Raw genomic sequence first — 115,343 nt, 5'->3', positions numbered from 1 at the left:
TACCGCGGACCGAACATTCGCCGCTTAGAAAAGTTCGCCGAAGGGCCGGATGGGATGAAAGACATTCGCCTTGTCGAGCTGAAAGATGGGTCGATCGGCGTGTTCACCCGGCCGCAAGGGGAAAAAGGCGGCCGCGGGAAAATCGGGTTCACCCGCATTTTCTCGCTCGATGAGTTGACGCCGGACGTGATCGAGGCCGCGCCGATTTTGGACGCCCAATTTACGGATGAAGAATGGGGCGGCGTGAACGAGGCGCATTTGCTGGCGAACGGGCTTGTTGGGGCGCTCGGCCATATCGCTTGCTTTGACGAGCACGGCAACCGCCATTACTACCCGATGGTGTTCGTGTTGAACCCGGAGACGATGGAGCGCTCAGAGCTGGAATTGCTTGCGCTTCGCTCCCACTTTTTAGACGGGCCGGCGAAACGGCCGGATTTGGCGAACGTCGTTTTCAGCGGCGGACTCATCCGCAAAGGCGACGGCACGGCTGAGCTGTACGCCGGTGTGAGCGACGCCGAGGCGCAAAAAATTTCGCTCATCGACCCGTTTGCGAAGTACGAAGCGCAAGAGCTTGATCGGATGTATGCTTCCGTTTAGGGAAAGGATCGGTGCGACAGACCTTCTCTATGAATGGGGAAGGTTGGCGGCCGGTCCTTTTTCACATTTGGCCGGCTATGTTTCTTGCCTTGTGCGAAGGGCTTCGGTTTGACATAAACGTGACTTGTTTGCGCGATAGACCATAATAGCCAGCGGCAGTCGGAGCCGCGTTGTTCTCCTAGGAGTCGGTCGGACGAAACCATTTTGGCGGATATGGATCCAAAAAATGTTCATAATGTATAAAACGGAAGATTTTGCATTCATATTCGCTGACTTCAATCCATTGGACGGATTCTTAGGGAAGACCCTTTTCACCTCCCATTGCCCCTTTCGAAGCCATCCAGTATACTGAGAAAAAAGGGAATGGGGAGGGGCCTTCGTTGTCTTTGCCGCTTGCTTCTGGCGTGTCGTATGAGCGCTATTGGGTCCTGCGTGAACAAAGCGATGATCGTTTAGAGTATATTGATCGGGCCGTGTATATGACCCCGTCGCCAAGCGTGCGGCATCAGCTCATCTCGAGCCGGCTTCATTTTCAGTTCAGTTTGTTTTTTCGAGGAAAGCCGTGCGATGTGCTGGCGGCGCCGCTTGATGTGGAGCTTGTTGATGAGCAAACAGGGGAACGACATGTGGTCGTTCCCGACTTGACGGTCATTTGCGGCGAAGAACGATTGGATGGAACGAAGTATATCGGAGTGCCGCCGCTGATCGTCGAGATTTTAAGTCCGTCGAACCAGGCGCATGATCTTGTCACCAAGTTCAATTTGTACATGGCATGCGGTGTCCATGAATATTGGATCGTCAATCCGATGAAGCAGGCTGTGACGGTGTATGTGCTCAATGAGGAACGGCTGTATGAGCAGGCGGATGTTCAAGTGAAAACGGGAACGGTTCGCTCCGTGTATTTTCCGGGGCTTGCAATCGACATGGCCGAATTGTTTCGTTGACAAGATGCTGAGAGGATGGCTTGAAAGCGAACAGCGTGGGAACAATCCCACGCTGTTTTTGATGATTCATGTTCATGCCCGGATGAAGGGCAAAACGTTGCCCATGAGATGTTTCGATGAACACACGTGCGTCTGGACTGGCCCTTTTCATGGCTGGACCAAGAACAACACTTGTTGGTCAACTACCCCCACTTAGCTAACGCTTGAAGTGGGGGCTTGCAACTCCCCAGAAGTGCAAACGGACTTCGTCCTCCTTCCTTGACTTGGGGTTGCATCAGGGGGCAGGTTGACGACTACCCAACGACGCAGGTCATGCCTGCATCGTTACCGATTCTCTCGGTGTGTCTGTTGGCAGTACTTGGCTTCCACACACAACAGACGGACCTACGCTCGATGTTTTACGGTTACAACGTTTCCTGTAACCAACTCCATACATCGAGTAGCCGTGATTGGAGTGCCTTTATTGAACGGTTTTCTCCACGCCTTTATTCTATCATACACAAAAGAAAGGGGGAACGCGCATTCCTCTCCCACTTACTCCCTTTGGTCGTTGAAGTGGGAGTCTCCTGCGCGAAATAGGATGAAGTTTTTTCTGTGTCCAACAGGATGTTCATCGCCTGCGTGCTGTCCTTTACGGTTGTTTTTGACGCTTTTCCCGCTCCTTCATTTTCTCTTCCATCCGCTTCAGCAGCTTTTCCCACGGGTTTTCCGCCGTTTTTTTCTTGCGCTTTCGTTTTTCTTCCGCCATGCTCAAGCGCCTCCTTTCGCTGCGGCCGATAAGGCGAGCAAGCCGCGCAGTTCGTCATCGGAAAGTTCGGTGATCCACGCCTCGCCTTCGGTGATGAGGTCGGCGAGCGCTTGTTTTTGTTCGAGCATCTCGTCGATTTTTTCCTCGATTGTCCCGACGGTGATCAATTTATGGACGTGGACGAATTTCGTCTGTCCGATGCGGTAGGCGCGGTCGGTTGCTTGGTTTTCCACAGCCGGGTTCCACCAGCGGTCGAAATGGATGACGTGGTTGGCGGCCGTTAAGTTGAGTCCGGTGCCTCCTGCTTTGAGCGACAAAAGGAAAATCGGCGCTTGTCGTGCTTGAAACTCCTCGACCATTCGATCGCGCGTTTGTTTCGGGACGCCGCCATGCAAAAACAGCACTGGTTCGTCAAACAAGTCGGAAAGCAGCTCCTGGATCATCTCTCCCATTCGCACGTATTGCGTGAAGATGAGGCATGACTCGTCGTTGGCGCGAATTTGCTCGATCAGTTCGATGAGCTTTTCGAGCTTGTGTGACCGTTCAACGAGCTGGCGGGGGCGGCGTTCTTTCAAATACAGCGCCGGATGGTCGCAAATTTGCTTCACACCGTTTAGCATTTGCAAAATCAAGCCGCGCCGCGCAAACGGACTGGCTTCCTTTGCCCGTTCGAGTGTGTCGTTGACGAGCTGCTCGTACAAGGCAGCCTGTTCGGCTGTGAGCGGGCAATATTCTTTTTGTTCAAGCTTATCCGGCAAGTTGAGCGCAACCGCTTCATCCGTTTTCGTCCGCCGCAAGAGAAATGGGCGGATGAGCGCCTGCAGCGCCGCTTTTTTGCGGGCATCTCCTTCTTTTTCAATCGGCCCGGCAAAGCGCCGCTCAAACTCCGCACGGCTGCCGAGATAGCCAGGGTTGAGGAAGTGGAAGATGCTCCAAAGTTCGCCGAGACGGTTTTCAACCGGCGTGCCGGATAAGGCAATTTTATGTTTTCCGCTCAAGCGGCGGATGGCGCGCGCTTGTTTTGTTTGCGCATTTTTGATGTTTTGCGCTTCATCAAGGCAAATCGCATGCCAATGAATCTGTTTTAAATCGTCTTGGTCCAAATGAGCAAGGTTGTAAGACGTAATGACGAGATCGGCCTCGCCTGCCGTTTGCACGAACGCATCGTTTTTCGCCCGGTTCGGTCCATGGTGCACGTAGACGCGCAAGTCTGGGGTGAAGCGGGCGCATTCCTTTTGCCAGTTGCCGATCACGCTGGTCGGGCAGATGAGCAACGCCGGCGTGTCCGGCCGCTCCATTTCTTTTACATAGGTCAAATAGGCGAGCAGCTGCACCGTTTTGCCTAGCCCCATGTCATCGGCCAAACAGGCGCCAAAGCCGAATCGGCGCAAAAAGACGAGCCAGTCGACGCCACGCTGCTGATACGGGCGGAGCGTGCCGTGAAAAGACGGCGGCACATTTGCTTTCGGCAATCCATCAAGCTGCTGGAGCTGACGGATGAACGCCCGGAACTGATCATGGACGTCAATGTGGATCGGGATCGATTCGTCCGTTGCCTCTTCGCGCTCCTCTGCTTCTGAAAGCAGCGTTTGCGCCACGATATCGTGGATCGGCACGCCTTCTTTTTTCGCCTTTTCCATGAGCGCCTGCGCGCGGCGGACAAGGGCGGGATCAAGGATGAGCCATTGGCCGCGCAGGCGAATGAGGCGCCGCTTTTGTTCCGCCAAAGCGGCAAACTCCTCTTCCGTCAGCTCAATCCCGTTGGTCGCGACGCGCCAATCGAAATCAGCGAGCCGCTCAAGGCCGAATAATGATTCCGCGTTGACGGAAGGCGACAGTTTCGCTTTGATCGACAGCTGCGCCTGGCGGATGTCGTGCCACCAGTCGGGAAGCAGCAGGCGCACGCCCGCTTCGGTGAGCTTTAAGCTGTCTTCGGACAAAAAACGCCACGCTTCTTCATTAGACAGTTCCGTCCGCAGACCCTCCCCGGCGTCAAGCCACGGCACGATCGCGCAAATGCGGCGAATGGCGCGCTGGATCGATGATTCATATGGGCGCCAAGCGCGCGGAATGTCGCTTGCGGGTGCGATGACGCTGTCGTCGACGGCGATTAGCACCGCTTCAAGCGTCCATACGTCGCCTTCCTCGGACGGCTCGACAAGGCGCAGTCCGACCGTAAATGGCGGTCGGTCGCCGAGCCAGCCGATTTGTTCAAGCCAATCGTCTTCCGTTCCGGTCCATTGGCCGCTGGGGGAGGCGATCAATGGATAAGCGCGAACGATTTCGCCCCAAATGCCGCGAAGCTCCGGGTCGCGCGACAGCCAGTCGGCAATCGCCAGCGACCGCCATGTAGCGACGAACGGATCGGGATCGTCATCCGCGCCGCGCCAGCGGGTGCGACCCGCTTCGCTCCATGCGCCGCCTGTGTTTTTCCAAAGGGAAGCGTCTGGAAGGAAGCGGCGTTCCCCCAACCCATTCCAAATGTGTCTCGCCCACTCTTCCAATCGGGCGGTGAATTCATCCGCCCATTCGATGACGGAAAAGCGCGAGTGCGGACGCAACGCGAACAGAGTGAGCGCTTGCCACGGCGACAGCCGCACGATGTCGTCTTCGATATCAATCATGGTCCCGTAAAAGGTTTCTTCGTGCCAAGCCAATAAAGGCGAAACCCATGATGAGGGATGGGTGGAACCAGAGAGCTCGAAACATCGAATCTCTTCATTCCATCTGCAGGAAATCTGAATCGTCTCCAATGCCTTCATGGAAGCAGTTTTCCTTTCTTTAATTCTTCATGAAACGCGCGCAGGCGCGCCGTTTTGGCGAGCAGCTGTTCAAGATACGCTTCCCATTGATCGAATCGCTTCATCGAGCGGTAATGAGCCCGCATCGTTTTCAAGTGGCGGACCGCCCTTTGGTAGCTTGACCGGTTTTTCTCGTTGAGCAGCTTGATCACGGTCCGATGATATAACGGCATGACAAGATCCGTCCCGCGCGCTTGCAATGTTTTGAGCAGCTGCGGATGCAGCTCATCAGCGGTGATGTTCGCCCATAAGAATAGGTCCACGACTTCCCGGTAGCGTCCTTGCCGATACAAAAAGTTGGTGTACTCGTTGACGCTGTACGGAAGGCTTCGCTGCAAAAAATCTTCCCATGCGTCCGAGCGGTTTCGTTGCCGGGCGTACATTTCAAACCAGTGCACCGCTTCGTCCAAAAAACTGCTTCGGATGGGAGCGGGTATATGCGAAAGATAAAGCGGCCAATCGTCTTTTGCTTTTTCCCAAACGGCTTCAAACCGCTTCAAGAGGCCGTTTTGAATGAATCGCCCGATCCATTCCACCAAAAACAAGCCTGCCTGATCGGGGAACGCGCGGTAAAGCGCCATCGCTTCGTCGTCTTCGCCAAGCAAAAAGGAAAGATGAGCCGCCGCCATAGCGGCGCGGATGTCGTCTCGGTCTTTGGCGAGCCGAAGGAGTTCGGCCCGTTCCTCTTGCCGCCATGTGGGCTTGGTGAACAGCGATTCCCACGCGGTTGTGTAAAAGTCATAGCCGAATGATGACAGCGCCCCGTCCAAAAACAATACATCACGAACATACGGAATCGTCTGTTCAATCAACGCGTTGAGCGACCGCGGCAGCGATTGAGTAGACAATTTTTCCAAGGCGTCAAAGGCGCGGTCGGCGACATAGTTGACGTCCTGCTGCCAGGAAAACTGTCCGTAAGAGGCGAATACGACGTCATTCCACCCTTGCGCCTCTCCGTACTGCCGAAGCTTTTCCAACAAAAAGAGGGCGGCATGAAGCTCCCGCAACGGACGGGCGCCAGCTTGCTTCCCTTCGTTTTTGCCAAGTTTCGGGAGCAGCTGGAAGGCTAAACGGTACGGCCAGTTTTGGCCGTTTTGATGGCGGGAGAAAAAGTCTTCATACTGTTTCTCGAACTGGCCCCGCCAATCTTCAACCGTTTCATTGGCTGTGATCGAAAGGCCTGCCGTTTTCCCCGCGCGTTTTGGAGCAGGTGTTTTTGATTCATGGACAGCGGATTCTTTCTGCAACGGGCCGATTTGCCCTTTTTTCCAAAGGCGGAACAGCTCGCCAACGTCGAACACGTTGCCGTATATATAAAAGAACAGCGCCAAAACGTGTGGACACAGCCCTTCCGTCCCGCACGGGCAGCGATGGCGGCGGGTGACGTTGGACAAATCAACCATGACGTCATGAGGAGTTTTGTCAGACACGACCCCTTCCACTTCATGGCTGTTGATGACCATCACGTTATAGACGAACCCGTATCTGGACAAATCGCGTCCTTTTTGAATGAGCGTGTGGAAAATGGGATACGGCAATTCTTTCACCAATTCTTCTGCCGCTTGCCGCAAAAGCGGTTTGGAGATCGTGGTCTGCAACATGTCGGTCCGTCCTTTCCGATCCATTCCTTATCATCCTATTATAGCATGTGACAGCGTGTCGAAAAAAGAGGGGCAATGTGACAAAACGCGTCTGTTCTCGAGACGGCATGAAAGGACATTGCGAGCTTTTGAACGTGTACGCGTTTTGATAGAAAGAAAGGTGTGAGTAAAATATTTGTGGGTGACATTCCGAAATGATCCCCGACGAGGGTTGCGAACTTTTGTTCGCGACGCTCGTCGGGGCCACCAAGCGAAGCGCGGTAGAAAAAAGCAAATGTCATGCAAAAAGGACTCTCTCCCTGCTATGATGGTGATTGTCAACATCAACCGAAAACAGGAGGGAGAGAGTCCATGAAACATCTTACCACAGAATGGCCTTTATTAAAAGAGCTGGAGGAACAATTAGTCAGAACTCTTCAAAAGGTGTTCGCTGTCTTGTTGGCGGCCCTTTTGGAGGAGATTGATCAACAACTGGCGGAAGCGCGGGACAAGCGCCGGTATCAGCTGAAAGACAAACGGCCGACTACGATCCAAACGCTGTTTGGAGAAGTGACGTTTCGACGGAACTACTACTATGACCGGCAAACGGGGAACTATACCTTCTTGCTGGATGCCGAATTAGGCTTTGATGGGGCCCGATCGATCAGTCCTTGCCTCGAGGAAACGGCGGTCGAGTTGGCCGTCGAGTGCTCTTCCTACCGCAAAGCGGCCCGTACGTTGGAGTCGATCGTGGGGTATGCGGTCATGAGCCACGAGGCGATTCGCCAACTGGTGCTGGAGGCCCCTGTCTCGCTGCACCGCCCTGTTTCCCAACGGCACGGCCGGGTGCTGTTTGTGGAGGCGGATGGACTGTTTATTTCCCGCCAGGGGAAAGGGAAACGGGCGAAAGAAGAGAAAATCCTGGCGGTTCACGAGGGATGGAAACGAAACGGTTCGCAGCTCGAGCTCGTGAACCGGCGCCACTACCTCCATGAAGGGGAGGGAGACGTGTGGGAACGGTTCGAAGAGTGGCTGATGAACGAATATGCCTATGATCCGTGCCGGGACCTGTTGATCATCAACGGCGACGCGGCGTCGTGGATCACGGCCTGCCGGGAGTATTTTGGGAAGCGGGCGTGCTTTCAGCTGGATCGATTTCATGTGGCGCGGGAGCTGCGTCAGTGTCTGTCCGGCCATCCGCGTTGGCGGGAGGTGCGGAAGAAGCTGGCGAAACAAGACGAAGAGGGGCTTCTCGTGGAGCTGAACAGCGCGGTCGGCACGTTGGAGGACGAAGCGAAAGAGAAGCAGATGGCTGCCATGATCCGCCGGATCGAGTCGATGCCGGGATGCATCCGGGACTATCGGGAGTGGCTGTCGGAGCAAGGGGTGGAGACGACCGGCATGCGTCCGATGGGCCACGCCGAGAGCGTGATGAGCCGGTTTGCGCATCGGGTGAAATCCCGCCGCAGCTGGAAAGACCAAGGGCTTCGGGCGTTTCTGAGGGCGATGGCGGCCCGAATCGACGGGATTTGGCGGAGAAATGGGCAGTTGGTGGAGGAAGAAGAGACCCGAACGGCGGCCTCGGCCTCAACAAAGTCCAAGCGGATCGAACAGGCCAAACGGAAGGCCGGACGGTTATGGGCAGATGTGGTGCGTCAGAATCTACCGTGTCTGCAGCGGTCATCCGGGACACCGATCCATCAAGCGTTGTCGGCGCTCCGGGATGGTGGTTGGGTGTAAAAAAATGGAATATCGTATCATCGCCTCAAGATGAGGGATGAGAGTCCGAAAGCGCTTACGATATTAATTCCTGAAAATGGTTCGCTAACTAGTGATTGACAACGCCCGTAGTGAACCGAAAAAATGTTCTCCACAAAGTCTTGACTGACTCGAAAGAAAGCTGGTGATGGTTGAACGTCTATCGATGATGGTATAATAGGAATAGAAAAAGTCCAAATGGAAAAGAAAGCAGGTGCATCGAATATGGCGGAAACGCCACGGAACGCGTTATGCCCGTGCGGAAGCGGGAAAAAGTACAAGCATTGTTGCGGAAAAAAAGAGGCGGTTTCGATTTCGTCATTGATTGACCGCGAGTTGATCGAATGCATGAATGATATGCGTCAGTTTGTTTTGCAGCGGTATGAGAGGGAGGCGGAAGAGCTTTTAGACCAGTTCCCGCTTGATGAGATGCCGGAGGAACTCGAGCTTGGCATGCAGATCATGGTGGTGAACTGGATGTTGTTTTGTTGGCCGGTTGATGAAACAGGACAAACGATCTTTTCTGCTTACCGGAAAAGCCGTCATTGGGAGCGGTGGCGCCCGTCTGTTCAGGCTCACATCGAGAGGTGGGAAGGAGCCGTTCCGTCGCTTGGCGAGTTCATCGGCTATGATGACGACAATCGCCCCGTTGTCCGGGATTTGTTGACGGGAGAGGAAAAGATCGTTCATTTATTGACTTCCGATCAATGGCCGAGCGTGATCGAAACAGGAGATGTGGTGTTCGGCTTCCTTGTGCCGTACCAAGACGTGTTCACGTGTTTCACAGCGGTGTTTCCGCTCCCGGCGTCAGGGAAAGATCGATTGCTTCGGGCGATTCAACAAGAAGGGGAGTGGAGCGGTCAGCCATCGGCTTTATGGATGCGCGATCGGTTCGTCGCTGTGCTTTCCGATGTGCTCTTGGAGTGGCTTTGGCAGTTCGCCAAACAGTTCAAATGGGATGATCCGAAACAAGCGGCCGTCATTCGCGAGCTCGATGAAAACGAGCCGGAGGCGCCAGCGGCGCTGCTCAATCAAGCGTTCGCCATATGGGCGATCTATTGCGGAAAAACATCCCGCCTCCCTCATTCGGTTCCCGTCTACGCCGCGGCGCTCCGCTATGTGGCTGGGCATTTGATGAAGGCGGAAGGATCGGAGGTGGAAGACATCGCCGATCGGTATGACGTGATGCCAGAAGATGTGCGATCGGCGGCGTTGGATTTTTTCCTGATGGCTGTTGATGATGAAGACGACGAGGAATGGCTCGATGACTGGGAGGAAGACTGGTTCGAAGAGGAAGGGGATGAGCTTGATGCGCGCATCAATGAATGGATCGATGACATCGATCTGATGTTGATGCGTGAAGGATGGAACGAGAAGCGAGTCAACCGTCATATTGACCGCGCCATCCGTTCGTGGCGGAATGAGGGCCTGCTCGAGGAAGTGAATGAAAAAGAATTGCGTAAAGAACTCCGCGATGTAGCGTGGGAGATCTTCACCGATCGGGGATTCATCTAGAAGCTGGCAGAAAAACGGGCGCTGCGCGCAAGTCAGCGGCATTTCGTCAGAAAGGAAAGCCGGTTCCACAAGGGCTCTCTCATTCAACCATCATGGAGCTCAACCCAAGCTCTCTATAAGCAGAAACAGGGAATGGAATACGTTCCATTCGTGAAACTCCAAAAAAAGCGGCGGGGAACGATCCGTTTTGACCGAATCCATAATGGATTGGGAAAAATGGCTTTGTGCGCAATTCCGACCGTTTTTAATATCTTGGTCGCCGTTTTGGAAAGGAAAGATTAGAAGGGAGGATTTTGCATGGCAATCGGCCGAAATGACCCGTGCCCGTGCGGAAGCGGGAAAAAGTATAAGAAATGCTGCATGAACAAACAGCAAAAGCATGAGATCAAGCGGGTGCGGCAGCGCCGCTTTTTTGACCAAAAATATGAGCTGTCGCAAATGGTGCAACGGTTTTTGGATGAAGCGCTGTCTTACGATGAACGCGAAGCGGTCAACCGTACATTTCGCCAAATGATCGAACAAAAGGATCATCGTGAAGAGTTGAAGGTGTTTGAGACGCTTTGGCGTTTTTTCCTCCATCGTTATCCGAATGGATTGCGCGGCGTTGAATGGTTTCAACAGGAAAAAGGGCGTCGTCTTTCTCCAGAGCTGAAAGAAATGTTGGACCGCTGGGTTCGGCTTGTGCCGCGCCTTGTGCAATTTGTCGATTTGCATGATGAAGGAGGAGTGGCGGTTGACCGGTTGACGGGCGAGAAACTTCTCATGCCGTATTGCGAGACATTGGAGGTTGTGCGCCCTTGGGGCGGCATGTTTGCCTTTTTGGAGCCCTTTGACGGCGGCTATTACGTTTGCGGTGTATCATCAATTGTGGATCCGAAGGGCGTGGAACGGGCGGAAGAGAACATTCGCGTCTTGTTGACGCAAACCGATTGGCCGTATGAAAAGGTAGCCGTTGAACATTTTCTCGATATCGTCGATGCAGGCTATCCTCCGAGGGCGGACGATGTGCAAGAGGAGCGCACGCGATGGACGTATGAATACGAATGCCAGGAAGCCGCTGAGGCGATGAGGAAGCTTGCTTCGATCGGACGCGCTCACATTGATCATGACGATGGGGAGAAAGTGGAAGGTTCATGGTGCACCAATGTGTACCATTATGTCGGAGTGATTTCCCCCAAGCCGATTCATGTGTTTGAATTAGGCGGGTCATTATCCGCTCATCGGTCGCGTCTCGTGTTGTCTACCGAGGAGGAAGGGACGGCCGAACAGCTCGTGTCGCTGCTGCAGGCGTTTGGGTATTCCCCAAAAGAACGAAAACGGGGGACAGAAGCCGTTTTGCGCCGAAAAGGGATCGAAAACGTTTCGCTTCATATTGATTCAGACCCAGACTCTCCCCCTTGGGTGGCAACGATGGCCGGATTGGATGTTCAAATGGAAAAAGCCCTTCACACCCCGCTTGAGAAATGGAATGGAAAAACCCCTCACGAAATGGCGCGCGAGGGGCGTGTTCAGGAAGTGGATGAGTGGCTGAAAGAGTATGAATTCCATTTGTTTAACATGCAAGAACGAGCCAATTTGCCGGTGCTCATCGGAGTGAATCCCATTCGCTCCCGTTATGGATTGCCCCCATCTCCGTTTAGCTCATCACATCGTCTTTCGGACTTATGGAAAATGAAATGGATGGGGCCGGAAAGAACCGAGACGTTGTTGATCCGCGCGGAATGGGAAGGGATGTATTTCACCGATGACGCATTGGCGTTTTATAACGAAGTCATCGTGAGCGGAGAAAAAGAAGCCAAAGAGGCGTTTTGGGCCATGGTTTTGCTCGTGTGTGAATATATGAACGGGCGGACGTTTTCATCGTGGCAGGACGTAGGAGAAGAAGACTGGAAACAATGCATCGTCGAGCAAATCCCGTCAAGATGGAGTTCGTTTTCATGGGAAGTGGTGAGCCGAGCGCTCGATATGTTGCTTGAGTGGGCCGATTGGCTGGACCGCCGTTATGGAACGAATCATCGAACTGTTATTGGTGCTGTGCTGGAAGAGGTCAGAAGCGAATTGGAACATTGCTTTGCTTTGCTGGATGAATGGAGGGGCGAGAACGGAAAGGCGGATGAGGAACTGATGGCTTGGCAGCTTGCTCGTTTGTTTGGTTTGCCTATTCCCCTTTCCGTCGGTTTCTCGTTTTTCCGCGTCAAGCGTGTGGAACAGGGGAAGGCGGTGCTGGATTGGCTTGCCCATAACCGAACGGTGACATGGGACATTCCGAAGCGGGCAGAGCCGCATCTGTTGCCGGGCATGTATATCGTCGCCGCGACCGATCGCAACGGCAAGATGGACGATCTTGCCCGCGTGTATCCGCCGTCTTTCTCTCCGTACGTAGAGCCGTGGCTTCAGGCGCTGGAAGCGTGGCCAGACAAGGCGGAGACAGAATGGGTTGCGTTTCAAGAGCGCCTGCTTGCCTCGTTGTCTCGCTTGATTCGCCGGCCGTAGGCGTCCCGACGGATGACGGGGCGCTTGTTTCTCTCGGCTCGGCCTCTATGATTCTCCATTATGCAGGCAAGACCAATGGTAAGAGTCATTCATATTCTTAGGATTTTGGTCCATCACCATAACGTGTGCTTGAGAAGCAGGGTTTTTCTCGTTTTACCCAGAAACGGATGAGGACGCGAATGATCCAAGAATCCTACACCTTTAGGAGTGCGGAGTGTCAACCGGCATGAAAATCATGGATTGGCTGATTTTCTCCTTGGAGAAGGAAATATGGCATGTTTTGAAAAAGCCAAGGGCACCTTTTGGTGAAGAACCAGGATTTTGGTTAGGCATAAAAAATGGAATGCGAATCGATGTTCTCGACATGAGCGGCGGAAGTCCCAAAGTGCTTGCGATATGTGTTGCTGAAAGCAGTTCCATCACACGTTGATCGTGAATGTCTCCCCAAGGTGTTTAGCTGGCCCGAGCGTTAGCGTAGAGGGGGAGAACGTTCAATGACTATGATACAAAGAAAGTAGGTAGCTATATGGCGAAGGCATCGCGAAACAATCTTTGTCCATGCGGCAGTGGGAAAATGTACAAGCATTGTTGTGGGAAGAAAGAAGCAGTATCGATAGAATCTCTAATTGACCGTGAAGTGGCCAAATGTATGCAAGATGTGTTTTCGTTTGCGTTAGAGCGATATGAGGAAGAGCTTGCTTTCATGATGTCTGGTTCTCCATTTCAAGGGCTTCCTAACGAGCTGGAGACCAGCGCCAATTTATTGCTGACGAACTGGGCGATTTTTCACAGACACGTTGATGACAAAGGGATGACAATTTTTTCAGCCTATATGAGAAGCCGGCGCCGCACGCGGTGGCGTCCAGCAGTGCAAACTCATTTGAAGCGATGGGACGAGGCGGTTCCGTCGTTTGACGAGATCATTCATATCGAGGATGAGCGGCGTTTCCTTGTACGCGATCTGTTGACCAGAAAAGAAAAGTACGTCCGTTTTTTGACGCCGGAGGAGCTTCCGTCTGCTAGGGAGGGGGACGTGCTAGTAGGATGCCTCGTTCCGCATGGGGACGAGTGGGCGTACTTCATGAAGGTGCTGCCGATTCTAAAGAGCGGGAAGGATCGGCTTGCGCGGGCGCTTCAAGCGGAATGGAATCCGGATACGAAAACGTGTGAAGTGTTTTTGCGCGAGTCGTTTCCGGAATTGCTTGAAATAGCGGTCCATGAGCTGTTGTGGCAGCTGCTGAGCGAAAAGGACTGGGGGGATCGAGATCAAGATGATGTTTTTCGCGAATTAAAGAAAAAGGAAGAAACAACCTCCTCCCTAGTGCTCAGCGAGGCTGCGTTCCTTTGGCGCGCATATTGCGAAATGGATGAACCGGTCATCAAGAATCCTGCTGTGTATGCGGCTGCACTCCGTTATTTGGCGAGTGAAATGGCTGGAAGAGAATTTGTCAATATGGAAAAGGTTGCGGAACACTACGGCGTTCCTGTAGAGGAAGTGGAAGCCGCTGTGATGGAATTGTTTTTATTTCGCACAGAGTTGCTCGATGATGGAGATGATGAGGGCGAGAATGATGATGAGTGGCTCTTTGACGATGGGGATGACGGTGATGAGATCTGGTTCGACGACGGTGGGATGGAGGATGGCGATGAGCTGGACCGTGCGATTGAGGAATGGCTTGACCAAGTTGAGGAGTTGTTTGATTGCGAGGGCTGGGACGTTGATCAAGTCCATCGCTTGATCGACAAAGCGATCCGAACATGGAAAAAGGACGGGTTGCTTGAAGGAGTCGATGCAGCTGAGTTGCGCAAGGAGCTCGAGGAGCTCGTCTGGGAGACGTTTGCTGAACGGGGATTTTTGTAAGGCGATGGACAAAGCAGGCAACAAAGGACAGATGGATGCGAAAGAAGGTGCCCTTGAGAGATGACGGATACCTTCTTTCGCATGCGTTACAATCGGATATAGGCCAGCCGCTCGTTCGCTTCCTCGACGTCAAAGGCATCAGGATCAAAATCTTCGCCTTTCATGTCGTACATCCAGTCTACCAGCTCGCGCAATTCGGGATCGGCAAGAGAGTCTTTTTGCGCCGTCGCTTCCAGCAGCTCCAGATAGCCATAGACGCCGCCGCAATCCTCGGGAGGGCACGCCCGTTTTCCTTTCAGGCAAGCGGCGCGTTCCAACGGTTTTGGGAGTGTTTCAATCTTTTCAACGGTGACGGTATGGCTCCAGTAGTCGCCAAAATCGTAAATATATAGAAATTTTTGTTTTTCTTCCGTCAGCCATTGCTGTAATGGGATGCGGCGGGCGTCCATCAGTTCTTTTTCCAGCTGAAACGAATCCCAGCCGTCAGGGATGCCGATGAGAACGCTTCCGAAATCGAATTCGTATAAATGGGCTTGTTCCCATCCCATCGCTTCTTGGATGATGAGATGAAGCTCGTGAAATGTCGCATGTCCGGGAACAAGGACGCGCCGCCAAATCGGCGGGCGGATGCCGTTTAATGTGATTTTCAGCTGGTAGGCTGTTTTGGACCGCCGCCGTTTGGAAGGGGGTGCGCTCTTTGGCGCCTCAACCCATCTGCCGTGTGGACGGTCCCGCTCTGTCGGATGGAACATGGCAGACAATTCGTCGATCAGTTTAGCAAGATTGTCGGGGTTCATAGACCTCGTCTCCTTTCGGATAAACGTTTTGTATAATAGTAGTTTATCCTGTCCATAGTAGAATTTAAACATTATTGATGGAAATATTGAAAAAAGAAAGATGGAAGGGGAGGATGACGCATGTCGATCGGCCGCGTTGTAGTGGCTGTCGTATGAAGAAGCATGATGCAGAAAAAGGAGAGCCGTTGTCGGTTGATGGATGCCGCCTCGCTAGTTTTGTCGAGCGGTTTTCCGAAGCGGCAGACAGGAAATTCCCCGTTGTGCGCGAACGATATAGTAGACAAATTGGGGACAACGGGGGAGGGAATGGGCATGAGGCGGGGGGGATGGCTCGCCGCATCGTTTTGTTTGCTTTGGTTGCTGGCGGTCCTTTGGCCGTCGGGAGTGAAAGGAGAAAAAGAAACGGAAGAAACGAAGCGTCTGGCGGTGGTGACGGCGGACCGCGTGAATGTCCGCCAAGGACCGGGGGTGCCGTACCGCCCGGTGGCAAGCGTCCACCGCGGTGACGTGTACCGGTTGGTGGATGTGAAAGATGGTTGGTTGAAAATTGAATGGGAGAAAAATCGGACCGGGTGGCTCGCGGCGCGGTACGTCGCGTTGGCAAAAGAGACAGCCGTCGTGCAAGAAGACCGGCTCCGCCTTCGCCAAGAGCCGAGCCGAGACGGGCGAATTATTGGGCATTTGGCGCGGGGAGAAACGGTATGGGTCATCAAGGAAGATGGGGAATGGACGGAAGTGATCGCAGACGGTGCGATCGGCTGGGTGTCTTCAGCATACCTCACTGCGGCTCGGGAGTCATCGATTTCGCATCAAACCGGAATCGTCAACGCCAGTTCGCTCAACGTTCGGGCTGAGCCGTCATTGAAGGCAGCGCGCGTCGGACGCCTTGTCCGTGGTGAAGAGGTCGAGATTGTAGAAAAGAAACCGGGATGGTATAAAATTGCCTCCTCAACAGGGCTTGGTGGCTGGGTTTCGTCCGCGTATGTGCAGGTAAAGGGTGGACAAGCCAATGAAAAGGAAGCGGAAGCGCCCCAGTCGGCTGACCGCTCGTTGCTTTCCATCATCGCGCCTAGCGACTCGCGCCTGTATGTAGACAGCTGGACGCGCGGTCCTGTTCAGGCGCTGGCCGGAAAAACGATCGTTCTTGACGCTGGCCACGGAGGCAAAGACGGCGGTGCGAAAAGTGCCGATGGCGTCAAGGAAAAGGAGTTGACGTTGGAAACGGCGAGGCTTCTAAAAAACAAGCTGCAATCTTACGGCGCCCGCGTCGTGCTGACGCGCTCCAGCGATGAGTATGTGCCGCTGTCCGCGCGCGTGGCGATGGCGCGCCTGTATCAAGCGGATGCGTTTATCAGCCTGCATTATGACAGCGCAGACGACCAACAGGCGAGCGGCATCACCGTTTATTACTACGACCGTTTTGCCGATTACGGCTTAGCGCAATCATTCGAAGACCCGCTTTCCCGATTGGCCGCACTGCCTTTCCGCGGCGTTGCGTTTGGCGACTATTACGTGCTGCGGGAAAACGACAGACCGTCTGTATTGCTTGAGCTCGGCTATGTAAGCAACCGCACAGATGCGGCGACGGTGGCGACAGACGACTATCAGGAAGCAGTGACGACCGCGATTGCGGATGCGGTTCGGCATTATTTTGAATAAGAAATGATCGTGGAGAAATCGTTGATCGGCGGTTTTGTGGTTGATTGGCTGTCAAGAAGCAAATGTCATGTAACCGGGGGTTTGGCTCCTCCCGGTTTTCTTTTGGCCGCAGAGCACAACCGGTGAACTCAGCGGCTAGGCGAAAACAATGAAAATCCCCAGGCGATTCGATATAATGAGAACAAGCGACAATAGCCGCAATGGATCAAAAAGGTGTGAGGAACGATGAAAATCACGATCGCCGGGGCGGGATATGTGGGGCTGGTGACCGCCGCCTGCCTGGCTGATAAAGGGCATGATGTCATATGCGTGGATGTCAATGAGGAAAAAATTCGGCGGTTGAATGAAGGAATCGTCCCCATTTATGAACCGGGGCTCGAACCGCTCATCCAACGGAACAGCGCCCGCCTTCGCTTTACCACAGACGATGCGGAAGCGTATCGATGGGCGGAAGTGATCATGGTCGCGGTCGGCACCCCGCCGCTGCCGGATGGTTCTGTGCAGCTTGACGCCGTTTGGAAGGCGCTCGGCCGCATTGCGATGGCGGTGGAGCGCGACTGTTTGGTGGCGATCAAATCGACGGTTCCGGTCGGCACAGGGGATGAGGCCGCGCGTTTTGTAGCAGAAAATGGACGCTCTGGGGTGCGCATCGACATTGTGTCCAACCCGGAGTTTTTGTCACAAGGAACGGCGGTGCGCGATACGTTGCAGGCGCCGCGCATTGTGTTAGGCGTCGAATCGGAGAGAGCGGAGCGGATGATGAAGGACCTCTACGCCCCGTTTGCGCTCCCGTACGTCGTGACGGACCGGAGAAGCGCCGAGATGATCAAGTACGCGGCCAATGTGTTTTTGGCGTTGAAAATTTCCTACATCAACGAGATCGCCAATGTATGCGAGTTGGTAGGCGCCGACATTCAGGCGGTGGCGGAAGGAATCGGCATGGATCCGCGCATCGGCCGCCGCTTTTTGCGCGCAGGCGTCGGGTATGGAGGCTCATGCCTGCCGAAAGATGCGAGCGCGCTTTATTCGTTGGCGGCTTCTCACGGCTATTCGCTCAAAACGGTATGGGCGGCAATGGACGTCAATGAGAAACAAAAATGGAAGCTTCTTGACAAAGCGCGTCTGCACATTGGGGATTTCCGCAACCGGACGGTCGCCGTGCTTGGCGCCGCATTCAAGCCGGGCACCGATGATGTGCGCGAATCGCCGGCATTGGCGAACATCGAACGGCTCATTGCTGAAGGGGCCGCCGTGCGCGTCTGGGACCCAGCCGCTCTCGAACATGTCGCCCGCCGTTTTGGCGATGCGGTCGTTTGTTGTCAGACGATTGAGGAAGCCATTCGCGGCGCGGATGTTTGTTTCATTTTCACCGAATGGCCGGCTGTGCTGCAATTTGACCTTCACCGCTACAAGACGCTGATGAAAACACCGGTTGTGGTGGATGGGCGGAATTGTTACGACCCGAAGGCGGCAGAAGCCGCCGGCTTAATCTACGAGTCGATCGGGCGGCCGGTGGTGGGTGGAGCGACAGGCGTTTCGCTATACGCACCGGTCGCTACACAAGCAGAAAAAGAGGGGTAAAGAAAGCAGCTGTGCCCCATCTGTTCTCTGGCGATGGTTCGTCCCCAGCGATGGCGGGAGGCGCTGCCTGCTGAAGGAATTGGATGGCATTGCGATGCTGAGGATTGTTCGTTTAGGCGCTTTCTAAAAACGTGGTGATGCATTTTTGTATCTGCAACGAGCCGTTGGGGGAGTTTGAGGAAGAAAGTGAATCGGACGAGGGTGTTGTTTGCCGATAGGACGGGGATAGTGAGGAGGTGTGCTCCATTCGTATTCGATTAGGCATATTTGGTGCGGACGATTCGCTGTCAATTATTCAGGCGGTGGCGCAAGAGTACAAAGAGCTTGTTTGCGTTCCCGTTGTGTATTGGGATGAAAGTGAAGTGATCGATTTGATCCGCCCGCTCGCGTCAGAGGTTGATATGTGGCTGTTTTCCGGACAAGTGCCGTATTCGATCGTCAAGCAGTCCGGTGAGGTCGATGCGCCGCTGTTTTATGTTCCACATATTGGTGCCAGCTTGTACCGCACACTGCTGCAGGCGCACTATACGGAGCAGATTCCGGTCAGCCGACTTAGTTTTGACACGTACGAGCGTCGCGAAATCGAACGGCTGCTGGAAGAGGCGGGCATCGAAGAACCGATTCCATACGTCAAGCATTACGAGGGAGGCATTTCGGCCCAGGAACTGTCCGACTATCATTACACCCTTTGGAAACAAGGGAAAACGGAAGCAGCGGTCACCTGTTTGCGGACAGCCCATCTCGAACTGGAGAAACTCGGGATGCCGGTGTATCGGGTATTGCCTGCCCGCTCGGCGGTGGAAGCGGTCATCCAAACAATCATTCGCACCGGACAGATGCTACAGGCGCAAGATGCGCAAATCGCCGTGCAAATGATTGAAGTCGATGCGATGCAGGCGGCCTCCCCAGAGACATTTTCGACCGATGACATATATCGTCTGGAGATGAAGACAACGGAAAAATTGCTACGGTATGCAAAAAAAGTCCAAGGGTCGCTGAAAAGCGCCGGACCGGGCCGCTATGTCATTTTTACGACAAGGGGCGCATTAAAAGAGATCACCGATGGCTATAAAACGGTCCCCTCGGCCGAGGAGACGGAGCTCCTTTACGACGAAGTCATCGCGTGCGGAATCGGCATCGGCCGAACGGCGTATGAGGCCGAAATTCAGGCTGGGAAGGCGTTTTTGCATGCGAAACAAAGCGGACGGGGTGCGTGGATGGTGGTGTTTGATGATGGAACGATCTCGGGTCCGTTAGGAAAAAGTGTGCACCTCCGCTATTCGCTCGGCGGCGGAGAACTGCGGCAGCTGGCGGAGCGGACGGGATTAAGCGCCGCGACGCTCTGCAAATTGAAAGCCATATTGCAAAAACGCGGAACCAACGAGATCGAAGCGCATGAGTTGGCTTCTTATATGCGGATTGTGCCGCGCAGCGCCCGCCGGATTTTAAACCAATTGGAGACCGTGGGCCTTGCCGAAGTGGCCGGGGAGACAAACCCGTATCCGCGCGGGCGTCCGCGCAAAGTATACCGCATTTTCTTATAATCGCTCGATCAGCTTCTGCCTTTAGCGCCAGGCAGAAGTTTTTTGTTGTCTTGAAGACATTTTTATTATTTGTATTATTTGAAAATTTACTCTATTTCCATTATAATTAAGGACATATCCGAAAATCATCCGTAATTGGCGTGAGGGGAGGATAGCTTGATTCAAGGGGAACGTCTTTGGCAACGGCTCATGGAACTAGGGGAGGTCGGCAAGAAACCAAGCGGCGGCGTCACGCGCCTCTCGTTCACTGCTGAAGAACGGAGGGCCAAAGATCTCGTCGCTTCCTACATGCGCGAAGCGGGGCTTTTCGTATATGAAGACGCGGCTGGCAACTTGATCGGACGGAAAGAAGGGGCGAATCCGGATGCTCCGGTCGTCCTTGTTGGGTCTCATCTCGATTCGGTTTACAACGGCGGTTGCTTTGATGGACCGCTCGGGGTGTTGGCCGGCGTGGAAGTTGTTCAGGCGATGAACGAGCACGGGGTTGTGACGCACCATCCAATTGAAGTAGTGGCGTTTACGGACGAAGAAGGAGCGCGCTTTCGTTTCGGCATGATCGGCAGCCGCGCGATGGCGGGGACGTTGCCTCCGGAAGCGCTCGAGTGCCGCGACGCGGAAGGGATTTCCCTCGCTGAAGCAATGAAACAGGCGGGGCTTGACCCGGACCGCTTGCCGCAGGCAGCACGAAAACCAGGAACGGTGAAAGCCTATGTCGAACTGCACATCGAACAAGGACGGGTGCTGGAGGAGGCTGGTCTTCCAGTTGGCATCGTCACTGGCATCGCCGGTCTGATTTGGGTGAAATTTACCATCGAAGGAAAAGCAGAACATGCCGGCGCCACGCCGATGTCGTTGCGGCGCGACCCGATGGCGGCGGCTGCCCAGATCATCACAGTGATCGAAGAGGAAGCAAGACGAACAGGGACAACGGTCGGTACTGTAGGACAGTTGCATGTATATCCGGGCGGTATTAATGTCATTCCGGAACGGGTCGAATTTGTGCTCGATTTGCGCGACTTGAAGGCTGAGGTGCGCGATCAAGTATGGAATGCCATAGCCGCGCGGGCAGAGACGATCGCCAAGGAGCGGAACGTTCGCCTCACGACCGAGCGGCTGCAAGAAATGGCGCCGGTGTTATGTTCCGAGGTGGTGAAACAGGCCGCGGAAAGAGCGTGCAAGCAGCTCGGGTATCCGCCGTTTTGGCTGCCGAGCGGCGCAGCCCATGACGGCGTACAGTTGGCTCCGATTTGCCCGATCGGGATGATTTTTGTCCGCTCCCAAGACGGGGTGAGCCATAGTCCGGCGGAATGGAGCACGAAAGAAGACTGCGCCGCTGGAGCAGAGGTGCTTTATCATACGGTGTGGCAACTGGCCCAAGGGGAATAACGAAAAAGACAAACGAACAGGGGGAGACTATGGATGACAAAGGAAGAAATCAAACGGCTCGTCGATGAAGTGAAAACGGACGTCATCGCCTGGCGCCGCCACTTGCACGCCCATCCCGAATTGTCGTTCCAGGAAGAGAAAACGGCGCAGTTTGTCTACGAGACGCTGCAATCGTTCGGCGGTCTCGAGATTACCCGCCCGACGAAAACGAGCGTCATGGCGCGCCTTATTGGCCAACAGCCAGGCCGGGTCGTCGCCATTCGCGCCGATATGGACGCGCTGCCGATTCAAGAGGAAAACACGTTTGAATTTGCCTCCAAAACCCCAGGCGTCATGCATGCGTGCGGGCATGACGGCCATACGGCGATGCTGTTGGGGACGGCGAAAATTTTTGCCCAGCTTCGTGATCACATTCATGGCGAGATTCGCTTTTTGTTCCAACACGCGGAAGAACTGTTCCCCGGCGGGGCGGAAGAGATGGTGCAAGCTGGCGTCATGGACGGGGTGGACGTCGTCATCGGCACCCACCTTTGGTCGCCGCTTGAGCGCGGAAAAATCGGCATTGTGTATGGACCGATGATGGCCGCACCCGACCGCTTTTTCATCCGCATCATCGGCAAAGGCGGCCATGGAGCGATGCCGCACCAAACGATCGATGCGATCGCCATCGGGGCGCAAGTGGTGACGAACTTGCAGCATATCGTCTCGCGCTATGTCGACCCGCTCGAGCCGCTTGTTCTGTCCGTGACACAATTTGTGGCGGGTACGGCGCATAATGTCTTGCCAGGGGAAGTTGAAATCCAAGGAACAGTGCGCACGTTCGATGAGACGCTGCGGCGCACGGTGCCGCAATGGATGGAGCGCATTGTCAAAGGGATCACCGAAGCGCACGGCGCCTCGTATGAGTTTCAATTTGACTACGGCTACCGCCCGGTCATTAACTACGATGAAGTGACCCGCGTCATGGAGGAAACGGCGTGCGAGCTGTTCGGCGAAGAAGCCGTCGCCCGCTTGAAACCGAACATGGGCGGCGAAGATTTCTCCGCCTTTTTGCAAAAAGCGCCGGGCAGCTTCTTTTACGTCGGCGCCCGAAACGAAGAAAAGGGGATCGTGTACCCGCATCACCATCCGCGCTTTACGATCGACGAAGACGCGCTTGAGATTGGCGTGCAAATGTTTGTCGCCGCGACGTTGAAACTGTTGGCGGGGGCGGAATAACCGGTTCCGCTTTTTTGCACATCATAAAGGCGGATCGATATGTATTGCATGCTCTTTCTTTGTCACCAATTCACATGGTTGAACTTGGTGCAGCTCGCGTGAGTGGAGAAGAAATGAAGGAGGGCATAGAGTTCTCTGCCTCCCTTACTTTTTCAACCCCGACTCGATCAAGAACGTCAAGGCTAGGCGATTTTTATAATTTTTGTAATCGACGCTGGGTCGGGGTCTTGGTTGTAAAGAGTATGGACAAAATCGCCATCAAGCGTAGCGAAGTAGTCATAATGGTGGTATGTTGCAATGGCATAATGCAAGGCATCATAGGCTTCGAGCTGGAACAGCCGCATTTGAGCCAAGGCTAAATCTTGAATGTAGGCATCTGTTGTTAGGAATTCAATGTGGAAATGTTGCCTTAGGGCAGATAAAAATTCATTATATCGATCAATGGAATTGTTGTAGAAGATTTGCAACTTGTTTCTTTTTGAGGGATAATTCATCTTCACTAATTTGATTAATTCTGAAAATATTAATAAAAACGTTCTTCTTGTAGAAACTTGGCATCTGTTTTTTCCAAACGTTATATAGGAAGGATACGCTTTCTTCTGATTCCCCAAGGTGATGATTATGGCGAGACTTTGAACGTAAATTGGATTGATTTTTATGGTGGATTTCTAATGGTAATAGAATTTCTTGAATGAATAAGTTATGTACTACTTCCCCAAATACATGTGTACTGATCCCTAATTTCGTTACACCTTCGTTATGCCACTTTTGGAGGATTTCACATACCTTATCTCCCCTTGGATCATTGGAGTCCATATAGGCCAAAATAAAACAAGCATCGATGTATATAGACGCTTGTCCAAAATGTTCATCTATGGCATCTTCCTATGTCATCACAAAAGACATAATCGGCTACCGTCCTTGTTTGTAGATGTCCACTAATTTTTTGCCAAAGGGAGAAGGTTTGGCTATTTTTTTCCGTAATTCGGCGAATGAAAGATCCTTATCCGGTTTGTTGGCCTGTTCCGTGCAAGACAGTGTCACCCTCATTTTCGTTTCCAAAGCGGAAGGCATATCGATCACCTCATTGATTCTCCTTTCTAAAAATTATAATGCAGGTCAGAAAAAATGTACAGATTTTTTCTTTTATTACTATACCCCTGTTCACGAAAACATAAACAGGGAGAGAATCTCCCTTAAAAGGGGAATGGGTGAAAGAAAAGGGGGAAACGGAAAAGAAGTCTTCTTTCCAGCCTGTGAGCGAACGATTTTAAAACAATGGTAAAGCAGCTTTCAAAAAAGAAAATGGAAAAATATCACCATCCCTGTTATGATGATAAAGGGTTCAGCGAACAAGGTGTCTACTTTCGTTTGTTGTTTAGATACCTTGTTTTGTTGGGAAAAAGGTTGTTGGCAGGTGAAACGATGAGAGCTTTCCTTTCCCGCTGGCTCCCCGTCATTCTCTGGTGCCTCGTCATTTACAGCTTCAGCGAGTCTTCCTCGTTCACTGGGGCGAATACGGCGCATGTGCTGCAGGTGATTTTATCGTACTTGCCGTTTGGCGGCGGGGATGAAGAGGGGTCGTCATTTTTGAATTTTTTGATTCGCAAAGCGGCGCATTTGACCGAGTTTGGCATTTTGGCCGCGCTTGTGTGGCGGGTGCTTGCGCCAAAACGGTTTGCGTATGCGGGCGCCTGGCTGTTTGCGACGGTGTATGCGGCAACCGACGAGTGGCATCAATCGTTTGAACCAGGACGGACGGCGACGCCAAAAGATGTGGCGATTGATTCATGTGGGGCGCTCCTGGCGCTTTTGATTGTATGGGCTTGCCGCTGTTGGGCAAGGACCAAGCATCGGGCGGTCAAACGCGGCGTATAATAGAACAAAGCTCTCCCATCGTATAGATTTAGATGTAAACGGAAAGAATGGCCAATAACGAGTTTGCGAGAAAAGGGAGAGAGGGCCATGGTCGCGTTTATCGCGGGAATGTTTGTGGGTTCGTTTGTGATGCTCGTCATCATGAGCATGATGGCGGTGGCGAAACGGGCGGATGAAGCAAGCGAACGGTGGAGGGAAAAGTGAGAAGCTTGCAGAGGGGCGTTAGGCAATGATCGAACGCCTTAGGTGTTCTAAGACATGCTGGTTAATACAGATGCACGGTTTCATGCACGGGAGCAGCGGCAACTCCCTTGATAAAAAGGGGCTAATGGATGATGGCTGCTGTGGTTGTCGCTGATCATTTCGTTTGCGTCGTTGGTCGCGACAGTCGTTGTGCGGTATCAAAAGAAAAGTCCTCTACTAGGTGTAGGTGTAGGTGGGGCGATTCTGCCTATTTCTAGACCGTTGCACTTTTTGCGGTCGCTGTGCGTGTTGGTCAGGGCATTGGCAGTTGTCAATGTCCTGTTTTTTATCCTATGCTTTTATCTTATTAATTTATAACCGTGATCCGGGCAAATCACAATATGGCTTCGGGAAAACGTCGAGGCGCGGGAGTCTATCGCTTTTGTTTCGTACAAGGAGGGGGAAGAAAGATGGCTCGGCCATCGATTACGGTGATCGGCAGCATCAACATGGACTTAGTCACTGTGGCGGCGCGGTTTCCAAACCAAGGAGAGACGATTTTAGGCGAACAGTTTCTCACCACTCCCGGCGGCAAAGGGGCGAACCAGGCGGTGGCCGCCGCCCGCCTCGGCGCCGATGTACGGATGATTGGCGCGGTCGGGGATGATGCGTTTGGTCAAGAGCTCATCCGTTCGTTGCAAAATGAAGGCGTTTCCGTCGATTATGTGAAACCGGTTACACATCAACATACCGGCATTGCTGCGATTACGATTTCGCAACAGGACAACCGCATTATTGTCGTCCCCGGGGCGAATCATGCGCTGACACCGGAGGATCTGGATCCATATGAATCCGTGATCGCCGAAAGCGATGTGTGCTTACTGCAGCTCGAGATTCCGCTTCCCGTTGTGGAACGAGCGGTTTCGATCGCTCATCGCCATGGCGTGCGCGTCATCGTGAACCCAGCTCCAGCCCAGCCGCTGCCGCTCGTGGTGCTTGAGCAGGCGAGTTTCTTGACGCCGAATGAACATGAACGGGCCATTTTGTTTGACAAGATGGACGAAGAAGCGTTTGCCGATAAGCTGATTGTCACCGAAGGGGCAAAAGGGGTGCGCATTTGGCAAGATGGACAAGAACGGCTCATTCCAAGTTTTCACGTTCCCGTCGTGGATACGACGGGCGCGGGCGATACGTTTAACGGTGCGCTTGCCGTGGCGCTGGCGGAAGGGAAGGCGCTTCATGAAGCGTGTCGGTTTGCCAATGCGGCGGCGGCTCTGTCCGTGACAAAAATCGGGGCGCAGGCTGGGATGCCGAGACGAGAGGAGGTGGAATCATTTTTGGCCGAACAGGAACGAAGTCAATGAGGCAAAAAGTCGATGTGCTACTGGTCAACCCGACGGACTCTAGCGCTGTCACGTCTGCGATTGAATCCGCCAACAGCGCCAACATCCCGGTCATTACGGTCGACCGCAGCGCGGACGGCGGGGAAGTGGTCACCCATATCGCTTCTGACAATGTGGCTGGTGGGAAAATGGCGGCACAATTTATTGTCGATCACTTGAAAAACGGTGGAAACATTGTGGAATTGGAAGGGATTCCTGGCTCCTCGGCCGCTCGTGAACTGGGAGAAGGATTCCACCAAGTGATCGACAAAGCAGCCAATGTCAACTACCCCCACTTAGCTAACGCTTGAAGTGGGGGCTTGCAACTCCCCAGAAGTGCAAACGGACTTCGTCCTCCTTCCTTGACTTGGGGTTGCATCAGGGGGCAGGTTGACGACTACCCAACGACGCAGGTCATGCCTGCATCGTTACCGATTCTCTCGGTGTGTCTGTTGGCAGTACTTGGCTTCCACACACAACAGACGGACCTACGCTCGATGTTTTACGGTTACAACGTTTCCTGTAACCAACTCCATACATCGAGTAGCCGTGATTGGAGTGCCTTTATTGAACGGTTTTCTCCACGCCTTTATTCTATCATACACAAAAGAAAGGGGGAACGCGCATTCCTCTCCCACTTACTCCCTTTGGTCGTTGAAGTGGGAGTCTCCTGCGCGAAATAGGATGAAAGTCGTGGCCAAACAGGCGGCTGATTTTGACCGGGCCAAAGGATTATCGGTCATGGAAAACATTTTGCAAAGCCATAAAGACATTCAAGCGGTCTTTGCCCATAATGACGAAATGGCCTTAGGGGCGTTGGAGGCCTTGCAGGCGCATGGGATGAACAACGTGATTGTGGTTGGATTCGACGCGACCGATGACGCAGTCAAGGCGGTGAAAGAAGGGAAAATGGCGGCCACCGTCGCGCAAAAACCAGCATTGATTGGCGAAAAGGCGGTGGACGCTGCTATCCGCGTTCACAAAAGGGAGAAAGTGGATCAATTTATCCCCGTTCCGCTCGAGTTGGTTCAAGGGCAATAATATGGGATTTTATCCGTGGTGCTAGTTGAGCTCTGACGCTCAACTAGCACCTGGGTTAATCAAAACAAAACTCTGGCAAAGCAAGCTCTTTGATCACTATGTATCTATTAAATGCCATGATAACGACGAAACGCATTAAGGACGCGATTAAAATCATAAGGGTGCATAATCCCGTAAAATTTCCGAAACCGAACGGTAGATGGAATTTCGTTATACCAGTCATACTGAACATATGATTGTGCCTTTAATCCAACATATTTCCAATAAACAATTGGTATTCGATAAGGGTATCGAGATGTTGGTTTTGATCTTGTGACTTTTAATCCAATAGCAATGGCTCGATTGCCTCTAAAACCCAAAATAAGAACAGGACGATATGTACCGCCCTGCCCTTCCTGAAAACGAAAATATATATCGTAAATACCACCCGGCTGCATCATTCTTCATCTAGCCACCGTTGATGCACAGGATTATCGGGATTCACAGTCACAACACCATCAGGGCTAACATCCAATAAAGGAGCAGAAGGCAACCGATCAAAACAAATGCTTGAACTTAAAGACGCATTGATGTTTGCGTATCGATTTCGCACAGCAGGTTTAGCATAAATCGATCTTAATGACTGTGCTCGCACATCTTTTCGCCTTGAGATGGCTGATCTTCGCAACTGGCGATGCTCCTTTCTGCGCATACGCTATCACCACCTTAGCAATAGCATATGCCTGTTTTGAAAAAACATGTACGAGACATACGCTGGCTATAATGTACATCTATTATAGCATATACAAGAGGGGATAACAAAACCAACCAATCTACAAAAATCCTTTGTTTCTACCTTGTTAGGGTGTGACATGTGAGTAGTGATTTCCGCTCTTTCCCTCGACCGGCTTCATTAACCATCGGAGGTCATAAAGAAACGCATCTTGGTTCATACTAAAGAAAAAGATGGAAAAAGAAAGGAACCCACCATGCTTCGCGAACTTGACTGGATGACGTACATCATGATCATTTTGGCCAGCTATCGGTTCACTCACTTGATCGTCTTTGATAAAATCACGGAATTTATTCGCAATCCGTTCATGAAAAAAGAGACGATCCAACACGAGGACGGGAGTACGGAAATCAAGAAGGTGCCGAAATCGAAATTCGGCTATTTGTTGAACTGTTACTGGTGTGCGGGAGTGTGGAGCGCGGTTTTTCTCGCGCTTGGGTATTTATTCATCCCAAAGATCGCCATGCCGTTGATTTTTATCTTTTCGATCGCCGGGGCGCAGGCGATTCTCGAGACGTTTGTCGGAGTCGGGACGAAGGCGGTCGATCTGTTGTCGGCGGCGAAAAAGCGGATGGACTGACATTGGGGGGCGTGCGGCGGAAACATGCGGCACGCTCGCTTTTCTTGCTTTTGTCGATACATCATGGTTAACTTATATAATTATTTAATTATATACTGATTGACGGAAACCATTTCATTGGTCGGCGTGGCCGTTTCATGACGGATGTTCGTTTTTATATAAGCAAATCATGATATGATGATGAATGGAGGGGTGATATGCCGCAACTCGCAATGGAGATAGGAGCAGCCGCTCGGGTGTTGAAGCTGCTCGGCGATCCGACGCGGCTGACGATTTTGGCGATTTTGAATCAGCGGGAGTGCTGTGTGTGCGAGCTGCTGGAGGTGTTTTCGACCAGCCAGCCGGCGATCAGCCAGCATTTGCGTAAGTTAAAAGATGCCGGGCTGATCCAAGAGGAGCGGAGGGGGCAATGGGTGTATTATTCGCTCCGGCCGCAAAGCGAATACTACTCCCTGCTGCAAGCGGTGTTGTCATACGTTCCGGACCAAGACGAAAACATTCGCAAAATCGAGACAGCGAATCCCGCGGCCCGCTGCGGGTGCTGACTTTAAACGCTGGCGTTTACAGCGGGGAGCAATAACTTTGAGCTGGCGATTGCTGTGGCGGTTGGGGTGTTTGGCATTCATTCGGGCGCGGCGTTTGCGGCGGTCATCGGTCCGCTGATTGAAGTGCCGGTGATGCTGGCGCTTGTCAACGTAGCATTGGCGTTTCAGCGAAAGTATTTTTCTTCGGGCAATCCAACATCAACGTAAAGGTGGGAACCAGCGATGAAGAAAAAAGTCATATACTTTTTATGCACCGGCAACTCGTGCCGCAGTCAAATGGCGGAAGGCTGGGCGAAACAACTTCTTGGTGAGGAATGGGAAGTGCACAGCGCCGGCATTGAAGCGCATGGCCTCAATCCGAATGCGGTGAAAGTGATGAAGGAAGTCGGCATCGACATTTCGAACCAAACGTCTGACGTCATCGACCCGGATCTCCTCAACCGCGCTGATTTGGTCGTGACGCTGTGCGGCCATGCGGCCGACCATTGCCCCGTCACCCCGCCGCACGTGAAGCGCGTCCATTGGGGCTTTGACGACCCGGCGAAAGCGGAAGGGACGGAAGAGGAGAAGCTGGCGGTGTTCCGCCGCGTCCGCGATGAAATCGGCGCGCGCATCCGCCGGTTTGCCGAGACGGGGGAATAGGGGCGGTGCAGCGAGGCAGGCGCAAAGAGCGGGGAAACTGTCTTGCATAGGGTGCGCAGCAGCTGCTCGTCGAAGTGCGGCCGGAAACGGGGAAGTGGCTGGGCGGACGAAAACCGCTCGGCGCGAAAAAGATGGTGAGAAGCCATCTTGTCAATCCACTGAACGTTTTGACAGACGAAATGAGCACATCGATGAAGGCAGTGCCACATCAGGTCACTGGGGGAGAAATCAAATGGAGTTATTTCATCAGTTAGCTCGCCGAAACATCAAAATCCGTAAACAGTCCGGTTTCGGAGCGCAATGGCGACAACAGTGGGAAGAGGCGTTTGCCGGCCATTTGACAGCGGAAGAAAAACAACGCATCCACCTTCATAATCGGAATGGAGTCAACGGCTACTTATGGCACCTGTTCAGCTATGGGATGAGAGGCTGTTTCACAGGAGAAGAAGCGGAAATGGCGTTTGATCAAGAAGAGAAAACGTGTTGCTATCTTTTCTTTCAACATGGCGACGATGCGTTCACCGTGGAGGATGCGTCCGGCTTGAAAGCCGCCGATCTGGCAGCGGAAAACGACAAAATCGATCTATATGTGGTGGACAGTGAGTTCAACTGGACGTTTGTCATGACGCATGAAAGCGGATGGCTTGGCCCGTATTTTAGCAGAAGGTGACAGCCATGGCTTATCGGTAGCCAAGGAAATCCAATAAGACAGAAAGAAAAAGAGTTCCAACCGAGCCCCAGGCAGACTAGGTTGGAACTTTTTTATTACCGCTGATCGGCCGGGAACACGATGCCGGTTTGTCTTCGCGCTTCGTCCATGATTTCCATCGTCCAAAGCGAATGACGGTGTGAGTTGATGGCCGATTCGTGTTCTCCGTTTTCGATCAAACGGATAAACTCTTGTGCTTCATAATACATCGGCGGCTTGTCCTGCGGCGCGGTGATGTCCTCGACGCGCCCGTCGCGGTAGCGGATTTCCGCTTTGGTTGGTGTGTGGATGGCGTCGATGATCATGTTTCCGTCTTCCCCTTGAATCTCCGAAGGCAAGTGCGAGTTCGTGATTTTCGAATAAAAGACGACCGCGTCCATCGCCCCGTAATGAAGCACGATCGAGCCTTCGCCGTCCACCCCTGATTCGAGCTTCACGCTTTGCGCCTTCACGCCACGGGGCTGGCCGAACAAAACGACCATCGGGTACAGGCAATAGACGCCAAGGTCCATCAACGCCCCGTTGGAGAAAGCTGGGTTGAAGGCGTTGAGCACCGTTCCTTGCTTATAGGCGTCATAGCGCGATGAGTATTGGCAATAGTTCGCCACGTAGCGGCGGATGCGGCCGAGTTTCGGCAAGTGCTCGCGGATGGACCGGAATGTGGGAAGCAGCGTCGCTTTCATCGCTTCCATCAATACGACGCCGTTTCGCTCCGCCGCTTCGATCATCGCTTTGACTTCTCTCGCATTGGAGGCGAGCGGTTTTTCGCATAAGACGTGCTTGCCGTGATTCATGAGCAAAATCGCCTGCTCGGCATGAAGTGCGTTCGGGCTGGCGATATAGACGGCATCAATGCCGTCGCTTTCGGCCAGCTTTTGCAAGTCGGTGAACGTCCGCGGCGCCCCGACTTTGTCGGCAAACTGCTTTGCGGTCTCCTCGGTTCGCGAGTAGACGGCGGCGAGTTCGAAGGAATCGACGAGGCGCGCGGCGTCAAGAAATGCTTCGGTGATCCAGTTTGTGCCGATGGTTGCGAATCGAATCATGTTGTTTGGCCTCCTTCATTTGTATCGACCCCATTGTACCACAAATCAACGGAGAGGCTTCGTTTTGTCATCGTCATGGAGCAAGCGTGCTTTTCTCTTTAGTTTTCATACAGCTCGATCGGCAGCCCGTCCGGATCTTGGAAGAAGGTGAATCGTTTGCCGGTCGCTTCATCAACGCGGACGGGTTCGGGATCGATGCCGTGTTGGCGCAAGTAGGCAATGGCTTCATCGAGGTTGTCCACCGCCAAAGCAAGATGGCGCAGTCCGCACGCTTCCGGGTAGCTTGGGCGCTTCGGCGGGTTTTCAAAGGAAAATAGCTCAAGCTGAATGCCGCCATCAGCCTCCAAATCGAGTTTGTACGAACGGCGCTCAGCGCGGTATTGCTCCCGGATGGGGCGAAATCCGAGAATTTCTGTATAAAATCGTTTTGATCGTTCATAGTCCGAGCAAATCAAAGCGATATGGTGAATCGTGGCAAGGCGCATGTCAATTCCTCCTTATATAAACGGGTGATGCCGTTGAACTAGTTTTATTTTTCAATTAGAAAAACCTTATAAAACCAACTTCTTTTTCACCCAATGCCGCCGATTGGCGCCTGTATGGCTCATACTGGGAAAAACAGCCTCCCCGCCGTTTTGGACCCGTTCCCGGTGTTTGGGGACAAATGAAATCGAAAATGTTATGTTGCGATAATGGAAGTTGCTGTCGTTGATTGTCGAAGCGGGCGAAAAATGTCTGCTCTCCTTATATTGACAGTTTGACAATCTATAGACTATCATAAATCTTGTAGGTTGGAAAATTTAAAATATTCATTTGATATTTTGGTAGAAAAAACGAATGGTCACCACGTTTTTTGTAAGCGCTTAACTTCTATGTTTCCTCATGATCGCCGCACCATTGATGCCGCACCATTGTGTTTGTTTCCAATCACAACGTGAGAACAAGGGGAAGGGGATATGGCATGATCTACGAATTTAAATTGCCTGACATCGGCGAAGGGCTGCATGAAGCGGAAATCATCCGCTGGCTCATTCGCGAAGGGGATGTGGTCAAGGCCGATCAGCCGATCGCTGAAATTCAAACGGATAAGGCGATGGTGGAAATGACGACGCCGGTCGCTGGCAAAGTGGTGGCGCTTGCCGGGCCGGAAGGGGCGACGGTGAAGGTTGGAGAGCCGTTGATTGTCGTGGAAACCGAGGCGGCGGTGGCGGCCGAAGCGGCGCCGACTGACCATTTGGCTCAGGAGCCTGCGTCTGCTGTTCATATAGAAGCCCCGCGCCCAACGGTGGGGCGCAAGCGGGCGATTGCCGCGCCCTCGGTGCGCAAGCGGGCGCGGGAGTTGGGCGTTCCGATCGATGAAGTGGAAGGAACGGGCGAAGGCGGCCGGGTGACGCTCGCCGACTTGGAGCGATATGTCCGCGAGCGGGAAGCAGCCGTGGCGGTGGCAGAGCAACGTGAAAGGAGCGGGGCCGCGGTTTTGCCAGTTGGGGGCACGGCGATAGAGCAAAAGGCGGACAAAGCCGCATGGACGTCCATCGCCAGCACGGAGCTTGTGGTTCCAGAAGAAGAGCGCATCCCGCTTCGCGGCTTGCGCAAAAAAATCGCCGAAAAAATGGTGAAATCGGCGTACACGGCGCCGCATGTGACCGGGATGGACGAGGTGGACGTGACGAAGCTCGTCGAGATCCGCAAAAACCTGGCCAGCGAGCTGGCCAAGGAGCAGATCAAGCTGACGTATTTGCCGTTTATTATTAAAGCGGTGACAAGGGCGCTGAAGCAATATCCGATGTTTAACGCTTCGCTCGATGAAGAGACGAATGAAATCGTCTTGAAAAAGCGCTATCACATCGGCATCGCGACGGCGACGAAAGCGGGGCTTGTCGTCCCTGTCATCCGCGACGCCGATCAAAAATCGATCCGCGAGCTCGCCGTTGAGATCGCCGAGCTGTCGGAAAAAGCGCACCGCCAGGCGCTTCGCCTTGACGAGCTGCAAGGAAGCACGTTTACGATCACGAGCACCGGCGCGGGCGGAGGGTGGTTTGCGACGCCGATCATCAACTATCCGGAAGTGGCGATTTTCGGAGCGCATGCGATCAAACGGCGCCCGGTTGTCGTCGGCGACGAAATTGTCATCCGCGATATGATGGGAATGTCGCTCACCTTTGACCACCGCGTCATTGACGGCGAGCCGGCCGGGCGGTTTATGCGGACGGTGGCCTACTATTTGGAAAATCCGGAAGTGCTGCTTTTGGATGTACGGTGATCATTCGATGCTTGCCTAAAAGCTGGGAGAGCGCGAAGTGAAGCGGCAATGAAAAAAGAGTGGGAGGGGACTCCATGTTTGATCCGGGCAAATTGCCGGTCGAGGTCGTGCAAATTTTGGACGAAAACGGAAACGGCGACGAGAGGCAGCTGGCGGCGTTTTCCGATGAATGGCTGCTTCGCGCCTATCGGGAAATGCGGCGGGCGCGCGTCATTGATGAGCGGCTGTTGCGCATGCAGCGGCAGGGGCGGATCGGGACCTACGCCCCGTTCAGCGGCCAAGAGGCGGCGCAAATCGGCAGCGCCCTTGCGCTTCATAAAGACGATTGGATTTTCCCGAGCTACCGCGAAGTGGCGGTATGCTTGATGCATGGCATGCCGCTTGAGCAGTTTTTCCATTACGTGCAAGGGCGTCTGTCGGGGAAACGGATGCCGGAGGGAGTGAACATTTTCCCGACGCAAATCATCATCGCTGCTCAGACGCTTCATGCGGTCGGCTGCGCGTGGGCGTCGAAATTGAAGGGCGAACCGCACGTATCGGTGGCGTATTTCGGCGACGGGGCGACGTCAGAGGGCGATTTTCATGAAGCGATGAATTTTGCCGCGGTGTACAACGTGCCGGTCATCTTTTTCTGCCAAAACAACCAATACGCCATCAGCGTCCCGTACCGGAAGCAGACGGCCAGCCGGACGATCGCGCAAAAGGCGCTTGCGTACGGGATGAAAGGGGTGCTCGTTGACGGCAATGACGTGCTGGCGGTGTACGAAACGATGAAGCAGGCCGTCGAAGCCGCTCGCCGCGGCGAGGGGCCGATGTTGATCGAGGCGCTCACCTATCGGCTCGGGCCGCACACGACGGCGGATGACCCGACGAAATACCGCCGGCCGGAAGAGGTCGAGACATGGCGGGCGAAAGATCCGCTCCGCCGTCTGCGCCTGCTTTTGGAACGGCGCGGATTATGGACGGAAGCGCAGGAAGACGCGCTTGTCGCCCAAGTGAATGATGAAGTGACCGCGGCGTACGAGGCGGCCATCGCCAGCAAGTCCGGTTCGATTGTCGATGTATTCGATTACGTGTACAGCGAGGCGCCAACATTGCTTGCCGAGCAAAAAGACGAAGTGATGCGGCGCAAACAACGGAGCGGGGTGAGATAAATGGCGGAATTGACGATGATTGAAGCGATCAATGAAGCGATGCGCCAAGAGATGGAGCGCGATCCGCGCATCATCGTGCTGGGCGAAGATGTCGGCGAAAACGGCGGCGTCTTCCGGGCGACGGACGGGCTGCTTGCGCAGTTTGGCGAGGGGCGCGTGTTTGATACGCCGCTTGCGGAATCGGGCATTATCGGCACGTCTATTGGACTGGCGATCAACGGCATGCGCCCGATTGCCGAAATTCAGTTTCTCGGGTTTGTGTACCAGGCGATGGACCAGCTGGCGGCCCAGGCGGCGCGCATCCGCTTCCGCTCGGCCGGACGGTTTTCGTGCCCGATCGTCGTGCGCAGCCCGTACGGCGGCGGGGTGCGGACGCCGGAATTGCACTCCGATGCGTTGGAGGCGCTGTTTACCCATTCGCCGGGCTTAAAAGTCGTCATGCCGTCCAATCCGTACGATGCGAAAGGGCTGCTCATTTCCGCCATTCGCGACGAAGACCCGGTTCTGTTTCTGGAGCCGATGAAGCTGTATCGGGCGTTTCGCATGGAAGTGCCCGAAGAGCCGTACACGATTCCGCTCGGCCAAGCACGGGTTGTGAAAGAAGGAGACGATGTGACGATCATTGCTTGGGGGGCGACCGTGCCGCTTGCCGCCAAAGTCGCCGCCGAGATGGAAGCGAAAGGGGTCAGCGCGGAAGTGATCGACCTTCGCTGCCTGCAGCCGCTTGATTTTGATGCGATCATCGCCTCGGTGGAAAAAACGGGGCGGGTGATGATCGTCCATGAAGCGGTGAAAACGGGCGGGTTTGGCGCCGAAGTGGCGGCCTTGATCAGTGAGCGGGCGCTGTTTTCTCTATCAGCTCCAATCGTGCGCATCGCCGGCTACGACACGCCGTATCCGGTGCCGTCGGTGGAGGATGATTGGCTGCCGAACGCCGAACGCATCGTGGAAGGGATCGAAACGCTGTTGCGATACTAAACGAACCATGCCATCCGGGTCGATCGATCCACCATCAGAGTGCGTCAAGAGAAAAGGCGGCGCATCGATGGGTGGCGCCGCTTGATCCGATCGGGTGAGGAGGAGAACGATGAACGTATACGAATCACTGCTGGAATTGATCGGCGACCGCGAGCGGGTGAGCATCAATGAAACGGTGCTCGAACACCACAGCAAAGGCATCGCCTACCATGCGCCGCACAAGCCAGATGTCGTTGTCTTTCCGAAGACAGCGGAGGAAATCAGCCGGGTGATGGCGTTTGCCAACGAGCATCGCATTCCGGTCACACCGTTTGGCGCCGGCACGAGCTTGGAAGGGCACGTCATTCCGGTCCAAGGCGGGATTAGCCTCGATTTGACGTTGATGAACCACATCATTGACATTCGTCCCGATGATTTTTTGGCGATCGTCGAGCCCGGGGTGACGCGGCTGCAGCTGAATGAGGCGCTGAAGCGATACGGGTTGTTTTTCCCGGTCGATCCGGGGGCGGACGCGACGATCGGCGGCATGGCGGCGACGAACGCGAGCGGCACGAACTGCGTGAAATACGGCGTCATGCGCGATCAAGTGCTCGGATTAGAGGTGGTGCTCGCGGACGGTTCAGTCATTCAGACGGGAAGTTTGGCGGTGAAATCGTCGGCCGGCTATGACTTGACCGGCTTGTTCGTCGGATCGGAAGGGACGCTTGGCGTGTTCACCCGCCTCGTCGTCCGCCTGCACGGCATTCCAGAGGCGACGAACGCCATCAAAGTGTGCTTCCCGTCTCTCGAGACAGCGGCAGGGGCTGCGTTTGCCATTTTGCGGTCCGGCGTCGGCCCCGGCAAAATCGAGCTCGTGGACGAGGCGACGATCGCCGCGGTCAATGCGTACAAAAAAACCGATTATCCGGTGAAACCGACGTTGTTTATCGAGCTGAGCGGCAGCCCGTCAAGCGTCGAGGAAGGGACAAAGCTGGTCAACGAATTGTGCGAAGTGGAGGGGGCGGTTTCGTTTGTGGTCGAGACCGACTCGCTCGCCCGCGCGAAGCTGTGGGAAGCGCGCCACCATGCGGCGTTCGCCATTCAAGCCGCCTATCCAGGCAAGGCGATGCTCTCCACCGATGTGTGCGTGCCGCTGTCCGAGCTGCCCGACGCTATCGCCGATACACGTCGGCTCGTTGACGAGCAGAAGATGACCGCCGCGATTTTCGGCCACGTCGGCGACGGCAATTACCATACGGTGCTTGCCTTTGACCCGAACGATGCAGATGAGATGGCGCGGATCGAACGCGTGCACACCCATATCGTCCGCTACGCTTTATCGCGCGGCGGCACGTGCACGGGAGAGCACGGCATCGGCCTTGGCAAACGGGCGTTTTTGCGCGAGGAGAAAGGAGACGCCGTCGTGTGGATGAAACGGCTGAAACAATTGTTTGACCCAAACGGCATTCTCAATCCGGGGAAAATTTTTTGATCATAGCGGACGCTCTGCATCCCTGCCTGTTGGCGGGGATGTTTCTTTTGATCGGCGGGCGGCGCAAAGGAGAAATCCGCTAAGCGTGCCTCAAACAACACCACAGTGTCAAGGCTGAGTTTACAAAAACAAACGCATTGTCCGCGAAAAGGTTGGTGAAAAACAGCCGGTTCCCTTGGATCGACCATCATGGAAAAAGAGAAACGGGTGTTTCAAGATTTCTTCATTTGAGAAGGGTTGCTAGGAAACGGGACGCCCCAGTTCCCCCCTTCCTTCTAAAACTTATATGCACAGCCCGTTCTTGCCTTTGTAACATAGTGTTACAACATAGAAACAGTTGTTTTTCGTTTTCCTTTTGTTACAACAAGGCGCCATGCCCTTTACTTTTGCCATCCGGCGCGGTTTAGTAATAGTAGATGGAGCCAACAACAAGGCGATGGCGTTGCTGCAATCAGCAGAGTTGGGCTCAAACGGTTGGGCTGCTGTCCTTTCCGATCGTTTCCGTCTTCCGTCCCAGCAGTCGATACATTTCTTTCGCTAACCGTTCGAGCAAGTAGACGACCGGAAGCTGGGTTGTGACATCGGTCTGCCCGATCCGCTCCGGTGTGGTGTAGTACGTCAAGTTGTAGTCCGAGATGTTCGCGAGTGTGCAATGTTTCCGGTTGGTGATGCTGATGATCGTGCTGCCGTTTTCCTTGAACCGGTGCACTTGGGCGAGCGTATAGGACGTCTCTCCAGACACCGACAAGGCGATGACGGCGCAGTTGTGGAAATAATGGCCGTAAATCGGAAAAAACGGATCCTTGATGTAGACAGAAAACTTTTGAAAGGCAGAAAAATAGCGCGAGCCGTATTCGGCCAAAATACCGGAGCTGCCCGATCCGACGAAAATGACGTGATCCGCCCGGGCGATCGCGGCTGCCGCATCCAGAATGGTCCGCTCGTAATCGGCGGTCAGCGTCCGTTCGAAAAATTCCTTAAGCGCCTCTTGACTGCTGATGATCGCGGTTCGCTTTGTCTCGCGCAAATACAGCTTCCATTTCGTTTTAAATTCACTGAACCCTTCGCATCCGACCTTTTTACAAAAGCGGAGCACGGTCGGCGGCGAGACATGGACGGCTTCGGCGAGCTCGCGGATGCGCATGTACGCGACTTCATGCGGATGTTTCATCACATAGTCGTAAATGGCGTAGTCGAGCTCGGAGAACTGGGCGATTTGTTCAGGAGTGAACATCGGGACACCTCGCTTTCATGGGACGGAACGTGCGATAGCTGGGAAAGGATGGCGCTTTCAAGCCCACTGGTTGATTCCTACATTGATTATACCATGCCCAACAGGGCGAAAGGGGAAGAGGAATATGGATAAACGATTGAAAATTGCGACGATTGGCGGCGGGTCGAGCTACACGCCGGAATTGGTCGAAGGGTTGATCAAGCGTTATCATGAATTGCCGGTCGGGGAATTGTGGCTTGTCGATATTCCGGAAGGCAAAGAAAAACTCGAAATCGTTGGCGCACTGGCCAAACGGATGGTCGAAAAAGCCGGCGTGCCGATCGAGATTCATTTGACTTTGGATCGCCGTCGGGCGCTTGACGGGGCGGATTTTGTGACGACGCAGTTTCGCGTCGGGGGTCTTGAGGCGCGGGCGAAAGACGAGCGCATCCCGCTCAAATACGGGGTGATCGGCCAAGAGACGAACGGCCCGGGCGGATTGTTTAAGGGATTGCGGACGATCCCGGTCATTTTGGACATCATTCGCGATATGGAAGAGCTTTGCCCCGATGCATGGCTTATCAACTTCACGAACCCGGCTGGGATGGTGACGGAAGCCGTCTTGCGCTATACGAAACAGGAGAAAGTGGTCGGCTTGTGCAACGTGCCGATCGGCATGCGCATGGGCGTCGCCAAGCTGCTTGGCGTTGATGCCGACCGCGTGCACATTGATTTTGCCGGCTTGAACCATATGGTGTTTGGCTTGCACGTCTATCTGGACGGAGTCGAAGTGACTGAAAAGGTGATTGACCTCGTCGCCCATCCAGACCGCTCCGGTGTGACGATGAAAAACATCGTTGACCTTGGCTGGGAGCCGGACTTTTTGAAAGGGTTGAAAGTATTGCCGTGCCCGTACCATCGATATTACTTCCAAACGGACAAAATGCTGGCTGAAGAGCTCGAGGCGGCGAAAACGAAAGGGACGCGCGCCGAAGTTGTGCAGCAGCTCGAAAAAGAGCTGTTTGAGCTGTACAAAGACCCGAACTTGGCCATCAAGCCGCCGCAGCTCGAGCAGCGCGGCGGGGCGTACTACAGCGACGCCGCGTGCAGCTTGATCAGCTCCATTTACAACGACAAGCGCGACATTCAGCCGGTCAACACGAGAAACAACGGCGCCATTGCGAGCATCCCTCCGGAATCGGCGGTGGAGGTAAACTGCGTCATCACGAAAGATGGACCGAAACCGATCGCCGTCGGCGATTTGCCGGTCGCGGTGCGTGGGCTCGTCCAGCAAATCAAGTCGTTCGAGCGCGTCGCTGCCGAGGCTGCGGTCACCGGCGACTACCAAACGGCGTTGGTCGCCATGACGATCAACCCGCTTGTCCCGTCTGACACCATCGCCAAACAAATTTTGGACGAAATGTTGGAAGCGCATAAAGAATACTTGCCGCAGTTTTTCAAACAGGCAAAAGCAACGGCTGGGAACTAAGCCGCTTAGGAACGGATTGACCAAGCCGCCGGCGACAGGCGGCTTGGTCATGAAATACGACAGAAGCATTCTTCCGATTGTTACGGGACATTTTTGATCTGCTGCGGATTGGCCAGTGTCGGATGTTTTTGTTTGGTTGTCAATTTATGTTTTATCGTTGTTGGCAGAAGCATTACGCGCGCCTGATCCATCATTCCATAAATGGAGAAAAGCAACCGTGCATGCGGTTGCTTTTTGCGCTTAGTATAGGATTGATTGCTACGGTAAGAAGTGTTGTTGCGTGGCTAGATTATTTCGCTTTTAATGCGCGAATCTCATTTTCTTGTTCAAGCGAGCGAAATGCAAGTGATTGGAGAACGAGCTCTTGCCGCGCTTGACTGGCGATAACATTGTCTAGTTTTCGTAGCGCTTCAGAGAGGGTTTGTTTTATTGCTGGGATTTCATTGATGGTTTCTAACGTTTCCATCACCGCTTGTTTAATAAACGGAATATCTGCCACATCATCTTTCGTCGCCATCCGCTGTTCGATGCTGGCAATATCGTCTTTTGTCGCCATCGTTTGCTCGATCTGGCTGATGCGTTTGTCCATAGCGGCAATATCGTCTTTTGTCGCCATCGTTTGCTCGATCTGGCCGATGCGTTTGTCCATGGCGGCAATATCGTCTTTTGTCGCCATCGTTTGCTCGATCTGGCTGATGCGTTTGTCCATGGCGGCAATATCGTCTTTTGTCGCCATCGTTTGTTCGATCTGGCTAATGCGTTTGTCCATAGCGGCAATATCGTCTTTTGTCGCCATTGTCTGCTCAATATGACTGGCGCGACTTTCTAATGCTCGAATATCATCTTTCAACGCAGCCACATCGTCTTTCGTTGCCATATTCGCCCGCAAAAAAGCCAGCTCATCAAAAATACGTTCTAACAACTGCTCCATCATCTTCACCTCCTTTTTTTCCGTTTCTATTATATCATTATTCGACAAAAAGAAGCAGGATCGAAAGGAAAATATGATCAAAAATTTTTTGAATTTTTTCTTAAGGTACATATATTGTCCATGTAAAAAAGGGGCTCTTCACCAAAAGTTGTACTTGATTTTTTCTGAACATACCTTATTTATGCTTGTGAGGGAAAATCAACAAATCCGCGATTTTGGCACATCTTTGTGCAGGAAACTGTATTGCTTGTCAAGTACATGTTGTGGTGAAGAGCCAAAAAAGGTAGGTAAATGAATTTTTTGCATAAAAGGGCATCATTTATATACGTCGAAAAGAAGAGGAGGGCGATGTGAGGCCGCGGCAGGCGGGAAGAAGGGAGAGACACGGCATCCATTTTCTTTTGTCTAGGCTAGCGCCCCGACGTTCGTGTACAATGGCGGTAGGAGGGATCAAGATGCGCGATTGGTGGAAACGGCTGTTTTACGGGGGCGGCATCGCCCTGCTCTTTGCAAGCGCTTCCTTCACCGCCTATTGCGCTTGGAACGTGTATGCGTATCCGAAATCAGAGAAGGAACGGGTTCCGGAAAAAACAAAAGAGGCCTATCATTTCGTGCTTGTGCCAGAGGAACTCGATAATGATTACTGGCGGCTCGTGGAAAAAGGAGCGAAAGCGGCGGCGAAAGAACTGGGGGTTGATCTTGAGTATATCGGCCCGCGGCAGGCGAATATGGATGAGCATTTGCGCATTTTGAAAAAAGCTGCGGCGGCGAAAGTCGATGGGATCATCACACAAGGGTTGACGGAAGCGGAATTTGTCCCCGTGATTAACGAAATTACGGACAAGAATATTCCTGTAGTGACGATCGATACGGATGCCCCGACGAGCCGACGTGTCGCCTATGTGGGAACGGATAATTATTATGCCGGTTTTCTCGCGGGACGGGCGTTGGCTGAGGATACGAAGGGCAAGGCGACGGTCGCGATTATTACCGGCAGTTTGACGGCGGCGCACCAACAGCTGCGAGTGCGCGGATTTGAGGATGCGGTGAGACAGGAAAAAGGCATCCGCATCGTCGCCATCGAAGAGTCGCACATTACGCGTGTGCAAGCCGCGGAAAAGGCGTATACGATTTTGAAAAAGCACCCGGATGTGAATGCGTTTTACGGCACAAGCGCGCTTGATGCGATCGGTATTGCCCAAGTGGTGGAACAGTTTCACCGCGAGCAAAAGACGTATATTATCGGTTTTGATACGCTTCCGGAGACGATCCGCTATTTGCAGAAAGGAACGATTGCGGCGACCGTGGTGCAGGAGCCGTATGAAATGGGATACAAGGCGGTCAACATGATGGCCGAGATCGTCGCCGGCAGAGACGTGCCGGCGGTGACGAATACGGAGACGAAAGTGATCCGAAAAGAGGATTTGCCGCTGCGCCCGGCGCGCCATTATGAGGTCAACACGCCATGAAGGCGCCTTCCAAGCCTCCGTAGGGAGGGGGCTGAAAGCGGAGAAAGGTTGGCGAACACCGCTAAAGCATGAGAGATGGCCGTCCTTGACGTTCGAACACGTTCGGCTTGAAGCGGCAGGGCGATGCAGGCAACAAAGCGCCGGTGACAGCGGGGTGGAATCGAGATGAACATTCGGACGAAGATGCTGCTTTGCTTTACCGTGTTTTTGCTTTTGCTCAACGGAGCGGTGTTTCTTTTGTATCAGACGAGCGAAGAGATGATGAGCGATTATGATCAACGGATGCGCCGATTGCTGTTGCTGAATGAGGTGTCGCAGCGGACGAATCGGATGACCGAACAACTCAATGCGTACGTCTCGGAAAAAGAAGGACGGTATGCACGCGCTTATGAGCGGGAGTTCCGCTGGCTGCAGCAACGCCGCCGGCAGCTCGGCGCCATCTTGCCAGTGCTGTCCGATCGGTTGGCGGCGGAAAACTATGAACATATGATTGAAAGTTTGCTGGAGGAGGCGGCGCTGACGGTCTATCATTTTCAAGCTGGAAATATTGGCTTGTACTCGTCCCACTTGCATGAAACGATGAACATTGCGTCCTTTTTGCAAGAGGAAACGTTAAACTTGATTGACGATGAGCTGACGGCCTACCAACGGCGGTACGATGAAGTGGAGCGGCGCAACCGCTATTTCCGCTATATGGGAATGGGATTGTTTGTCACGACGTTGTTGCTTGGCGCCTTGCTGGCGGTGTTCTTTTCCGGCCACGTAACGAAGCCGATCATTCTTCTCTCGCGCGCTGCCCGATCCATCGCTGACGGGCGGCTGGACGGGCCGGATGTGGAGCCGACGACGAATGACGAACTGCGATTGTTGACGATCACGTTTAATGATATGCGCCGCAATTTAAAGCAGCTGATTGCGGAGATGAAACAAAAGGCTGAGCTCGACCGGCTGGTGAAGGAGCTGGAACTCAAAAGCTTGCAAAGCCAAATCAATCCGCATTTTTTATTCAATACGCTGAACACGGTTGCGAAGATGGCGTACTTGGAGGACGCCCAGCAAACGTCGCGGCTGATTGAAGCGGTGGCGGCCATTTTGCGCTACAACTTGGGCGATTTGCAGCGGACGGTGACGCTTGCCGATGAGGTGCGCATCGCCCGTGAATATTTCTTCATCCAGCAGACGCGGTTTTTTGATCGGATCAAGTTTTCGTTAGAGGCGGAACCATCTTGCCTCGATCAACCGATTCCGCCGCTCACGTTGCAGCCGCTGATTGAAAATGCGTTCATCCATGGCATTGAGACGTACGAGCAGGGAGCCGAGCTGTCCGTTTCCGTTTTCGCCGACAATGGGCGGGTCGTTGTGGAAGTGCGCGACAATGGCGTTGGCATGGATGAGCAGGTGAAAGCGGAGCTTGAGGCGTTGATCCGCGGCGAAGAACCGCCGGCGCGCCGTGAGCAAGGGCGCGGCCATTCGACCGGCATCGGCTTGCGCAATGTCATTCGCCGGCTGCAGCTGTTTTACGGAGTGATGGATGTGGCTGAAATCGAGTCTGCGCTAGGAAACGGAACGACGGTGCGGTTATGGCTGCCAAGATGGCAAGGGGGGATGAACGGTGAAAGTGGCGATCGTCGATGATGAGGCGTTGGAGCGAAGAGCGCTTTGCAAAATGATTCACGACCACCTTCCGGACATCGAGGTGGTCGCCGAGGGCGCCAACGGGCGCGAGGCCATTGACATTGCCAAGCAATATCGCCCGGATGTGATGCTTATAGACATCAAAATGCCCGGCCTTGACGGGCTGCAAGCCATCGAAGCGATTCGCCAAGACGGATTGGATCTTGAGTTCATTATTGTGTCGGCGTTTGATTTGTTCGACTATGCGAAACAAGCGATGCGGTTTGGCGTCAAGGAATATTTATTGAAACCGAGCCGGAAGGAGGAGGTCATTTCGGCTTTGGAACGGGTCAGACAAGAAGTGGCGGCCAAGCGGCGACACGAGGAGAGCAGCCGCCAGCTCGAGGAGCAGATTCGCCGGTTGCAGACGCTTGTGGAAAGCGAATGGCTGTCTGTCCTCATGACAGAAGACGTATCGGCTGATGAGTGGGAGCGGTGGAAGGAACTGCTGCCGTTTTCGATCGCCTCGGGAATGTTTATGGTCATTCAGTTCCCGGATGCAGGGGTGGCTGACGAATGGAAATCATGGCTGGACAAGCAGCTTAGCGGGAAGGCGCCAACGCGCTATTGGATAGGGCGGATGGCGAACCGGCGCCTGCCGGTCTTGTTTTTCCGCAGCCCAAACGATGGCGAGCCGGCCTGGAAGCCCACCGTCCAGGCATTGGCGCTCGATTTGGCGCGGCAGTTTTCCGCCCGGTACGGCGCCGCGCTGTATATCGGGCTCGGCTCCCCGTTTTCCCGCCTTGACCAACTTCGTTCCTCGTACTATGAGGCGCTGTCGGCCGCTCATTATTACGCCGACCGGCAAAAAGCACAAGTGGGGTTTCTGCCGGCGGAAGCGACGCGCGCCGGCGGGGAAGCGGAACGGGATAAACAGCTGTTTGAAGCGCTGCGCCTTGGCGACATCGAGCAAGCCCGGATAATTTGTCTGACGTATATAGAGGAACTGGCCTCTTCTCATTCACTGCCGGCCGCCGGTCGCAAAGCGGAAGAGACCTTTGTGTGGCTCGGGCGTCTTCTATCGGAGCTGGGCATTCGTTATGAGCGGCTCGCTTCCTTTGCTTCCTGCCGGTCGGCGGCAGAATTGAAGCGGGCGGCGCTTGATGAACTGGACCGCATCGCCGCTGATCTCGAGGTTTGGCGCCAGCAGCAAGCCTACGGCAAACTCGGCAAAGCGAAAGACTACATTGACCGCCACTACGCCAAGCCGCTGACGCTTGAAGAAGTGGCGGAACAAGCCGGGATGAGCCCGTACTACTTCAGCAAACTGTTCAAAGAGCACTTTGGCATCACCTTTATCGACTACGTGACGAACGTGCGCATCGAACGGGCGAAAGAAGCGCTGGCTGGGACGGACCAAAGCTTAAAAGAAATTTGTTTTTCAGTCGGCTACAACGATCCCAACTATTTTAGCCGCGTCTTTAAAAAGCAGACCGGCCTGTCGCCGAGCGAATACCGGAAAAAAGTGCAGGCGCGCTGACAAGGGGAGTGCTGTCTCCAACAAGGAAGGTGCATGGCAAGTCAAAAGGTAAGTCCCGCAGACAAAGCAGGCTGCCCCGCCCTCTTCCGGCGTCTGAAACGAAGCCCGCCCCCTGGATGGGGAGACGGGCTTTTTTCGCGCCATAAAAGCGAAATGGCTGTCCGCTGCACCGCTTGCCTGACAGGAGAACGGAAAACAAAAAAGTGAAGAAAAACGCAAAAAAGTGAAGAAATCAAGCCGCCGTTTGCTGGACAGCGCATGGTACACTCGATGTTGAAAGGGGTTTCAAAAACAAAAGACAAAGGGGGAGAACCATGAGAAAGAAAGCATCCGCATGGCTGGCGTTGGCGCTTGGAATTGGGATGGCGCTCTCAGGCTGCAGCAGCTCGAACTCTTCATCCGATCACGCCAAACAAGGCAGCCAAAAAGCGGGAGAGAAACTCGAGATTTTCAGCTGGTGGACGGGAGCCGGCGAGGAAGACGGCTTAAAAGCGCTCATCAAACTGTTCCAAGAAAAATATCCGGATATTAAAGTCGAAAACGCCGCAGTCGCCGGCGGGGCCGGAACGAACGCCAAGGCGGTGTTGGCGAGCCGCATGCAAGGGAACGACCCGCCATCAACGTTCCAAGTGCACGGCGGAGCGGAGCTGAATGAAGGCTGGGTTGCGGCTGGCAAAATGGAGCCGCTCAACGATTTGTATGAAAAAGAAGGCTGGATGGACAAATTCCCGAAAGCGCTTATCGATATGGTAAGCAAAGACGGCAACATTTACTCCGTGCCCGTCAACATTCACCGCGGCAACGTGCTCTGGTACAACAAAAAAATCTTTGCCGACAACGGACTCCAGCCGCCGAAAACGTTCGACGAGTTTTTCCAAGCGGCGGATAAGCTGAAAGCAAAAGGCATTACGCCGCTCGCCTTGGGCGACAAAGAGCCGTGGGCGGCGACGCACCTGTTTGAAAACGTGCTGCTTGGCACGCTCGGAACGGAAAACTACAAGAAGCTTTGGACGGGCGAATTGTCGTTTAACGACCCACAAGTGAAACAAGCCGTTGAGACGTTTAAGAAAATGCTTGGCTATATTAACGAAGACCATAGCTCGCGCAACTGGCAAGACGCCGCCCAGCTCGTTGCCGAAGGAAAAGCGGCCATGTACGTGATGGGAGACTGGGTGAAAGGCTATTTTGTCAACGATTTGAAATTGAAGGTGAACCAAGACTTCGGCTATGTGCCAGTGCCGAATACGGAAGGCAAGTTTATGGTCATTACCGATACGTTCGGCCTGCCGAAAGGCGTGAAAAACCCGGATGATGTAAAGAAATTTTTAGCGGTGCTTGGCTCGGTGGAAGGGCAAGATGCGTTCAACCCGCTGAAAGGCTCCATCCCGGCCCGCATCGACGCGGATCCGTCCAAGTACGATGAATACGGCAAACAAACGATGCAAGACTTCAAAACAGCCGAATTGGCGCCGAGCTTAGCCCACGGCTCCGCAGCGCCGGAAGGGTTTGTCACGAAGGTGAATCAGGCCGTCAACATTTTCGTGACGCAAAAAGATGTGAAGACGTTCATCGACACGTTGGCTTCGGCTGCAGCAGAACTGAAGAAATAATGGAGAAAAGGGGACGGGAGCCATTCTCTTCCCCTTTTCGCCATCATGAGGAGGAATCGTAGTGGAAACGGTCAACGTCACAACGACGGAGAAGGCAACGGCCGTCCCGGCGGTGCGGAAAAAGCGGAAATGGACGGCCGATCATTGGCTGGCAGCGGCGTTTTTGGCGCCGTCGGTCGTACTGATTTTCTTATTTGTGTACGGGTTTATCGGCTGGACGGGGTATGTGTCGTTGAGCAACTGGAACTCCCTTGTACCGGATTGGTCGTTTGCCGGGTTGAAAAACTATCTGTATTTGTTTCATGATTTCCGCTTCCAGGCCGACTTGCGCAATACGCTCGTGTTTACGGTGTTGTTTATCGCCGCCGTCATCGTGCTCGGCCAGCTGCTTGCCATTTTGCTTGACCAAAAGCTGCGCGGCGAGTCGCTGTTCCGCAATATTTTCTTTTTCCCGATGGCTTTGTCCTTTGTCGTCACCGGAGTCGTGTGGCAATGGCTGTTCAACCCGTCAACGGGTGTGAATCTATTTTTGAAACCGCTTGGCCTTGATGGAAAATGGTATACGGATACGAACATCCTTGGCGGATTCCATTGGGGGAAAATCGAATTTGGCGTTCCTGTCGCCATCGTTGCTGTTGTCGTGGCGGCCGTCTGGCAAATGACCGGATTTGCGGTGGCGATGTATCTCGCCGGCCTGCGCGCCATTCCGGATGAAGTGCGGGAAGCGGCGCGGATGGACGGAGCGACCGAGTTTCAATTGTATTGGAAAATCATTTTGCCGCTGCTGCGGCCGATCACCGTCAGCGTCATCATCATTATGGCCCATATTTCGCTGAAAATTTTCGATTTGATTTACGCCATGACCGGGCCGGGGGCGAACTTTGTCACCGATGTGCCGGGCGTATACATGTTTGAAACGACGTTCCGCGGCAACTATTACGCCAACGGCGCGGCGATTGCGATCGTGATGCTGCTGTCGGTCGCCATCTTTATCGTTCCGTATCTTATCTCAAGCCGGAAGGGGGGATCGTGATGGCGAGATCCGTGTGGGCGCGGCCGTTTTTGTACGCATTGGCCATCGCCATGAGCGTGTTTTTCCTCATGCCGGTGTATGTCATGGTCGCCACGAGCTTGAAGCCGCTTGATGAAGTGACACTGGCCGACATGTGGAAACTGCCGTCAACGATCGATTGGAGCAGCTACGCCACAGCCTTTGACAAGCTCGCCCCGAACTTTTGGAATTCGATTTTGCTCGTCGTGCCGGCGACGCTGCTCTCCGCGCTGCTTGGGGCGCTCAACGGCTACGTGCTGTCGAAATGGAAGTTTAAAGGAGCGGATACGCTCTTTACGCTCATTTTGTTCGGCATGTTCATCCCGTATCAAAGCATTCTCATTCCGCTCATCCAGTTTTTGCGCGAAATCGGGCTGTACAACACGATTCCGGGGCTCGTGTTCGTCCATGTCGTCTACGGCATTCCGATTACGACGCTCATGTTCCGCAATTTTTACGCCGCGATACCGGATGAGATGATCGAGTCGGCGAAAATCGACGGCGCGGGATTTGTCCGCATTTTCCGGTATATTATGCTTCCGCTGTCGATTACCGGGTTCGTCGTCGTGGCGATTTGGCAGTTTACAAACATTTGGAACGAGTTTTTGTTCGCGGTGACGATCACGACATCCGACAAACAGCCGATCATGGTCGCCTTGCAAAATCTATCCGGCAGCCAAATCGTCCAATGGAACGTGCAAATGGCAGGAGCCTTGCTTGCCGCACTGCCGACCTTGCTTGTGTACATCTTCCTCGGCAAATACTTCGTCCGCGGCTTGCTTGCCGGATCGGTGAAGGGGTGAGCAAAAAAGAAGGTGCACCCGTTGCGTCGATTTTACTTACGGAGGCTGTTGCTTTTTGGAAATGTATACAAGTGTGATGAAAGGTGCCCTCCGCTTTTAGGGGCATCTTCTTTTCAGGTAAAGAAGATAGTGCTTTTGTTGGCAACCTTTAGTGTGTCAGCCGATGGTTGCCTGTGGCTAGGATCAGAGACGGTTGACGGCTATGCAAAAGCGTAGTAAAATAACATAAACATAGTATTCTTATTTATTTACTATGAATTAAAGGCAGGTGAAAGGGGAGAGAGCAGTTGATTCAATTCCAATATATTGAGAGCGGAGGGGAACGTTTGGCGGTTTCGATTCATGATCCACCCGTGTCGGTTGATCATGATGATGCGCCTGTTGTTGTCATTTGTCATGGGTTTATCGGTACGCGGATTGGTGTGGATCGGTTGTTTGTCCAAGCAGCGGAACGATTTGCGTCGGCCGGAGCCGGAGTCGTCCGTTTTGATTATGCTGGTTGCGGGGAGAGCAGCGGAGAGTACGGAAACAACCGATTTGATGATTTCATTCGACAAACGAGAGATGTTATTTGTGCAGTGGAACGCATTCCGTCATTTGAACGTCGACCGCTTGTGCTTCTCGGCCATAGTTTGGGAGGGGCGGTGGCGACGGCCACAGCTGCATTGGATCGGCGTGTCGACCGATTGGTGCTGTGGGCGCCTGTGGCCTATCCCTATCAAGATATCGTCCGCATTGCCACACAAGGGCGAGGACAAGTCGATGCAGAAACGGTGGAGCACCGTGGATATGTATTGCCCCCTTCCTTTTTTGCATCGCTTGCTCATGCGAATCCGCTGAAGGCAGCAGAACAGTTTTCTGGTGATGTTCTTTTGGTTCATGGCACGGCTGATCACGATATTCCCGTTGCATATGCGGATGTGTATCGGGAGGCGTTTGGAAAACGGCTTGATTCACGATTTTGGAGCCATGTGATTGCAGAAGCCGACCATACGTTTTCCGCGATTTCGGCAAGGCGCCAACTATTCGACATTACGGCTGCTTGGCTTTCCCAACGCCCAGAGCGGGGAGGAGAGAACAAGATGAGAGAGGTGAAAAGCCAGGCGAAACAAGCCGTTTTTCATAAGACAAACATATAGCAAAAGTGGCGAAGGGGTTGACCGAAAATGAGCATGTGGTTTTCGATCACCCCTTCTTTCATGAACTGATGGATCGTATCATGAGCTCTTTGCATGAACTCCAATGGAGCGAAAGGCGGCAGCGGGATGGTGACTCGGCAGCCGCGCTCCGCCCCCGAACAGCTTCTCCCGCAAAGTGCCGTCTGTGTAGGCGGTTTTGTACAGTCCACGCCGTTGCAAGATGGGAACGACATATTCGATAAAGTCATCCAAATCCTTGGGGGTGACAAGATGGACGAGGTTGAACCCGTCCACTCCAGAGCGGCGGGCCCGCTCTTCAATCGCATCCGCGACTTGTGTCGGGTTTCCGATGATGACCGACTCTCTCGTCAGCGTTCCGGCTTTTTGCAACGCCTCACCGATTGTCAGCGGTTTTGTAGCGTCTTTGGTTAGCGAAGCCGCTTTGTAATGTCCGTGGTCGGTGGGACGGAACAAAAATGGTTCATGGGCTGGCTTTCCTTCATATTCAGCCAAATCATAGCCGCTCGCTCCGCTGAACTGAGCCTTGGCGGCATCGGCGCTCCAAAGGCGGCGCAATTGTTCGAATTTGGCTTCCGCCTGCTCTGACGTTTTACCCACAATGACGGTCAGAAAGGTGAAAAATTTGAGCTGCTCGGGATCACGCCCGCATTGTTCCGCTTGGCGGCGAATGTCCCCGATGTAGGCTCGCAGCCGCTCAGCAGAAGGTGCACCGACGAAAACGCATTCTGCATGTTTGGCCGCAAACGCTCTTCCCCTCTCTGAGGAACCAGCTTGGTATAACACAGGTGTTCGCTGTGGAGAAGGTTCGCATAAATGCGGGCCTTTGACGGCAAAGAAAGGCCCCCGATGGCAGATCGGATGAATTTTGTCTGGATCAATCAGTACTTCTGCTGTCCGATCTTCGACAAATGCGCCATCTTCCCAGCTTCCTTCCCACAACTGATAGACCACTTCCAAAAACTCATCGGCGATTTCATATCGCTGGTCGTGGGCAATCATCTTCTCCAGTCCGAAGTTGGCGGCTGCGTTTGGCAAGTAAGAAGTCACGATATTCCATGCAATTCGTCCGCTTGTCAGATGGTCCAAAGTGGAAAACCTTCTGGCGATATGAAACGGATGTTCATAAGTCGTGCTTGCCGTTAACACGAACGAAAGATGAGTGGTGACGCTTGCCATAACAGGAATGATCAATGAAGCATCGTTTAATGGAAACTGCATTCCATCACGAATCGATGGGGATGGGCTTTGGCGATAAGTATCGTATACCCCGAGAACGTCAGCGAAAAAAACGGCGTCAAACAGCCCTGCTTCCAACCGCTTCGCCATTTCCACCCAGTAGGGAAGTTCTTTGTAGCGGCGGTGACGTTCGCTGTCGGGATGTTTCCATAGGCCATGGGCGTTGTGCATCGCACTTGCCATCTCAAAGGCATTGAATAGTAAAGGACGATCCATGGCTTGTTTCCTCCTTTCAACGGATGGGTGACGGATGGATGCCGGTGTTGTGAACGATTGCAGCGCCATTCGGAATGGCATGCGATGCAAACAATTCTACGACCGCATCTTCCATGGGTGGATTGTGCAACCCCGCCCGCACATCACGATAGTATTGTTGCAACGGATTGGAGCGGTGCAAACTTTTCGCCCCGGCGATGCGCATGGCCAAATCGACGACACGGTTGGCGCTGTTTAACGCAATGTACTTGGCTAATGCTAATTCTCGGTCCATTGCTGAACGTTTTTCTGGAATGGCGTCCCATCTTTCGGCGGTAAAATAAAGAACGTGACGGGCTTTCCACAGTTCCATATCCATTTCCGCTATTTTCTGTCGAACATGCGGCAGATGAATGATCGGTTCGGATACGCTGTTCGGCTGATAGTGCGAAGCAAACGAAATGGCGTAATTTCGGGCAGCGATGGCAGCCCCTAAGTAGCAAGCGGGAATGTGCAAAAGCCAAGCACGGCTCCCCCCGCCTTTGACGAACTCTAATTGATCGAGTTCGACTAACGCATCGGTGGGCAGTTCGACATGATCGAAAATGACGTCATCGCTTCTTGTCCCCCGCATGGCGATCATATCCCACGTTTTTTCAATGCGAATCCCGTCGCTTCGATGATCGACGAGGAAAAACCCGACTTTCCCCGTATCGGCGATGACGGCTGTGACCAATGAGTAGTCCAACGCTTCCGCCATGGAGGCAAATGATTTTCTCCCCGTCAGAATCCATTTTCCATCGCGTTTCACTGCGGTTGTAATCGGTTTTCCTCCTCGAGTCGGGCTTCCTGTTGCTTCTTCGGTGGCCAGCCGATTGATGACGGCTTTTCGATTCACGATTTCCCTGCAAAGCCACGCAAACGTGCGCGCATTCCATGTGCGGCGTTCCCGAATATCGTACACAAGACCTAAATGCCAGCCTGCGCACAACCCGGTGGAAGCATCGCCTTGGCTTAGGCGCTCTTGCACGAGGATCAATTCGTATAAAGACAATGATTGACCCCCGTATTCTTCTGGAACGGTCAGGGCTAAATAGTTGGTCTCTTTCAAAAGTTGGAAATGTTCAAATGGAAACGCTCCTTCCTCATCAATGCGCCGCATGTTCGGACGGAATTGTTCCGCAAGCATAGAGGCTTGTTGCAACAGTTGTTCGTGGCGCTCCGTTTTGACAAACAATCGGGACAAATCATTCGCTAAGTAGGGAATCAGATCAGGAAGCACCAATAAAATCACTCCTTATACACGGATCGGATTGGGCATGGGCAGTTCTAGATGGTCGCGCAATGTGGTTCCTTCATAGTCGCGACGGAATAACTCGCGCTTTTGCAAAATCGGGATCACATGCTCGACAAACAGCGACAGTCCATGCGGATAGTACGGAAACATAAGATTAAACCCGTCCGCCGCTCCTTGGCGAAACCACTGTTCAAGTTGATCAGCGACTTGTTCAGGCGTTCCGATGATGGTAAAGTGCCCTCGCGCTCCAGCGATTCGCTCGTACAGTTGGCGGATGGTCAAGCGTTCGCGGCGCGCTAAATCAATGATAAGCTGGCGCCGGCTTTGATTCCCGTTTGTTTCAGGAATGTCGTCGGGAAGCGGATCATCGAGTGAATAGCCTGAAAAGTCGATGCCCCCTAAGTAGTCAGATAAAAATGCCAACCCGACCTCCGGAACGATTAACTTTTGCAATTGTTCATATTGCTCTTGCGCTTCTCGTTCCGTTCGCCCGATGTAAGGCGCTACGCCTGGCATGATCAATAGATGATCAGGATCGCGTCCGATCCGTGCGGCTTCTTGTTTCACCGTTTGGTAAAAACGTTGGGCGTCCGCTAATGTCGATTGGGCGGTGAACACGACTTCCGCAACATGGACGGCGAAACGGATGCCGTCTTGTGATGAGCCGGCTTGAATCAAGACGGGTTTTCCCTGCGGCGGACGGGAAGAGTTCAGCGGCCCGCACACCGAGAAGTGGGTTCCATGATGGTTCAACGGCCGCCACTTCTCTGGATGAAAGTAGATTCCAGATGATGGATCGCGAATCAGCGCCTCTTCATCCCAACTTTCCCACAGACCGTTGACGACATCGACAAATTCGCGCGCCCGCTCATAGCGCAGCTGATGTTCCAAATGAGCCGTTCGGCTGAAATTGTACGCTTCTTCCTCATAGTAGGACGTAACGATGTTCCAAGCGGCTCGCCCGCGGCTAATATGGTCGAGCGAGGAAAATTTCCGCGCGATGTGAAATGGTTCGTTGTATGTGGTCGAAGCTGTGCCGGCCAACCCGATGCGGCTGGTCACGGCTGCTAAAGCGGCGAGCAATGTGAACGGCTCGAGCCGGACGATCTCGGCAGGGTGAGACAACGGCTCAATGGCGAGTCCGTCGCTGACAAACAGCATGTCCAGCTTCCCTTGTTCCGCGATTTCCGCAAGACGGCGAAAAAACGCGAAATCTTCGCACCATTCCGGCCGCACATCGGGGTGTCGCCATGCGGCGATATGATGGCCGACGCCCATAAGAAACAGTCCAAGCTTGATGTGTCGTCGTTTCATGTGGCTCAGCCCCTTTACTTGTTTGTTGGTTTCCAGACAACGTCTTCTATGGACACGTGTTTTTCAATGAAACCGATCGCGCGCAAGTCGTCTGCTTCTTGCTGCAAGTCGCGAACCGCTTGAGGGTCGATCCAGTGGACAGTAGATTGTCGTTTTTTCAACACGTGAATCCATGTGTCGACAGGCAAATTCGTGGCTTCATGAAGCAGCTGTGCAGCTTCTGTCGGATCGCGGCGGATTTGTTCTCCTGACTTCTGCAATGCTTGGACGAATTGACGAACAATATCCGGATGGCTGTCCGTCATAGCAGGTGAGCTGAAATAAAAGGTGCGATAGGGAACGATGCCCGTTCCATCTTTTAATAATGTATGTCCTTTGCTTTCAGCTACGGATAAAAAAGGATCCCAGACAACCCATGCGTCGACTTCTCCTTTTTCTAAAGCCAAGCTGGCGTCTGGTGGATTCAAATATACAGGTTGTACATCCCGAAGCGACAGACCGACAGAATGCAGGGCTTTGACCAACAGATATTCGGCGATAGATGCCTTATTGAGGGCAATTTTTCTCCCTTTTAAGTCAGCTAGTGAAGAAAGGTCGAGTCCTTTGCGTACGATGATCCCTTCAGAGGCTGGAGATGACGGCTCTCCAGCGATATAGCGAAATTGTGCCCCTTTAGCGAGGGCGAAGATGGAAGGAATATCTCCGGCTACAGCGAAATCAATGCTTCCAGTGTTGAGTGCTTCCAGAATCGAGCTGCCGGTGTTGAATTCCGACCAAGTTACGTGATATCCTTCCTGTTCGAGCTGTTTTTGTAGCTTATGTTCATGTTTCATCAACAAGATGGTTCCGCCTTTTTGGTAGCCGATGCGAATCTCGGTCAATGAACTATTGTGTGTTTGCTGTTTTTCATGGCTGCAGCTCAACAAAACCCATAAGAATAGGAAAAGCAACAATGTTGCCAGTCGACGGTTGCCTCTCAACTTCCGTCCCCCCTGTCAATGATGAAACAACTTCGCCTGCTGAAGCTTCTCCCGAACAAGCGGAATCACAGAGGCTCCCACTTGCTCAATCGTTTCCAAATGTGGGAACCCACGCAACAATACATAATCAAAGCCAAGATCGATGAATTCAATAAGCCGGTCGGCAATTTGATCAGCGGTGCCGACAAGAGCGATGGAATTGCCCGACAACACTTGTGTGAGCCCGGTCCATAAGTTTGGACCGATTTGGAAACGCCGTTTTGCGCTTGTTTTCATCAATTCGTGTAATCGCCTTGCGCCAACCGAATCACCTTTTTCAATCAGTTCATCTTTTTTTTGCTTCGCTGACTCGGATAGATGGCTGACTAACGCATCCGCTCGTTCCCATGCTTCTCGTTCGGTTTCACCCAGCACGACTTGAAAGGAGATGCTGTATTGGAGCGTTCGCCCGTAACCAGCTGCTTTTTGTTTCATTTCTTCGATTCGTTCTTTCATTCGTTCGAATGTCTCTCCCCACATCATGTACACATCCGCCACTTGCGCCGCTACTTCCTTGGCAATGTCTGAGGCTCCTCCGAAATAAATCGGCGGGCGCTGTGCGGGTTTGGGGAACAGCGAGGCGTTTTCGAGACGGTAAAATCGTCCTTCATACGTGACGGAAGGGAGGGTGAACAGTTGCTTCAACAGATGGATGTATTCCCTCGTCCGTTCATACCGCGTGTCATGGTCAAGAAAATCCCCCTCAGCCGCTAATTCGACCGGTGAACCGCCTGTCACGATATTGGGCAACGCCCGTCCATTTGTCCAAACATGGATCGTCGCCAACTGTTTGGCAAAAATAGCAGGTGAAGTGGCGCCAGGACGGGCGGCGAACAGAAGGCGCAATTTGGTCGTTCGCGCTGCGAGATAAGCTGCGACAGCCAACGAATCAAGGCAGCCTGCACCTGTCGGCAACAGCAATGTAGAAAAACCATGGGTTTCTGCTGCTTTGGCAATCGCTTCAATGTACTCTACCGTCGGCGGACGCTCCGGATTCTCGTCTGTCCCGGTCCAGCTGTTTACGTTTGTCGAATTGTTGCCAAGACCGACGAACGTACTGTCTCCGGATGTCGGGGCCATCGTAATAAATTCGACCATTTTTTCTCCTCCTTTGGATCGTCTTCAGAAAGGGAAAAGAGAGTAGAGCGTTCTCGCTTTGATTGCGCACCGTCCTTGTCAGCTAGGAACAATTGTTTCCGCTGGCAGCCGATCGCTTGATGAAAGTGAACCATTTTGCCACCGCTTTTCGAACTCTCGGAACGAAATCGGATGTCCCAACAAATAAAATTGGACGTGCTGCTCGACATCTTGAGCGTAGGACCGTTCACAAAACGTATTCGGCGGAGCAGCGAAGGCATCGGCCCCTTTTTCTTTGGCGAAACGGAGAACTGCACTGCGGCGCCCCTCTTGCTGTTGCTTGGCGATATTCGGATAGTCTTCGTACGTTTGTGAATCCGTGTCATAAAGGCGAATGATTGCTCCTTCCATGATGGAGACAACGTTCTCCTGTTCGTCGATCACAAGAGCTATGATCATCCTTGCTCCCTCCATATAATTTCATAGTAATTCAATAGGTTTAATAAAAATATAAAGGAGCAACTTCCGTTTGTAAAATTGAAAAAATAGAAGCGATGGTTCAAAAAATATGAAGATCTGTACAACGTTCTCCCGCATAGTGGTCCAGCAAAAAACGAATCCATGTTTCCGTTGCCGGATGGCATGCTCCACTCGCAAATCGTCGCAAGATGCCGACGGTCAGTCCATGGCGAAAATCGACAATTGGCAGCGCCACTGTTCCTTCGGGAGGAGGGGTGACGGAGATTTTTGGAACCACCGCGACACCAAGCGCCGCATGAACGTAGTATTTTAGCGCCAACATATTGCTCACTTCGGTTTCATACAATGGTTGAATATCGAGTTCAATCAACTTTTTTTCCAAATGGCGCCGAAATGGGCAAGCAGCGCTTGTCACAAGGAGGCGCTCATAGGCTAAGTCGTGAAGATCGATCGATGAACGTTTGGCCAACGGGTGGGAAGAAGGAACAAGAAGCACGACATCCTCGGAAAACAATGGTTCGAAGCTTGTCCCTGTTAACGATTCCGGAGTTGCGCAAATGGCGATGTCAATGTCTCCACGCTCGGCCATGTCGATAAGCGTTTGGTTGCTATGAATTTGGATATTGAACGAAATAGCAGGGTGCTTGTTCCGGAAAGCGCTCAGCCAGGCAGGCAGACGATAGCTGGCTGTCGGTTCCATTGCTCCGATGCGGATGACGCCTCCTTCGCCCTCGATGCACTCTTTCAAGGTTTTTTGCAAGTGCTCGAAGCTTTTTAGCAAAAACGCTCCTTTTTCGCTGAGCAATCGGCCTGCTTCAGTCAACTGAAACGATTTGCCCCGTTCGATGAGGGTGACGCCGAGCTCGGATTCCAAATTTTTGATATGGGTGGTAACGGTTGATTGTGCATAGTTCAATTCTTCAGCTGCTCGTTGGAAACTACGGTGTTTCACGACCGCTTGAAATGTTCGGATGGTTCGCAAATCCATCTTGTTTCCTCCCCTCGACGTTCTCTTTTTCCCTTATAAAAAAGGCAGATTGTCCGACAGGGGCAATCTGCTTGCACGATAAGGGTGAGTGGGTGAAATCGCTTCTTACAACGAGCTAGAAACAGACAGATGAAGGGCGGAGCCCAATTCTGATAAGCTTTCATCAAGCCGGCGCTTCAATTCTTCAGGCAGCGAGTAGCCCCCTTCCGGAAGACGGGTAACCCATTGATCGACAGCGTAGACGCCGCCCAACAAGTAGCGCGCTCCCAAGGCGGACAGAACAGGTTTCAATCCGTAGTCTATCGCGAGCAAATGGGCAAGGGAGCCGCCGATGAACAACGGAAGGACGACTTTGTGCTGCAATCCCTTTTGCGGCAGCAAATCCAAGTACGCTTTCAATATTCCTGTGTAGGAGGCTTTGAAAACGGGACTGGCAATGATGATGCCATGAGACTTCTCTACTTTTTGGTTGGCGGCTGCAATGGCGGGGCTGTCAAAGCGAGCCCGCACCAAATCATCGGCCGGCAAGTCGGCTACGCGAATTTGTTCGATGGCGAATCCCTTCTGCCGCAAAGCCTGTTCGGCATACTCAATGAGTCCATTGAGGCGGGACGTGGACGATGGGTTTCCGTTGAGAATAACGATATCAGGCATGGCAACACACTCCTCTATAATTCATATAGGAATACTTGGTTTTTCGATATCGTATCACGCAACAGATGATGTGTCAATCGCCTTTTTGCAAATTTCTCCATCTTGTGTGCAAAACGGTGATGGACATCTGTTCGCTAGAATGCGGCACCCGTTTTTCCCCTTCCGTTTGGCGTGCGGCGACTTTGCTGTGAAAGGGATTCCAAATAGTCATGCTTCAAGGTAAACTAAAAAAGGAATGATCAAAAAGGAAGGGGACGCATAGGATGCTTGGAGCCATTGAAGCCGGAGGCACAAAATTTGTCTGCGCCATCGGCGATGAACAAGGGAACATTCATGAGCGGGCGGTGTTTCCGACGACGGCGCCGGAAGAGACGATGGCGCACGTTATCGATTTTTTCCGCCCCCACAACGTGGAGGCGATCGGGATCGGGTCATTCGGCCCGGTTGATTTGCGCCCGGACAGCCCGATGTATGGGTACATTACGAGCACGCCGAAACAGGCGTGGCGAAACTTCGATTTTGTCGGCGCGATAAAGCAACATTTTCCCGTGCCGATCGGCTTTGACACGGATGTCAACGCGGCGGCGCTCGGCGAGCAGCGCTGGGGGGCGGCGCGAGGGCTTGACAGCTGCCTGTACATGACGGTCGGAACGGGTATCGGCGTTGGGGCAATCGTCGAGGGCCGCCTGTTGCATGGGCTGCTTCACCCGGAGATGGGCCACATGTTGGTCCGCCGCCATCCGGATGACGCGTTTGCCGGCATTTGCCCGTATCATGGCGACTGTTTGGAAGGGATGGCGTCTGGCCCCGCGATTGAGCGGCGTTGGGGGAAAAAGGGAGCGGAGTTGGCGGACCGCCGTGAAGTATGGGAGTTGGAAGCCTTTTATCTTGCCCAGGCGATCACCAACTACATCCTCATTTTATCGCCGAAAAAGGTGATCACGGGCGGAGGCGTCATGAAGCAGACGCACGTGTTGCCGCTTGTGCGCCGTCATGTGCAGGAACTGCTCAACGGGTATGTCGAGCACGAGGCGATTTTGCGGCGGATTGATGAGTATATTGTCCTTCCGGGGCTTGGCGACAACGCCGGCATTGCAGGTGCGTTGGCGCTTGCGGCGAGGGCGATCGAATAGCAAGGACGGCCGTTCACCGTCTTCAATCAGGCGGTGGGCCGTTTTTTGTTTGAAGGAAGGGATATTGACCGATTGTTCAACGGAATTAGCAAAAAATCGACCTATTGGTCAAAAAAAATCGTTTTTGAGTTGCGTATCTTTATGACGTTGGTTTATAATTAGTTTGACCATTTGGTCATAAGTGATATGGAGGCGAGGACAATGATCCATGTTCGACGGTTGGTAGAATGGCTGCAACAGCGCGGCGTACGGGTTGATGTCGTGAAACCGCGCGCGCTGCTGCCGTCGTATCGGCAGTGGATGAGGACGAATGGGAAAGGAATGAGTGGCTGCCATGGATGAGCGGCGCGCCCAATTTATTGAGGCGGCGTTGAAATTGTTTGCTGAAAAAGGGTATCACACCACTTCCATTCAAGATTTGGTCGAGGCGTGGGGGATTTCCAAAGGAGCGTTTTATCACCATTTCGCCTCAAAGGAGGAGTTGTTGCTTTCGGTGCTCCGCTACTACAGCGAAAAAATGGTCGCTGATTTCATGGCGGACGGCGGGGAAGGGACGGAAAAAGAGCGGTTTGTCCGCCAGCTGGCGGCCCATTTTTCTCACATTCGCGAGTACAAAGACTTTTTGCGTATGATGATGTCGGAGCAATTGCCGAAAGTCAATCCGGAAGTGGAACGGTATATGTTCCGCCAGCATGGGCGCCTTTTTTTATGGTATTGCACGCGCCTAGCGGAGGTCTATGGCGAGGCGGTTGGTCCGTATGTGTATGATGTGGCCATGATGACGAACGGCATCATCCGGCAATATTTGTTTTACTTCTTTTTTCGCGAGGAGGCGTTTGATGCGGACGAGGCAGCTCGTTTTCTTGTGCGGCGCATTGATGCGATTGTCGCCAGCTTCACGGCTGATGAGCGCCCGCTTTTGACCGAGGAGGCGCTTGCGCCATGGATGGAACTGGAGAAGCGTGAGCGCGAGCGTCAGCGGGAGCGGCTGGCTTCGGCGTTCGCCGCCGTCCGGGAGGCCGCCAATGGACTCAATCCGAAGCAGGGGAACGATGTGCTGGAAGCCATAGCGGCGCTGGAGGAGGAGCTGCTTGGGCGCAATGAGCCGCCGCGCGCCTATATCGTCGAAGCGCTGCTGTTGTATTTGCGGCATCAACAGGCGCCTCAACTGGCGTCGGCTTTGGATGCATTGGTCAAAGAAATGGATGAATACCAACGACAAAACGGATGGGAGAGAGAAGTATGGAAAAAGCGATAGCAGTGCCGACGAGCACTATTCGTCATCGCCCGTTGCTGATCACCGGGCTCATTATTGCGATGCTCTTTGCGGCGTTGGACGGGACGATTGTCGGAACGGCCATGCCGCGCATCGTCGGGGAACTTGGCGGACTCGGTGTCATGACGTGGTTGACAACGGCGTACATGCTCACGTCAACGACGGTCGTGCCGATCGCCGGCAAGCTCGCCGACTTATTGGGCCGGCGGATTGTCTATGTGAGCGGGTTGGTCATTTTTATGGCTGGTTCCGCGCTTTGCGGCATGGCGAACGATATGACCGAGCTCATCATTTACCGCGGCATTCAAGGACTGGGCGGCGGGATTATGATGCCGATGGCCATGGTCGTCATCGGCGACGTCTTTACCGGCAAGGAGCGGGCGAAATGGCAAGGGGTGTTCGGCGGCTTGTACGGCCTTGCTTCGGTGCTGGGCCCGCAAATCGGCGGCTTTATCGTCGACCATTTGAACTGGCGCTGGGTGTTTTACATCAACTTGCCGGTGGGCATTCTCGCCACGGTGCTGATTGCCATGGGGTTAAGCAAATATAAAGCCGAGGGGCCGGTGAAATTTGACATCGCCGGGATGGCGACGTTGACCGTGGGCGTCGTCAGCCTGCTGTTGGGACTGACGTTTGGCGGCGACCGATATCCGTGGGGGTCGTGGCAAATCGTCTCGCTGTTTGCGGCCGCCGTTGTCTTTTTCGCTTTGTTTGTTTGGGCGGAAAAGCGGGCTGAAGAGCCGATCCTTCCGCTTTGGCTGTTTGGCAATCGGACGTTTACGCTGCTCAATGGCATCGGCTTTTTCATGAGCGTCGGCATGTTTGGCGCGATTATGTTTGTGCCGTTTTTCATGCAAGGCATCATCGGCGTGAGCGCCACCCAGTCCGGGACGATCATGACGCCGATGATGATTACGATGATCATCGGCAGCGTCGTTGGCGGCCGTTTGGTGTATCGGATCGGAGTGAAAACGCAACTCGTCGCCGGCATGATCATTATGGCGTCCGCATTCGGGCTCCTTGGCACGATGGATGTCGATACGTCCAAATGGACGGCGACGATGTATATGATTATTCTCGGTCTTGGCACCGGGCTTGTGATGCCGATTTTGACGCTCGCTTTGCAAGAAAGCTTCCCGAAATCAGAGCTTGGCGTCGTGACCTCTTCGAGCCAATTTTTCCGCTCCATTGGCGGGACGTTTGGGATGACAGTGCTTGGCGCCATCATGAACCACCGGTCGAGCGTCTTGCTTGACGAGCGGCTCATGCCAAAGCTTGAAGCGCTGCCGGCGCAGGCGAAAGGGCTTGTCGACCGCTTTGCCGATATGATCCATACCGACCCGCAAGGCTTGTATTCTGTCTTGCTCAGTCCGGAAGCGATGGCGAAAATTCCAGCGCCGCTTCGGGACATGTTCGTGCCGGTGCTGAAGCAGTCGCTTGTCGATTCCCTGCAGGCGGTCTTTTGGTTCGGGCTCGCGTTTATCGCGGTCGGCTTGCTTTTCGTGTTCGGCTTGAAGAGGATCGTCTTGTCCGATCGGGCGGAGGCGATGAAGCCGTTGAAGCAGGGAACCGAGACCGAGTGAAGAAAAGGAAACGGCGGACCGCGCCTTTTCGGCGAGAAGGCGGGCCGCCTTTTTTGTGGGCGGCAACGAACAAAAGAGCGATGAGGCATCCAGAGGTAGGCGTCGGTTTGCTTTTGTGCCGCTCATTTCGCCGGGCGGGTCTCGCATCAACGCGATGCTCGGCGCTTGGCAGCTTCACGGTGACGATCGGCAACGGGCGGCTACGGCGCGCCTGCCTCTGCGCTTTGGCCGAAGACGCGCGAGCGGGTGAGAAAGCGAACGCCTTCCGGGCCTTCGAGGGAAAACATGCCGCCGCGCCCCGGAACGACATCGATGATGAGCTGCGTATGCTTCCAATATTCGTATTGCGCCTTAGCGATGTAAAACGGGCAGCCGCCGATTTCGCCAAGCAACACGTCGGAATCGCCGACGATCAACTCACCGAGCGGGTAGCACATCGGCGAGCTGCCGTCGCAGCAGCCGCCGGATTGATGGAACATGAGCGGGCCGTACTTGGCTTTCAGCTTTTCGATTAACGCTAACGCTGCTTCGGTGGCGATGACTTTCGGTTCTTCAGCCATTGGGTGTCCCTCCTTTGCATTCATGCATTTCGTTTGTTTTCAGTATGGGCGGTCAATCGGCGGCCCGCTGCTTGGCGGAGAACGAGTGAGACAACAGCAGTGTCGTCAAGGCAAAAGAGGGTGTCCCGAACGGAACCGGGACACCTTGTCAACATGGTGGGCTCTTCGCCTCAAAACGGGGAGGCGGTGAAAGAGTGGGTGGGTGAGTATTAGAACAAGCCCAGTTTTTTCGGCGAATAGCTGACGAGCAAGTTTTTCGTTTGTTGGTAATGGTCAAGCATCATTTTGTGCGTTTCGCGGCCGATGCCGGACATTTTGTAGCCGCCGAACGCCGCATGGGCCGGATAGACGTGGTAGCAGTTCGTCCAGACGCGGCCAGCCTGGATGCCGCGGCCGAAGCGGTACGCGGTGTTGATGTCGCGCGTCCAGACGCCGGCGCCAAGGCCGTACAGCGTCTCATTGGCGATCGAAAGCGCTTCGTCATGATCTTTAAACGTCGTGACCGCGAGCACTGGGCCGAAAATTTCTTCTTGGAAAATGCGCATTTTGTTATGCCCTTTGAAAACGGTCGGCTTGACGTAATAGCCGCCGGACAGTTCTCCTTCGAGCATGTTCCGCTCGCCGCCGATCAAAAGTTCGGCGCCTTCTTGTTTGCCGATGTCGATGTATGACAAAATTTTCTCGAGCTGTTCGGAGGAGGCTTGGGCGCCGATCATCGTTTCCGTATCGAGCGGATTGCCTTGCTTGATTTGCTTGACGCGCTCAAGCGCCCGTTCCATAAAGGCGTCGTAAATCGACTCATGGATGAGGGCGCGCGACGGGCATGTGCACACTTCGCCTTGGTTCAGAGCGAACATCGTAAACCCTTCAAGCGCCTTATCGAGAAACTCGTCATCTTTGTCCATCACATCAGCGAAGAAAATGTTCGGGGACTTGCCGCCAAGTTCCAATGTGACCGGCACGATGTTTTGCGAGGCGTATTGCATGATGAGCCGTCCGGTCGTCGTTTCGCCGGTGAATGCCACTTTCGCCACACGCGGGTTCGAGGCGAGCGGCTTGCCGGCTTCCAAGCCAAAGCCGTTGACGATGTTGACGACGCCAGGTGGGAGTAAATCTTCGATGAGTTCGATGAGAACGAGGATCGACGTCGGCGTTTGCTCCGCCGGTTTCAACACGACGCAGTTGCCGGCCGCGAGCGCTGGCGCGAGTTTCCAGGCCGCCATTAAAATCGGGAAGTTCCATGGGATGATTTGTCCAACGACGCCGAGCGGTTCTTTGAAATGATAGGCGACTGTGTCGTGATCGATTTCTGAAATCGTGCCTTCTTGCGCGCGGATGCAGCTGGCAAAATAGCGGAAATGGTCGATGGCAAGCGGAATGTCAGCCGCGAGCGTCTCGCGGATCGGCTTGCCGTTTTCCCACGTTTCGGCGACGGCCAGCATTTCCAAATGTTCTTCCATCCGATCGGCGATTTTGTTCAGCAAACGGGCGCGCTCCGCTGGAGACGTGCGTCCCCATGCGTCTTTGGCCGCATGGGCGGCGTCAAGCGCCAGTTCGATGTCCGCCGCTTTCGAGCGCGGCACTTCGCAATACGGCTGTCCGGTGATGGGCGTGATATTTTCGAAATACTCGCCGTCGACCGGCGGCACCCATTTGCCGCCAATGAAGTTTTCGTAGCGCTTTTTAAATGTGACAAGCGCGCCTGGCTGGCCTGGTTGTGCGTAGATCATCCCCGATTCCTCCTCCATTTGAGTTTTTTGTATTCGCTTACAAAGGAAAGAATATTATAAAAATTCTTTCCAATGAATACAATATCATGACTGAACAATACTGTCAAATCGAAAATGTCCATGCAGCCGTATAGATGGTGATGAGAAGAGGCGCCCCGTTGCGTTTGGGGCGCCCTTGGTTGGCTTCAAGGACTTGAATCGACGGTTCGGCCATCAATCGACTTCCAAGCCTTCCAGCCAGCGGCTTGCGTAGACGCTGCAAAGATGGTGGAACACTTCGATCGCCTCGTTCGGGTCAGCTGCAAAAAAGGTGCTGGCGGCCGTTTCGTTTTCTTCGCGGACGAACTCAAGCAAAAAGTCGGTGGCGATCCGGTTGAACAAAAGAAGCGCGCCGTAGGAGCGCTCAAGCTGGCGTTTCCGCTCGAGCGGGTCATCGATGGACAAAAACGGACGCTCATAGCGGGCCGTCATCTCTGACAGCCGGCGCTGGATCTTGCGCTGGGCGTCCGTGAGCATCGCCTCGATCGTCTGTGGCGATAGAAAGGTTTGCTCGCGCAGCATATAGCCCCAAATTTGCTTGAGCGCATGGGCCGATTCGCTCGCAAACGCGATGTTGCCGAGCAGATCGGCAACGTATTGCTCGTCGTCATCAGTTTGAATGCGCAGCTTCATAATGATTTCGAGCACATCGGAATGAATTTTTTCTTTCTGCCATGATTTCGTCAGCTCATGAAGCAAGACGGAAAGCGAGCGTGCCAATTCTTCTTTCGTCATGATCAGCCAGTCCTTTCCCAGCAACATCATTCTCTTTCACATTGTATCATGACGGCTGTCTGGATAAAGCAGATCCGTTATGTTTCCGAATTGACGGAGGAAAACGGCGGTTTGAGCGAAGATTGGGATCCATCGTTTCATCTCTATTTCGCGCAGGAGACTCCCACTTCAACGACCAAAGGGAGTAAGTGGAGAGGAATGCGCGTTCCCCCCTTTCTTTTGTGGTATGATAGAATAAAGACGTGGAGAAAACCGTTCAATAAAGGCACTCCCATAACGGCTGCTCGATGGATGGAGTTGGTTGCAGGAAACGTTGCAACCGTCAAACATCGAGCGTAGGTCTGTCTGTTGTGTGTGGAAGCCAAGTACTGCCAACAGACACTCCCATCTCCAAATGTTCACTTCGACACGGTTCGGTTGGTCAAAGGTCATCCGGAAAAAAGGAAGGGGGAGATAAAGATGAAACCGGTTCGTTTGCGCGGCCATCATTTGCTTTGTGTGCACGGATTTCGCGGCATGGGCTACAGCCCGTCGTTCGTGGAAAAAATGTGGGAGATCGTGGCCCGCATTCGCGATGAACACGACGATTTCCCGATTGAAGTCGTCGCGGCGCTCGATGAGGCGTGCCTCGCCTGCCCGCATCATGGGGAGACAACGTGTGAAGCCGGCCCAAATTCCGATGCCCACGTCCGTTCACTTGACGGAAACGTCATTCGCCATTTAGGCTTGGAGCCAGGCAACGTGTATTGGAAGTCCGAACTGATTCGGCGGACGGCGGAACGGGTCAAGCCGGATGATTTGGACGAGTTATGCCGCGACTGCTCGTGGCTGCCGTACGGCGTCTGCAAAGAAGGAATCGCCAACGTCCGCCGCGGCAATGTGGCGCAAACGTGAGAAGTGATTTGCGGAAAAAGAATCGAAGGACGATGGGAACACGGCGCTGCGCTGAGCCGTCATTCGTTTGTCAAGGCGGGGGGCCTGTTGCAGCGGCATCTGTATATATAGATGCAACGAAGAAGTTTAACATATCCTTGACGGAAAAGCGGTTTGTCCATTTTCGACTGTCGAGGGCAAGCCTGTAGCTTGGAAGACCGAACAACCATCCGCTTCACAGACCCATACTGGGGCTGAAAGCGGCGTTGTTCGGTCGCTCGACAGTCGATCCAATGCTCGGTAAAAGCTTCAAATGGTAAAGCTTCAAATGGCATCTATATGTTTTGAAAAGAGTCATGGCCGGCGATGGCGGTGTTTTGGGACGTTCGCGGAAATTTCTAAAAAATGAATAGTTCCATGGGCGGAAAAATGTGATATGATAAACAATTATAGAGACTTTCGACAGAAAGGGTCATGAACGATGAAAGTAGCTAAATTCGGTGGAAGTTCGGTGGCGAGCGCCGCGCAATTCCGTAAAGTGGCCGACATCGTCAGCTCGGATATCGAGCGCCGCATCGTCGTCGTGTCGGCGCCGGGGAAACGGTACAAAGACGATGTGAAAGTGACCGATATGCTCATCCAGCTGGCCGAACAAGTTGTGGCTGGCGAGCCGCATGAGGAAACAATGGAAGCGATCGTGAAGCGGTATGCTGACATTGCCAATGAGCTGGGGCTGGAAGCCGACGGCTTTTTGGCCGAGCTTGTCGATGACTTGCAGTCGAAAATCAGCGCCTATCGAAGCGAGCCGCCTCGGTTGTTTGACGCCATGAAAGCGAGCGGCGAAGACCATAACGCAAGGCTCATGGCGCTCTATTTGCAAGATTGCGGGCTTGAGGCGAGCTACGTCAGCCCGCTTGAAGCCGGCATCATCGTCACCGATGAGCCGGGCAACGCCCAAGTGTTGCCGGAGTCGTACGACAAACTGAAGCAGCTGCGCGAACGGCGCGGCGTTTTGGTCATCCCAGGATTTTTCGGCTATTCCCGATCGGGCCATATCGTCACGTTCCCGCGCGGCGGGTCGGATATTACGGGCTCGATCGTCGCCGCGGGCGTCAAAGCGGACGTGTACGAAAACTTTACCGACGTCGATTCGATTTATTGCGTCAACCCGTCGATCGTCGCCGATGCCCGCAAGCTGAAAGAAATCACGTACCGCGAGATGCGTGAACTGTCGTATTCCGGATTTTCCGTCTTTCATGACGAGGCGCTCGAGCCGGTCTATCGCGCCGGCATTCCCGTTTGCGTAAAAAACACAAACAACCCGGCCGCTCCAGGCACGTGGATCGTCGCCAAGCGCAATCATATCGACGAACCAGTCGCCGGCATTGCAAGCGACACTGGCTTTTGCAGCATCAACATCAGCAAATACTTAATGAACCGTGAGATTGGCTTTGGCCGGCGCGTGCTGCAAATTTTAGAAGACGAAGGCATCTCCTACGAACATACGCCGTCCGGCATCGACAACATGTCGGTCATCTTGCGGGCGGATCAGCTCGCGGACGGAAAAGATGAGCGCATCCTCGCCCGCATCCGCGAGGAGCTTGCCGTCGATGAGGTGACGATTGAGTACGGCTTGGCGCTCATTATGGTCGTCGGCGAAGGAATGGAAAAAACGATCGGGATGGCGGCGAAAGCCACGACTGCGCTCGCCAACGCCAACATCAACTTGGAGATGATCAACCAAGGTTCGTCCGAAGTGAGCATGATGTTCGGCGTCAAAGAAGAAGTCGTCAACGAGGCGGTTCGCGCCTTGTACAACGCCTACTTCCAACAGGCAACCGTAAGCCACCTTTCCTAACGCGAAACAGGCGTCCGAAACTCGGGCGCCTGTTCTTATGTACCGAGAAGCCCCCGCTTTCACGCGATCAGCCGAAGGGGGGAATGAATCAGCGTCTTCCATCATGGATGTCCCCCAACGCCGCTCAAAATATCTTGAAAGAAGGACTTCGTTGGAACAGCCAAGTCACAGGGACAGACGGGGATGGTCTGGCTGGCAGTCTGCCTTATGGCAGGTGTCCCCGAGAATCTCCCATCTCTAAGCGTTTGCGTAGGTGGGAGAGCGTTCAAGCGCTCTAGGCCGAGCTTTCTTCTTTTTTCGCTCGTTGGCGTACATAAGAGCGGCATGTTCGGAAAATACTACCAATGTACGTCAAAGAAAGCGGAAGGGAGGAAGAACGAATGCGGCAATGGCTAGGAATGGCCGTGCTTGTCGCTGTTTTCGCTTCGTTTCCGGCTGGAGCGGCGGCCATCAGCCGAAGCGAGCTTGAGCAGTACGCTGAGAGCGTCGGCTGGACAGTGAGCGACCTGTTGGCTTATTTGGATCAATACGGCTTGACAGCCGCCGATTTTCGCACCATGGATGAGATGAAACAATGGCTCGGCACACCCATCACTGACGAGCGGCTTCATGCCGTTCTGCGCCGGCACGGGCTGACGGTTGAGGAGCTCGAGGCGCTGCTTGGCCAGTTTGGCGAAACGGTGCAAGACTACACATTTGTCGAAGACTTAGACCGGGCCATCCGTTTTTACTCGCAGCACAACGCCGCCATGCAGCAAATCAACGACTTGCTTGGGGCGCTCGGGATGACGGAACAAGAAGTGCGCGCCCTCACCCGCCATATTGCCTCGCTTGACGACCCGCAGTTAGCTGGGCGGCTGGCGGCGCTTCGTGAGCGGCTGCGCCCGTTTGCGGAGACGGAAGGGCCGTGGACGGAAACAGAGCGCCGCAAACTGCGGGCGATGTGGGAAGAGGGGCTTCGCCTGCTTGAGCTTAAGGCGGACGTGCCGGACATCAAGACGGCCGGAGCGAAGCCCATCCATGTTCGCTTGTACACCCGCCAAGGCGAGAAGGTCGCCGATATCGCCATAACGCGGGAGATGTTGACATCGGGCTACATCGTCCGCGCGGGGGAGAAAGGCATTGACGCGGGGCTGCTCGCTGTAGAGATGAAAGGAAAGATGTATGGGGAAAAACTGCCGGAGACGGCGTCGCCGTATTTGACCTATACGTTGGCCGGACTGATGCTCGCTTCCGCCGGGTTCCTTCTTTACCGGCGGGTCAGGCGGCTGAAAGGGTGAAGGAACGTGAACGGCAAGCCCGCGCGGGTTTCGTGGGGGCGCCGGGCCGCCCAATGGGCGGCGCTTTGGGCGATCGTCATCGGAGCGGCGATGGCCGGTTGGAACGGCTATTGGTACACCGTCGGCTGGATGGCGGTCAAGCGGGATGCTCCTGCGCCTTCCTCACCGCCGGCCGCAAGCCTTCCAGCGGAACGTTCGGCGCAAAAAGACGCACCGCTTGGCGTCTACCTTGGTGAACTCGCCATCCCAAAGCTCGGGGCGGCGATTCCCGTGTATGAAGGCGTCCGCGAACAAGAATTGCGCCGAGGTGTCGGCCATTATCCAGCGAGCGATTGGCCGGGGGGACGAGGGCATGTCGTGCTATCCGGGCACCGCGATACTGTGTTCCGCCGCTTTGGCGAGCTTGAGATCGGCGATGCGCTTATCATTCGGACGGATCGCGCCGCCATCCATTACCGCATCGTCAACATCCGCATCGTCGATGACGACGACCGGACCGTTTTGGTCGAGAAAGCGCGCCCAACGCTGACGGTGACAACGTGCTACCCGTTTCGCCTCATCGGCCGCGCTCCGAAGCGCTGCATCGTCACCGCCCGCCCGGTTCGGGTTGATGCCCTGGCGTTTCCAAGAGGATGATCCACTTGCCTGCAGGAAGGCAAACAAAAAGGCTGGAAAGTGCGCTCTCCAGCCTTTTACCTTTTCCGTTCCTGCGGCGCCTTGGCATCGATTCGCTCATGCATTTGCTGGCGAAACTCTTGAAGCAGCGCCTCGCCTTGCAGCCCTTTCTTGACAAGGCCGGCCAGCACGACTTCCGCCAAATGGGTGCGCCGCGGGATCATCAGCCCTTCCATCAAGACGCTAATGTGGCCGTTCATTTTCGTGATCGAACGGACGGCGACGAGCATGTTGGCCGGATCGTTGCTCGTGTGGGTGATCGTCACTTGCAGTTGAAACTCTGGACGCCGCTGCAAGTTCACAAACATTGGCTCATAGTCGTCATCCAAATACGCCTCCACGAGCCAGCGGTTTTGCCCGTCTTCTTTGTTGATGATCAACCCGTCAATAAACGGGATGTCTTGGCGGTGCATGTCGTCGTCGATGACCGAGAGCCCGACAAGCTTGAACGTTTTCATCTCGTCCACCTCGTTACCGTTGTCTTATCCAAGATTATAGCACAGGCGGACGAGGGAAGAAAAACGGGATGCCGCCCCTCCTGCTGAAAAACGATCTGCATATTTTCCGTCGGATGGCAAAAACGCCATTTTGCCCCGCCATTGTCGACGAAGATTTCGCCTTTTTCGCTGAATTGTATCCATAGAGTGCGCCAAAAAATGCAAAAATCGCGATTTTACGACCCAAAACGAGATTCGTTATCATAAAGGTGCGGTGGAGGAAAGGGGGGATGCGCCAACACATGATCAACCAAGTCGTGTTGGTCGGCCGGTTGACGAAAGATCCCGAGCTTCGCTACACGGCCGAAGGGGCTGCCGTCGCGACTGTCACGCTGGCGGTGGCGAGAAATTTCCGCAACGCGGAAGGGGGGATTGACGCCGATTTCGTTCCATGCGTTTTATGGCGGAAAACAGCGGAACATACCGCCAATTATTGCCGAAAAGGATCGATGGTGGCGGTGACGGGGAGAATCCAAACGCGCCGCTACGATAAAAAAGACGGTCAACGCGTCTATGTCACCGAAGTCGTCGCGGAGTCCGTCCAATTTCTCCACTCCGGAAAGAAACCAGAATGGCCGGAGCACGTATAGTCGTTTCCCCATACATGCCTTTCAAAGCGAATCCCCAAGAGAAAGAACGTGTCCCCAAACACTCCCCAACGGATGGCGCTAGCACGTCGTTGTTAGCGCTTTTTTTCAGCATGAGGGGAGCTACATGAGCTCGGAGCACTCTTTTACGATCGTCACGATCATCGTTTCGACATGTTTTCGCTTTTTATCCGGCAGCTTCGCGAGCGTGTACACCGCTTCGCTCATCTCTTGGTTATGAAGCAAGTAGTCCAACGCCGCGAGCACCGTTTCGTGCACGTCCGCCGTTCCGTATATGTCTGTCACTTCGCGCAACAGCTCGCGTTGGCGCGTTTCGCCGCCAAGCAAAAAATCGGCGCTGACGTCAAACAACTGGCAGAGCTTCTCAAGCGACTGCACATCCGGAAGCAAGCTGCCGTTTTCCCATTTGCTGATTTGCGAACGCGATACATTCAGTTGCTCGGCCAGCTCTTCCTGTGTCCAGCGCCGTTCTTTTCGCAATCGTTTGAGCGTTTCCCCAAGGTTTGTCATCGTTTGTCACCACGCTTTTCATCATTACTCTTTAAAGATAGAAAAGCGCGGAGGTAATGGTTGTTCCTTTTTGGACCATTTATTTCTTCGTTTCCAAATTAGAACATATTTGTCGATTATTCTGTCGTTCGGCCTCTTTTTTGCCCAGGAAGCACATAGTACAATTAGTTAAAAATGGGAAATTTATAAGCAAAAAGAGGGGGTCAAGGTGAACATCTATCTTGCCGATTTTGTCATTTGTGAACGAAACGGGCAGAAGCATACGCAAAAACTGTACCATATCTATATTAAGGAAATGAAAAATCCGTTTTCCGTTCGGCTGAAAACGATCGCCCCGGCCAGTTTCACCGATTCGCTGCGCTCGCTGAAAAACGAAGGTGGACGGATGCGTTTTGCATCGGAAGGCGAGGCGCTGTTTCGCACGATCACGTGCTCGTCCGAAGCTCAGCTCTATTTTGTGTTTAAATGCACGAGCCAGTTGTACATGTTCATCGTCAAGCTCGACCTTCGCCAAAAAAAGTTTACCGTCGCCCTCTACGAGTGGAACGAACCGAAGCAAAAATACATCCCGATCCGCGTTGACGAATGGCTGGCGATGGAAAAACAGCTCATTTATGAAGTGCTGCAGTCGATTTACCTTGTCGATGATCGGCGTGTGTCGCACTTGTTCGCCAATCTGTCGCGTCCGAAACGGGGAACACCCCATTCCGGTTCATGATCTTCTTTCTTCTCCCAATGGAAAAAAGCATTTCCTTTCATGGCTTTCATACGATATACTGAAAATATAGAACATTGCCGCGCCTCATCTTGAACATCCACTAAGGACAAGACGACAACAAACGAAAGGGGCGGCGAAGGGAGAGGACGCGTCCGTGAAACCGAATCACGCCTTCTTTGCCGCTGCCATGGTTTCGTCCTTTTTTCTTGCCCCGGATGACAGCCAGGCGGCGGAATGGAAAAAAGGCATGAGTTCCCCCGAGATTGCACAAATCCAGCAGCGTTTAAAGGAACAAGGCTTTTTTACATACCCGAAAGCGACCGGCTACTTTGGCGCCATTACCGAAGAAGCGGTCAAGGCGTTCCAACGGGCGATGAACTTGCCAGCGACCGGCATCGTCGATGACCCCACCTACGCGAAGCTCAAAAGCGCGCCTGCGTCAAACGACACGCTCGCCATCGGTTCCCGCGGCGCGGCCGTCAGTGATTTGCAACGCCGGCTGAAACAGCTCGGCTATTTTCGCTATCCGCAAATCACCGGCTACTACGGCGCGGTGACGGCCGATGCGGTGAAGCAGTTTCAACGGGCGAACGGACTTCCCGCCACCGGCCGGGCGGACCGGGCGACGCTTGAGCGGCTGAAGCAAAAAGAAGAAGGTTCCTCGCCCTCACCGTCTGCGGCGCTGACCGTTGGGGCGCGCGGCGACGAAGTCCGCGAGCTGCAGCAACAGCTCAAACAACTCGGCTACTTTACGTATTCGGACATCACCGGCTACTATGGGGTGCTGACGGCCGACGCCATCCGCCGCTTTCAACGCGACAACGGCCTGCCAGTGACCGGCGCGGTCGACAACCAAACCGCTGCCCTCCTTGCGAGCGCAGTAAAAGCGAAAACACCCCCGCCTGCACCGATCGAGCGCGAGCGCCTGGCGGTTCGCCTCTCAATCGGCGCGCTCGGCGAAGACGTCAAGCGCATTCAGACAAAGCTGAAAGAGCTCGGCTACTTCTACACGGCCATCACCGGCTACTACGGCACTGCCACCGCCGATGCCGTCCGCCGTTTCCAACAAGCGGCCAAACTCCCAGCGACCGGCATTGTTGACGGCGAAACATACGAGCGCCTGATCGGACAAGCCCCTGCGGCGAAGCTGGACGTCATCGAACTCGTCGCCGATGCGGCTGAGCTGCTCGGCGTCCCGTACGTTTGGGGCGGCGAGACGCCGGAAGAGGGATTTGACTGCAGCGGGTTCATTTTTTACCTTTTCCAGCAACAAGGCGTCCCTATCCCGCGCACCGTCGCCTTGATGTGGAATGCAGGCGTATCGGTTTCCGCCCCGGAAGTCGGCGACATCGTCTTTTTCGCCACGACCACGAATAGCCCGTCGCACGCCGGCATCTATATCGGCAACGGCCAGTTCATTCATAGCGGCGCTTCGACCGGCGTGACGACGAGCCGCCTCGACCAACCGTATTGGAAACAGCGGTACTTGGGGGCGAAGCGGTTCTTTTAGCATGCTATATAGATGCAACGAAGAAGTTTACCATATCCTTGACGGAAAAGCGGTTTATCCCTTTTCGACTGTCGCAGGCAAGCCTGTGGCTTGCCTCCGTCACGCCTTGGCGTGACGGAGGACCGAACAACCGCCTGCTTCACAGACTCATATATGTGTCTGTGAAGCGGCGTTGTTCGGTCGCCCGACAGTCGATCAAACGCCCGCTAAAAGCTGCAAATGGTAAAGCTTCAAATTGCATCTATATAGAACGACACCGATGACCAAAATGAGGAGGAAAACGAAGATGAAACATGCATTCCAAATGGCAGCCGCCATCTGCCTCGCCGCCGCCATCGCCCTCGGAGGAAATGGGCAAACGGTTGACGCCGCCGTCCAATGGGGGCAAGTCCAATGGAAACAAGGCATGATCGGCAAAGTCGTCATTTTGCGCGACACGCCCCTATACCGCTTGAACGGAGCAGCATGGCAGTCCGCCATGACGGCGAAACAAGGGCGCGAGTATCGCGCCTACAGCCAAAAACGGGCAGGCGGCGCCGTCTATTACAGCCTCGGCGGCGGACTGTATGCCAAACAAGGGGATGCCATCCAATACGTGCCGTTCACCAAAGACGAACTTCTCGCCCTTGTCGCCCGCTCATTGAAAGGGCAATACATTCTTCAGGCAGGAAATGAATCCGTCCCGTTCGTCATTGAGCGGCAAAAAGGAAATCGTCTGTTCGGCTGGTATTTATACGGCCAAAATATGTCATTGCCGCTTGAAGGCCGCATCGACGGCGCCGCGGTGACACTCTCCATTTATTTCAACGACAATGCCGAAGCGATCGCCGACTCGATCTCTTACTTAAAAGCGTACAACGTGCCGAAGGAAGAGATCGAAAAAATCGCCGAACAGCTCGCCAACAGCGGCGATTACGCCATGCAGCTGCAATTTTCCATCACGAACAGCCCGGAACAATTCGCAGGACAGTTCCGCTTTCTCGATTTGTACCTGAATGACCGCTATGACGTCGTCAAAATGACGCTTGGCCAACCGATGGACGTCACGGTGAAGAAAAACGATTGATGTTTTTGCACAAAATGTTTGCCAACCAAAACCATCAAACTGCCAAAATATTGTTCTAAATTTCTGTTACAGGCATATTCATATCAATGTCGCCATCGATGGCAATAATTTCAATGGCATATTCTCTAAAAAATTTGTATTTAGGACTAGAATTTAGAAGAAAAATGTATTATTATAGGAGACGTAGAGCATTGAGGAATTATGCTCAAGTGCTAGCAACAGATGCTAGGCTTTCTAATCAGCCCAGCATCTAGCCGTCAAGGATGATATTGGTTGATGTTAGCACCTTTTAGGCAATGAATCTACTAAACGGCAGCCGTTTAGGATCATTGTCTTAAAGTTTCATAAAAATGAAGGGGGATTTTAGGCTTTATGGACAAAAAGAAAGCAGTCAAACTCGCCACAGCCAGCGCTGTAGCAGCGAGCGCTTTCGTCGCAGCCAACCCGCATGCTTCCCAAGCAGCCACGGACGTGGCGACGGTCGTCAGCCAAGCGAAAGCGCAATTTAAAGCAGCGTATTATGCGTACAGCCACACGGTAACGGAAACGGGCAAACTCCCGAACATCAGCGACGTATATGCCGCCTACAACAAAGCGAAACAAGCGTATGCAAACGCGGTTGCTGTCGTGAACAAAGCCGGCGGCGCGAAAAAAGACGCGTATTTGGCTGACTTGCAAGCTACATACGAAACGTATGTATTCAAAGCCAACCCGAAATCGGGCGAAGCGCGCGTGGCTACGTACATCGACGCTTACAACTACGCAGTCAAGCTTGACGGTCTGCGTCAAGATCTGGCGAAAGCTGTCGAAGCAAAAGACTTGAAAAAGGCAGAAGAGCTCTACCACAAAATTTCGTACGAGCTCAAAACGCGCACGGTCATCCTCGACCGCGTATACGGCCAAACGACGCGCGAACTGCTTCGCTCGCAATTCAAAGCCGAAGCGCAAAAACTGCGCGACAGCTTAGTTTACGACATCACGGTTTCGATGAAAGCGCGTGAAGCGCAAGACGCCGTCAAAGCCGGCAACTTGGACAAAGCGAAAGCTGCGCTTGACCAAGTCAACCAATATGTATCGAAAGTAACCGATGCGTTCAAAGCTGAACTGCAAAAAGCAGCACAAGAAGCCAATGCGGCGTATGAAGCGGCGTTGCCTCCAAAAGTGGAAAGCGTAACAGCTGTTAACGCAAAAACATTGGAAATCAAGTTTAACAAAGCGGTTGATGCCGCAACAGTAATCGACAACAAAGGCACAAGCGACACGTCCGATGACGTCGTGAAAACAACCGCCATCACGCTCACGGCGATTGATGGCCAAGGAACGGTTTCCACCGTGAAGGCATCGTTGAGCGATGATAAGAAAACGTTAAAATTAGTGGCTGATGGCGCTCAATTTTTCACGAAACGCTATGTTGTCGACATTAAAAACGTCAAGACATTGGACGGCAAAGATGTGCCTGCCTACACGACGACGATTGACACGACTGATTCGGTAAGACCGAGCGTTCTGTCGTCTTCTTACGCGGATAACGGCTTGACGCTGAAAGTGAAGTTCTCTGAACCGCTTGCCAGCGTAGGAACAGTCAAACTGTACGACGGAACAACTGAAATTTCGGTTTCTCCGAAGTTCACGGCTGGCGACGATGAAATGACAATCAACCTTGCATCTTCGTCTGTGCCGGTTAATAAAGATCTGACGTTGAAAATCTTCGGTGCTGTCGATTACAACGGTAATGTGATCAATCCAAACCCAGCTGAATTGACAGTCAAGAAGACAACGGTTGATACAACGAAACCAGTCGTTCAAAGCATCGAAGCCGTCAACACGAAAACCGTCAAAGTGACATTCAGCGAAAAACTGTTGAGCGCTCCGACCATCAAAATCGGTGGCCAAACAGCTTCTGTTTCGGTTGATTCAACCGGCTTAGTCTACACGGCAACGTTGGCTTCTGCTTTGTCGGAAGGTGTGTATGCAGTTGAGGTGAGTGATTATAAGGACTTAGCGGGCAATGCTGGGGATGCATACACGAAAGTTGTTCAATTGAAAGCCGATAACACAGCACCGAAATTCGTCAGTAGCCAAGTCGTGAAAATTGACGGTGTTGAGCACCTTGTGTTGACATTTGACGAAGAGGTCACGACTGGCAGCAACATTACAGTCGTTCAATCGAGCGATAAGTATATTGACGAAAACAATGTACTTAAGGCTGTCGGCGCAGATTTGAAAACAACTAGCGACAATTTCAAATTATATCTGCCGACAGACGGAAAATCGAAATCGGTTGCTTTGAGCATTTCTTCCTTGCCAAAAGGCACATACACCGTGACGCTGCCGAACGGTTTAGTAAGCGATTTGGCTGGCAACCCATATGCCGAGCGTAAACAAATTACGTTCGTTCGCGGCTCTGACAGCTTAACGACGAAGCCAGCTCTTGATACAGCCTACGATGATAATGGTGTGAAAGCGGACAACAACAACGAATTAGTATTTGCGTTCACACAAAACTTGGACGCTTCTGCATTGAACCTGTCCAACTTCAACATCAACGGTTTGACCGTCACGAAAGCAGTCTTTGATGGAGATACGAAACATATCCGCGTGACGCTCGCACCCGGGGCAAATACGTGGACAGGCACGCACGTCATTACGATCAGCAACATTAAGAATACGTCTGGGCTCGTTATGGATACCGTGACCGTAAATGAATACATGAAAGAAAACGTGGCTCCGACGTTCACAGCGACCTTAACCAGCGCAGACGTCATCCGTGTCGACTTCAGCGAACCGGTGGCAAATGCGATGATCAGCAATCCGCTTTCTGTTAACAACTTTACCGTAAAAGTTGATGGACAATCAGCTACTGTATTAGGGGTCTATGAAGATAGTGGCGCTCAAAATGCGGTTAGTTTACCAAAAGGATATAAAACTATTTATCTCAAACTGAAAAACCCAGTAACAGATCTGTCTAAGCCAATCACCTTGTCGGCGACAGGCATTGTAGATGTAGATCAAACGGGTGGTATTAGTTCGAATAATGTAGTTGGCAACCCAGTTTCTGATGCTGTTGTAAACGTGGCAAAATAAGGATGGAGTGTATAGCAATGTAGCAACCCTCCCATGAAAGTGGTGAACTCACTTTCATGGGAGGGTCTTTTGTGATATTTTTTCGTTTATCACCACAACATGCACCTTACACACAAGCAAGATGCTTTCTTGTGCCGCACATGTATCCAAAATATCGATTTGTTGATATTGCTTTATAGTGCAAAATGTACTAGAATTTACAAATAGGAGGTTGTCGATTTTTGCAGAATGAGGAGAATTTACTCATGCATGGAAAATGGGACCGATACGTGTTTCTTAGTTTGCTAGTTTTGATTTTATCGGGAATCAGCTATGCTCACTGGAAAGGCCAACAACAGGACGAGCAGTTTCTAAAAGACTATACTGAGTATCAACAGGCGATTCAGTTGATGCAACAGGGACGGGCAGAGCAGGCTTTGCCGTTATTGCGGTCGTTGCTGGGCAAATACCCGGATCGTTACAACATCATGCGCACACTTGGTTTGGCGTATGCGATGAAAAATGATTTTCAGAAGGCTGCTTTTTATTACGAAAAAGCGATTAGAAAAAGGCCGTTCTTGCAACAGGATCCGATTTTCACGTTGCAATTTGGCGAGATTCTGTATTACAACGGTGAGTATGCGAAAGCTAAAGCATACTTGGAGCAAAGCAAACAACTGCCTGGATCAGAAACGTATCATGCTAGAATCGATGAACTGTTGTCTCAAATCCAGCATCAAAAATCATCATAAGGTGAGAAGCGAACATGTCTGATTGGTATAAGTATTTAAATATTGAACGTGATGAACATGAGGACCAACTGGATATGGAACGGGTCGATGCGATATTGTTTTGGGGGCTGGCATTCATTGTACTGGCCATTCCATTGATCGTTAGAGTGCATATTGGCGACTTTATCAGCCCGTCCATTACGGAAGCGGATATTTTGGATACGGGAAAGAAAGCAGATGTATTTACTTATTACAAACACATTTTATTGCTAATTTCCACTGCATGTTTAAGTCTATTATTTATATATAAGGTTGCTGTACTGAGGCACTCTATACCAAAAACAAAAATAAACATATCGTTGGCTTTGTTAGCGATCTTTATTACTTTGTCGGCTGTTTTTGCGCCTTATAAGACGCTTGCCCTTTATGGGATGTATGATAGAAACGAGGGAACAATTACTTACCTTTGCTATTTAATGTTGTTTTTTATCGCTGCGAATATTCATTATACAGAGAAGAGGCTAAAATGGGCGTTATATTGCCTATACCCGTTTGTCATGATTAACACTTTGTTAGGTATTGTTAATTTTTATGGTTATAACGTACTCGAGTTAAACTGGGTGAAAAAATTGCTTTACTCAAATCTTCCCCAAGGCGCAAAGTTGACGGAAGGTTCGCGGTTAATTGCAACCATTAACCACGGAAACTATGTAAGTGGGATTTCGGCTGTTCTTACGACCCTTTTCTTCACTTGGGCATTATTAGATAAAAATAAGATCAGAAGTATCGTAAATTTTGTGATGTCTTTACTATGTTTTGCCATGTTGTTAAGTTCGCTTTCGGTTAGTGGATTTCTTACATTGACTCTTATTCTTCCGATTGTCTTTTTATTTGTCTTTAAATCGATATATAAGCGTAAATTTGCAGTTACTTTTGCCACTTTTTTAGTCGGAGCAGCATGTGTTTATGTTGTAATGGTAAATCATAATCCGAAAGTATGGGATGAAACGTTTGGGTTTTTTATAAAAAGCAATCCGTTTGCAGAAGCTCGTGCTGTAGTCGATGAATTGCAGCAAGCTTTTGATGCAAGTCATGTATATGCGGAAACAGGATCGAATCAAGAAAATAAGGAGTATCAACTTCCACAACTTCCTGAATCAGGAGTTGGTCCTGGATCGGGACGTTTATACATATGGAAAAAAACGTGGGAACTTATTCAGTATCGTCCATTATTTGGATACGGTCTTGATACACTTCCTTACTTTTTCCCACAGGATGATCCTGAAAAGCAAGCCAATATCGAGACATATACTGTTATAGTCGATAAGCCGCATAACATGTACATCGGTATTGCTTACGGAGCTGGTGTGATTGCCCTGCTTGCGTTTGTTGCTTTCATTGTCAACATTGGGCTATTGACAATAAAACGTTTTATCAGTACGAAATTAGTTGATGATAAACAAGCTATTTTTGCAAGCGTCGCTATCGCTTGTGGTGCGTATCTCATTCAGGCGCTATTTAACGACTCTATCATCGGTACAGCCGTAATATTCTGGATATTGCTTGGATTGTTAGTCTCTTTCCTTATACAAAATAAGCAGGAAAAAGTGAGTTGATTTTAAATGGAGATGCCATTGGTTTCGATTGTGGTTGCTCCTTATTTCCCACGCGTTGAGTTTTTTGAAAAGCAGCTGCAAAGCTTAAATGATCAAACGGAAGAAAACATCAATAATTTGTGATGATAATGCCGATGAAGAATGGCTCTTCACCACAACCTATGCTTGAAATTTTAGATAAAAGGTTACCACTTTCCTAATAAATGAATTTATATGTTTTGATAGATAAACGTGCGAGTCGCTTTATTTTCCGAGAATGTCAAGCATGTTTTATGGTGAGGAGCTTTTAATCTTTTCAGTATAAGTAAAGCTTTCTATTAACTGATTAATTGTTTCGACATAACTAAAATCCATCAATGTACAAAATGGTATTGCGCCAGCTTAGAACGGCTAAAATCTGCATGCCGAAAAGTTAAAACAGTTCTATATAATTCATTTAGTCTATTCTCTCCTGTTTACGCTCAAGAAAGACGCGAAGATATTAAGCACAATCTTATCGTATATAAAACGAAATGTTAATTGCCTATATGTTATAGACGAAGGTTTAAAACAGGTTATACTCTATGAAAATACAAATCTTACATTAAATTTAAGGAGATAAACTGTAGTATGAAAGTTTATTTGAATAATTTCTTGAAATTTAGGTTCTTGCTCTTTGAACTAGTTATTAATGATATTAAAGTTAAATATAGAAGATCTGTTTTAGGAGTTTTATGGAGTGTTCTTCATCCTTTGATGATGATGATGGTCCTTACTGCTGTATTTTCTTCATTATTTAAAAGTGATATTCCGCATTTTGCAGTTTATGTACTTACAGGAAGAATCATTTGGGATTTGTACTCACAAGCTACCATGTTTTCTATGAGTTCGATAGTAAATAACGCTGCTTTAATAAAGAAAGTATATGTTCCAAAATATATATTTCCTTTGGCGAAGAGTTTCTCTTCTCTAGTAAACACTATCTTTTCACTAATAGCTTTAGTGATTGTTATGGTTATTAGTGGTGTCAAGGTGAATTTCAACATACTATTTTTTCCTTTACCACTTATGTATACTTTTATGTTTGCTACTGGAGTAGGGTTAATATTGTCAGCCTACGCTGTATTTTTTCGAGATTTAAATTATCTTTATGAAGTCTTGTTAACAGCATGGATGTACTTTACTCCATTATTCTATCCTATTAGTATTATTCCGAAAGAAATCCAATTTATATTACAAATGAACCCTTTATATCATATGTTAAATATGTTTAGGGAAATTACAATATATGGTCAAACACCTAGCTTGGTAAGTAATTTATTATGCTTTTTAATTGGTGCTTCAAGTTTATTTGTAGGATTTATCGTTTTTTATAAGAAACAAGATAAGTTTATCTTGTATATATAGGTTGGAGGCTTTTATGACTCAGGATTATATTATTGAAATTGATAATGTTTCAATGATATTCAATTTAAGTAGTGAAAAGATAGATAATATTAAGGAATATTTTTTAAAATTTATAAAGGGTCAACTTTTTTTTGAAAGATTTATAGCCCTAGATAATATATCTTTTAAAGTTAAGAGAGGGGAAGTTTTTGGTATAGTAGGGTTAAATGGCGCTGGAAAGAGTACTTTACTTAAGATAATTGCTGGTGTTCTTAAACCTACAACTGGGAAAGTTTATGTAAATGGTAGTATGGCTCCACTGATTGAGTTGGGGGCAGGTTTTAATTTTGATCTTACTGGTAGAGAGAACATTTTTCTTAATGGAGCTGTTCTCGGGTATTCAAGAGCATTTATGAATGAAAAATTTGACGATATTTTAAAATTCTCGGAGTTAGAGGATTTTATTGATGTTCCCTTAAAAAATTATTCTTCTGGTATGATTGCGAGACTGGCATTTTCTATTGCCACTGTAGTTAATCCGGACATTCTAATAGTGGATGAAACGTTAGCAGTAGGAGATTATAAGTTTCAAGAAAAATGTAAAAATAGAATTGAAGAACTTTTAACAACAACTGGTACTACTGTACTACTTGTTTCTCATTCTTCAAACCAAATTGAAGAATTATGTGATAGAGTACTTTGGTTGGAAAAAGGAAAAATGAAAATGTTAGGAAATGTTAAAGATGTCATGAATCAATATAACTCCTACTATTAGGTTTTCATTTGATTTCGAAATGAGGTATTGAATTTGCAACCTAAAGTGTCTGTAATAGTTAGAACAAAAGATAGAATATTACTATTAAAAAGAGCTATAGAGAGTATCATAGAACAGTCGTATCGAAACTGGGAGATTATACTGGTGAATAACGGTGGAGATGTTAATCAGATAAAGGAACTCCTTCATTCTTTTGATTCTAATGTTATAGACCGGATTAGGTTAATTAATATCGAGGGAAATAATTATATGGAGGTAGCTACTAATATAGGTTTAAAAAATAGTAGCGGCGATTTCATAGCTCTCCTAGATGATGATGATACATGGGATAAGGAGTTTTTAACAAGTTGTATGAATATTCTCCTTTCAGATAGTTCTATCGGTGGTGTAGTGACTCAGACAATGCTTGTTTATGAAAGGTTAGAAAGCAATGAAGTGCGAGAAATAGATAGAGAAATTTTTAATAGGAAATTAAGTAAGGTAAGTTTATTTAAATTATTAAGGTGTAACCTTTTTACGTCCAATTCGTTTGTATACCGTAAAAAATTATTAGATATTGTAGGTATATATGATGAAAATCTTCCAGTTCTAGGAGACTGGGAGTTTAATATTAGGTTTCTAATGCATAGTAATATAAAGGTTATCAAGCGTCCTTTGGCATATTATCATAAAAGGGTATTAAATCAATCTGGAGATAGTTACAGTAATACTAATATAAATGAACATATAAAATGGGATAAGAAGATTCGAAGAAAGTATGCTGCAAAATTTATGAGATCAAGATACTTTCTATTTGGATTTTTTATATGGGGATGGGGAATAGTTAATAATTTAAAGAGGAAAGTTATAGGTTTAAAAGGAGAAATCAGTAATGAATATTTGGATTCTTACTAGCGAGTTTCCTCCTAGCTTTGGGGGAGGTATAGGAATGTATGTAGATCAAGCATCTACAATGTTTTCAGAAAGAGGGCATAAAGTAACTGTATTGGTAAGAGATGATCATAAAGATTCTATAGAATACCCAAATGAAAATTTAAGAGTTATTCGTTTTAAGCATATGGAAGGGGAGTTTTACTCTTATTTAGGATATTGGACGGCTTTGGCATATCAGTATGCAGAGGAGTTAGCTAAATTCATTGTTAAATTTGGGGAAGCTCCTGATATTATTGAAATACAAGATTATAATGCGATAGGATATTACATATTGCAAAAAAAATGGCTTAAAGATCCTATATTTAAGGATATTCCAATTGTTTTGCACCTACATACTCCAACATTTGAGCTAGACAAAATAAATCAAGCTCCAAGATATAAATTCCCTAACTATTGGATTGGTCAAATGGAAAAGTTCTGTATAAAAGCTGTAGATGCTTTATTATCTCCGAGTCATTTTTTGAAAGAAAAGCTTCAGGGGCTAGTCCCTGAAAAAGATATCAAGGTTATTAATTTGCCATATGATTTAAAAGACTATAGAGAAGGTTATCAAAGAAATTTCGATTCTGATACGTTCCTTTATATAGGTAGAACAGAGTACCGTAAAGGTGTTCTGCAAATGATTAAAGGAGCAGAAAATCTGTGGAAGAAAGGGTACGAATTTAAGCTGAAAATTATAGGTGGCGATACATATTTTTATCCACGGAGTCGAATGCTTGGAGATTATCTGAAAGAAAAATATGAGCATAGAATCAAAGAAGGAAAGCTTATTTTTAAAAATGCAGTACCTCCTAAAGAACTTAATCCAGAAATATTAAATGCAAGAGCAGTAATAGTACCATCTTTGTATGAGAACTTCCCTTATACATGTTTAACATCTATGTGGCTAGGAGCTCCGATGTTAGTATCTGCTTCAGGTGGTCAAGCAGAAATGGTTGGAGAAAATGGAGTATGTGGTCTAATTTTTAATTGGGAAATAGAAGGAGATTTTGAGGATAAGCTAAGACAGCTCATAGAAATGGATAAATCACAATTACAAGAAATGAGTCTGAACTCAGAAAAAAGAATCCGTTCTTTATGTAATGTTGAGAAAAATTTAGAAGAAAGAATTAAATTTTTTGAAGATATTATTCATGAATCTAAAATGAAAAATAAAGATAGTTTCCCTACCTTATTAGACATACCTAAACAAGAACTAAAACATAAAGTAACGTACGTTAAAGGGAAATTATCAATCATTATTCCTTTTTATAATTTGGGCAAATTTTTAAACGAAACCTTAAATAGTGCTTTAAATTCTACTTATCCTCATAAAGAAATTATTATAGTTAATGATGGTTCTACTGATGAAATGAGTCTGAATCTTTTGGAGGAAATTAGAAAAAAAGATAATCCAATAATTAAAATTATTGATTTGAAAAACAAGGGATTAGCTAACGCAAGAAATGTAGGAGCTATGAACGCTGAGGGAGAGTTTATTACTTTCCTTGATGCTGATGATTTGGTAGATCCGAGTTTTTATGCAAAGGCTATTGATATTTTAAATACTTATCAAAACGTATCTTTTGTTTATAGTTGGTTAGAGTATTTTGGTGAATCAAAGGGAGTATGGGCTACATTTAACGCAGAGTTTCCTTATCTTCTATGTCAAAATATGCTATCTGCTTTTGCGGTTGTTAGAAAAGAAGACTTTATTAATTTTGGACTTAACAAAATAGAATTGGAATATGGTTTAGAAGATTACGAGGGCTGGCTCTCGATGTGCGCGAATGGCTGTGTGGGAATTAGTATACCGGAAACTCTAGTTAAGTATAGAGTAAGAAAAGACTCTATGGCGAGACAGTTTAATCCTGATATGTTGAAATATTTAAGAAGCATAATTTCTGATAGAAATCCTGAAATATACCAAAAATATGCTGTTGAAATTTTTAATTTACTTGATGCAAATGGACCAGGATTTAAATGGAATAACCCCTCTTTTGATAGTCCTGAATCAGTTATATCTGAAAATACCTATGAAGGTAACCTTCAAAAAAATGAGCTATTAAGAATTGCAAATTCAAAACTAGGAAAATTTATTATTAAAGCAATGTTCAAACTGAAATTGAACAAGCTATTTAAATAAAAAGCTTAAGGAGAGATTGGTTTGGAGAGATTAGAATTTAGTTCTGGAGCCAAGTACAGTGCTATCGAAGGAGCCATCCATATTAATAGATACTTAATAGCAAAAGATCTTTGTAAAGGAAAAAGAGTACTAGACGCTGCATGTGGGGAAGGTTACGGTAGCTTTCTATTATCAAAGTGGGGAGCTAAAGCAGTCGATGGAATTGATATATCCGAAGAAGCAATACAAAATGCTAAAGCGAATTTTAAACAAGAAAATTTAACATTCCATCAAGGTTCTGTAGAGGAAATGGGAAAGTTCCCTTCTAGAAATTACGATTTAATTATATCATTAGAAACAATAGAACACTTGTCTAATCCTGAGAAAATGTTACAAGAGTTTAGACGGCTAATAAAACCTGATGGAATAATCATTATATCTTGTCCTAACGATTATTATTATTATCCCGAAGAAAGTATGGGAAATCCTTATCATTTAAAGAAGTATACATTTGATGAATTTAAAAGTATGACAGAATCTATTCTAGGACAAAACGCGGAGTTTTATTTGGGTACTCCAGTAGGTGGATTTATAAACAAAAAATTCCGTAACTTTGATATAGGTAATCAATCTCAAGATTATATGTTTCAGTATAAAAGTAACCATAAATCTCTGCTGATTCCTCAAGATCATCAAATTGATGAGAGCAACTGTAGCTACTTTTTAGGCATATGGGGATGTACAGATGGTTTGCTTGAGGAAACTGCAGTTATATATGCAAAAAGTATGGATGCTAGAGAAAGTTTATTTGATTGGGAGATAAACAATTTTAAAACTAAAATTTTTGAACTTGAAAATAAAATATGTGAATATAAATCACAATTAAAAGATCTTTTATTAAAAAATTCAGAATTAAAAAGAGAAAATGAACAACTACATTTAAAGTTAGAGGCCGTACAGGTAGAAAATGATTATATAAAAAACAGCCTATCTGAAAAAACAAATGATAAAGTAAAACAGCTAGAAGAAGAACTTAATAATATTTATAAATCTAATGGGTTTAAAATGCTTTTAAAATACTATAAATTGCGTGATAAATTTTTTAGTATAAGGAGTAAGCTAACACGTCTAAGAGGAGAAGGGTAATATGGATGATGTACAATTAAATATCATACCTGAACTTCAAAAAGGTAAATATATTTATGAAAATAATCATAAATATATATTAAATTCTAAAAATATCGGAGATGATGGAGAAAATTTAACAATAGTGGTTCTATCTCTTAATAGATCAGCATTAACTATAAGGTTAATGCATTCAATAAGAACCGAGATTCCTAATTTTAAAGGAGATTTTCTTATCATTGACAACGGTTCGGATGAAGCAGAGCTTAAAAACATCAAAAACGAAGCTACTAGAATGCCATTTAATTGTAAAATTATTGAGTTGAATAAAAACTATGGTGTTGCTGGTGGTAGGAATCTTTCCGTTGAGCATGTGCGTACAGATTGGATCATGTTTCTTGATAACGACATTTATTTTATCGGTAATCCTCTATCTAAAATTCAAGAAGATATTTCTATGCTTGGATGTCATTTTCTTAACTTACCTTTATTAAATGAAACAGGCGAGAAAATTTTTGCATATGGTGGACATCTCTATTTTCATATTATTAATCAAAGTAAGTATATTGGTGGAGGCTCTGTTTATAGACAAGAACCATATCCTTCAAATAAAATAGATGAGCCATTTCTGTCAACGTTTTTATTTGGTGGGGCTTCTGTATTAAATAAACATACTTTTCAATCTCTAGGTAAATTTGATGATAGAATGTTTATCGGTTTTGAAGACATAGATTTTTCTCTGAGGATTTTCAAAAATGGATATAAAATTGGTAATTGTGGAATTCTTTGCTTAGTACATGATCATCCAAAACCTAGTAAGAAATCGGATGTAGATTATGAAAAAGAGAGGTTTTCGAGAAATATTTTGAAAGAATCCGCTGAATATTTCGAGAAAAAACATGGTATTAAAGTTTGGAATGATCATGTTGATGAATGGCTAAAAGAGAAAAAACGACAACTTGGATTAGATAATGAAAATGAAGAAATCAAACAAATCGAATTAACAGAAAAGCAGACTGCTGTTAGCTATAAACGTCCTAGAATTGCTCTAATTGTCGACACGGATAACTGGGCGTTTGCCAATATTTCTAAACAATTAGTAAAGCATTTGGATGAATATTTTGAGTTTCGCATTATCCCAATGAGTTGGATTAATAATATAACTCAAGTGCTATTATTAGTAAAGGATTATGACTTAATACATTTTTTCTGGAGACCACATGTTGCATGGATTTCATCTGATGACAATAAAGAGTATTTGAGAAAGTTAGGGATTAGCTATAATTCTTTTTATGAGGATGTTATTCAAAAACTCAATATATCTACTTGCATTTATGATCATTTGTTTCTTGAACAAGATTCGTTAGAACTAAACAAATCTATTTTTAATCTGGCCAAAAATTATTATGTTTGTTCGGATAAATTATATCAAATTTATAAGAAGCTTCCGTTCACTCAAAATTTATACGATGAACCTCTTGAAGATGGTGTAGATACAAGTATATTTAAACCTATAAATATTAGTAGATTTAGTGATATTAAGGATAGGAAAATAGTTATTGGTTGGTGTGGAAACAGTAAGTGGGCGGATCATATTGAAGATTTTAAAGGAGTTCATACTATATTAAAACCTGCTATACAAGAATTAATAGATGAAGGTTATCCTATTGAAATAAATTTTGCAGATCGATCTGAAAAAATGATACCACATGAGGAAATGCCTAATTATTATTCTAAGATCGATTTGTATATCTGTACTTCTAAATTTGAGGGTACACCTAATCCTGTATTAGAAGCTATGGCCTGTGGAGTGCCAGTTATATCTACAGATGTGGGAATTGTACCAAACGTTTTTGGAACGAAGCAAAAAAATTTTATTATGAAAGAACGTAGCAAAGATGAGTTAAAAAGGCTAATTAAAGATTTATTAAGAGAACCAGGGATGTTTAAAGAATTATCAGAGGAAAATTTAGAGTCTATTAAAGAATGGGATTGGAGTTATAAAACTAAAAAATTTAAAAAATATTTTATTAAATGTCTGAATTACTGAATAGTGTCTTTAATGATTTGACAAAGTTGGGACTTCTTTAAGTCCACAATGCACCGAAAACGAAAACACTGAAACTGTTTGCTGGGGTTGATTATGTTATTTATTATTGTGTTTAGACAATTTATTAAGATTTCACAAATGAACGAGAAATTAAGACTGTAGATGAGCATTTTTCATTACAATAATTTCCATGGTTAGAGAGACAAACAGGGTACCCCTTACGCGATACGGAGCTGTTTTTTGATCACATCAATGGGAATATCTTGCTTTGCAGCGTCATAAATGAACTCGACGACGCTGTGGTCTTTCCGCGACCGAAGAAGCTCCAGCCCGGTGGAGAGGTTTTGTCGGGATTCGGCGATGCTGTACACGCAGGCCAACAGCACCACCGCCCAATACCGTTTCACCGCCCGAATGTGGCGAACGCGGTATCCATCCAGCTTCAGTTGATCTTTCGCCTGCCGGAAAAAGCACTCGATCGTCCAGCGCTGGGCGTAGTAACGCAAGATGTCTTCGTCCCCGAGTTCCCGGTCGGTGCTCAAGATGCAATGAAGATGTTCCGGCGTCAGCGGCTGATCCGCCTTCCAAGCCAGCAGCACCACCGCGTCATCGAGGCCATGGATGGCCCCCTCATAGCGATACACGCGATAACGCTCCTGCCCCACCGTGACGAGGCGGGTGTCTTTGGACTCGATATAGCGGGCGAACTGCTTGGCTTGGATGGCGATGCCTTTCGGGTAGAGAATCCGGTTCGTCTTGAGCATCGCGATGACATGGAATCCCTGTTTCAAGCAGGCTTCAATGAGCTTTTTGGACGGATACCACGAATCCATGAGCACATACACCGGCTGAGCCCGCTTCACCTTGAGCGAGGAAAGCATCTCGATCGCCAGGTCGATCTTGCTTTTTCCCGCTTTCTTGTCATACAGGCGGAACGCAAATGGGAACGCCTGCGTGAAGGTGTGCACCATCAGCCAAACGAGCGAATGCCCCCAGACCGATTGATGATCTTTATGCGAGTAGTGCCAGTCGCACCCTTGAATGGCGTGCGCAGCCCGTGACGAAGGCTTTGTTTTTTGGCAAATCGTATCATCAATCGAAACAAAAAGGGGTTGATTCTTCCGTTTGGCCAGTCGTTCGACCTGGGAAAGGATCCACTCTTGAAGCTTCCCAAGCAGCCTTTCCTCGTTCCAAGGGCTTTTCGTGAAAAAGTGACTGAGCGTCGTTCGATGATTCGGATGAAAGCTCCAGTAATGAATATCAGTCAATGTTCCCGAGAATCCCTTGGTGGTCAAGGCATCGACGATATGAATGAGATGCTTGATGACCGGTTTGGAAAGCTGCAGCGTCAACCCCAGCGTGAAGAAAAACTTGTGGATTCCTTGGTGATGTGCTAATTTATTCATGAGACATGAACCTCCTTGTGTGAATGGGTTTTGAGCACATCTATTTTACCCAAGGAGTCCGGTTCATGTCTCCTTTTTTGTTTAGTTGTCAATTTATGTCAGTGAATTTGCTCATCTACAGATTAAGAGATAGTATTTCAACAATTTCTATTCTAGAATTCGAGTTGAAAAAAGTTTCTAATCAGCTAGAGGAAATAAAAAATCGTGAGGAGACTCGTCAGTAAGGATTCTTATTACAACCACTTTCCGGTACCGTCAAGAATTTTGTGTATGTAAGATATATACATGCAACATGAAGAGTTAACTTCTCAGTCATCCTGCACACCCTAAGCGCTGCAGCACTTCCTCCGGACGTTCGTGGATGTAGTTGACAAACCGAGTAATGGCTTGAATGATATCGTTGCGATCCTTGTGAAATACATTGGCTGTTTTTTGCAAGCAAAAAATGCAGAGAAGTGCAAGAAAAAATACATAGGCTTGCCAGCTCAAGACTTAAGGTTCCAGACCGGGGGCAGAGGACGGCTGGATCGCGGAGAGAGCGTTCCGCAGTCGATAGCTCTCTCCCGTAAAGGCCAAGATGTGGGCGTGGTGAACCAAGCGATCCACTAACGCTGCCGTCAAACGGTTGTCCCCAAACACCCGATTCCACTGTCCAAATTCTAGATTCGATGTCACCATGACGCTTTTTCGCTCGTAACAGTCGGCGATAATATGAAACAACAGTTCCGATCCTTGCTTTTGAAACGGCACATAGCCGAGTTCATCCAAAATCAACAGTTCGCATGGGTCGAGGCTTCGTTTCAGCCGTCCGAGCGTGCCGTTTTTCAACGCCTCTTCCAGCTGGGCGACAAGATCCGCGACGCGGAAAAACCGAACCTCATGGCCTTGTTGGCACGCCTGAATGCCAAGTGCTGTGGCGAGATGGGTTTTCCCCGTTCCAGGTGAACCTAAAAGCAGAACGTTTTGCTTTCGCTCCAAAAAGCGAAGGTCACACAGTTCCTCCCTCGATGTCGTGGCTGGCCAATGGATATGACCCGACCATTCGTAATCCTTCAGCCATTTCAACTCCCGAAACTTGGCTTTCTTGATCAGCCGAGCCTGTTTCGCTTCTTGGCGGCACGACAGTTCCAGCGCCAATACATCCCGCAAAAACTGTTCTTTCGTTTCGAATCTCACCTCCTCGAATCGATCTGCGATATAGGCCAAATGCAGCGCTTTACAAATCTCTTTCACCTCTGCTCTCATTTCTGGACACTCCCTTCCCGAGCGGGATGAAGACGTTGATCATACACCGTTAAATCCGTTTCATAGTCGATTAGAACGGAAGGGGTGTATGATTCTTCCCACTTGTCCGGGTAATAGGAGTGCTTCGCTTCCATCAACACGCCGATTTCATGAGGAGTCAAGTCCCATCGCTGACTCTCCTCGAGCCACTGGGCGATTTCGTAAAGCGTGTGCCGATCCAACAGCGCTCGCAGTCCTTTTAAACGGGCCACCACCTGGGGCGGGGGGGCCAGCCAGATACATTCGGATCGCCTCCGGCAAGTACGTCCGGTAGCGGGAATGTCCGACAACCCGGGGTTTGGTCTCCCACTCAGCGAAAATCTCTTTCCAAGGGATTTCGCGTTTCACGTTCGTATACGGCCTTGGCGCTTCAAGATGGACGTCTCCATCGGAAGAGAACACAACGAAACGATTCCATTCTTTCTTCACCAACACCCGGTTGGGGACGGACAGGCCATGGACGACGAACGCCTTCCCATCCACCATCACTTCTCCGTATTTATTCACGTAAGCGTGATCGAGGGAGAAGATCGGAAGATCTTGTTCCGGCAACGCCAACAGCTCTGGTTGTTCTTCCTGCCATAGTTCCTCGATCCACCGCCCCTTTTCATAATGAGGACGGTTTCGGTCCTCGACCATCTTGCGATGCAGCCACTCCACCAGCTCCGGATCCGACTCCATCAATGGAGCGGGGATGAAACAAAGGTTGCGAGTGTAATAGACTTTTCGCTCCGCATTTCCTTTCTCATGTCCACTGTATGGATTGCACACTTGTACATCAAACCGATAGTAGAGTTGGAATTTCTCAAAAGCCTCGGTGAATCGGCGTTCTCCCCCTTTTCGAATCGACACAATGGCCGCGGACAAATTGTCAATGCGCAATGCCTTTGGCACTCCCCCAGCCTGACGAAACAGCTGCGTCAACCCGTGGAGGAAGCATTCACTGTTTTCCGCCGGCAGCGGATAAGCAAACGCAGCGTTGCTATAGGGAAAGCTCATGATCAAAACCGATCGCTCTTCTTCCTTCCCCTCCTTCGTCACCACCGTCATCTTCCCGAAATCCACCTGCGCCTCGCCTGGCGGGTGCTCCAGTCGTTCATAGCGCTGTTCTTTCTCGAGCTTGAGCTGCGGTCTTCGTTTTTGCACGTACGCGCAAACGGTGCGATACGAGCCTTGAAATCCATGGTCACGACAAAGCGCTTCAAACATCGTCTTGTTCGTTCGCCGTTGTTTTCTCGGCAGCTTGGCATCCTCCTCCAACCAGTCATCAATGATTTGCCCGTACCCTTCTTCCTCCATCATCCCCTTTTTGCGTTTGATGGTTGGTTGGACAGAAATGTCTTCATCTGCGTATTTTTTGACCGTTCTCCAGTTATATCCCGTTTCACGGGAAATTTCCGCAATCGATAACCCTTTCTTTTCACGCAGTTTTCTGATACGATTAATTTCGGGCATTGCCAGCATCCTTTCGCTCCTCCACTGTTTGGTTATGTGTTCACAACTTCCACAGTAGAGGAAATGTTAGAGGCTGGCAAGCCTTTTTTTCTTTGCCTTCAGCTCTGCACTTTTCGTTGCAGAACTCTGTATTTTTATTTTGCAATAAACAATTGGCAATCACCGTATCTTTCAGCCATTTCCATAAGCGTTCGATCGGGTTCAGCTGTGGCGAATAGGGAGGAAGGTAAATAAAGTGAAAACACTGCCCTTCTTCCCGCAAAAACTCCTTGACCATTTTGGCATGGTGAATGCGGGCGTTATCCAACACCAAGACCATGAGACGGTCCGGATAGCGCTCTTTGAGCATTCTCAAGAAATCCAAGAACGTCGCGGCATTGGCAGCGGTCGTTTGATGAAGCACCGTTTCGCCATCGTGGATGTTGACCGCGCCAAACAGCGATACGTGGGCATGATGGCCGAACGTCGGCACTTGTTTTTGGCGGCCGACTGCCGACCATGTGGACCGCAAGACATGGTAAGAGCGGATATGTGTTTCATCAAGGTACAACAAGACCGAATCAGGATCCATTAAGTTTTTTTTATGAAGTCGATCTGTTTCTCAAAATTCTTTTGTCGATCCGGATCGCCTTTCGCCAATGTGTAGGTCGGCCGTGTCCACGACAGCCCTTTGCGGTGCAGGAGTTTTCGCAACGCTTCGCGGGAAATGCAAACACCGAAGTGCTTTTCGACATAGGATTGCAGGAGTTTGGTGTTCCACGCCGAAGCGACGTCCCAGCCCAGTTCTACGGGAGTGGTGGTCAACACAAGCTGTTTGATCTCTTCCTGCTGTTCTTCGGTGAGAAACGGCTCCCGCCCGGGGGCGAAATCCCGATGAAGCAAGAGCTCCAGACCGCCTTCGTTGAACAGCGACACATAATGGGAAACGGTTTGTCGGCACACGTTGACCATGGAGGCCACCTCTTTGCCCAAATAGCCTTCCATGACCAGGCGAACCGCCATCACCCGTTGGCGAAGAAGGGTGTTTTTGATTTTCCGTTCCTGTTTGCGAAGTGTCCGAGGTGTCCATCCGTGATCGTTGGTGATTTTGAGACGTTTCATGCAGAATTCCGCTCCTTTTCCATTCTTTTCCTTAGGAGCAGTATAACCGGAGTGGGCACCACTTATACGAAGGTTAACTTTTCAATGAGCATATATAGATAGGGTATCTCTGAAATGGATTTGGAATTGATAGGGTACCGGTTTCCTCCGTACAGGAGACTCAATATTCAGTCTCCTGTGCGGAAAGGGAGAAGCCCTTGGTTTGTTCATTTACAGTATTTAGTTAATGATAACACTCTTCAAACATTCGTTGAAGGGCTTCATGAGCTTCGGCAAATCCTCGTAACTTTCTGCCCATTTTTCATTAAAATCTTTGATGGTCAAATATACGACTTTTTCAGCGGCTTCTAAGCTACTTAAACTGTTCATCGGCTTTAGACGTTTCCGAATCTCCTTGATCGTTATCGTTCGTTCAATGGCATTAGTCGTGTAACTCACATTTCGCACCCTCTCGACGAAAATCGGGAGGATTTTTTCGTTCCGATGTCGAATGAATCCTTGACACACAAGGAACGTAAAGGAGTTTTTCTCTTATGAACGTTCAAGTCAAAAAGGTCTATCGCAATCATTATTTGAATATAATAAGTGCCCTATTCAAGAAACTGGGCCTGCCCCAATTGATTGACCATCTCGTTCCCGTTGATCCACAGTGCCAGACTCGAGTCAGCGATGCCGTTCAGGCCATCATCTACAATATGTTTGACGGCCGGCAAGCCCTCGTTCACGTGGAACGATGGGCTCAGGAGATCGATCTAGAGAAACTCATCCGTCCCGGTCTCCATCCTTCCTGGTTGAACGACGATGCCTTGGCTCGTCATCTCGACCGCTTGTATGAGGCCGATATTCACAAGGTGATCAGCACTTGCTTGATTCACATTTATCGCAAAGAAGGCCTTTCCCTCCGAGCCTTTCACGCCGATACGACGGACAAGACGGTTTACGGCGCGTATGAATCGGCCTCATTAGAGGCTTTGCAGATCACACATGGCTACAACCGCCATCATCGTTGGCAAAAACAGATCGGTTTCGGACTGGTCGGCAACGAGGACGGCATCCCGTTTTACGGCGATGTGCACGATGGCAACCTGTAAATTAGCACATTATTTCAGAATCCCTTTTTCAAATTATTTCGGACGGATTCGGAAATAATGTGCAAAATCTTTGCGAATTATTCCAGGTTTTGCAGATTATTTCCGAACATTTGCACATTATTTCGGATGATTAACTAGAATGAGGATGGATCGGGATGAAACATAACAGGGGCCGATCAGCCCCTGCTGTGTCAGTACCCCATTTCTTCGGCTGCCATACGCACAATGTCTTCGTCAATCATATGTTTTTTTAATTGAGCGCCGTATAACAGGCAAGTGGTGGCGAGGTTGTTGATGATCCGCGGCCACCCCTGCGACTGCAGGGCGATCGCTTCTAAGGCAGCTGGGGTAAAAATCGGGTGTTTCGCCCCCGCCTGTTTCAGGCGGTGTTCGATATATCCTACCACTTCTTCCTTATCAAGAGGCCCCATCTGGTATCGCATGATGATTCGTTGGTGAAGCGGACGGTGTTGATTCAACCGTAGTTTTGCCTGTAAATGGGGCAGCCCCGCCAAAATCAAGACAAACGGATTTGTTGAGTCCATGTGAAAGTTGAACAGGATCGCGATATCCTGCAGAAAGGCATCCTTCGCTAAATGCATTTCATCGAGGATGAACACTGACGTTACCCGTTGTTCATGATACAAGCGCTCGATCCCTTGTTGGATTTGATAAAACAAGTCGACCTTGCGGTATTTCGGCTCTTCCCCGAGCCCGAAGGCAAGGCCGCGATAAAAGTCCATCACGCTTCCCGTTGACAATGGAAAATAAACGACGTGATACAGTGACGGATTCAGGGATTCCTTAAACGCCCGAAGGGCGAATGTCTTGCCGGCCCCTGGTTCACCGATCAATAGCCCGATCCCTCTTGTTCGTTTCACGTAGTCCAAAGCGGCGAGGGCCTCTTGATACGAGGCCCCTTGATAAGCCTCTGGTGGATTCGTCTCCTTCGAAAACGGCTCTCGGGAAAGGGAATAAAACGTTTTATACATCGTTTTCGCCTCCCTCTACCGGAACCGCCGCAAACGGTGACCGATGGCGTTTCACATAGGCATTGTCCTCGAAGCGAACAAGGACCGCTTCGGCGACCCGTTGACCGTCTTCGTACACATACACGCCTTGTTCATCATAACGGAGTTCGATCGATTGTCCGATGAACCGGGGCGGAACTTCATACAGCTGCTTGTTCAACGTGACCGTACCATCGGCCTTCACTTTACGGTATTCGCGTTTCAAAAAGATCGAGTCGAGCCAATCCGAATCCTCGACGAACGACACCAAATGGACTTGCGATTGAAACACTTCATGTGGCGTCTTCCCGTTCAACGAGGCATGCGGTTTTCGATGGTAATCTTCCTCCAACCACTTCCAAAATCGCTCGTTTAGCTCTTCGAGCGACTTCGGTGAATTCATTTCGAGCAACGGGTAAAACCGCGTCTGTACGGTGCGGAAAAATCGTTCGATTTTCCCTTTGCTTTGCGGATCGTACGGCTGGGTATGGATCAAGGTGATCCCTAACTCCGCGCAGGCGTACTGCAAGGGTTCCGCCCGATAAATCTTGCCGTTATCCGAGTAAATTCGCTTCGGCTTTCCGTATCGAAGCAGCGCTTCCTTGGTTACGATCCGCAACCCGTCAAATTTCTCGGAAGAGAAAAACTGAGCGTACGGCACGACCCGCGAGCAGTCATCGATATAGGCAATCAAAAACGTTTTTTGCGTTTTGCCATTCACGCGAATCAACGGGCCATGGGACAAATCACCTTGCCAGAGCTCATTGACCTGATCGTACGCGAATCGTTTTCGTTCAGGAATCGGTAAAATTTCTTTCCCCACGAGGTTGTATTTTTTTAAAAGTCGGTATATAGTGAAATAAGAGATGGATTGGATTTCCCCCTGCTCGATAAGGTGTTGGTAAAACACCGTCACGGGCATGTGGGGGTGTTTTTTTCTCAGGGCTAAAATGTGATCCTCTTCTTCAGGTGACAGCCTCCGGGAATGGCCACGGTCCGACCGTCGTTTCGGCTTCAGCGCCTCAAAGCCCCCTTTTTTGTACTGCGTGCACCAGTCGAGGATCGTTTTGGCGGCGATGCGTTTCTCTCCATGGTGGGGAACTTGATGGATCCGTTCCGCTACTTCCTTCAAGTACGTTTTTGGATCGACTTGTCCATTCACCAATGGAGCGATCAATCCATACCGAAATAAAGCGATCTCCTGTCTCATCGACTCATTCATTTCGATCTCCTCCTTCGTTCATCCCATTCTAGGACCTTATCGGTCCATCCTGTCTCTATCCTATCGGATCATTCCCCCGACCGTCGAGAGGAAAGGTTTGTGGAATCTATAAATGATTCCATATAAGGGGATATAAGTAAAATCAGGAACTGAATGTACGTGCAAAAAGATGCGTCGATCGGTGCTCCCATATCTCTTGGATGACGAAAAAGAGGCCGATCTCCTCCATCGTCTGGATCCACCATAGGGCTCGTTCTCTCGCTTGGGCGATGGCAGGACCAATTTTTCTCCAGCGCTCCGCAAAAAACCAATGAAGGTGGTTCAAATTTCGGAATAAACGTCGGACATAAAATAAAACCCCTTCATCCGTAGGAAGGAGTGGAGCCTCCTCCATCCCCCGTTTCGGAGTCAGGCCCAACCGTTCTTTCACCACTCTCCATATGGTGGGCAACGTATACTGAAAATAAGGGAGAAGAAATGAAGGCAACACGGCCACCGTCCTCCTGCACTCCGGGCAGCGATACCGAGCGATCCAAATGCGATAAGACTGATGCGACGTCACGGCATTTCGTTCGTAGTACCCATGGCGATAAAGAGGGCGTTTTGCCTGGCAATGAGGGCACCGCTTAAGAAGGGGAAAGTCGTTTTGTTTTCCCCGCTGGGCATATGTCTGGACATCGACCTGAAAGTCATGAAACCGAATCACGTCCTCGTCCCCCCTCTGGAAATCACCCATGTCCCATTCCGAAATAATTCACAAAAAATTTAGCACATTCTTTCGGAAAGGGGGAGAGGGATATTCCGAAGGAATGTGCAAAAAAGAGTCTTTTTTGTGCGGAAATAAAGTGATAATTTACAGCCAACCTGCCCGATAAAACATGGAATCCCGAGGTGCTGTCTCGTGTCCATGAACAGCTGAAGCAGGCCAAAATCGAAGACGAATGGATTTACGTGGCCGATTCCGCCGCGATGACGAAAGAGACCCTGGCGCAAACCAAAGCGGCCAACGCCTTTTTGATCACCAGAGGCCCTTCGTCGCTCCGGATCGTGAAAACCGCGCTGGCCGAAGCGGATGCTGAGGACACGACGTGGAGCGATCCCTTTACGTTGGCGGAGAGAAACGGTGCCACGTACCGGGTATGGGAAACGGCCTCGACGTATGAAGGCCACCCCGTTCGGCTGATCGTTGTTGAATCGAGCGCGCTCGACCAGCGAAAAGGAAAGACGCTTGAAAAAGAACGAACCAAAGAAGCGGAGCTTCTTCGCGAGGAACAAGCCCGTTGGGAGCGTCACCCCTTCTCCTGCCGGGAAGATGCCGAACAAGCCTTGGCGTCCCTCAAGGCGTCCCTTCGCCCCCGGTTTCATCGGGTTGAGGCCGCGGTCGAAGAGATCGTACGCCTGAAAAAACGGCGCGGACGGCCGAAAAAAGGGGCGGAACCCGAGGTGGAGACGCTGTATTTCTTGCACCTTGACGTCGAATTCGACCAAGACGCGTGGGAACAGGCGAGACGGAAAGCGTCCCGGTTTGTCCTCGTCACGACCGTTCCGAAGGAATGGAAGGGCCAACCCATGGATGCCCAAGAGATCTTGAAGCTGTATAAAGGGCAGATCTCGGTGGAAATGAACTTCGCTTTTTTGAAAGATCCGTTTTTCACGGATGAGATTTACGTCAAAAAACCAGAACGGGTCGCAGTATTAGGCTATTTGTTTCTGTTGGCCTTGGCGATTTACCGCGTTTTTCAGCGCCGAGTGCGTCAGTTTATTACTCCAGAACACCCGTTGAAGGGTCCTGGAGGCCGCAAGCTGACCCGGCCGACGGGACAGGCGATTTTTCAGCTGTTTCAATATGTGAACGTCGTCCTGTTCAAGCTGCCGGATGGGCGCATCCAACGCTCACTGGATCGCTCCCTTACCCCTGATCAGCGAAGGATTCTGCAGGGATTGGGCATGGATGAGAGCATCTACGTGTAACGTGATACGGAACGACCAGCGATGGTAAAAAAAGGATTGCCATCGCTCGTTGTGTTGGTCAAAAAGTTATTCTGAAAAACTAAATAAAAAATCCTTTATTTTGACCTTGTTAGGGTGCGAAATGTGAGGTGTAAATTACACTTCGAATGCTGATTGGATAGTCCATAAAGGTGAGGAGGACATCCAACTCATTCGCCCAAGATTGGACTTCTCTCGGGTACCCGAGTTCGACAGTTTTAAGCCCATTTTAGGCAAACAAAATTTGGAAATCCCTGTTCTATCAAGGATTTGAAAATCACTCCCCTAGAAAAAAACGTTAAATTTCATAGGCACACGTTTTGTAAATTTATACTTTTAATATAAATAATTAATATAGGCATGTATATTCGACGAGTAACACGGAAAAACAAAAATGGCACCACAACGGCTTATCTCCAGCTTGCTCATAACGAATGGGATCCGAAAGCCAAATATGCAAAAGCTAAGGTGATCTATTCTTTCGGACGGGAAGACGAAGTCGACCGTGCCGTTCTGGAACGTCTGGCCAAAAGCATCTCGCGATTCCTTTCTCCCAAGCAAGCATGGGAAACACGGGAAGCAATTGGAGAAGCGTCTGATTTTTTATTCCAATCCTGCAAACGCCTTGGCGGCGTCTGGTTGTTGCATCAACTTTGGGATCAATTGGGATTCGATAAGATTCTCGAGAAGCTATTTGCTTCCCGTCATCACCCAATCCCCTTAGAACGGTTGATTTTCGCGATGGCAGCGAATCGGGCGCTTCATCCTTCCAGCAAATTAGCGATGGAGGACTGGGTTCAAGATGAAGTCTATATTCCGGATCTTCCAGAAGTGGCGAGCCACCAACTGTATCGGGCGATGGATGAATTGCTTGCGGTGCAATCGGAACTGGAACGTCAAGTGTTCTATTCCGTCGCAGATCTATTGAACTTGGAAGTGGATTTGATTTACTTTGATACCACCTCTTCCTATTTTGAAGTGGATCCGTCCGAAGCACCGGAAGATGAGACCTTCCGAAAACAGGGCTTTTCGAAAGATAAGCGTCCCGATCTCTTGCAAGTGGTCATTGGGCTTGCCGTCACCCGCGAAGGCATCCCGATTCGCGCTTGGGTATGGCCGGGAAATACCATGGATATGACGGTGATCGGGCAGGTAAAAAAAGACTTGATCGGTTGGAAACTGGGACGTGTTGTCAGTGTGATGGATCGGGGGTTTTCTTCCGAGGAAAACTTGCGAACCTTACAACAGGCGGGCGGACATTACATCGCCGGCGAAAAAATGCGATCCGGAAAGGCCGCCACGGAAGAAGCAATGAGCCGCCGGGGCCGGTATCACCAAGTTCGGGAAAACTTACATGTCAAAGAGATCATCGTTGGAGATGGAGAGGCGCGCCAGCGCTATGTGTTGGTGTACAACTCACATTTCGCACCCTCCCAACGAAAATCGGGAGGATTTTTTCGTTCCGATGTCGAATGAATCCTTGACACACAAGGAAAGTGAAGGAGTTTTTCTCTCATGAACGTTCAAGTCAAAAAGGTCTATCGTAATGATTATTTGAATATAATAAGTGCCCTATTCAAGAAACTGGGCCTGCCCCAATTGATTGACCATCTCGTTCCCGTTGATCCACAGTGCCAGACTCGAGTCAGCGATGCCGTTCAGGCCATCATCTACAATCTGTTTGACGGCCGGCAAGCCCTCGTTCACGTGGAACGATGGGCTCAGGAGATCGATCTAGAGAAACTCATCCGTCCCGGTCTCCATCCTTCCTGGTTGAACGACGATGCCTTGGCTCGTCATCTCGACCGCTTGTATGAGGCCGACATTCACAAGGTGATCAGCACTTGCTTGATTCACATTTATCGCAAAGAAGGCCTTTCCCTCCGAGCCTTTCACGCCGATACGACGGACAAGACGGTTTACGGCGCGTATGAATCGGCCTCATTAGAGGCTTTGCAGATCACACATGGCTATAACCGCCATCATCGTTGGCAAAAACAGATCGGCTTCGGACTGGTCGGCAACGAGGACGGCATCCCGTTTTACGGCGATGTGCACGACGGCAACCTGCCTGACAAAACGTGGAATCCGGAGGTGCTGTCCCGTGTCCACGAACAGCTCAAACAAGCCAAGATGGAAGACGAATGGATTTACGTGGCCGATTCCGCCGCGATGACAAAAGACACTCTGGCGCAAACCAAAGCGGCCAACGCCTTTTTGATCACCCGAGGCCCTTCGTCGCTTCGGATCGTGAAACGGGCATTAGCGGAGGCCGATTCGCCTCACATCCCGTGGAGCGAACCCTTTACCCTGGCGGAGAGAAACGGCGCCACGTACCGGGTATGGGAAACGGCCTCGACGTATGAAGGCCACCCCGTTCGGCTGATCGTCGTCGAATCGAGTGCGCTCGACCAGCGAAAAGGAAAGACGCTTGAAAAAGAACGAACCAAAGAAGCGGAGCTTCTTCGCGAGGAACAAGCCCATTGGGAGCGCCACCCTTTCTCGTGCCGGGAAGACGCTGAACAAGCCTTGGCGTCCCTCAAGACGTCCCTTCGCCTACGGTTTCATCAGGTCAAGGCCGCGGTCGAAGAGATCGTACGCCCGAAAAAACGGCGCGGACGGCCGAAAAAAGGGGCGGAACCCGAGATGGAGACGCGGTATCTCTTGCGCCTTGACGTCGAATTCGACCAAAACGCGTGGGAACAGGCAAGACGGAAAGCGTCCCGGTTTGTCCTCGTCACGACCGTTCCGGAGGAATGGAAGGGCCAACAAATGGATGCCCAAGAGATCTTGAAGCTATATAAAGGGCAGATCTCGGTGGAAATGAACTTCGCTTTTTTGAAAGACCCTTTTTTCACGGATGAGATCTATGTCAAAAAGCCAGAACGAGTTGCGGTATTGGGCTATTTGTTTCTCTTGGCCTTGGCCATTTACCGCGTCTTTCAGCGCCGGGTGCGCCAGTTCATCACACCCGAACACCCATTAAAGGGCGCCGGAGGCCGCAAGCTGACCCGACCGACGGGGCAGGCGATTTTCCAGCTGTTTCAATATGTGAAGGTCGTCCTCCTGGAGCTGCCGGATGGACGCATCCAACGCTCACTGGATCGCTCCCTCACCCCTGAACAACGAAGGATTCTGCAGGGGTTGGGGCTGGATGAGAGCATTTACGTGTAACGTCATACGGAACGACCAGCGATGGTAAAAAAAGGATAGCCATCGCTCGTCGTGTTGGTCAAAAAGTTATTCTGAAAAACTAAATAAAAAATCCTTTGTTTTGACCTTGTTAGGGTGCGAAATGTGAGGTACAATCCGAAAGAAGCCGAGCGTCAACGGCAAGAGCGAAAGAAGCTGTTGGAGGCGCTGCAGGAGGAATTAGAGGGGCTCCGGCAGCTGCCGAATGAAGCCCATCATAAGGCGACATGTCGTTTACGTGCTCACCCTTCTTATGGAAAATATTTGCGTCAATTAAAAGATGGAACGCTTCGCATCGATAAACAGGCAATTCGCGATGCGGAGAAATATGATGGGAAATATCTCATCCGAACGTCTGACGATACATTGTCAGCCGAAGAAGTGGCGCTTGGATATAAACAACTGGTCGATGTCGAAGATGCCTTTCGGACGCTCAAATCCACCCTCGAATTGCGGCCGATGTATCATCGCTTGGAAGACCGCATTCGTGCGCATGTGCTGCTCAGCTGGCTGGCTCTCCTTTTGGTTCGAATCGTGGAAATTCGTACGGGGGAATCGTGGCGAAAGGTGCGAGACGAACTGCAACGACTGACTTTAGGTCATTTTTCTTCGAAATATGGAGATTTGTATCAGTGCACGGAGCTTACGGCCAAACAGCGTCAAATCTTTGCGGCTGTAGGGGTGGAGCCTCCTCCAAGAATCCTAGACATTCAGCCTAACTCCTAGATACACGCGTGAAGTATGCCCAATCGTTCACCAGCCCTTGCCCCACAAGGGCTGGTGAACGATTTGTTTGCCTAGTCAGTGTCGAACTCGGGGGGGACTTGCTGAACCATTTGGATTCAAACTGTTGAAATAAGATAGATTTATCTCATTAGGTTGACCCTTATTTTAATTGGCTTTTTGGTAAATATCCTGTACGCTGAGGACTACATATCAAGTGACGAGGTAATACTCTGAAATATAACCGTTTGGGTTATTAGATTGCCAACGCCATGAATCCGCGCACATCTCTTCGATTCCTCTTTCAGCTACCCAGCCTAGTTCTTCTTTTGCCTTCGTTGGATCGGCGTAGCAGATCGCGACATCGCCAGGTCGACGTCCGACAATTTTATAAGGAATCTTAACACCTGATGCTTTTTCAAAGGCTGAAACAATCTCAAGAACGCTATATCCTTTTCCTGTACCAAGGTTATAAGCATCGACACCCGGTGTTGTCATTACCTTTTCAAGTGCCTTAAGATGCCCTAGTGCAAGGTCAACGACATGAATATAATCGCGGACACCTGTTCCATCTACGGTAGGATAGTCGTTTCCAAACACTCGTAATTCCTTCAACTTTCCAATGGCCACTTGGGTAATATAAGGCATTAGATTGTTCGGAATGCCATTTGGGTCTTCACCAATACGACCGCTTGGATGGGCACCAATCGGGTTGAAGTAGCGTAAAAGAGCAATCCCCCATTTCTTGTCGGAGACGTATAGGTCTCGTAAAATTTCTTCAATCATAAATTTTGTTCGACCATAAGGATTGGTCGGATGAAGTGGGAAATCTTCTGAAATTGGCACGCGTTCTGGCATACCGTATACCGTAGCCGAAGAACTAAAAACCATTTTCTTCACATCATACTTTTGCATAACATTGCACAGTATAAGTGTACCAGTAATATTGTTGTGGTAATAGCGAAGAGGAACTTCTACCGATTCACCGACTGCCTTAAGACCAGCAAAATGAATCACGGCATCAATTTTATTTTCTGAAAACACTGTTTCTAACTCATCTCTATTAAGCAAATCGACTTTATAAAACTTAAACTCTTTCCCAGTAATTTCGCTTATACGCTTTAATGATTCGGGTTTGCTATTACAGAAATTATCAATCACGACAATTTCATAACCTGCATTTAATAATTCGACGCAAGTATGACTACCGATATAACCAGCGCCTCCAGTTACAAGTATTGCCATTACAAATCCCCCCCGATAATTATTTAAGAATTATAATTTTGTATAAATCTAACTTGGAGATTCTATCTGACCGATGTATAGGTTTTGTGAAAATGTCAAACGATTAATCAAGCGATTAAAGAATCAAAAATCAAGTCTTTCAGTGTTAATATGTATGATTATCACGAAGTTAGATATATAAGCTTTTTTATACATATTAAACATAGACAAATTTCTTGATAATATTAAAAGTCGCATCCTGTATATTCAAGATTACGTTATACATACCACAATGATTATGCACGTTTATATGTCGAGGGATTTATAAGTAGATTAGGATAAACTCCAAGGTATGAATTAATGTTTATAATAGCCTACTCTTATGTAAGAGATTCGATTCTATTTGTTTATTGGCTACCATATCCCTCTAAAAAATTTATAAATATTTTTAAGTGAAGTTCTTCGTGCGCGCTGTATTTTTTTTCTTTTAAGAATCATATTGGAATATTCATTTTTAAAAAGTGTCCATGCTTTTAACAATTCTCTCTCTTTTAAAACGGCATAGGAAAGAATAATGAACTCATAAATTAAAATTGCAGGTAAATGTAATAAAATGTACAACAGGTGGTCATTTTTTAAAATACAATAGTATCTATTGATATATGAATGTTTTCTAATTTTCATTGGTACATCCGATCGTTTTTTTTGTTCATTCCAGCCTCTTTTGTGTTCGGCAATCGCATTTGGAACAAATATACTGTTCCAACCAAAGATTCTTGCTCGCCAACTGACATCTACATCTTCCTTGTAAGCAAAGAAAGATTCATCAAAAAATTGATTGTTTATAGAAATATCTTCTATCATTTGACGCCGATATAAAGCTGCTGCCCCTGAAACCCCAAATATTTCAACGTCTTTATCGAATTGACCATTATCTATTTGTCCAGTTCCTCGATCGAATGCACGACGATTTTTCTTTATTATAATACCTGTGCTATCAAGCAAACGTTTTTTATAATCTCTATATAACTTTCCAGTTCCCATCCCGATACTAGGGTTAATTTCCATAACTTTTATTATTTCTTCGATATAATTGCTATGTAAACAAACATCAGGGTTTAAAACGAGAACATAATCAGAAGATGATAATTGTAAAGCTTGATTATGCCCACCAGCAAAGCCATTATTATTTTGATTTTTTACTAACAATATATCATCATGTTTCTCGACTATTTCTACGGTAGAATCATCTGAAGCATTATCGATAACTATAATGTTTGTGATGGGATAAGACTGTGCACGAACAGACTCTAGACAATCGTTAATGTATTTTTCACTATTATACGTAACAATTTGTACTGTAATCGTTGGCATATGTATTCCACCTGTTTTCTATATCAATGAGTAAATTGAACAAAATTCGGAAACGTGGTATGTTTAGAAGCAGAAAATACCTTTTTATGTATTTATATGAATAGTCACTTTCATTATACAAAAACGGTATCTTTTTGTATATACGAAATTGGTTAAAATTACATAATTAACGATGGCCTGAATCCGTGACAGAAGTGTATCAAAAATGTTGGAAAACCCAATCATGCCAAAGTATCAACTCAATTCCGAATGTTCACCTATTAGGTGAAGAAGCCCGAGTGCAATATTTGTTGATTGATCAAGTTTTCTTGGCAGTTTGAACGCGTCTTTATCACGGATTCAGGGATGGGATTTCATATATCATTTACCCGTGGTGCTAGTTGAGCGTCAGCGCTCAACCAGCCCTAGTGTGACCAAGGAATAAGCCAACAAGATGCCATCGAGTGCCACTTCAAACCCGGCCATGGAATTCGCTCGAATGTCGGTGATCCGGTATTGGTCTACGAGAATCGAAAACACCGTCTCGATGACTTTGCGTTTTTTTTGGATCCATTCTTCCCATGCCTTGGATGGGCCGTGCTTTTGATTGTGTCGAGACGGTGTCCAGAACGCGACTTGGTGTTCTTCGTACAGCTTTTCTCGAAGAGCGTGGCTGATGTACCCTTTGTCCCCAAAGTTGTAGGGATGAGGGATTTGAGTCATCACCGTTTCAGCGGCTTTGACGTCGTGGCAGGACGCTTCCGTCACGACATAGCCCATGGCCAGCCCTTGATTGGTCACTTGAAGATGCAGCTTGAAACCGTAGTACCATTGCTTTTTGGAAGCACAATACCCCATATCTGCGATCCCTCGAAATCGCTTGACGCGCTGCATTCTCACGGGATGGCACAACGGAAGAGGCAAGCTGTCGACGACCGCATAAGCATGGTGTTGGCCACGTTTCGCCAGCTCATGACGGATCCATTTGATGGCGAAACCAAGCGCCCGGCAGCGGCGGTTGTATCGGGAGCGTTCAAGAAACGAGCCGTTTGTGAACAAATTTCCCGTGACAAAACGATGCCAGGCTCGTTCGGAAGAAAAGCCCAGCAGCTTCCCCAAAAGGTGAACCGCCATGACCACTTCGTCTTCTTGCTTGACCAAGTGACGGTTGCGGCGATGAAGATACATTTGAATCAACGACAGTTGGGCAGAAACAAAACAGAAAATAGCGGCATATTGTTTTTGAAGTTTGGCTGGATCTGTAGTAAAATGAAAGTGCTCTTGCATGGGGGATCTCTCCTTTCGAATGTTGGGTGACACTTTCATTCTACTGGAGATCCGCCAGCAAGGGCTATTTTTATGCTTGATCAAGTTTATCTAGCACCACGGGTATCATTTATTTGTAAGCAGTAGAATTAATTAATAAAATATGAGACTCTACTTTATGACTTAAAAGGTGTGAGTTATGATGAAAGGAATTATTTTATCAGGCGGTAGCGGCACACGCCTATACCCTTTGACAAAGGTAATATCTAAGCAGCTATTACCAATATACGATAAACCAATGATTTATTATCCATTATCTATTTTAATGCTCGCAGGTATTCGAGATATTCTTATCATCTCCACGCCAGATGATACGCCGCGCTTTGAACAGCTTCTTGGCGATGGGAGTGATTTGGGAATCTCTTTATCCTATGCTGTTCAACCGTCGCCAGATGGCTTGGCGCAAGCTTTTATTATTGGAGAAGAGTTTATCGGTAATGATAATGTGGCTCTTATTCTTGGCGATAATATTTTTTACGGTCATGGATTTACGGCGATGTTGGAGCGAGCGGCATCCAGAAAAAGTGGAGCCACCATATTTGGTTACAATGTAAAAGATCCTGAACGTTTTGGTGTAGTCGAATTCGACAAGAATGGTAAAGTTATTTCTATTGAAGAGAAACCGGAAAAGCCTAAGTCTACCTATGCGGTGACGGGTTTATATTTCTATGATAATCGTGTCATTGACATTGCTAAGTCGCTTAAGCCTTCTGCTCGTGGGGAACTTGAAATTACGGATGTAAATAGGGCGTATTTAGAACTCGGAGAGCTTCATGTTGAATTGCTTGGGCGTGGTTTTGCTTGGCTGGATACGGGAACACACGAATCGTTACTCGAGGCTTCGCTTTTTATTGAAACAATTGAGAAAAGGCAAAGTTTAAAGGTGGCGTGTCTTGAAGAGATTGCGTATCGTAAAGGTTACATTTCTAAAGAACAACTCCTAAAATTAGCCGAGCCTTTGAAGAAAAATAGTTATGGGCAATATTTGCTCGATATTGCCAATCGGGTTAGTAAAGAAGGTGAATTAGTTGAAAATTATTGAAACGAAGTTTAACAATGTCTTTCTTATAGAGCCAAAAGTTTTTGGTGACCATCGTGGATTTTTCATGGAGAGTTATAATGAGAAAGTTTTTAAAGAACTAGGACTAGATTATCAATTTGTTCAAGATAATCAATCTTTATCTGTGGAATCTGGAACGTTAAGAGGTCTTCATTATCAACTTGAGCCCTTTGCTCAAACCAAGTTAGTTCGGGTGATTCGTGGGGCAGTTTATGATGTGATTGTCGATATTCGTAAAGGATCTCCTACTTATGGACAGTGGCAAGGATTTATTTTAAGCGAAGGGAATAAGCGACAGTTGTTAGTTCCAAAGGGTTTTGCTCATGGTTTTTGTACGATTGTACCGAATACAGAAGTGCTATATAAGGTAGACAATTATTATTCACCGGAGCATGATCGTGGAATCTGCTGGAACGATCCAGATTTAAATATTGATTGGCCGACAAATTCACCGATTCTGTCTGAAAAAGACAGTAAGCACCCTAGGTTGGTAGAAGCAGAAAATAATTTTACTTATTAAGGGAAAGGAAATACAGATGAAAGTATTGATTACAGGTGGAGCAGGTTTTATTGGCAGTAATTTTGTCTGTTACATGGTTCGAAAATATCCAAGCTATCAGATTATCAATCTAGATGCACTTACATATGCCGGGAATTTGGAAAATGTAAAAGAGGTTGAAAATGAGCCGAATTATCGATTTGTGAAAGGTGATATTACGGATAGGGAATTGATTGAATCGTTGTTTGCAGAAGGTATAGATGCAGTTGTGAATTTTGCGGCTGAGTCGCATGTAGACCGTAGTATTGCTGATCCAGGAATATTTGTAAAGACAAATATTCAAGGTACACAAGTGCTGCTTGATGCAGCGAAAAAGTATGGCGTGAAAAAATATATACAGATTTCCACTGATGAAGTATATGGAACGTTAGGGGAAACAGGGTATTTTACGGAAACAACACCATTAGCTCCAAACAGTCCATATAGTGCAAGTAAAGCTGGTGCGGATCTTTTAGTACGAGCGTATCATGAAACATATGGATTACCAGTGAATATTACAAGATGTTCTAATAATTACGGTCCTTATCATTTTCCAGAAAAATTAATTCCATTGATGATTATTAATGCTTTAAATGATCAACCGCTCCCTGTTTATGGTGATGGTTTGAATGTTCGTGATTGGCTTCATGTGGAAGATCATTGTTCTGCGATTGATTTAGTGTTACATAAGGGAAAAAATGGAGAAGTATACAATATTGGCGGCAATAATGAGCGAACGAATATCGAAGTAGTAAAGGCAATTTTACGATATTTAAACAAACCTGAATCGTTGATTACATTTGTTGAGGATCGCCTTGGTCACGATCGGCGCTACGCCATTGATGCAACAAAAATTCGTAAAGAATTAGGATGGCAGCCGAAATATACGTTCGAAGAAGGATTAAAGAAAACGATTGACTGGTATTTAGAAAATCGTTCTTGGTGGGAAAACATTTTATCAGGGGAATATAAAGAATATTATCAAAGACAATATGGACAGAAGTTAGGGAGATCATAATGAAGATTGTTGTCACTGGAGCAAACGGGCAGTTAGGTCAAGAGCTTGTACTACAACTACAGGAAACGAACTTTGAACTACATCCGTTTACAAAAAGTGAGTTGGATATTACGAATGAGAACATAGTAAATGAAGTTATTACAAAGATTGAGCCTGATATAATCATAAACGCTGCTGCATATACAAAAGTAGATCAAGCGGAAATAGAAGAAGAAACAGCTTATTTAGTGAATGCGTTTGGACAAAGAAACTTGGCAGTGGCAGCGGAAAAAGTAGGAGCGAAAATATGTTATATTAGCACAGATTATGTTTTTGACGGGTCTTCAATGATACCTTATCGAGAATATGATCGAACGAATCCATTGGGAGTATACGGAAAATCTAAGCTCGTTGGTGAGGAACTCACGAAATCGTTATGTTCTCGATATTTTATTGTAAGAACGGCATGGGTATATGGGGAGTTTGGACAAAATTTTGTCAAAACTATGCTTCGACTGGCGAAAGAAAAAGAGGAAATCGATGTGGTGAATGATCAAGTTGGGTCTCCTACGTATACCGTTGACTTGGCGCGCTTTATTATTGACTTGGTCCAAACAGAGAAATTTGGAACTTATCATTGTACAAATAGTGGTTCTTGTTCTTGGTACGAGTTTGCGACAGCGATTTTTGAGGAAAGTAATATCAGTGTTAAGGTCAATCCAATCACGACGGAACAATTTCCTAGACTAGCGGCAAGGCCGAAATATTCTGTATTAGACAACTTTGCTATGAAGGTGAATGGTTTTCCAATGTTAAGACATTGGCGTGAAGCATTGAAAGAATTTTTGAAAAGTGATTTTAGGATTTGAAGTGATATATTTACAATAGATCAATTATTTACTATAATCCGGTTAGTTAGGCCGGATTATTTTTTTACAAGCGGGTGAAACAATGGATATTAGCATTATTATCGTGAATTACAATACACCGAAACTAACTGTTGAGGCGATTGAATCGATCTTAAAATCTAAAACAAAATATAGTTATGAAATTATTGTTGTGGATAATCATTCTTCCGATGATTCCGTCCGTATCCTCAAGGGAAAGTTCCCGAATATAGTGGTGATTGAAAATAAACAAAATGTAGGATTTTCAAAGGCAAATAACCAAGCAATAAAATTGTCGAAAGGACGCTATATTTTGTTGTTAAATTCTGATACAATTGTAAGAGAAGATACCATTGAGAAAATGATAGAATTTATGGATAAAAATAAAAAGGTTGGAGCAAGTGGTTGCAAGGTCATTTTGCCAAATGGAGAATTGGATTGGGCTTGTCATCGGGGATTTCCAACTCCGGAGGCTTCTTTTTACTACTTAGTGGGATTGGCGAGACTTTTCCCAAGAAGCAGGCGATTTAATCAATATCATCTCGGCTATATGAATTTGAACGAACCGCATCCAATTGATTGTTTGGTAGGGGCATTTATGATGGTGCGCAGAGAGGTGATTGAGCAAGTCGGATTGTTAGATGAGGAATTTTTTATGTACGGTGAAGATATCGATTGGTGCTATCGAATCAAACAGGCGGGTTGGGAGATTTATTATTGCCCGTTTACAAGCATTATCCATTACAAAGGGGCAAGTAGCAAAAAGAAACCTTTTAAAATTGTTTATGAATTTCATCGGGCGATGTTTTTATTCCATAAGAAGCATTATGCTAGAAAATATCCATTTATCGTGAATTATTTCGTTTATATGGGCATAACAGCCAAGTTCATGCTTTCTGCAATAATCAACACTTTTCGAAAAATAGGTGGTTAAGGTGATCAGAGGGAGAGAGAGATTTTTAACCAAGCTCTATGCATTTACAGATGTTTTGATGATGCAAGGCGCTTTTTTCTTAGCGTGGGTGTTGAAATTTAAAGTATTTCACGATGGTGTTGGCGGTCATTTGCCATTGGAAGATTATTTGTTTTGGAGTTTGATTTATGGCGCTATTGCGATTGTAATAGGATATTTAGTAGAATTGTACGCGCCTAAACGGAAAGAGAAGTTTTCTAATGAGTTAGCGAAGGTATTGCAAGTACATACGTTGAGCATGTTTATTTTATTAAGCGTGCTCTTTACTTTTAAAACTGTTGATGTGTCGCGGTCATTTCTATTGCTATATTTTGCATGGAATTTGACGTTAGTTTCGATCTATCGTTACGTTGTAAAACAAAGCCTTCGCAAATTAAGAAAAAAAGGGTATAATAAACAGTTTGTTTTAATTATTGGTGCAGGATCGATTGGCAGAAAGTATTTTGAAAATCTTCAAATGCATCCGGAATACGGATTGGAGGTCGTTGGGTTTTTAGATGACTTTCGAACGAAGCATGCACGGGAGTTTGCTCATTATAAACCGATTATTGGACAAACTGCTGACCTTGAGCATGTATTGAGCCACCAGTTAATTGACGAAGTAGTTGTTGCACTTCCTCTGCAAGCATATCCGAAATATCGAGAAATTATCGCAGTGTGTGAAAAAATGGGAGTTCGAGTTTCGATTATTCCTGATTTTTATGATATGCTTCCAGCTGTTCCTCATTTCGAGATTTTCGGGGATTTACCGATCATTAATATAAGGGACGTACCGTTGGATGAATTAAGGAATCGCATATTGAAGCGTTCATTTGATATTATATTCGCTCTACTAGCGATTGTTGTCACATCACCGATTATGTTATTCATTGCGATTGGAATCAAACTGACTTCGCCAGGGCCGATTATCTTTAAGCAAGAGCGGGTCGGACTGAACCGAAGAACGTTTTATATGTACAAATTCCGTTCAATGAAACATTTGCCTCAGTCGGTTTCTGATACGCAGTGGACAGTGGAAAATGACCCACGGAGGACAAAGTTTGGGGCATTTTTGCGGAAAACAAGTTTGGATGAACTGCCGCAATTCTTTAATGTATTAAAAGGCGATATGAGCGTCGTTGGGCCAAGACCTGAACGTCCTTATTTCGTTGAAAAGTTTAAAGAGGAAATTCCTAAATACATGATCAAGCACCATGTTCGTCCTGGCATCACCGGATGGGCGCAAGTGTGCGGATTGCGCGGAGATACGTCCATTAAAGCCCGAATTGAGCATGACATCTTTTACATCGAAAACTGGAGCCTGTTGTTTGATATCAAGATTATTTTTAAAACGATTTCCAATGGATTAGTGAATAAGAATGCGTACTAGGGTAGCGTGCCTGCGCACTGCGATCCGAAAAGTAGACAGCATAAATTCAGTCAACGTGAAGGAATCAGAGTAAGCGTCAAATTCTTCCTACCTTGGTATGGTGCCTGTCACGCCCCGAAGTTTGTCGAAGTTTTATAGAGACAGAGAGTCATTGAATGGCTCTCTGTTTCTTTTTTTCCGCATCAAACGTCGTTTGAATATTATACCTTTGAACGCCTTCATTCCGCTTTGGAATGGGGGCGATTTTTATTTTAGGACTCACATTTCGCACCCTAACAAGGTCAAAACAAAGGATTTTTTATTTAGTTTTTCAGAATAACTTTTTGACCAACACAACGAGCGATGGCAATCTTTTTTTTACCATCGCTGGTCGTTCCGTATGACGTTACACGTAAATGCTCTCATCCAGCCCCAACCCCTGCAGAATCCTTCGCTGTTCAGGGGTAAGTGAGCGATCCAGTGAGCGTTGGATGCGTCCATCCGGCAGCTCCAGCAGGACGACGTTCACATATGGAAACAGCTGAAAAATCGCCTGTCCCGTCGGTCGGGTCAGCTTGCGGCCTCCGGCGCCCTTTAATGGGTGTTCGGGTGTGATGAACTGGCGCACCCGGCGCTGAAAGACGCGGTAAATGGCCAAGGCCAAGAGAAACAAATAGCCCAATACCGCAACTCGTTCTGGCTTTTTGACATAGATCTCATCCGTGAAAAACGGATCTTTCAAAAAAGCGAAGTTCATTTCCACCGAGATCTGCCCTTTATACAGCTTCAAGATCTCTTTTGCATCCATTTGTTGACCCTTCCATTGTTTAGTGCAAAATAAAAATACACAGTTCTGCAACGTAAAGTGCAGAGCGTAAGGCAAAGAAAAAAGGCTTGCCAGTTCCTAACCTTTCCTCTACTGTGGAAGTTGTGAACGCATAACCAAACAGTGGAGGATGGAGAGGATGCTGACAATGCCTGAAGTTAATCGTAGCGAAAAATTGCGTGAAAAGAAAGGAGACGAAAAGATGAAGGTGCTCGAGTACCGCTTTGCCATTGCACCCATTTTTCATTTCATCGCAAACAAATCGATGGAAGCAGGCTTGCATTTATGTGATGGCCATGCAAAGCAAACCGTGCAGTTGTTTATGAATGATGCCGCTTCTGAGAAAGGGAAGAAGCGCATCGGGGCTATACAATATGAAGGATCCAACGATTACACAGCGAAAGAGCCCTGCATTGTCAGTTGGAGGTTCGAACGAGCGTTGCTTCCCGATGGCCTCAAACAAGATTTGGAGGCCATCACGGCGTTTCGCAGAGATCAAAACGAAGGGACGGCCATCAATCCAAACGCCCAGTCGATTGCCTTTAAATTTGAAGCGTTGACGGATGCCGCCAAAGAAACGATTGAGGCGATTACCGCCGTTCTTCAGAAGCACGCAAAGAGTTGAAGCGGTTATGTGTGTGTCATTTTTCGATGGATGGGACGGTGTGGCTAAGGCGGAGGTTGAAGAGGGAAACGGGGGATTAGGAATGGCGCATGTATTTCAAATCAAAACAAAACCGCATGGGTTTCAGCGGTACGACGAATTCATTCGCGATCAGGTCATTGGGATTGGCTGGCCGCTGATTGGCAATTTGGACGGCATAAGCAAAGATGAGCTGAGAGAGCGATTGCGCAACGTGTACCATTATTCGGGGGCGAAGCTTGGCAACGCTCTTGGCGCGATCTGGGCGTTTGTCCATACGATGGAACAAGGGGATATCGTGTTGGTTCGCCATGGCGCATGGCTCAGCATCGGCATCATTGGCCCCTATCGCTATGTGAAACATCTCGACAATGATATCGATGGGTTTTGCCACCAGCGATCGGTGGAGTGGAAGATCATCAATGAAAACGTTCGGTTGTATAATGAGAAGGTGCATGAAACATTGCGGAGCCCGGGAGTTGTGACAAAAAGCAAATATCCTGTACACGAGCTTCAACTAGGGATTTAACGGTGAAGCAGGAATGTTTGAGATATATATGAAATGGTTCAAAGGTCGAAAATCGTCATTTCGTCTCACTTCCTCGCGAAGAAAATCATGGTACAATGATGATGAAAGGTACAGCTAAGGAAACTTAGCGTCACAAAGCTACAGGGGCTAAGGGGAAACCTATGCCAGCCAGCTGCCATTACCAAAAAATAAAGGAGCATTCCCGTTAGGAGCTTTTCCGGGGACTTGATCAAAAAAAGCCCTCTTGGTATGATACAGGGGTGTCAACCACATCACTCACCATACCAAGGAGGACTTCAGATGAATTGTACACAAAACTATAAAATTGATCAAGTAACCGAACAAACGCTTGTCGTGGGTATTGATATCGCGAAACGAACCCACTACGCCTGCTTCGTGGATGACCGGGGGCGCGTGCTTCGCAAATCGTTCCCGATCTTCCAGTCGAAAGAGGGGTTTCAACAGCTGTATAAAGCGATTCAGGAGGCGA

94 protein-coding genes, 10 pseudogenes and 1 riboswitch (2 of these 105 cut by a window edge) are annotated in these 115,343 nt (G+C 49.7%); of the genes and pseudogenes, 70 read left to right on the top strand and 34 right to left on the bottom strand.

Annotation, left to right across the window (positions count from 1 at the left end):
- Together QWV57_RS16695 and QWV57_RS16690 are read left to right on the top strand one after the other, a co-directional pair.
- Nucleotides 1–597 carry the 3' portion of an MTP-1 family protein gene (locus QWV57_RS16695; RefSeq protein ID WP_129447606.1) on the top strand. 375 nt of this gene lie to the left of the window's left edge, so 597 of the gene's 972 nt are visible here — the last part of the coding sequence; its start codon lies beyond the left edge, outside the window; it ends in the stop codon at nt 595–597.
- Between the two features lie 380 nt (nt 598–977).
- On the top strand, nt 978–1,541 hold the full coding sequence (locus tag QWV57_RS16690; RefSeq protein WP_129447607.1) for a Uma2 family endonuclease: 564 nt from the start codon (nt 978–980) through the stop codon (nt 1,539–1,541).
- A 750-nt stretch (nt 1,542–2,291) separates the two neighbouring features.
- Here QWV57_RS16690 and QWV57_RS16685 read toward each other — a convergent pair.
- A complete protein-coding gene (locus tag QWV57_RS16685; RefSeq protein ID WP_301100128.1) occupies nt 2,292–5,051 on the bottom strand; it encodes a DEAD/DEAH box helicase in 2,760 nt (919 codons plus the stop codon).
- Nucleotides 5,048–6,691, bottom strand: a complete 1,644-nt coding sequence (locus QWV57_RS16680; RefSeq protein ID WP_301102134.1) for an SWIM zinc finger family protein — start codon at nt 6,689–6,691, stop codon at nt 5,048–5,050. Before QWV57_RS16680 ends, QWV57_RS16685 begins: the two co-directional genes overlap by 4 nt.
- Nucleotides 6,692–7,042: 351 nt before the next feature.
- On the opposite strand from QWV57_RS16680, the gene QWV57_RS16675 reads away from it, so the two are divergent.
- The 5 genes from QWV57_RS16675 (at nt 7,043) to QWV57_RS16655 (ending at nt 14,297) form a co-directional block, all read left to right on the top strand.
- Complete coding sequence (locus QWV57_RS16675) at nt 7,043–8,410, top strand: ISLre2-like element ISGsp3 family transposase (RefSeq protein WP_015374689.1); 1,368 nt, start codon at nt 7,043–7,045, stop codon at nt 8,408–8,410.
- A gap of 216 nt (nt 8,411–8,626) precedes the next feature.
- Nucleotides 8,627–9,943, top strand: a complete 1,317-nt coding sequence (locus QWV57_RS16670) for an SEC-C domain-containing protein (protein ID WP_129447216.1) — start codon at nt 8,627–8,629, stop codon at nt 9,941–9,943.
- A 297-nt stretch (nt 9,944–10,240) separates the two neighbouring features.
- On the top strand, nt 10,241–12,436 hold the full coding sequence (locus QWV57_RS16665; protein ID WP_301100127.1) for a YecA family protein: 2,196 nt from the start codon (nt 10,241–10,243) through the stop codon (nt 12,434–12,436).
- Nucleotides 12,437–12,650: 214 nt separating this feature from the next.
- Entirely contained in the window at nt 12,651–12,866 is a 216-nt protein-coding gene (locus QWV57_RS16660; RefSeq protein ID WP_050367909.1) for a hypothetical protein, read from the top strand.
- A 96-nt stretch (nt 12,867–12,962) separates the two neighbouring features.
- Nucleotides 12,963–14,297: a YecA family protein gene (locus tag QWV57_RS16655; RefSeq protein ID WP_042382200.1), complete on the top strand. Its 1,335-nt coding sequence runs from the start codon at nt 12,963–12,965 to the stop codon at nt 14,295–14,297.
- A gap of 86 nt (nt 14,298–14,383) precedes the next feature.
- Here the strand turns inward: QWV57_RS16655 and QWV57_RS16650 are convergent, their stop codons facing one another.
- Nucleotides 14,384–15,094 (bottom strand): plasmid pRiA4b ORF-3 family protein, encoded by a 711-nt coding sequence (locus tag QWV57_RS16650; RefSeq protein ID WP_015375953.1) that lies wholly within the window; start codon nt 15,092–15,094, stop codon nt 14,384–14,386.
- A gap of 312 nt (nt 15,095–15,406) precedes the next feature.
- On the opposite strand from QWV57_RS16650, the gene QWV57_RS16645 reads away from it, so the two are divergent.
- The 5 genes from QWV57_RS16645 (at nt 15,407) to QWV57_RS16625 (ending at nt 22,482) form a co-directional block, all read left to right on the top strand.
- The gene (locus tag QWV57_RS16645; RefSeq protein ID WP_301100125.1) at nt 15,407–16,753 is read left to right on the top strand and encodes an N-acetylmuramoyl-L-alanine amidase family protein; all 1,347 of its coding nucleotides are present in this window, start codon (nt 15,407–15,409) and stop codon (nt 16,751–16,753) included.
- A gap of 225 nt (nt 16,754–16,978) precedes the next feature.
- Nucleotides 16,979–18,334: a UDP-glucose dehydrogenase family protein gene (locus QWV57_RS16640; protein WP_015375951.1), complete on the top strand. Its 1,356-nt coding sequence runs from the start codon at nt 16,979–16,981 to the stop codon at nt 18,332–18,334.
- Between the two features lie 236 nt (nt 18,335–18,570).
- Nucleotides 18,571–19,878, top strand: coding sequence for a helix-turn-helix domain-containing protein (locus QWV57_RS16635; protein WP_015375950.1), 1,308 nt, complete (start codon nt 18,571–18,573; stop codon nt 19,876–19,878).
- Nucleotides 19,879–20,034: 156 nt separating this feature from the next.
- Nucleotides 20,035–21,264: a Zn-dependent hydrolase gene (locus tag QWV57_RS16630; RefSeq protein ID WP_301100124.1), complete on the top strand. Its 1,230-nt coding sequence runs from the start codon at nt 20,035–20,037 to the stop codon at nt 21,262–21,264.
- Nucleotides 21,265–21,297: 33 nt separating this feature from the next.
- Entirely contained in the window at nt 21,298–22,482 is a 1,185-nt protein-coding gene (locus QWV57_RS16625; protein ID WP_301100123.1) for a M20 family metallopeptidase, read from the top strand.
- A 182-nt stretch (nt 22,483–22,664) separates the two neighbouring features.
- On the opposite strand, the gene QWV57_RS16620 is transcribed toward QWV57_RS16625, so the two are convergent.
- Nucleotides 22,665–22,976 (bottom strand): PIN domain-containing protein, encoded by a 312-nt coding sequence (locus QWV57_RS16620; protein ID WP_081133092.1) that lies wholly within the window; start codon nt 22,974–22,976, stop codon nt 22,665–22,667.
- A 470-nt stretch (nt 22,977–23,446) separates the two neighbouring features.
- On the opposite strand from QWV57_RS16620, the gene QWV57_RS16615 reads away from it, so the two are divergent.
- From QWV57_RS16615 to QWV57_RS16565, 11 genes and pseudogenes are all read left to right on the top strand, one after another.
- On the top strand, nt 23,447–23,767 hold the full coding sequence (locus QWV57_RS16615; RefSeq protein WP_164978003.1) for a hypothetical protein: 321 nt from the start codon (nt 23,447–23,449) through the stop codon (nt 23,765–23,767).
- Nucleotides 23,768–23,907: 140 nt separating this feature from the next.
- Nucleotides 23,908–24,360: a VanZ family protein gene (locus QWV57_RS16610; RefSeq protein ID WP_301100122.1), complete on the top strand. Its 453-nt coding sequence runs from the start codon at nt 23,908–23,910 to the stop codon at nt 24,358–24,360.
- An 87-nt stretch (nt 24,361–24,447) separates the two neighbouring features.
- Entirely contained in the window at nt 24,448–24,564 is a 117-nt protein-coding gene (locus QWV57_RS16605) for a DUF3789 domain-containing protein (RefSeq protein WP_011232702.1), read from the top strand.
- A 449-nt stretch (nt 24,565–25,013) separates the two neighbouring features.
- The gene (gene rbsK, locus QWV57_RS16600) at nt 25,014–25,907 is read left to right on the top strand and encodes a ribokinase (RefSeq protein ID WP_301100121.1); all 894 of its coding nucleotides are present in this window, start codon (nt 25,014–25,016) and stop codon (nt 25,905–25,907) included.
- Nucleotides 25,904–26,209: pseudogene (locus tag QWV57_RS16595) on the top strand (substrate-binding domain-containing protein); the annotation flags it as partial. The gene rbsK and the pseudogene QWV57_RS16595, both read left to right, overlap by 4 nt.
- Nucleotides 26,210–26,597: 388 nt before the next feature.
- Nucleotides 26,598–26,966: pseudogene (locus QWV57_RS16590) on the top strand (substrate-binding domain-containing protein); the annotation flags it as partial.
- 968 nt (nt 26,967–27,934) lie between these two features.
- Nucleotides 27,935–28,318: a DUF1360 domain-containing protein gene (locus QWV57_RS16585; RefSeq protein ID WP_031406805.1), complete on the top strand. Its 384-nt coding sequence runs from the start codon at nt 27,935–27,937 to the stop codon at nt 28,316–28,318.
- 197 nt (nt 28,319–28,515) lie between these two features.
- Nucleotides 28,516–28,863 (top strand): ArsR/SmtB family transcription factor, encoded by a 348-nt coding sequence (locus QWV57_RS16580; RefSeq protein WP_020755926.1) that lies wholly within the window; start codon nt 28,516–28,518, stop codon nt 28,861–28,863.
- A 6-nt stretch (nt 28,864–28,869) separates the two neighbouring features.
- Nucleotides 28,870–29,070, top strand: a pseudogene (locus QWV57_RS16575) (arsenic resistance protein); the annotation flags it as partial.
- 15 nt (nt 29,071–29,085) lie between these two features.
- Complete coding sequence (gene arsC / locus QWV57_RS16570; RefSeq protein ID WP_011232692.1) at nt 29,086–29,505, top strand: arsenate reductase (thioredoxin); 420 nt, start codon at nt 29,086–29,088, stop codon at nt 29,503–29,505.
- 232 nt (nt 29,506–29,737) lie between these two features.
- Complete coding sequence (locus QWV57_RS16565; protein ID WP_060788603.1) at nt 29,738–30,175, top strand: DUF4275 family protein; 438 nt, start codon at nt 29,738–29,740, stop codon at nt 30,173–30,175.
- 95 nt (nt 30,176–30,270) lie between these two features.
- On the opposite strand, the gene QWV57_RS16560 is transcribed toward QWV57_RS16565, so the two are convergent.
- Nucleotides 30,271–31,257: a Gfo/Idh/MocA family protein gene (locus QWV57_RS16560; RefSeq protein WP_060788604.1), complete on the bottom strand. Its 987-nt coding sequence runs from the start codon at nt 31,255–31,257 to the stop codon at nt 30,271–30,273.
- A 98-nt stretch (nt 31,258–31,355) separates the two neighbouring features.
- Nucleotides 31,356–31,742 (bottom strand): SMU1112c/YaeR family gloxylase I-like metalloprotein, encoded by a 387-nt coding sequence (gloA2, locus tag QWV57_RS16555; RefSeq protein WP_033011380.1) that lies wholly within the window; start codon nt 31,740–31,742, stop codon nt 31,356–31,358.
- A 476-nt stretch (nt 31,743–32,218) separates the two neighbouring features.
- Between gloA2 and QWV57_RS16550 the strand changes: the two genes are divergently transcribed.
- The 4 genes from QWV57_RS16550 to QWV57_RS16535 all read left to right on the top strand — a co-directional run bounded on the left by QWV57_RS16550 (nt 32,219) and on the right by QWV57_RS16535 (nt 37,123).
- Nucleotides 32,219–33,520, top strand: a complete 1,302-nt coding sequence (locus QWV57_RS16550) for a dihydrolipoamide acetyltransferase family protein (protein WP_033006178.1) — start codon at nt 32,219–32,221, stop codon at nt 33,518–33,520.
- Between the two features lie 74 nt (nt 33,521–33,594).
- On the top strand, nt 33,595–34,674 hold the full coding sequence (pdhA, locus tag QWV57_RS16545) for a pyruvate dehydrogenase (acetyl-transferring) E1 component subunit alpha (RefSeq protein ID WP_060788605.1): 1,080 nt from the start codon (nt 33,595–33,597) through the stop codon (nt 34,672–34,674).
- Nucleotides 34,675–35,652: an alpha-ketoacid dehydrogenase subunit beta gene (locus QWV57_RS16540; RefSeq protein WP_020755918.1), complete on the top strand. Its 978-nt coding sequence runs from the start codon at nt 34,675–34,677 to the stop codon at nt 35,650–35,652.
- 109 nt (nt 35,653–35,761) lie between these two features.
- Entirely contained in the window at nt 35,762–37,123 is a 1,362-nt protein-coding gene (locus QWV57_RS16535; RefSeq protein WP_033006174.1) for an FAD-binding oxidoreductase, read from the top strand.
- Between the two features lie 466 nt (nt 37,124–37,589).
- Here QWV57_RS16535 and QWV57_RS16530 read toward each other — a convergent pair whose 3' ends face one another.
- Nucleotides 37,590–38,357: a MurR/RpiR family transcriptional regulator gene (locus tag QWV57_RS16530; protein WP_015375932.1), complete on the bottom strand. Its 768-nt coding sequence runs from the start codon at nt 38,355–38,357 to the stop codon at nt 37,590–37,592.
- A gap of 124 nt (nt 38,358–38,481) precedes the next feature.
- Between QWV57_RS16530 and QWV57_RS16525 the strand changes: the two genes are divergently transcribed.
- Nucleotides 38,482–39,825: a 6-phospho-beta-glucosidase gene (locus QWV57_RS16525; RefSeq protein ID WP_033006173.1), complete on the top strand. Its 1,344-nt coding sequence runs from the start codon at nt 38,482–38,484 to the stop codon at nt 39,823–39,825.
- Nucleotides 39,826–40,114: 289 nt separating this feature from the next.
- Here QWV57_RS16525 and QWV57_RS16520 read toward each other — a convergent pair whose 3' ends face one another.
- The gene (locus tag QWV57_RS16520) at nt 40,115–40,756 is read right to left on the bottom strand and encodes a hypothetical protein (protein ID WP_081212587.1); all 642 of its coding nucleotides are present in this window, start codon (nt 40,754–40,756) and stop codon (nt 40,115–40,117) included.
- A 455-nt stretch (nt 40,757–41,211) separates the two neighbouring features.
- Between QWV57_RS16520 and QWV57_RS16515 the strand changes: the two genes are divergently transcribed.
- The 7 genes from QWV57_RS16515 to QWV57_RS16485 all read left to right on the top strand — a co-directional run bounded on the left by QWV57_RS16515 (nt 41,212) and on the right by QWV57_RS16485 (nt 49,982).
- Nucleotides 41,212–42,225, top strand: a complete 1,014-nt coding sequence (locus tag QWV57_RS16515; protein WP_015375929.1) for a sugar-binding protein — start codon at nt 41,212–41,214, stop codon at nt 42,223–42,225.
- Between the two features lie 165 nt (nt 42,226–42,390).
- On the top strand, nt 42,391–43,860 hold the full coding sequence (locus tag QWV57_RS16510) for a sensor histidine kinase (protein WP_015375928.1): 1,470 nt from the start codon (nt 42,391–42,393) through the stop codon (nt 43,858–43,860).
- On the top strand, nt 43,838–45,379 hold the full coding sequence (locus tag QWV57_RS16505; protein WP_020755474.1) for a response regulator transcription factor: 1,542 nt from the start codon (nt 43,838–43,840) through the stop codon (nt 45,377–45,379). The genes QWV57_RS16510 and QWV57_RS16505 overlap by 23 nt, the downstream gene beginning before the upstream one ends.
- A 314-nt stretch (nt 45,380–45,693) precedes the next feature.
- The gene (locus tag QWV57_RS16500; protein WP_020755473.1) at nt 45,694–46,989 is read left to right on the top strand and encodes an ABC transporter substrate-binding protein; all 1,296 of its coding nucleotides are present in this window, start codon (nt 45,694–45,696) and stop codon (nt 46,987–46,989) included.
- Nucleotides 46,990–47,050: 61 nt separating this feature from the next.
- A complete protein-coding gene (locus QWV57_RS16495) occupies nt 47,051–48,022 on the top strand; it encodes a carbohydrate ABC transporter permease (protein ID WP_015375925.1) in 972 nt (323 codons plus the stop codon).
- On the top strand, nt 48,022–48,843 hold the full coding sequence (locus QWV57_RS16490) for a carbohydrate ABC transporter permease (RefSeq protein ID WP_015375924.1): 822 nt from the start codon (nt 48,022–48,024) through the stop codon (nt 48,841–48,843). Before QWV57_RS16495 ends, QWV57_RS16490 begins: the two co-directional genes overlap by 1 nt.
- A gap of 287 nt (nt 48,844–49,130) precedes the next feature.
- Nucleotides 49,131–49,982 (top strand): alpha/beta hydrolase family protein, encoded by an 852-nt coding sequence (locus QWV57_RS16485; RefSeq protein WP_015375923.1) that lies wholly within the window; start codon nt 49,131–49,133, stop codon nt 49,980–49,982.
- Between the two features lie 78 nt (nt 49,983–50,060).
- On the opposite strand, the gene QWV57_RS16480 is transcribed toward QWV57_RS16485, so the two are convergent.
- From QWV57_RS16480 to ssuE, 8 genes are all read right to left on the bottom strand, one after another.
- Nucleotides 50,061–51,455 (bottom strand): LLM class flavin-dependent oxidoreductase, encoded by a 1,395-nt coding sequence (locus QWV57_RS16480; protein WP_033005888.1) that lies wholly within the window; start codon nt 51,453–51,455, stop codon nt 50,061–50,063.
- A gap of 16 nt (nt 51,456–51,471) precedes the next feature.
- Nucleotides 51,472–52,719 carry an acyl-CoA dehydrogenase family protein gene (locus QWV57_RS16475; RefSeq protein ID WP_015375918.1) on the bottom strand — a complete coding sequence of 416 codons (1,248 nt, stop codon included), beginning with the start codon at nt 52,717–52,719 and terminating at the stop codon, nt 51,472–51,474.
- 12 nt (nt 52,720–52,731) lie between these two features.
- Nucleotides 52,732–54,045 (bottom strand): LLM class flavin-dependent oxidoreductase, encoded by a 1,314-nt coding sequence (locus tag QWV57_RS16470; protein ID WP_015375917.1) that lies wholly within the window; start codon nt 54,043–54,045, stop codon nt 52,732–52,734.
- A 14-nt stretch (nt 54,046–54,059) separates the two neighbouring features.
- On the bottom strand, nt 54,060–55,025 hold the full coding sequence (locus QWV57_RS16465) for an aliphatic sulfonate ABC transporter substrate-binding protein (protein WP_015375916.1): 966 nt from the start codon (nt 55,023–55,025) through the stop codon (nt 54,060–54,062).
- 15 nt (nt 55,026–55,040) lie between these two features.
- The gene (locus QWV57_RS16460; RefSeq protein WP_015375915.1) at nt 55,041–56,162 is read right to left on the bottom strand and encodes an LLM class flavin-dependent oxidoreductase; all 1,122 of its coding nucleotides are present in this window, start codon (nt 56,160–56,162) and stop codon (nt 55,041–55,043) included.
- Nucleotides 56,163–56,240: 78 nt separating this feature from the next.
- Nucleotides 56,241–56,600 (bottom strand): NifB/NifX family molybdenum-iron cluster-binding protein, encoded by a 360-nt coding sequence (locus tag QWV57_RS16455; protein WP_301100120.1) that lies wholly within the window; start codon nt 56,598–56,600, stop codon nt 56,241–56,243.
- Between the two features lie 100 nt (nt 56,601–56,700).
- Complete coding sequence (locus QWV57_RS16450; protein WP_015375913.1) at nt 56,701–57,609, bottom strand: LysR family transcriptional regulator; 909 nt, start codon at nt 57,607–57,609, stop codon at nt 56,701–56,703.
- A 105-nt stretch (nt 57,610–57,714) separates the two neighbouring features.
- Nucleotides 57,715–58,263: an NADPH-dependent FMN reductase gene (gene ssuE, locus QWV57_RS16445; protein ID WP_015375912.1), complete on the bottom strand. Its 549-nt coding sequence runs from the start codon at nt 58,261–58,263 to the stop codon at nt 57,715–57,717.
- 263 nt (nt 58,264–58,526) lie between these two features.
- Here ssuE and QWV57_RS16440 point away from each other — a divergent pair, with 263 nt between their 5' ends.
- The 4 genes from QWV57_RS16440 to QWV57_RS16425 all read left to right on the top strand — a co-directional run bounded on the left by QWV57_RS16440 (nt 58,527) and on the right by QWV57_RS16425 (nt 62,255).
- Nucleotides 58,527–59,396 carry an ROK family protein gene (locus QWV57_RS16440; protein ID WP_301100119.1) on the top strand — a complete coding sequence of 290 codons (870 nt, stop codon included), beginning with the start codon at nt 58,527–58,529 and terminating at the stop codon, nt 59,394–59,396.
- A 201-nt stretch (nt 59,397–59,597) separates the two neighbouring features.
- On the top strand, nt 59,598–59,738 hold the full coding sequence (locus QWV57_RS16435) for a hypothetical protein (RefSeq protein ID WP_033005884.1): 141 nt from the start codon (nt 59,598–59,600) through the stop codon (nt 59,736–59,738).
- Nucleotides 59,731–60,654: a TetR/AcrR family transcriptional regulator gene (locus tag QWV57_RS16430; RefSeq protein ID WP_033005882.1), complete on the top strand. Its 924-nt coding sequence runs from the start codon at nt 59,731–59,733 to the stop codon at nt 60,652–60,654. The genes QWV57_RS16435 and QWV57_RS16430 overlap by 8 nt, the downstream gene beginning before the upstream one ends.
- Nucleotides 60,639–62,255, top strand: a complete 1,617-nt coding sequence (locus QWV57_RS16425) for an MDR family MFS transporter (protein WP_081132689.1) — start codon at nt 60,639–60,641, stop codon at nt 62,253–62,255. The genes QWV57_RS16430 and QWV57_RS16425 overlap by 16 nt, the downstream gene beginning before the upstream one ends.
- Nucleotides 62,256–62,455: 200 nt before the next feature.
- Here QWV57_RS16425 and QWV57_RS16420 read toward each other — a convergent pair whose 3' ends face one another.
- The 3 genes from QWV57_RS16420 to QWV57_RS16410 all read right to left on the bottom strand — a co-directional run bounded on the left by QWV57_RS16420 (nt 62,456) and on the right by QWV57_RS16410 (nt 65,346).
- Nucleotides 62,456–62,815, bottom strand: a complete 360-nt coding sequence (locus QWV57_RS16420; RefSeq protein ID WP_033006606.1) for a DUF779 domain-containing protein — start codon at nt 62,813–62,815, stop codon at nt 62,456–62,458.
- Nucleotides 62,816–63,024: 209 nt separating this feature from the next.
- The gene (gene adh / locus QWV57_RS16415; RefSeq protein WP_081132690.1) at nt 63,025–64,545 is read right to left on the bottom strand and encodes an aldehyde dehydrogenase; all 1,521 of its coding nucleotides are present in this window, start codon (nt 64,543–64,545) and stop codon (nt 63,025–63,027) included.
- Between the two features lie 213 nt (nt 64,546–64,758).
- Nucleotides 64,759–65,346, bottom strand: a complete 588-nt coding sequence (locus QWV57_RS16410) for a hypothetical protein (RefSeq protein ID WP_033006607.1) — start codon at nt 65,344–65,346, stop codon at nt 64,759–64,761.
- 432 nt (nt 65,347–65,778) lie between these two features.
- Between QWV57_RS16410 and QWV57_RS16405 the strand changes: the two genes are divergently transcribed.
- The 4 genes from QWV57_RS16405 to srtD all read left to right on the top strand — a co-directional run bounded on the left by QWV57_RS16405 (nt 65,779) and on the right by srtD (nt 69,966).
- Complete coding sequence (locus QWV57_RS16405; protein WP_011232666.1) at nt 65,779–66,213, top strand: DUF1284 domain-containing protein; 435 nt, start codon at nt 65,779–65,781, stop codon at nt 66,211–66,213.
- 460 nt (nt 66,214–66,673) lie between these two features.
- Nucleotides 66,674–68,050, top strand: coding sequence for an aspartate kinase (locus tag QWV57_RS16400; protein ID WP_301100117.1), 1,377 nt, complete (start codon nt 66,674–66,676; stop codon nt 68,048–68,050).
- 380 nt (nt 68,051–68,430) lie between these two features.
- Nucleotides 68,431–69,330, top strand: coding sequence for a processed acidic surface protein (locus QWV57_RS16395; protein ID WP_095860023.1), 900 nt, complete (start codon nt 68,431–68,433; stop codon nt 69,328–69,330).
- Between the two features lie 6 nt (nt 69,331–69,336).
- The gene (srtD, locus tag QWV57_RS16390) at nt 69,337–69,966 is read left to right on the top strand and encodes a class D sortase, LPxTATN-specific (RefSeq protein WP_081132693.1); all 630 of its coding nucleotides are present in this window, start codon (nt 69,337–69,339) and stop codon (nt 69,964–69,966) included.
- A gap of 56 nt (nt 69,967–70,022) precedes the next feature.
- On the opposite strand, the gene QWV57_RS16385 is transcribed toward srtD, so the two are convergent.
- Nucleotides 70,023–70,463, bottom strand: coding sequence for a YwpF-like family protein (locus QWV57_RS16385; RefSeq protein WP_021322699.1), 441 nt, complete (start codon nt 70,461–70,463; stop codon nt 70,023–70,025).
- A 269-nt stretch (nt 70,464–70,732) separates the two neighbouring features.
- On the opposite strand from QWV57_RS16385, the gene ssb reads away from it, so the two are divergent.
- Complete coding sequence (gene ssb, locus QWV57_RS16380) at nt 70,733–71,092, top strand: single-stranded DNA-binding protein (protein WP_011232661.1); 360 nt, start codon at nt 70,733–70,735, stop codon at nt 71,090–71,092.
- Between the two features lie 120 nt (nt 71,093–71,212).
- On the opposite strand, the gene QWV57_RS16375 is transcribed toward ssb, so the two are convergent.
- Nucleotides 71,213–71,620, bottom strand: a complete 408-nt coding sequence (locus tag QWV57_RS16375) for a helix-turn-helix domain-containing protein (RefSeq protein ID WP_301100115.1) — start codon at nt 71,618–71,620, stop codon at nt 71,213–71,215.
- A gap of 208 nt (nt 71,621–71,828) precedes the next feature.
- Between QWV57_RS16375 and QWV57_RS16370 the strand changes: the two genes are divergently transcribed.
- The 12 genes from QWV57_RS16370 to QWV57_RS16315 all read left to right on the top strand — a co-directional run bounded on the left by QWV57_RS16370 (nt 71,829) and on the right by QWV57_RS16315 (nt 88,676).
- Nucleotides 71,829–72,338: a hypothetical protein gene (locus tag QWV57_RS16370; protein ID WP_020754055.1), complete on the top strand. Its 510-nt coding sequence runs from the start codon at nt 71,829–71,831 to the stop codon at nt 72,336–72,338.
- Between the two features lie 154 nt (nt 72,339–72,492).
- The gene (locus tag QWV57_RS16365) at nt 72,493–73,848 is read left to right on the top strand and encodes a C40 family peptidase (RefSeq protein ID WP_301100114.1); all 1,356 of its coding nucleotides are present in this window, start codon (nt 72,493–72,495) and stop codon (nt 73,846–73,848) included.
- A gap of 286 nt (nt 73,849–74,134) precedes the next feature.
- The gene (locus QWV57_RS16360) at nt 74,135–74,914 is read left to right on the top strand and encodes a hypothetical protein (RefSeq protein ID WP_015375897.1); all 780 of its coding nucleotides are present in this window, start codon (nt 74,135–74,137) and stop codon (nt 74,912–74,914) included.
- A 372-nt stretch (nt 74,915–75,286) separates the two neighbouring features.
- On the top strand, nt 75,287–77,998 hold the full coding sequence (locus QWV57_RS16355) for an S-layer protein (RefSeq protein WP_301100113.1): 2,712 nt from the start codon (nt 75,287–75,289) through the stop codon (nt 77,996–77,998).
- A 245-nt stretch (nt 77,999–78,243) separates the two neighbouring features.
- Entirely contained in the window at nt 78,244–78,729 is a 486-nt protein-coding gene (locus QWV57_RS16350; RefSeq protein ID WP_055358117.1) for a tetratricopeptide repeat protein, read from the top strand.
- A 14-nt stretch (nt 78,730–78,743) separates the two neighbouring features.
- Nucleotides 78,744–80,324 (top strand): O-antigen ligase family protein, encoded by a 1,581-nt coding sequence (locus QWV57_RS16345; RefSeq protein ID WP_301100112.1) that lies wholly within the window; start codon nt 78,744–78,746, stop codon nt 80,322–80,324.
- A gap of 609 nt (nt 80,325–80,933) precedes the next feature.
- Entirely contained in the window at nt 80,934–81,710 is a 777-nt protein-coding gene (locus QWV57_RS16340) for an ABC transporter permease (RefSeq protein WP_301100111.1), read from the top strand.
- 13 nt (nt 81,711–81,723) lie between these two features.
- Nucleotides 81,724–82,464: an ABC transporter ATP-binding protein gene (locus tag QWV57_RS16335; RefSeq protein WP_301100110.1), complete on the top strand. Its 741-nt coding sequence runs from the start codon at nt 81,724–81,726 to the stop codon at nt 82,462–82,464.
- A 45-nt stretch (nt 82,465–82,509) separates the two neighbouring features.
- A complete protein-coding gene (locus QWV57_RS16330; protein WP_301102131.1) occupies nt 82,510–83,358 on the top strand; it encodes a glycosyltransferase in 849 nt (282 codons plus the stop codon).
- Nucleotides 83,336–85,522: a glycosyltransferase gene (locus QWV57_RS16325; protein WP_301100109.1), complete on the top strand. Its 2,187-nt coding sequence runs from the start codon at nt 83,336–83,338 to the stop codon at nt 85,520–85,522. Before QWV57_RS16330 ends, QWV57_RS16325 begins: the two co-directional genes overlap by 23 nt.
- 21 nt (nt 85,523–85,543) lie before the next feature.
- On the top strand, nt 85,544–86,647 hold the full coding sequence (locus QWV57_RS16320; RefSeq protein WP_301100108.1) for a methyltransferase domain-containing protein: 1,104 nt from the start codon (nt 85,544–85,546) through the stop codon (nt 86,645–86,647).
- A 1-nt stretch (nt 86,648) separates the two neighbouring features.
- On the top strand, nt 86,649–88,676 hold the full coding sequence (locus tag QWV57_RS16315) for a glycosyltransferase (protein ID WP_301100107.1): 2,028 nt from the start codon (nt 86,649–86,651) through the stop codon (nt 88,674–88,676).
- A gap of 218 nt (nt 88,677–88,894) precedes the next feature.
- On the opposite strand, the gene QWV57_RS16310 is transcribed toward QWV57_RS16315, so the two are convergent.
- The 6 genes and pseudogenes from QWV57_RS16310 to QWV57_RS16285 form a co-directional block, all read right to left on the bottom strand.
- A complete protein-coding gene (locus QWV57_RS16310) occupies nt 88,895–90,082 on the bottom strand; it encodes an IS701 family transposase (RefSeq protein WP_301100106.1) in 1,188 nt (395 codons plus the stop codon).
- 492 nt (nt 90,083–90,574) lie between these two features.
- Entirely contained in the window at nt 90,575–91,327 is a 753-nt protein-coding gene (gene istB, locus QWV57_RS16305) for an IS21-like element helper ATPase IstB (RefSeq protein ID WP_041468500.1), read from the bottom strand.
- Nucleotides 91,324–92,830: pseudogene (gene istA / locus QWV57_RS16300) on the bottom strand (IS21 family transposase). Before istA ends, istB begins: the two are co-directional and overlap by 4 nt.
- Nucleotides 92,831–92,861: 31 nt before the next feature.
- Entirely contained in the window at nt 92,862–93,392 is a 531-nt protein-coding gene (locus tag QWV57_RS16295; RefSeq protein WP_301100105.1) for an IS630 family transposase, read from the bottom strand.
- Nucleotides 93,392–93,922: an IS630 family transposase gene (locus QWV57_RS16290; RefSeq protein WP_014195313.1), complete on the bottom strand. Its 531-nt coding sequence runs from the start codon at nt 93,920–93,922 to the stop codon at nt 93,392–93,394. Before QWV57_RS16290 ends, QWV57_RS16295 begins: the two co-directional genes overlap by 1 nt.
- Nucleotides 93,923–94,145: 223 nt before the next feature.
- Nucleotides 94,146–94,369 (bottom strand): annotated as a pseudogene (locus QWV57_RS16285) (IS256 family transposase); the annotation flags it as partial.
- Nucleotides 94,370–94,455: 86 nt separating this feature from the next.
- Between QWV57_RS16285 and QWV57_RS16280 the strand changes: the two are divergent.
- Nucleotides 94,456–95,010: pseudogene (locus QWV57_RS16280) on the top strand (IS1634 family transposase); the annotation flags it as partial.
- A 194-nt stretch (nt 95,011–95,204) separates the two neighbouring features.
- Here QWV57_RS16280 and QWV57_RS16275 read toward each other — a convergent pair.
- The 3 genes from QWV57_RS16275 to QWV57_RS16265 all read right to left on the bottom strand — a co-directional run bounded on the left by QWV57_RS16275 (nt 95,205) and on the right by QWV57_RS16265 (nt 97,951).
- Nucleotides 95,205–96,005, bottom strand: a complete 801-nt coding sequence (locus QWV57_RS16275; RefSeq protein WP_011229854.1) for an ExeA family protein — start codon at nt 96,003–96,005, stop codon at nt 95,205–95,207.
- The gene (locus QWV57_RS16270) at nt 95,998–97,245 is read right to left on the bottom strand and encodes an IS481 family transposase (protein WP_011229853.1); all 1,248 of its coding nucleotides are present in this window, start codon (nt 97,243–97,245) and stop codon (nt 95,998–96,000) included. The genes QWV57_RS16275 and QWV57_RS16270 overlap by 8 nt, the downstream gene beginning before the upstream one ends.
- 142 nt (nt 97,246–97,387) lie before the next feature.
- Nucleotides 97,388–97,951, bottom strand: a complete 564-nt coding sequence (locus tag QWV57_RS16265; RefSeq protein ID WP_011229674.1) for a DUF6431 domain-containing protein — start codon at nt 97,949–97,951, stop codon at nt 97,388–97,390.
- Nucleotides 97,952–98,106: 155 nt separating this feature from the next.
- Between QWV57_RS16265 and QWV57_RS16260 the strand changes: the two are divergent.
- From QWV57_RS16260 to QWV57_RS16245, 4 genes and pseudogenes are all read left to right on the top strand, one after another.
- Nucleotides 98,107–99,216, top strand: a pseudogene (locus QWV57_RS16260) (IS1634 family transposase); the annotation flags it as partial.
- A 378-nt stretch (nt 99,217–99,594) separates the two neighbouring features.
- A pseudogene (locus QWV57_RS16255) lies at nt 99,595–100,677 on the top strand (IS1634 family transposase); the annotation flags it as partial.
- 72 nt (nt 100,678–100,749) lie between these two features.
- The gene (locus QWV57_RS16250; RefSeq protein WP_301100104.1) at nt 100,750–102,408 is read left to right on the top strand and encodes an IS1634 family transposase; all 1,659 of its coding nucleotides are present in this window, start codon (nt 100,750–100,752) and stop codon (nt 102,406–102,408) included.
- Nucleotides 102,409–102,537: 129 nt separating this feature from the next.
- Nucleotides 102,538–103,152: pseudogene (locus QWV57_RS16245) on the top strand (IS1634 family transposase); the annotation flags it as partial.
- A gap of 210 nt (nt 103,153–103,362) precedes the next feature.
- Here the strand turns inward: QWV57_RS16245 and galE are convergent.
- From galE to QWV57_RS16230, 3 genes are all read right to left on the bottom strand, one after another.
- Complete coding sequence (galE, locus tag QWV57_RS16240) at nt 103,363–104,394, bottom strand: UDP-glucose 4-epimerase GalE (RefSeq protein ID WP_268852907.1); 1,032 nt, start codon at nt 104,392–104,394, stop codon at nt 103,363–103,365.
- A gap of 393 nt (nt 104,395–104,787) precedes the next feature.
- Nucleotides 104,788–105,747 carry a glycosyltransferase family 2 protein gene (locus tag QWV57_RS16235; protein ID WP_301100103.1) on the bottom strand — a complete coding sequence of 320 codons (960 nt, stop codon included), beginning with the start codon at nt 105,745–105,747 and terminating at the stop codon, nt 104,788–104,790.
- A gap of 387 nt (nt 105,748–106,134) precedes the next feature.
- On the bottom strand, nt 106,135–107,013 hold the full coding sequence (locus tag QWV57_RS16230) for an IS982-like element ISGsp1 family transposase (RefSeq protein WP_014195983.1): 879 nt from the start codon (nt 107,011–107,013) through the stop codon (nt 106,135–106,137).
- Between the two features lie 181 nt (nt 107,014–107,194).
- On the opposite strand from QWV57_RS16230, the gene rmlA reads away from it, so the two are divergent.
- The 6 genes from rmlA to QWV57_RS16200 all read left to right on the top strand — a co-directional run bounded on the left by rmlA (nt 107,195) and on the right by QWV57_RS16200 (nt 112,876).
- Entirely contained in the window at nt 107,195–108,094 is a 900-nt protein-coding gene (gene rmlA / locus QWV57_RS16225; protein ID WP_301100102.1) for a glucose-1-phosphate thymidyltransferase RmlA, read from the top strand.
- Nucleotides 108,081–108,632 (top strand): dTDP-4-dehydrorhamnose 3,5-epimerase, encoded by a 552-nt coding sequence (rfbC, locus tag QWV57_RS16220; protein WP_301100101.1) that lies wholly within the window; start codon nt 108,081–108,083, stop codon nt 108,630–108,632. The genes rmlA and rfbC overlap by 14 nt, the downstream gene beginning before the upstream one ends.
- 16 nt (nt 108,633–108,648) lie before the next feature.
- On the top strand, nt 108,649–109,668 hold the full coding sequence (gene rfbB / locus QWV57_RS16215) for a dTDP-glucose 4,6-dehydratase (RefSeq protein ID WP_301100100.1): 1,020 nt from the start codon (nt 108,649–108,651) through the stop codon (nt 109,666–109,668).
- Entirely contained in the window at nt 109,668–110,516 is an 849-nt protein-coding gene (rfbD, locus tag QWV57_RS16210; protein WP_301100099.1) for a dTDP-4-dehydrorhamnose reductase, read from the top strand. The genes rfbB and rfbD overlap by 1 nt, the downstream gene beginning before the upstream one ends.
- Before the next feature lie 82 nt (nt 110,517–110,598).
- Complete coding sequence (locus QWV57_RS16205) at nt 110,599–111,468, top strand: glycosyltransferase family 2 protein (RefSeq protein ID WP_301100098.1); 870 nt, start codon at nt 110,599–110,601, stop codon at nt 111,466–111,468.
- A 1-nt stretch (nt 111,469) separates the two neighbouring features.
- Nucleotides 111,470–112,876, top strand: a complete 1,407-nt coding sequence (locus QWV57_RS16200; RefSeq protein WP_301100097.1) for an undecaprenyl-phosphate glucose phosphotransferase — start codon at nt 111,470–111,472, stop codon at nt 112,874–112,876.
- Between the two features lie 385 nt (nt 112,877–113,261).
- On the opposite strand, the pseudogene QWV57_RS16195 reads toward QWV57_RS16200, so the two are convergent.
- Nucleotides 113,262–113,684 (bottom strand): annotated as a pseudogene (locus QWV57_RS16195) (IS1634 family transposase); the annotation flags it as partial.
- Nucleotides 113,685–113,811: 127 nt separating this feature from the next.
- On the opposite strand from QWV57_RS16195, the gene QWV57_RS16190 reads away from it, so the two are divergent.
- The 3 genes from QWV57_RS16190 to QWV57_RS16180 form a co-directional block, all read left to right on the top strand.
- On the top strand, nt 113,812–114,306 hold the full coding sequence (locus QWV57_RS16190) for a hypothetical protein (RefSeq protein ID WP_301100096.1): 495 nt from the start codon (nt 113,812–113,814) through the stop codon (nt 114,304–114,306).
- 82 nt (nt 114,307–114,388) lie between these two features.
- Entirely contained in the window at nt 114,389–114,853 is a 465-nt protein-coding gene (locus tag QWV57_RS16185; RefSeq protein ID WP_301100095.1) for a DUF8426 domain-containing protein, read from the top strand.
- 97 nt (nt 114,854–114,950) lie between these two features.
- Nucleotides 114,951–115,033: riboswitch (cyclic di-GMP riboswitch) on the top strand.
- A 120-nt stretch (nt 115,034–115,153) separates the two neighbouring features.
- A protein-coding gene (locus QWV57_RS16180; RefSeq protein WP_055358439.1) for an IS110 family RNA-guided transposase crosses the window boundary here: on the top strand, nt 115,154–115,343 show its start. Its footprint extends 1,091 nt past the window's final position; 190 of the gene's 1,281 nt are visible here — the first part of the coding sequence; it begins with the start codon at nt 115,154–115,156; its stop codon lies off the right edge, out of view.

It is taken from the genome of Geobacillus zalihae, from assembly GCF_030414215.1.
In the GTDB taxonomy this organism is placed as follows: domain Bacteria; phylum Bacillota; class Bacilli; order Bacillales; family Anoxybacillaceae; genus Geobacillus; species Geobacillus zalihae.
Note: the sequence above shows the minus strand (reverse complement) of the source record. Positions and strands in the feature narration are given on the sequence as shown.

Bases quoted from the DNA above. Each gene is read 5' to 3' on its own strand.
- QWV57_RS16685 (WP_301100128.1), bottom strand. From the start codon at position 5,051: ATGAAGGCATTGGAGACGATTCAGATTTCCTGCAGATGGAATGAAGAG.
- QWV57_RS16680 (WP_301102134.1), bottom strand. From the start codon at position 6,691: ATGTTGCAGACCACGATCTCCAAACCGCTTTTGCGGCAAGCGGCAGAA.
- QWV57_RS16675 (WP_015374689.1), top strand. From the start codon at position 7,043: ATGAAACATCTTACCACAGAATGGCCTTTATTAAAAGAGCTGGAGGAA.
- QWV57_RS16670 (WP_129447216.1), top strand. From the start codon at position 8,627: ATGGAAAAGAAAGCAGGTGCATCGAATATGGCGGAAACGCCACGGAAC.
- QWV57_RS16665 (WP_301100127.1), top strand. From the start codon at position 10,241: ATGGCAATCGGCCGAAATGACCCGTGCCCGTGCGGAAGCGGGAAAAAG.
- QWV57_RS16655 (WP_042382200.1), top strand. From the start codon at position 12,963: ATGGCGAAGGCATCGCGAAACAATCTTTGTCCATGCGGCAGTGGGAAA.
- QWV57_RS16650 (WP_015375953.1), bottom strand. From the start codon at position 15,094: ATGAACCCCGACAATCTTGCTAAACTGATCGACGAATTGTCTGCCATG.
- QWV57_RS16645 (WP_301100125.1), top strand. From the start codon at position 15,407: ATGAGGCGGGGGGGATGGCTCGCCGCATCGTTTTGTTTGCTTTGGTTG.
- QWV57_RS16640 (WP_015375951.1), top strand. From the start codon at position 16,979: ATGAAAATCACGATCGCCGGGGCGGGATATGTGGGGCTGGTGACCGCC.
- QWV57_RS16625 (WP_301100123.1), top strand. From the start codon at position 21,298: ATGACAAAGGAAGAAATCAAACGGCTCGTCGATGAAGTGAAAACGGAC.
- QWV57_RS16620 (WP_081133092.1), bottom strand. From the start codon at position 22,976: ATGAATTATCCCTCAAAAAGAAACAAGTTGCAAATCTTCTACAACAAT.
- QWV57_RS16610 (WP_301100122.1), top strand. From the start codon at position 23,908: ATGAGAGCTTTCCTTTCCCGCTGGCTCCCCGTCATTCTCTGGTGCCTC.
- QWV57_RS16605 (WP_011232702.1), top strand. From the start codon at position 24,448: ATGGTCGCGTTTATCGCGGGAATGTTTGTGGGTTCGTTTGTGATGCTC.
- rbsK (WP_301100121.1), top strand. From the start codon at position 25,014: ATGGCTCGGCCATCGATTACGGTGATCGGCAGCATCAACATGGACTTA.
- QWV57_RS16585 (WP_031406805.1), top strand. From the start codon at position 27,935: ATGCTTCGCGAACTTGACTGGATGACGTACATCATGATCATTTTGGCC.
- QWV57_RS16580 (WP_020755926.1), top strand. From the start codon at position 28,516: ATGCCGCAACTCGCAATGGAGATAGGAGCAGCCGCTCGGGTGTTGAAG.
- arsC (WP_011232692.1), top strand. From the start codon at position 29,086: ATGAAGAAAAAAGTCATATACTTTTTATGCACCGGCAACTCGTGCCGC.
- QWV57_RS16565 (WP_060788603.1), top strand. From the start codon at position 29,738: ATGGAGTTATTTCATCAGTTAGCTCGCCGAAACATCAAAATCCGTAAA.
- QWV57_RS16560 (WP_060788604.1), bottom strand. From the start codon at position 31,257: ATGATTCGATTCGCAACCATCGGCACAAACTGGATCACCGAAGCATTT.
- gloA2 (WP_033011380.1), bottom strand. From the start codon at position 31,742: ATGCGCCTTGCCACGATTCACCATATCGCTTTGATTTGCTCGGACTAT.
- QWV57_RS16550 (WP_033006178.1), top strand. From the start codon at position 32,219: ATGATCTACGAATTTAAATTGCCTGACATCGGCGAAGGGCTGCATGAA.
- pdhA (WP_060788605.1), top strand. From the start codon at position 33,595: ATGTTTGATCCGGGCAAATTGCCGGTCGAGGTCGTGCAAATTTTGGAC.
- QWV57_RS16540 (WP_020755918.1), top strand. From the start codon at position 34,675: ATGGCGGAATTGACGATGATTGAAGCGATCAATGAAGCGATGCGCCAA.
- QWV57_RS16535 (WP_033006174.1), top strand. From the start codon at position 35,762: ATGAACGTATACGAATCACTGCTGGAATTGATCGGCGACCGCGAGCGG.
- QWV57_RS16530 (WP_015375932.1), bottom strand. From the start codon at position 38,357: ATGTTCACTCCTGAACAAATCGCCCAGTTCTCCGAGCTCGACTACGCC.
- QWV57_RS16525 (WP_033006173.1), top strand. From the start codon at position 38,482: ATGGATAAACGATTGAAAATTGCGACGATTGGCGGCGGGTCGAGCTAC.
- QWV57_RS16520 (WP_081212587.1), bottom strand. From the start codon at position 40,756: ATGGAGCAGTTGTTAGAACGTATTTTTGATGAGCTGGCTTTTTTGCGG.
- QWV57_RS16515 (WP_015375929.1), top strand. From the start codon at position 41,212: ATGCGCGATTGGTGGAAACGGCTGTTTTACGGGGGCGGCATCGCCCTG.
- QWV57_RS16510 (WP_015375928.1), top strand. From the start codon at position 42,391: ATGAACATTCGGACGAAGATGCTGCTTTGCTTTACCGTGTTTTTGCTT.
- QWV57_RS16500 (WP_020755473.1), top strand. From the start codon at position 45,694: ATGAGAAAGAAAGCATCCGCATGGCTGGCGTTGGCGCTTGGAATTGGG.
- QWV57_RS16490 (WP_015375924.1), top strand. From the start codon at position 48,022: ATGGCGAGATCCGTGTGGGCGCGGCCGTTTTTGTACGCATTGGCCATC.
- QWV57_RS16480 (WP_033005888.1), bottom strand. From the start codon at position 51,455: ATGGATCGTCCTTTACTATTCAATGCCTTTGAGATGGCAAGTGCGATG.
- QWV57_RS16470 (WP_015375917.1), bottom strand. From the start codon at position 54,045: ATGAAACGACGACACATCAAGCTTGGACTGTTTCTTATGGGCGTCGGC.
- QWV57_RS16460 (WP_015375915.1), bottom strand. From the start codon at position 56,162: ATGGTCGAATTTATTACGATGGCCCCGACATCCGGAGACAGTACGTTC.
- QWV57_RS16455 (WP_301100120.1), bottom strand. From the start codon at position 56,600: ATGATCATAGCTCTTGTGATCGACGAACAGGAGAACGTTGTCTCCATC.
- QWV57_RS16450 (WP_015375913.1), bottom strand. From the start codon at position 57,609: ATGGATTTGCGAACCATCCGAACATTTCAAGCGGTCGTGAAACACCGT.
- ssuE (WP_015375912.1), bottom strand. From the start codon at position 58,263: ATGCCTGATATCGTTATTCTCAACGGAAACCCATCGTCCACGTCCCGC.
- QWV57_RS16440 (WP_301100119.1), top strand. From the start codon at position 58,527: ATGCTTGGAGCCATTGAAGCCGGAGGCACAAAATTTGTCTGCGCCATC.
- QWV57_RS16435 (WP_033005884.1), top strand. From the start codon at position 59,598: ATGATCCATGTTCGACGGTTGGTAGAATGGCTGCAACAGCGCGGCGTA.
- QWV57_RS16430 (WP_033005882.1), top strand. From the start codon at position 59,731: ATGGATGAGCGGCGCGCCCAATTTATTGAGGCGGCGTTGAAATTGTTT.
- QWV57_RS16425 (WP_081132689.1), top strand. From the start codon at position 60,639: ATGGAAAAAGCGATAGCAGTGCCGACGAGCACTATTCGTCATCGCCCG.
- QWV57_RS16420 (WP_033006606.1), bottom strand. From the start codon at position 62,815: ATGGCTGAAGAACCGAAAGTCATCGCCACCGAAGCAGCGTTAGCGTTA.
- adh (WP_081132690.1), bottom strand. From the start codon at position 64,545: ATGATCTACGCACAACCAGGCCAGCCAGGCGCGCTTGTCACATTTAAA.
- QWV57_RS16410 (WP_033006607.1), bottom strand. From the start codon at position 65,346: ATGTTGCTGGGAAAGGACTGGCTGATCATGACGAAAGAAGAATTGGCA.
- QWV57_RS16405 (WP_011232666.1), top strand. From the start codon at position 65,779: ATGAAACCGGTTCGTTTGCGCGGCCATCATTTGCTTTGTGTGCACGGA.
- QWV57_RS16400 (WP_301100117.1), top strand. From the start codon at position 66,674: ATGAAAGTAGCTAAATTCGGTGGAAGTTCGGTGGCGAGCGCCGCGCAA.
- QWV57_RS16395 (WP_095860023.1), top strand. From the start codon at position 68,431: ATGCGGCAATGGCTAGGAATGGCCGTGCTTGTCGCTGTTTTCGCTTCG.
- QWV57_RS16385 (WP_021322699.1), bottom strand. From the start codon at position 70,463: ATGAAAACGTTCAAGCTTGTCGGGCTCTCGGTCATCGACGACGACATG.
- ssb (WP_011232661.1), top strand. From the start codon at position 70,733: ATGCGCCAACACATGATCAACCAAGTCGTGTTGGTCGGCCGGTTGACG.
- QWV57_RS16375 (WP_301100115.1), bottom strand. From the start codon at position 71,620: ATGACAAACCTTGGGGAAACGCTCAAACGATTGCGAAAAGAACGGCGC.
- QWV57_RS16360 (WP_015375897.1), top strand. From the start codon at position 74,135: ATGAAACATGCATTCCAAATGGCAGCCGCCATCTGCCTCGCCGCCGCC.
- QWV57_RS16355 (WP_301100113.1), top strand. From the start codon at position 75,287: ATGGACAAAAAGAAAGCAGTCAAACTCGCCACAGCCAGCGCTGTAGCA.
- QWV57_RS16350 (WP_055358117.1), top strand. From the start codon at position 78,244: ATGCATGGAAAATGGGACCGATACGTGTTTCTTAGTTTGCTAGTTTTG.
- QWV57_RS16345 (WP_301100112.1), top strand. From the start codon at position 78,744: ATGTCTGATTGGTATAAGTATTTAAATATTGAACGTGATGAACATGAG.
- QWV57_RS16340 (WP_301100111.1), top strand. From the start codon at position 80,934: ATGAAAGTTTATTTGAATAATTTCTTGAAATTTAGGTTCTTGCTCTTT.
- QWV57_RS16335 (WP_301100110.1), top strand. From the start codon at position 81,724: ATGACTCAGGATTATATTATTGAAATTGATAATGTTTCAATGATATTC.
- QWV57_RS16325 (WP_301100109.1), top strand. From the start codon at position 83,336: ATGAATATTTGGATTCTTACTAGCGAGTTTCCTCCTAGCTTTGGGGGA.
- QWV57_RS16315 (WP_301100107.1), top strand. From the start codon at position 86,649: ATGGATGATGTACAATTAAATATCATACCTGAACTTCAAAAAGGTAAA.
- QWV57_RS16310 (WP_301100106.1), bottom strand. From the start codon at position 90,082: ATGAATAAATTAGCACATCACCAAGGAATCCACAAGTTTTTCTTCACG.
- istB (WP_041468500.1), bottom strand. From the start codon at position 91,327: ATGAGAGCAGAGGTGAAAGAGATTTGTAAAGCGCTGCATTTGGCCTAT.
- QWV57_RS16295 (WP_301100105.1), bottom strand. From the start codon at position 93,392: ATGGATCCTGATTCGGTCTTGTTGTACCTTGATGAAACACATATCCGC.
- QWV57_RS16290 (WP_014195313.1), bottom strand. From the start codon at position 93,922: ATGAAACGTCTCAAAATCACCAACGATCACGGATGGACACCTCGGACA.
- QWV57_RS16275 (WP_011229854.1), bottom strand. From the start codon at position 96,005: ATGTATAAAACGTTTTATTCCCTTTCCCGAGAGCCGTTTTCGAAGGAG.
- QWV57_RS16270 (WP_011229853.1), bottom strand. From the start codon at position 97,245: ATGAATGAGTCGATGAGACAGGAGATCGCTTTATTTCGGTATGGATTG.
- QWV57_RS16250 (WP_301100104.1), top strand. From the start codon at position 100,750: ATGAACGTTCAAGTCAAAAAGGTCTATCGTAATGATTATTTGAATATA.
- galE (WP_268852907.1), bottom strand. From the start codon at position 104,394: ATGGCAATACTTGTAACTGGAGGCGCTGGTTATATCGGTAGTCATACT.
- QWV57_RS16235 (WP_301100103.1), bottom strand. From the start codon at position 105,747: ATGCCAACGATTACAGTACAAATTGTTACGTATAATAGTGAAAAATAC.
- QWV57_RS16230 (WP_014195983.1), bottom strand. From the start codon at position 107,013: ATGCAAGAGCACTTTCATTTTACTACAGATCCAGCCAAACTTCAAAAA.
- rmlA (WP_301100102.1), top strand. From the start codon at position 107,195: ATGAAAGGAATTATTTTATCAGGCGGTAGCGGCACACGCCTATACCCT.
- rfbB (WP_301100100.1), top strand. From the start codon at position 108,649: ATGAAAGTATTGATTACAGGTGGAGCAGGTTTTATTGGCAGTAATTTT.
- rfbD (WP_301100099.1), top strand. From the start codon at position 109,668: ATGAAGATTGTTGTCACTGGAGCAAACGGGCAGTTAGGTCAAGAGCTT.
- QWV57_RS16205 (WP_301100098.1), top strand. From the start codon at position 110,599: ATGGATATTAGCATTATTATCGTGAATTACAATACACCGAAACTAACT.
- QWV57_RS16190 (WP_301100096.1), top strand. From the start codon at position 113,812: ATGGAGAGGATGCTGACAATGCCTGAAGTTAATCGTAGCGAAAAATTG.
- QWV57_RS16185 (WP_301100095.1), top strand. From the start codon at position 114,389: ATGGCGCATGTATTTCAAATCAAAACAAAACCGCATGGGTTTCAGCGG.